The organism is Sphingomonas sp. UYAg733, from assembly GCF_054057355.1.
Genome location: NZ_JBSRZE010000005.1, coordinates 169,191 through 273,263, shown reverse-complemented (window position 1 = coordinate 273,263; position 104,073 = coordinate 169,191). Strand labels below are relative to the sequence as shown.

95 protein-coding genes and 2 tRNA genes (1 of these 97 cut by a window edge) are annotated in these 104,073 nt (G+C 63.2%); 55 read left to right on the top strand and 42 right to left on the bottom strand.

All coding sequences use genetic code 11. The features are described from left to right. Positions 1–301: transposase (locus ACVWZA_RS11850; RefSeq protein WP_457311414.1), on the bottom strand; the 301-nt coding region annotated here is incomplete at its 3' end. Between the two features lie 187 nt (positions 302–488). On the opposite strand from ACVWZA_RS11850, the gene ACVWZA_RS11845 reads away from it, so the two are divergent. From ACVWZA_RS11845 to ACVWZA_RS11830, 4 genes are all read left to right on the top strand, one after another. Then, the gene (locus ACVWZA_RS11845; RefSeq protein ID WP_457311400.1) at positions 489–1,946 is read left to right on the top strand and encodes a carotenoid oxygenase family protein; all 1,458 of its coding nucleotides are present in this window, start codon (positions 489–491) and stop codon (positions 1,944–1,946) included. Positions 1,947–2,373: 427 nt separating this feature from the next. Continuing rightward, positions 2,374–3,576 (top strand): DNA cytosine methyltransferase, encoded by a 1,203-nt coding sequence (locus tag ACVWZA_RS11840; RefSeq protein WP_457311399.1) that lies wholly within the window; start codon positions 2,374–2,376, stop codon positions 3,574–3,576. Beyond that, positions 3,573–4,502: a XamI family restriction endonuclease gene (locus ACVWZA_RS11835; RefSeq protein WP_457311397.1), complete on the top strand. Its 930-nt coding sequence runs from the start codon at positions 3,573–3,575 to the stop codon at positions 4,500–4,502. The genes ACVWZA_RS11840 and ACVWZA_RS11835 overlap by 4 nt, the downstream gene beginning before the upstream one ends. Positions 4,503–4,611: 109 nt before the next feature. After that, positions 4,612–5,274 carry a hypothetical protein gene (locus ACVWZA_RS11830; protein WP_457311396.1) on the top strand — a complete coding sequence of 221 codons (663 nt, stop codon included), beginning with the start codon at positions 4,612–4,614 and terminating at the stop codon, positions 5,272–5,274. Positions 5,275–5,347: 73 nt separating this feature from the next. Here ACVWZA_RS11830 and ACVWZA_RS11825 read toward each other — a convergent pair whose 3' ends face one another. Further along, entirely contained in the window at positions 5,348–6,001 is a 654-nt protein-coding gene (locus ACVWZA_RS11825) for a TetR/AcrR family transcriptional regulator (RefSeq protein ID WP_457311395.1), read from the bottom strand. A gap of 98 nt (positions 6,002–6,099) precedes the next feature. Between ACVWZA_RS11825 and ACVWZA_RS11820 the strand changes: the two genes are divergently transcribed. The 3 genes from ACVWZA_RS11820 (at position 6,100) to ACVWZA_RS11810 (ending at position 7,940) form a co-directional block, all read left to right on the top strand. Further along, positions 6,100–6,624: a GFA family protein gene (locus tag ACVWZA_RS11820; RefSeq protein WP_457311394.1), complete on the top strand. Its 525-nt coding sequence runs from the start codon at positions 6,100–6,102 to the stop codon at positions 6,622–6,624. A gap of 406 nt (positions 6,625–7,030) precedes the next feature. Next, positions 7,031–7,519: a helix-turn-helix domain-containing protein gene (locus ACVWZA_RS11815; protein WP_457311393.1), complete on the top strand. Its 489-nt coding sequence runs from the start codon at positions 7,031–7,033 to the stop codon at positions 7,517–7,519. 1 nt (position 7,520) lies between these two features. Then, positions 7,521–7,940, top strand: a complete 420-nt coding sequence (locus ACVWZA_RS11810) for a hypothetical protein (RefSeq protein ID WP_457311392.1) — start codon at positions 7,521–7,523, stop codon at positions 7,938–7,940. Between the two features lie 40 nt (positions 7,941–7,980). Here the strand turns inward: ACVWZA_RS11810 and ACVWZA_RS11805 are convergent, their stop codons facing one another. The 4 genes from ACVWZA_RS11805 to ACVWZA_RS11790 all read right to left on the bottom strand — a co-directional run bounded on the left by ACVWZA_RS11805 (position 7,981) and on the right by ACVWZA_RS11790 (position 12,173). Then, a complete protein-coding gene (locus ACVWZA_RS11805) occupies positions 7,981–8,790 on the bottom strand; it encodes a class I SAM-dependent methyltransferase (RefSeq protein WP_457311391.1) in 810 nt (269 codons plus the stop codon). An 81-nt stretch (positions 8,791–8,871) separates the two neighbouring features. Continuing rightward, positions 8,872–10,026, bottom strand: coding sequence for an HD-GYP domain-containing protein (locus tag ACVWZA_RS11800; protein ID WP_457311390.1), 1,155 nt, complete (start codon positions 10,024–10,026; stop codon positions 8,872–8,874). 129 nt (positions 10,027–10,155) lie between these two features. Next, positions 10,156–10,947: a DUF1295 domain-containing protein gene (locus tag ACVWZA_RS11795; RefSeq protein ID WP_457311389.1), complete on the bottom strand. Its 792-nt coding sequence runs from the start codon at positions 10,945–10,947 to the stop codon at positions 10,156–10,158. Beyond that, positions 10,944–12,173, bottom strand: coding sequence for an acetyl-CoA acetyltransferase (locus tag ACVWZA_RS11790; RefSeq protein ID WP_457311388.1), 1,230 nt, complete (start codon positions 12,171–12,173; stop codon positions 10,944–10,946). The genes ACVWZA_RS11795 and ACVWZA_RS11790 overlap by 4 nt, the downstream gene beginning before the upstream one ends. Before the next feature lie 124 nt (positions 12,174–12,297). Here ACVWZA_RS11790 and ACVWZA_RS11785 point away from each other — a divergent pair, with 124 nt between their 5' ends. Together ACVWZA_RS11785 and ACVWZA_RS11780 are read left to right on the top strand one after the other, a co-directional pair. Continuing rightward, positions 12,298–13,530, top strand: coding sequence for a nucleotidyltransferase family protein (locus ACVWZA_RS11785; protein ID WP_457311387.1), 1,233 nt, complete (start codon positions 12,298–12,300; stop codon positions 13,528–13,530). Continuing rightward, complete coding sequence (locus ACVWZA_RS11780; protein ID WP_457311386.1) at positions 13,527–13,826, top strand: DUF6916 family protein; 300 nt, start codon at positions 13,527–13,529, stop codon at positions 13,824–13,826. The genes ACVWZA_RS11785 and ACVWZA_RS11780 overlap by 4 nt, the downstream gene beginning before the upstream one ends. On the opposite strand, the gene ACVWZA_RS11775 is transcribed toward ACVWZA_RS11780, so the two are convergent. From ACVWZA_RS11775 to ACVWZA_RS11760, 4 genes are read right to left on the bottom strand one after another with little or no spacing between them, the layout of a single operon-like run. Then, positions 13,805–14,326 (bottom strand): GNAT family N-acetyltransferase, encoded by a 522-nt coding sequence (locus ACVWZA_RS11775; protein ID WP_457311385.1) that lies wholly within the window; start codon positions 14,324–14,326, stop codon positions 13,805–13,807. The two genes, ACVWZA_RS11780 and ACVWZA_RS11775, sit on opposite strands and share 22 nt — an antisense overlap. A 4-nt stretch (positions 14,327–14,330) precedes the next feature. Continuing rightward, positions 14,331–14,894 (bottom strand): phage tail protein, encoded by a 564-nt coding sequence (locus ACVWZA_RS11770; protein ID WP_457311384.1) that lies wholly within the window; start codon positions 14,892–14,894, stop codon positions 14,331–14,333. 21 nt (positions 14,895–14,915) lie between these two features. Continuing rightward, positions 14,916–15,446, bottom strand: coding sequence for a phage tail protein (locus tag ACVWZA_RS11765; protein WP_457311383.1), 531 nt, complete (start codon positions 15,444–15,446; stop codon positions 14,916–14,918). 38 nt (positions 15,447–15,484) lie between these two features. Next, positions 15,485–16,027, bottom strand: a complete 543-nt coding sequence (locus ACVWZA_RS11760) for a phage tail protein (protein ID WP_457311382.1) — start codon at positions 16,025–16,027, stop codon at positions 15,485–15,487. Positions 16,028–16,438: 411 nt separating this feature from the next. Here ACVWZA_RS11760 and ACVWZA_RS11755 point away from each other — a divergent pair, with 411 nt between their 5' ends. Then, positions 16,439–16,609 (top strand): hypothetical protein, encoded by a 171-nt coding sequence (locus ACVWZA_RS11755; protein WP_457311381.1) that lies wholly within the window; start codon positions 16,439–16,441, stop codon positions 16,607–16,609. Positions 16,610–16,638: 29 nt separating this feature from the next. Continuing rightward, positions 16,639–18,546, top strand: a complete 1,908-nt coding sequence (locus ACVWZA_RS11750; protein WP_457311380.1) for an asparagine synthetase B family protein — start codon at positions 16,639–16,641, stop codon at positions 18,544–18,546. A 23-nt stretch (positions 18,547–18,569) separates the two neighbouring features. Here ACVWZA_RS11750 and ACVWZA_RS11745 read toward each other — a convergent pair whose 3' ends face one another. Continuing rightward, positions 18,570–20,300 carry an ATP-binding cassette domain-containing protein gene (locus ACVWZA_RS11745; RefSeq protein ID WP_457311379.1) on the bottom strand — a complete coding sequence of 577 codons (1,731 nt, stop codon included), beginning with the start codon at positions 20,298–20,300 and terminating at the stop codon, positions 18,570–18,572. A gap of 374 nt (positions 20,301–20,674) precedes the next feature. Here ACVWZA_RS11745 and ACVWZA_RS11740 point away from each other — a divergent pair, with 374 nt between their 5' ends. From ACVWZA_RS11740 to ACVWZA_RS11730, 3 genes are read left to right on the top strand one after another with little or no spacing between them, the layout of a single operon-like run. Next, positions 20,675–21,880, top strand: coding sequence for an efflux RND transporter periplasmic adaptor subunit (locus ACVWZA_RS11740; RefSeq protein WP_457311378.1), 1,206 nt, complete (start codon positions 20,675–20,677; stop codon positions 21,878–21,880). Positions 21,881–21,883: 3 nt separating this feature from the next. Continuing rightward, on the top strand, positions 21,884–25,066 hold the full coding sequence (locus ACVWZA_RS11735) for an efflux RND transporter permease subunit (RefSeq protein ID WP_457311377.1): 3,183 nt from the start codon (positions 21,884–21,886) through the stop codon (positions 25,064–25,066). Beyond that, positions 25,063–26,523: an efflux transporter outer membrane subunit gene (locus ACVWZA_RS11730; protein ID WP_457311376.1), complete on the top strand. Its 1,461-nt coding sequence runs from the start codon at positions 25,063–25,065 to the stop codon at positions 26,521–26,523. The genes ACVWZA_RS11735 and ACVWZA_RS11730 overlap by 4 nt, the downstream gene beginning before the upstream one ends. Before the next feature lie 27 nt (positions 26,524–26,550). Here ACVWZA_RS11730 and ACVWZA_RS11725 read toward each other — a convergent pair whose 3' ends face one another. Next, positions 26,551–27,897, bottom strand: a complete 1,347-nt coding sequence (locus ACVWZA_RS11725) for an Nramp family divalent metal transporter (RefSeq protein ID WP_457311375.1) — start codon at positions 27,895–27,897, stop codon at positions 26,551–26,553. Between the two features lie 66 nt (positions 27,898–27,963). Then, on the bottom strand, positions 27,964–28,833 hold the full coding sequence (locus ACVWZA_RS11720) for an S-methyl-5'-thioadenosine phosphorylase (protein WP_457311374.1): 870 nt from the start codon (positions 28,831–28,833) through the stop codon (positions 27,964–27,966). A 107-nt stretch (positions 28,834–28,940) separates the two neighbouring features. On the opposite strand from ACVWZA_RS11720, the gene ACVWZA_RS11715 reads away from it, so the two are divergent. Then, the gene (locus ACVWZA_RS11715; protein ID WP_457311373.1) at positions 28,941–29,321 is read left to right on the top strand and encodes a DUF2147 domain-containing protein; all 381 of its coding nucleotides are present in this window, start codon (positions 28,941–28,943) and stop codon (positions 29,319–29,321) included. A gap of 28 nt (positions 29,322–29,349) precedes the next feature. Here ACVWZA_RS11715 and ACVWZA_RS11710 read toward each other — a convergent pair whose 3' ends face one another. Further along, positions 29,350–29,901: a GNAT family N-acetyltransferase gene (locus ACVWZA_RS11710; RefSeq protein WP_457311372.1), complete on the bottom strand. Its 552-nt coding sequence runs from the start codon at positions 29,899–29,901 to the stop codon at positions 29,350–29,352. A gap of 61 nt (positions 29,902–29,962) precedes the next feature. After that, a complete protein-coding gene (locus ACVWZA_RS11705; RefSeq protein WP_457311371.1) occupies positions 29,963–30,586 on the bottom strand; it encodes a DNA-3-methyladenine glycosylase family protein in 624 nt (207 codons plus the stop codon). A 72-nt stretch (positions 30,587–30,658) separates the two neighbouring features. On the opposite strand from ACVWZA_RS11705, the gene ACVWZA_RS11700 reads away from it, so the two are divergent. Then, a complete protein-coding gene (locus ACVWZA_RS11700) occupies positions 30,659–30,976 on the top strand; it encodes a 2Fe-2S iron-sulfur cluster-binding protein (RefSeq protein WP_457311370.1) in 318 nt (105 codons plus the stop codon). Between the two features lie 38 nt (positions 30,977–31,014). On the opposite strand, the gene ACVWZA_RS11695 is transcribed toward ACVWZA_RS11700, so the two are convergent. From ACVWZA_RS11695 to ACVWZA_RS11685, 3 genes are read right to left on the bottom strand one after another with little or no spacing between them, the layout of a single operon-like run. Beyond that, complete coding sequence (locus tag ACVWZA_RS11695; protein WP_457311369.1) at positions 31,015–31,806, bottom strand: hypothetical protein; 792 nt, start codon at positions 31,804–31,806, stop codon at positions 31,015–31,017. 27 nt (positions 31,807–31,833) lie between these two features. Continuing rightward, positions 31,834–32,580, bottom strand: coding sequence for a 23S rRNA (guanosine(2251)-2'-O)-methyltransferase RlmB (gene rlmB, locus ACVWZA_RS11690; RefSeq protein ID WP_457311368.1), 747 nt, complete (start codon positions 32,578–32,580; stop codon positions 31,834–31,836). A 2-nt stretch (positions 32,581–32,582) separates the two neighbouring features. Then, the gene (locus ACVWZA_RS11685) at positions 32,583–34,214 is read right to left on the bottom strand and encodes a M20/M25/M40 family metallo-hydrolase (protein ID WP_457311367.1); all 1,632 of its coding nucleotides are present in this window, start codon (positions 34,212–34,214) and stop codon (positions 32,583–32,585) included. Positions 34,215–34,365: 151 nt separating this feature from the next. Here ACVWZA_RS11685 and ACVWZA_RS11680 point away from each other — a divergent pair. The 6 genes from ACVWZA_RS11680 (at position 34,366) to ACVWZA_RS11655 (ending at position 43,727) form a co-directional block, all read left to right on the top strand. Then, positions 34,366–34,451: transfer RNA gene (locus ACVWZA_RS11680), tRNA-Tyr, on the top strand. A gap of 195 nt (positions 34,452–34,646) precedes the next feature. Beyond that, positions 34,647–35,897, top strand: a complete 1,251-nt coding sequence (locus ACVWZA_RS11675; RefSeq protein ID WP_457311366.1) for a tyrosine-type recombinase/integrase — start codon at positions 34,647–34,649, stop codon at positions 35,895–35,897. Beyond that, the gene (locus ACVWZA_RS11670; RefSeq protein WP_457311365.1) at positions 35,894–36,604 is read left to right on the top strand and encodes a hypothetical protein; all 711 of its coding nucleotides are present in this window, start codon (positions 35,894–35,896) and stop codon (positions 36,602–36,604) included. Before ACVWZA_RS11675 ends, ACVWZA_RS11670 begins: the two co-directional genes overlap by 4 nt. 125 nt (positions 36,605–36,729) lie before the next feature. Further along, the gene (locus tag ACVWZA_RS11665; protein WP_457311364.1) at positions 36,730–36,915 is read left to right on the top strand and encodes a helix-turn-helix domain-containing protein; all 186 of its coding nucleotides are present in this window, start codon (positions 36,730–36,732) and stop codon (positions 36,913–36,915) included. Positions 36,916–37,434: 519 nt separating this feature from the next. Next, entirely contained in the window at positions 37,435–39,525 is a 2,091-nt protein-coding gene (locus ACVWZA_RS11660) for an AAA family ATPase (protein WP_457311363.1), read from the top strand. A gap of 203 nt (positions 39,526–39,728) precedes the next feature. Then, positions 39,729–43,727, top strand: a complete 3,999-nt coding sequence (locus tag ACVWZA_RS11655; RefSeq protein ID WP_457311362.1) for a hypothetical protein — start codon at positions 39,729–39,731, stop codon at positions 43,725–43,727. A 71-nt stretch (positions 43,728–43,798) separates the two neighbouring features. On the opposite strand, the gene ACVWZA_RS11650 is transcribed toward ACVWZA_RS11655, so the two are convergent. Next, on the bottom strand, positions 43,799–44,023 hold the full coding sequence (locus tag ACVWZA_RS11650) for a helix-turn-helix domain-containing protein (RefSeq protein WP_457311361.1): 225 nt from the start codon (positions 44,021–44,023) through the stop codon (positions 43,799–43,801). Positions 44,024–44,153: 130 nt separating this feature from the next. On the opposite strand from ACVWZA_RS11650, the gene ACVWZA_RS11645 reads away from it, so the two are divergent. After that, positions 44,154–44,729 carry a hypothetical protein gene (locus ACVWZA_RS11645; RefSeq protein ID WP_457311360.1) on the top strand — a complete coding sequence of 192 codons (576 nt, stop codon included), beginning with the start codon at positions 44,154–44,156 and terminating at the stop codon, positions 44,727–44,729. 24 nt (positions 44,730–44,753) lie between these two features. On the opposite strand, the gene ACVWZA_RS11640 is transcribed toward ACVWZA_RS11645, so the two are convergent. Beyond that, on the bottom strand, positions 44,754–45,350 hold the full coding sequence (locus ACVWZA_RS11640) for a hypothetical protein (protein WP_457311359.1): 597 nt from the start codon (positions 45,348–45,350) through the stop codon (positions 44,754–44,756). 264 nt (positions 45,351–45,614) lie between these two features. Between ACVWZA_RS11640 and ACVWZA_RS11635 the strand changes: the two genes are divergently transcribed. After that, positions 45,615–46,442: a glycoside hydrolase family 16 protein gene (locus tag ACVWZA_RS11635; RefSeq protein WP_457311358.1), complete on the top strand. Its 828-nt coding sequence runs from the start codon at positions 45,615–45,617 to the stop codon at positions 46,440–46,442. Here ACVWZA_RS11635 and ACVWZA_RS11630 read toward each other — a convergent pair whose 3' ends face one another. From ACVWZA_RS11630 to ACVWZA_RS11620, 3 genes are all read right to left on the bottom strand, one after another. Continuing rightward, positions 46,443–47,120 carry a DUF6445 family protein gene (locus ACVWZA_RS11630; protein ID WP_457311357.1) on the bottom strand — a complete coding sequence of 226 codons (678 nt, stop codon included), beginning with the start codon at positions 47,118–47,120 and terminating at the stop codon, positions 46,443–46,445. A gap of 56 nt (positions 47,121–47,176) precedes the next feature. Then, a complete protein-coding gene (locus ACVWZA_RS11625) occupies positions 47,177–48,433 on the bottom strand; it encodes an MFS transporter (protein WP_457311356.1) in 1,257 nt (418 codons plus the stop codon). Positions 48,434–48,516: 83 nt separating this feature from the next. Then, positions 48,517–50,775, bottom strand: a complete 2,259-nt coding sequence (locus tag ACVWZA_RS11620) for a beta-glucosidase (protein ID WP_457311355.1) — start codon at positions 50,773–50,775, stop codon at positions 48,517–48,519. Between the two features lie 194 nt (positions 50,776–50,969). Here ACVWZA_RS11620 and ACVWZA_RS11615 point away from each other — a divergent pair, with 194 nt between their 5' ends. From ACVWZA_RS11615 to ACVWZA_RS11585, 7 genes are all read left to right on the top strand, one after another. Further along, positions 50,970–53,993 carry a TonB-dependent receptor gene (locus tag ACVWZA_RS11615; protein WP_457311354.1) on the top strand — a complete coding sequence of 1,008 codons (3,024 nt, stop codon included), beginning with the start codon at positions 50,970–50,972 and terminating at the stop codon, positions 53,991–53,993. Positions 53,994–54,104: 111 nt separating this feature from the next. Then, positions 54,105–55,670: a tryptophan halogenase family protein gene (locus tag ACVWZA_RS11610; RefSeq protein ID WP_457311353.1), complete on the top strand. Its 1,566-nt coding sequence runs from the start codon at positions 54,105–54,107 to the stop codon at positions 55,668–55,670. Position 55,671: 1 nt separating this feature from the next. After that, positions 55,672–56,388, top strand: coding sequence for a SapC family protein (locus ACVWZA_RS11605; protein WP_457311352.1), 717 nt, complete (start codon positions 55,672–55,674; stop codon positions 56,386–56,388). Further along, a complete protein-coding gene (locus ACVWZA_RS11600; protein WP_457311351.1) occupies positions 56,381–57,412 on the top strand; it encodes a cupin-like domain-containing protein in 1,032 nt (343 codons plus the stop codon). The genes ACVWZA_RS11605 and ACVWZA_RS11600 overlap by 8 nt, the downstream gene beginning before the upstream one ends. After that, positions 57,409–58,914 (top strand): tryptophan halogenase family protein, encoded by a 1,506-nt coding sequence (locus tag ACVWZA_RS11595; protein ID WP_457311350.1) that lies wholly within the window; start codon positions 57,409–57,411, stop codon positions 58,912–58,914. The genes ACVWZA_RS11600 and ACVWZA_RS11595 overlap by 4 nt, the downstream gene beginning before the upstream one ends. A gap of 8 nt (positions 58,915–58,922) precedes the next feature. After that, on the top strand, positions 58,923–59,981 hold the full coding sequence (locus ACVWZA_RS11590) for a LacI family DNA-binding transcriptional regulator (protein ID WP_457311349.1): 1,059 nt from the start codon (positions 58,923–58,925) through the stop codon (positions 59,979–59,981). Position 59,982: 1 nt separating this feature from the next. Beyond that, complete coding sequence (locus ACVWZA_RS11585) at positions 59,983–61,746, top strand: adenylyl cyclase (protein WP_457311348.1); 1,764 nt, start codon at positions 59,983–59,985, stop codon at positions 61,744–61,746. A 72-nt stretch (positions 61,747–61,818) separates the two neighbouring features. On the opposite strand, the gene ACVWZA_RS11580 is transcribed toward ACVWZA_RS11585, so the two are convergent. Continuing rightward, positions 61,819–63,063, bottom strand: coding sequence for a serine hydrolase domain-containing protein (locus ACVWZA_RS11580; protein ID WP_457311347.1), 1,245 nt, complete (start codon positions 63,061–63,063; stop codon positions 61,819–61,821). Positions 63,064–63,244: 181 nt separating this feature from the next. Further along, positions 63,245–63,832 carry a cysteine hydrolase family protein gene (locus tag ACVWZA_RS11575; RefSeq protein WP_457311346.1) on the bottom strand — a complete coding sequence of 196 codons (588 nt, stop codon included), beginning with the start codon at positions 63,830–63,832 and terminating at the stop codon, positions 63,245–63,247. A gap of 80 nt (positions 63,833–63,912) precedes the next feature. Between ACVWZA_RS11575 and ACVWZA_RS11570 the strand changes: the two genes are divergently transcribed. Genes ACVWZA_RS11570 through pncB form a run of 4 tightly spaced genes read left to right on the top strand, consistent with a single transcriptional unit; the run spans position 63,913 to position 67,906 of the window. Further along, positions 63,913–64,662: an NUDIX hydrolase gene (locus tag ACVWZA_RS11570; protein WP_457311345.1), complete on the top strand. Its 750-nt coding sequence runs from the start codon at positions 63,913–63,915 to the stop codon at positions 64,660–64,662. Continuing rightward, positions 64,662–65,684 (top strand): SPFH domain-containing protein, encoded by a 1,023-nt coding sequence (locus ACVWZA_RS11565; protein WP_457311344.1) that lies wholly within the window; start codon positions 64,662–64,664, stop codon positions 65,682–65,684. The genes ACVWZA_RS11570 and ACVWZA_RS11565 overlap by 1 nt, the downstream gene beginning before the upstream one ends. 8 nt (positions 65,685–65,692) lie before the next feature. Beyond that, positions 65,693–66,586, top strand: coding sequence for a hypothetical protein (locus ACVWZA_RS11560; RefSeq protein ID WP_457311343.1), 894 nt, complete (start codon positions 65,693–65,695; stop codon positions 66,584–66,586). Positions 66,587–66,601: 15 nt separating this feature from the next. Further along, on the top strand, positions 66,602–67,906 hold the full coding sequence (gene pncB / locus ACVWZA_RS11555) for a nicotinate phosphoribosyltransferase (RefSeq protein WP_457311342.1): 1,305 nt from the start codon (positions 66,602–66,604) through the stop codon (positions 67,904–67,906). A gap of 275 nt (positions 67,907–68,181) precedes the next feature. Here pncB and ACVWZA_RS11550 read toward each other — a convergent pair whose 3' ends face one another. Together ACVWZA_RS11550 and ACVWZA_RS11545 are read right to left on the bottom strand one after the other, a co-directional pair. Next, entirely contained in the window at positions 68,182–68,889 is a 708-nt protein-coding gene (locus ACVWZA_RS11550) for a hypothetical protein (RefSeq protein ID WP_457311341.1), read from the bottom strand. Positions 68,890–69,033: 144 nt separating this feature from the next. Continuing rightward, entirely contained in the window at positions 69,034–69,429 is a 396-nt protein-coding gene (locus ACVWZA_RS11545; RefSeq protein ID WP_457311340.1) for a hypothetical protein, read from the bottom strand. 60 nt (positions 69,430–69,489) lie between these two features. Between ACVWZA_RS11545 and ACVWZA_RS11540 the strand changes: the two genes are divergently transcribed. Next, a complete protein-coding gene (locus ACVWZA_RS11540; RefSeq protein WP_457311339.1) occupies positions 69,490–70,083 on the top strand; it encodes a TetR/AcrR family transcriptional regulator in 594 nt (197 codons plus the stop codon). 6 nt (positions 70,084–70,089) lie between these two features. On the opposite strand, the gene ACVWZA_RS11535 is transcribed toward ACVWZA_RS11540, so the two are convergent. The 5 genes from ACVWZA_RS11535 to ACVWZA_RS11515 all read right to left on the bottom strand — a co-directional run bounded on the left by ACVWZA_RS11535 (position 70,090) and on the right by ACVWZA_RS11515 (position 73,310). After that, a complete protein-coding gene (locus ACVWZA_RS11535) occupies positions 70,090–70,470 on the bottom strand; it encodes a nuclear transport factor 2 family protein (RefSeq protein WP_457311338.1) in 381 nt (126 codons plus the stop codon). A gap of 74 nt (positions 70,471–70,544) precedes the next feature. Beyond that, positions 70,545–71,087, bottom strand: a complete 543-nt coding sequence (locus ACVWZA_RS11530) for a helix-turn-helix domain-containing protein (protein ID WP_457311337.1) — start codon at positions 71,085–71,087, stop codon at positions 70,545–70,547. A gap of 137 nt (positions 71,088–71,224) precedes the next feature. Next, the gene (bdcA, locus tag ACVWZA_RS11525) at positions 71,225–71,938 is read right to left on the bottom strand and encodes an SDR family oxidoreductase (protein WP_457311336.1); all 714 of its coding nucleotides are present in this window, start codon (positions 71,936–71,938) and stop codon (positions 71,225–71,227) included. Beyond that, a complete protein-coding gene (locus tag ACVWZA_RS11520; RefSeq protein ID WP_457311335.1) occupies positions 71,935–72,399 on the bottom strand; it encodes a cupin domain-containing protein in 465 nt (154 codons plus the stop codon). The genes bdcA and ACVWZA_RS11520 overlap by 4 nt, the downstream gene beginning before the upstream one ends. Continuing rightward, on the bottom strand, positions 72,396–73,310 hold the full coding sequence (locus ACVWZA_RS11515; protein WP_457311334.1) for an alpha/beta fold hydrolase: 915 nt from the start codon (positions 73,308–73,310) through the stop codon (positions 72,396–72,398). Before ACVWZA_RS11515 ends, ACVWZA_RS11520 begins: the two co-directional genes overlap by 4 nt. Before the next feature lie 116 nt (positions 73,311–73,426). Here ACVWZA_RS11515 and ACVWZA_RS11510 point away from each other — a divergent pair, with 116 nt between their 5' ends. After that, positions 73,427–74,323 carry a LysR family transcriptional regulator gene (locus ACVWZA_RS11510; RefSeq protein ID WP_457311333.1) on the top strand — a complete coding sequence of 299 codons (897 nt, stop codon included), beginning with the start codon at positions 73,427–73,429 and terminating at the stop codon, positions 74,321–74,323. Positions 74,324–74,327: 4 nt separating this feature from the next. Here ACVWZA_RS11510 and ACVWZA_RS11505 read toward each other — a convergent pair whose 3' ends face one another. Continuing rightward, positions 74,328–74,639, bottom strand: coding sequence for a cupin domain-containing protein (locus tag ACVWZA_RS11505; RefSeq protein WP_457311413.1), 312 nt, complete (start codon positions 74,637–74,639; stop codon positions 74,328–74,330). A gap of 115 nt (positions 74,640–74,754) precedes the next feature. Here ACVWZA_RS11505 and ACVWZA_RS11500 point away from each other — a divergent pair, with 115 nt between their 5' ends. The 4 genes from ACVWZA_RS11500 (at position 74,755) to ACVWZA_RS11485 (ending at position 77,678) form a co-directional block, all read left to right on the top strand. Further along, on the top strand, positions 74,755–75,201 hold the full coding sequence (locus ACVWZA_RS11500) for an Lrp/AsnC family transcriptional regulator (protein WP_457311332.1): 447 nt from the start codon (positions 74,755–74,757) through the stop codon (positions 75,199–75,201). 173 nt (positions 75,202–75,374) lie between these two features. After that, positions 75,375–76,037, top strand: coding sequence for a glutathione S-transferase family protein (locus ACVWZA_RS11495; protein ID WP_457311331.1), 663 nt, complete (start codon positions 75,375–75,377; stop codon positions 76,035–76,037). Positions 76,038–76,058: 21 nt separating this feature from the next. Beyond that, positions 76,059–76,484, top strand: coding sequence for a GNAT family N-acetyltransferase (locus ACVWZA_RS11490; RefSeq protein ID WP_457311330.1), 426 nt, complete (start codon positions 76,059–76,061; stop codon positions 76,482–76,484). A 51-nt stretch (positions 76,485–76,535) separates the two neighbouring features. Further along, positions 76,536–77,678, top strand: coding sequence for an aminotransferase (locus ACVWZA_RS11485; RefSeq protein WP_457311329.1), 1,143 nt, complete (start codon positions 76,536–76,538; stop codon positions 77,676–77,678). A gap of 15 nt (positions 77,679–77,693) precedes the next feature. Here ACVWZA_RS11485 and ACVWZA_RS11480 read toward each other — a convergent pair. Next, positions 77,694–77,767, bottom strand: a tRNA-Gly gene (locus ACVWZA_RS11480). Between the two features lie 143 nt (positions 77,768–77,910). On the opposite strand from ACVWZA_RS11480, the gene ACVWZA_RS11475 reads away from it, so the two are divergent. The 5 genes from ACVWZA_RS11475 to ACVWZA_RS11455 all read left to right on the top strand — a co-directional run bounded on the left by ACVWZA_RS11475 (position 77,911) and on the right by ACVWZA_RS11455 (position 86,843). Beyond that, entirely contained in the window at positions 77,911–78,423 is a 513-nt protein-coding gene (locus ACVWZA_RS11475) for an RNA polymerase sigma factor (RefSeq protein WP_457311328.1), read from the top strand. Between the two features lie 33 nt (positions 78,424–78,456). Beyond that, complete coding sequence (locus ACVWZA_RS11470; protein WP_457311327.1) at positions 78,457–79,407, top strand: FecR family protein; 951 nt, start codon at positions 78,457–78,459, stop codon at positions 79,405–79,407. Then, a complete protein-coding gene (locus ACVWZA_RS11465) occupies positions 79,394–81,886 on the top strand; it encodes a TonB-dependent receptor (RefSeq protein ID WP_457311326.1) in 2,493 nt (830 codons plus the stop codon). The genes ACVWZA_RS11470 and ACVWZA_RS11465 overlap by 14 nt, the downstream gene beginning before the upstream one ends. Before the next feature lie 102 nt (positions 81,887–81,988). Beyond that, the gene (locus ACVWZA_RS11460) at positions 81,989–85,324 is read left to right on the top strand and encodes an autotransporter outer membrane beta-barrel domain-containing protein (RefSeq protein WP_457311325.1); all 3,336 of its coding nucleotides are present in this window, start codon (positions 81,989–81,991) and stop codon (positions 85,322–85,324) included. Positions 85,325–85,544: 220 nt separating this feature from the next. Beyond that, entirely contained in the window at positions 85,545–86,843 is a 1,299-nt protein-coding gene (locus ACVWZA_RS11455; protein ID WP_457311412.1) for a methyltransferase family protein, read from the top strand. Here ACVWZA_RS11455 and ACVWZA_RS11450 read toward each other — a convergent pair. From ACVWZA_RS11450 to ACVWZA_RS11435, 4 genes are all read right to left on the bottom strand, one after another. Continuing rightward, on the bottom strand, positions 86,840–88,099 hold the full coding sequence (locus tag ACVWZA_RS11450) for an RNA polymerase sigma factor (RefSeq protein ID WP_457311324.1): 1,260 nt from the start codon (positions 88,097–88,099) through the stop codon (positions 86,840–86,842). The two genes, ACVWZA_RS11455 and ACVWZA_RS11450, sit on opposite strands and share 4 nt — an antisense overlap. Before the next feature lie 42 nt (positions 88,100–88,141). Continuing rightward, positions 88,142–88,570: a YciI family protein gene (locus tag ACVWZA_RS11445; protein ID WP_457311323.1), complete on the bottom strand. Its 429-nt coding sequence runs from the start codon at positions 88,568–88,570 to the stop codon at positions 88,142–88,144. A gap of 151 nt (positions 88,571–88,721) precedes the next feature. Next, on the bottom strand, positions 88,722–90,095 hold the full coding sequence (locus ACVWZA_RS11440) for a glutamate--cysteine ligase (RefSeq protein ID WP_457311322.1): 1,374 nt from the start codon (positions 90,093–90,095) through the stop codon (positions 88,722–88,724). A 48-nt stretch (positions 90,096–90,143) separates the two neighbouring features. Then, positions 90,144–90,884: a 16S rRNA (uracil(1498)-N(3))-methyltransferase gene (locus ACVWZA_RS11435; RefSeq protein WP_457311321.1), complete on the bottom strand. Its 741-nt coding sequence runs from the start codon at positions 90,882–90,884 to the stop codon at positions 90,144–90,146. Positions 90,885–91,014: 130 nt separating this feature from the next. Between ACVWZA_RS11435 and ACVWZA_RS11430 the strand changes: the two genes are divergently transcribed. The 7 genes from ACVWZA_RS11430 (at position 91,015) to ACVWZA_RS11400 (ending at position 97,945) form a co-directional block, all read left to right on the top strand. Next, the gene (locus ACVWZA_RS11430) at positions 91,015–91,647 is read left to right on the top strand and encodes a LysE family translocator (protein WP_457311320.1); all 633 of its coding nucleotides are present in this window, start codon (positions 91,015–91,017) and stop codon (positions 91,645–91,647) included. Between the two features lie 16 nt (positions 91,648–91,663). Further along, a complete protein-coding gene (locus ACVWZA_RS11425; protein WP_457311411.1) occupies positions 91,664–91,972 on the top strand; it encodes a DoxX family membrane protein in 309 nt (102 codons plus the stop codon). A gap of 9 nt (positions 91,973–91,981) precedes the next feature. Further along, complete coding sequence (gene ubiA / locus ACVWZA_RS11420; RefSeq protein ID WP_457311319.1) at positions 91,982–92,893, top strand: 4-hydroxybenzoate octaprenyltransferase; 912 nt, start codon at positions 91,982–91,984, stop codon at positions 92,891–92,893. A 168-nt stretch (positions 92,894–93,061) separates the two neighbouring features. Continuing rightward, on the top strand, positions 93,062–94,408 hold the full coding sequence (locus ACVWZA_RS11415; protein ID WP_457311318.1) for a TldD/PmbA family protein: 1,347 nt from the start codon (positions 93,062–93,064) through the stop codon (positions 94,406–94,408). Further along, positions 94,401–95,177: a 3'(2'),5'-bisphosphate nucleotidase CysQ gene (locus ACVWZA_RS11410; protein ID WP_457311317.1), complete on the top strand. Its 777-nt coding sequence runs from the start codon at positions 94,401–94,403 to the stop codon at positions 95,175–95,177. The genes ACVWZA_RS11415 and ACVWZA_RS11410 overlap by 8 nt, the downstream gene beginning before the upstream one ends. A 568-nt stretch (positions 95,178–95,745) precedes the next feature. Continuing rightward, entirely contained in the window at positions 95,746–96,876 is a 1,131-nt protein-coding gene (locus tag ACVWZA_RS11405; protein ID WP_457311316.1) for a serine hydrolase domain-containing protein, read from the top strand. Between the two features lie 187 nt (positions 96,877–97,063). Continuing rightward, positions 97,064–97,945 carry a creatininase family protein gene (locus tag ACVWZA_RS11400; RefSeq protein WP_457311315.1) on the top strand — a complete coding sequence of 294 codons (882 nt, stop codon included), beginning with the start codon at positions 97,064–97,066 and terminating at the stop codon, positions 97,943–97,945. Between the two features lie 22 nt (positions 97,946–97,967). On the opposite strand, the gene ACVWZA_RS11395 is transcribed toward ACVWZA_RS11400, so the two are convergent. From ACVWZA_RS11395 to ACVWZA_RS11380, 4 genes are all read right to left on the bottom strand, one after another. Then, the gene (locus tag ACVWZA_RS11395; RefSeq protein ID WP_457311410.1) at positions 97,968–99,059 is read right to left on the bottom strand and encodes a DUF4272 domain-containing protein; all 1,092 of its coding nucleotides are present in this window, start codon (positions 99,057–99,059) and stop codon (positions 97,968–97,970) included. A gap of 184 nt (positions 99,060–99,243) precedes the next feature. Beyond that, on the bottom strand, positions 99,244–99,951 hold the full coding sequence (locus ACVWZA_RS11390) for a hypothetical protein (RefSeq protein ID WP_457311314.1): 708 nt from the start codon (positions 99,949–99,951) through the stop codon (positions 99,244–99,246). A 16-nt stretch (positions 99,952–99,967) separates the two neighbouring features. After that, the gene (locus tag ACVWZA_RS11385; protein ID WP_457311313.1) at positions 99,968–101,191 is read right to left on the bottom strand and encodes a toxic anion resistance protein; all 1,224 of its coding nucleotides are present in this window, start codon (positions 101,189–101,191) and stop codon (positions 99,968–99,970) included. Positions 101,192–101,340: 149 nt separating this feature from the next. Beyond that, positions 101,341–101,724, bottom strand: coding sequence for a hypothetical protein (locus ACVWZA_RS11380; RefSeq protein WP_457311312.1), 384 nt, complete (start codon positions 101,722–101,724; stop codon positions 101,341–101,343). Positions 101,725–101,985: 261 nt separating this feature from the next. Here ACVWZA_RS11380 and typA point away from each other — a divergent pair, with 261 nt between their 5' ends. Together typA and ACVWZA_RS11370 are read left to right on the top strand one after the other, a co-directional pair. Next, positions 101,986–103,821 carry a translational GTPase TypA gene (gene typA / locus ACVWZA_RS11375; protein WP_457311311.1) on the top strand — a complete coding sequence of 612 codons (1,836 nt, stop codon included), beginning with the start codon at positions 101,986–101,988 and terminating at the stop codon, positions 103,819–103,821. Between the two features lie 57 nt (positions 103,822–103,878). Continuing rightward, positions 103,879–104,073: the 5' portion of a DUF805 domain-containing protein gene (locus ACVWZA_RS11370; protein WP_457311310.1), read on the top strand. The gene runs 240 nt beyond the window's last position; only the first 195 of its 435 coding nucleotides appear in the window; the start codon lies at positions 103,879–103,881; the stop codon falls past the right edge of the window.

Genomic DNA, 104,073 nt, shown 5'->3' with positions numbered 1-104,073 from the left:
TCGGCAACAGTCCCGCCTTGCCGAGCGCCCCGGACAAAAAATCGTTCACCAACGTCAGCTCGCCGATCTTGGCGTGCAACGTCTTCACGTCGATCGCCGGCTCCGCAGGTTCACTATGGCCACCCGATCCGAAAACCCCGGCGGCCCCTTCAAGCAACTGCGATCGCCAGGTCGTGATCTGGTTCGGGTGAACGTCAAACTGCTGCGCCAACTCGGCCAACGTCCTCTCGCCTTTCACCGCAGCCAACGCCACCTTCGCCTTGAATGCCGCACTGTGATTCCGGCGCGTTCGCTTCGTCATCTGATCTCCTGTTCGGCAGCCACACTGGCCACCTTCAGGCAGAAACTCCACTTAAACGCTCTGTCCAAAATCCCCGAGCCACCTCTAACCTCGCCCCGAAACCGCCGCCACCATCACGAACCCAATCACTGGACGCCACCCCAATTACCATCCTACCATCCGCGCAGCACGAAAAAGGCAAAAGCCCATGCAGATCACCCGCCTCGACCCCGTCATCGCGACGCTGCAACCGAACAACCACCCGTACCTAAACGGCGCCTGGACCCCGCAGCATGAGGAGGTCACCGCCACCGACCTGCAAGTGATCGAGGGCGAAATCCCCACCGACCTCGACGGCATCTATCTGCGCAACACCGAAAACCAGCTGCATCAGCCGCTCGGCCGCTACCACCCGTTCGACGGCGACGGCATGATCCATCAGATCGATTTCCGCGCCGGCACGGTCAGCTACCGCAACCGCTGGGTCCGCACCCGCTGCTTCGCCGCGGAGCAGGAGGCGGCCGGCTCGCTCTGGGGCGGCCTCGCCGATCGCGCCGGCACGTCGCAACGCCCCGGCTTCGGCGCGCACGGCGCGCTCAAGGACAGCTCAAGCACCGACATCACCGTCCATGCCGGAAAGGCGATCTCGACCTTCTACCAATGCGGCGAAGGTTACATGCTCGACCCCGAAACGCTCGAACCGCTCGGCCTCGCCCCCTGGGTCCCGCTCGACGGCATCTCCGCCCACCCCAAGGTCGACGATCGCACCGGCGAACTGATGTTCTTCAACTATTCGAAACACGCGCCCTACATGCATTACGGCGTGGTCGATCGCGCGGGCAAACTGACCGACTACATCCCCGTGCCGCTGCCCGGCCCGCGCCTGCCGCACGACATGATTTTCAGCGAACACTGGTCGATCGTCAACGACCTGCCCGTCTTCTGGGACGCGGAGCTGCTGAAGCGCGACATCCACGCCGCCCGCCTGCACGACGGCGTCCCCGCCCGCTTCGCCCTGATCCCGCGCCACGGCACCCCGGAGCAAATCCGCTGGTTCGAGGCCGCCCCGACCTACATCCTCCATTTCCTCAATGCCTATGAAGAGGGCGAAGAGGTGGTGATGGACGGGTATTTCCAGGAAAACCCGACCCCCGCGCCGCTCGAGAATGCCGACGGATATGGCCACCTCATGGCCTATGTCGACGAACACAGCTTCAGATCGAAACTGCACCGCTGGCGTTTCAACCTGGCCGACGGCAACACCAGGGAGGAACGCCTCGACGACCGCGTGCTCGAATTCGGTATGATCAACCAGCGCGTCGCCGGCCACCGCCATCGTTATATCTACAGCAGCACCTCGAAACCCGGCTGGTTCCTGTTCAACGGCTTCGTCAAACACGACCTCGACACCGGCGAGTCATGGGAAGTGATGCTGGACGAAGGCCGCTACGCCAGCGAAGCCCCCTTCGCGCCACGGACTGGCGCGGTGGATGAGGATGACGGCTATCTGGTCAGCTTCGTCACCGACGAATTGCGCGGCACGTCGGAATGTATCCTGATCGACTGCAAGCGGTTTGCCGATGGGCCGGTGTGCCGGATTGCGCTGCCGCACAAGATTTCTAGCGGGACGCATGCGCATTGGGCGGAGCGGGCAGTTTTGGGGTAAGTTTGGCCGCTGCCCTCCGAAGGCAGAGGCCAGAGGTTGGTATCTCGTCGGATGCGCCATTTATACTGATGTATTCAATGACTTGTAGATGTCCGAAAAGGATGCTGTTCGTTGCCTACATTGGGCGGCAAATGGGTGGCAAACGTTCTTGGCTGGCTCCGATGCCTGGCGCTTAGCCAAACCAGAACGGAACAGTGGTGCGACAGCTCACTTGGCATTCATGCATTACAAGCTCGATATGTTCCGCTTGTGTTCCGTTGGAACATATGTAGAATGCTGCCATCGGTATTTATTTCGTTGATCGGGCGCATAGTTGGAACGGCGAACCTTGTGACGACCAGCGGTTGACCGTACCCGGCGGTGTCTCTTAGTTAGCGCGAACGTGTTGGGCGAACTGTCGATAATGTCAGGGCTAGAGGACCATTAAATGCCTAATATGGTATCTCTTTTTAGCGGGTTGGGCGGACTTGATGCTGGCTTGGAAGCGGCCGGCTGGCAGTGCGTTCACGCAAGCGACTTGGATCCGCGAGCGGTAGAAAGCTTGCAAGCCAACCGAGGTTTTCGTTTAAGCGGCGGAGTTCGCTTTCTGGATGAGGCAACCATTTCTCACGCTGACATTCGGGATTTGAGCGGGCAAGATATTTTATCCGCAGCGGGCAAGAAAAGGGGCGATATCCAGTTGTTGGCAGGCGGACCGCCGTGCCAATCTTGGAGCAGTGCGGGTCATCAACTCGGATTCGATGATCCTCGTGGCCGGCTTATCGCCGAGTATATGCGGCTTGCCGCGGAATTGGATTGCCGCAACCTTCTCTTTGAAAACGTCCGCGGCCTGGTCACGGCTCGTGGCGCAGATGGAATTCCTGGCTCTGCCTTGGCGTGGCTTCGGGATCAGTTATTTCGCCTCGGTTGGCAGACGAAAGTGGAACTCCTAAATGCTGCCGATTACGGGGTGGCGCAACGTCGCGTTCGTGTGGTGATAATCGGTTATCGCGCTGGCGATGTTCCGAAAAGCCCGGCACCGACTCACAGTAAGGACGGCGGTGACGACACAAGTCGCTGGATTTCGATCTGCGAGAATTTAGCTAAGATCGAAGCTTGCCGCCCCGATGAGGTCATAGCACCGTCCGGCAAGTTAGCTGCCGAACTTGCGGAAATCAGGCCGGGGTCGGGAGTGAAAAGCCCCGGTAAACGAGAATCGACACGACCGGGGGGACATTGGGGGTATAAGCAAGGCGCGTTCGTAGCCGACCCATTGCTACCTGCTCGTACGGTAACGGCAAATGCACAGCAAGACTGGATTAAAGACCCGAAGCTAGGGCTTCGGCGACTTACACCGCGCGAATGTGCTTCGTTGCAAAGCTTTCCATTGGGGTGGAAGGTCATTGGCAAGCGGGCGGATCAATATCGCCTTGTCGGCAACGCTGTACCGCCGCTGCTTGCTCGAGCTATCGGTTCGGCACTCTTGACTGATTGTGATAGCGAGGCAAATCGTGAACTCGTGGCCGGGGAGCTTGCGCCGCTACCTGATCAGCTTCGTTCTGCTATCGCTTACACAATGCGCGAAGAGAATCGCAATGGAGCGTCGCGAAAGGCAGCTCCGGATCGCCGCCTGAAACGTTTAGTTGCGTGACTTCTACTTCGGATACGACCGCCGCTTATCATTTGGCGGCATCAAACCGGGCAATAGAAATATATATCGCCGGCTTGGCCCCAGAGCCGCTCGCGTTGGAGTGGCGACAAGTCACAAGAAGCGTGCGTCGTGAGATAATTAGAACATTGCTTGAAACTAATTATCTTCGCGATGTTTACGGCGTATTGACTACTAGCGGAAGGCATATTCTTGTCTTAAGACATCTTTTTGCTCCGCCGATTAGTCAGGATCAGCTTAAGCTGGTTGCGCCGCTCTATCCAAAGCAAGCCGAAAAGAAGAAAAGTAAATTATCGAAGGCTGCCGCACAACAATTTGCGGATGCCTTTTATGCCCGGCGAGATCATTATCTGACTCCTTGGCTAGACACAAATCACAATCCTACGCGGAGTCAGGTGAAGCGGATAATCGACACGCTTACTCCAATGATTAGCTCACAGATATTCAATACCGTCCGACGAAATAGGATGTCGGATGAGCAGGAGTTGGCCTTAGAAAACCTTCTCATTTCTAAAGGGTGGTCCAAGTTGCCGTCGGTAACACTGGAAAGCCCTTCGGACTTGCGGAGTCTTCATTACATGCGAAAAACGAAGTGTCGATCAAGCAAAACTGCTACAAAGGAAGTTGATATTGCTTGTGGCATAACTCCTAAGCTGATTTTGGCCATGGAGTGTAAGGTTTCTAATGATGGCACTAATTCTGTTAAAAGAGTGAATGACGTTATGGATAAGGTCAAGTCATGGAATGACACTTGGGCGACATTTATTCAAACGGCGGCGCTTCTGCAGGGCGTGGTATTGTACAAGGATGTTGCCCGCATGTTGAATGGCGGCGTTAAAGTTTTTTGGTCGCATGACCTTTCTGAACTCTCCGATTGGCTAGATAAAGAGGTCGGCGAACAGGCCTGATTATTGGGAATTGCGGTGCCACGTGCAATCCCTCCCCAAACTATCGAGATGGTCGAACCCCACCCCCAACCATGCTACAACACACCCGAAACGATCGGAGTATTTTTCGATGCGCGCTCTCGCCGTCGCCGTCGCCATTCTCCTGTCCGCCCCCATTCAGACCGCCGCGCAACGCGCCCCGGCCTCGCGCCTCACCGTCGCGCAACTCAATGACTCGCTCGAACTGGGTCAGGAGATCGAAAGCCGCGCCGATGGCGACCTGAACGGGGACGGCCTGATCGACACAGCCTATATCGCGGGCAGCCCGGATGCGCGCACCGTGACGGTGCTGATCGCGCAGCGCCCCGGCGCGAAGACGCCCTTTCGGCCGGTCGGCAACCTCAAGCTCGAACCGTCGCCGCTCGGCCCCGCCACCGTGTCGATCGCCAAAGGCGTGCTCAAGGTCGAGGATCTGACCGGCGGCACCACCGCGATTTCCGCCATCTATCGCTTTCGTATCGATCCGGGGCAGGGGAAAGGGCAGGGGCGCATGCGGCTGATCGGGCTCGACGCGACGCTCTTCAGCCGCACCTACGCCCATGACGGTTATGAGATGAGCTGGAATCTGCTGACCAGTCACATCGTCACGCGCGACCTGCGCCTCAACAAGGGCGGCGGCGATGCGGCCTATGACAAGGTCTTCGAACATCGCTCCAGGCGGCCGAGCAAGCCGCTCTATATGGAGGATAGCCCCGACCCCGAAATGGTCATGGTCGACCTGCGCAAGCGCTGACCCGGTCCCAAATTATCGGGACGCATACGCATTGGGCGGAGCGGGGCCGGGGAAATGGAACGGCTATCCGCTTTCAGGAACGGGACCGGTCCGGTGCGTAGGCCGCGAGGAAGACTCGAATAGCAGCGGCAATATGAGCGTCCCTTTTGGCGGAGGTCATGCTTGCTCCGTCATCGCCATAGAACATCGCTCGGTTGACCGGCTCACCCATGATCAACCAGTTGAACTGTGTTGCCGCGACCAATGGATCATCGACCGTCAGCAATCCGCGCTGAGCCCAGCGTTCTAATACCGTCGCCAGGCCGCTGATCGCCCGACCCGGCCCACCTTCGTATAGTGCCTTGCCCAGCTCCGGAAATCGCATTGCCTCCCCGATCACGAGCCGGCGAAGCTGCAGCAACTGCGGTGTCAGCGCGATCGTCAACAATCGATCGGCATGCCCGCGAAGCTCGCCCGTCATCTCCGCTGCGTCTGCGGGGTCCTCCATTCCCGTCTGGACCCGGTCGGAAGCATGGCCGGTCAGGCTCTGCACGATCCCGACGAACAACGCCTCCTTGCTCGCGAATTGCTTGTAGACGGTCTGCTTAGAAACCGACGCGAGCGATGCGACCTCGTCCATGCTCGTGCCGAGAAAGCCCTGGCGCAGGAACAATGTCGTCGCCGCATCCAGGATCGTGCGCCGTTTGGATTCCGTTCGGCCCAGGTTTTCGACCGTCGTTTCACTCATCGCTCAATCCTCGTGCGGCCGCATCACCTTGACAGCCAATTATATCGATCAGTACTATACGGTCTAGTTCTAAACGGCCGCATAGATCGGAGATTATCATGAGCAGTCGTGGCGAGGGACAAAAAGCGGCCTGCCGATGCGGGCACGTGGCGTTCGATATCGCCGGCCCACCGATCCTGCACACCAAATGCTATTGCGACAGCTGCCGCACCGCGGGGCAAACCTTCGCGGAAGCTGCCGGCGGAAACTCGGTTGTCGACGATGACGGTGGCACCGACCTCGTTCTTTACCGCAAGGATCGCATCGGATTTATCGGTGGCGGCGACCAGTTGCGCGAGCACCGGCTCAAGCCTGAATCGCCGACCCGGCGAATGGTCGCCGCGTGCTGCGGGACGCCGATGTTTCTGGAATTCACCAAAGGGCATTGGCTGAGCGTCTACGCCGATCGCCTGTTGGCGCCCGTCGCGGCGCTGGATATGCGCGTCATGACCGCCGACCGACCGGAAGGGCCGGCACTTCCCGACGACGTCCCCAAACATGCCAAATACCCCGCCCGCTTCATTCTGAAACTGCTCGGCGCATGGGCGAAGATGGGTTTCCGCAAGCCCAAGGTCGCATGGTGACCCCACCCGGGAAGAGTGCGACGAAGAACACCAATGTCGCCGGCTGCGCCTCATGCTGGTCGATGCGAACAATTATCAGGGCCACCGTCATTCCCGCGAAAGCGGGAATCCCGCTTCTTCTTCTGGCTGCAATTGTGGGGACACCAATTGTGGGGACACCAATTGTGGGGACACAATACTAATCTCGTGGGAGGTGATTTCACTGACGTACGAATATATCAATAAGATATTGATATATAATAATATTTCGCGCGGTGGCTTGCTTGCGCGCCGCGCCGCCCGCGCCCGTTGAGTACCGTGCTCGCGCGCACAAAAGATATACAACAACCGGTGTCCCATATCTCCCCTCGCTCTTCACCCAGCGCCTCGATTCAAACGCCGTTCAACCGCCGCTATCTCGCCCGGCATGGAAACACGCCCCTCGACCTTCAAACCCGCTTATGTCCGCCAGGCGCGAGAGCTTTATGCCGAGGGCCTGACCGATCGCGAGCTTGCCGCGGCATTCGGTGTCTCGCGCAGCACTATTTTCCGCTGGCGCGCCGCTTACCCTGAGTTCGCCGAAGCGACGAAGCTCGGCAAGGAGGTCGCCGACGATCGCGTCGAACGCGCGCTGTACGAGCGCGCGATCGGTTATGAGGAGGAGGCGGTGCGCGTTTATATGCCGACTGGCGCGCAGGAGCCGGTGATCGTCCGCTACAAGCGCGAGGTGGCCGCCGATGTCACCGCCGCGCTGCAATGGATGCGCGCCCGCCGCCCCGGCATCTGGGCTCGCCCCTCCCCGCCGCCTGAGGAAAAGGAAGATTGGGCCGAGGAGATGCGCAAGGCGGCGGAGCGGGTCGAGAGAATAACCTCGCCCGAATACCGTACGGCACTGCATCATCATGCCCGGAAATAGGATGGCGGCCGCCGCCGCCCTGAAGTCTTTCCGGTCATGCGATGTTGCCGCGAGTATCCCGATTCCCCTTGCCGGCGATCTGGCGATAGGACGGGCGCGGATCATCGTGCCTGTCCCCGCCGGCGGTCGCGGAGCCCTGGCGATGACCGAGCGCATGATGATCGGCTTGCTGGGGGTGCTCGCTGCTTTGTCTCCGGCCGGGGCGGCGATGCCGCACCCGTCCGCCGCCCCCGACAAGCCCGTCACGCTCCATCAGGCTCAGGTCGAGGCACGGATCATCGCACCGCCGCAACGCGTGGTAGAGGTGCCGCCACCGCCCGCCCGGCCCGATTCAACCCGACGATCGCCCATGACAATGTCTGGCTGGACTGCGCCTCCACGCGCCGTCCCGCTCTTTCTCATGACTGACAAAAATGGCTGACGGCTCGCGCCGCCGTCGCGGCGCAACCCACTCGTCTCGCCTATTTCGGCTTCACGAACTTCAATGTCATCCGGTCGCTCTCGCCGATCGCCGCATAACGCGCGCGCTCGACATCGCCCTCCTCAAAGGTCGGTGGAAGGGTCCATACGCCCTTGGGGTAATCATGCGTGTCCTTCGGGTTGGCGTTCACCGCGCTCTCCGCGACCAGCTTGAACCCCGCCTTGGTCGCATAGGCGACGACCGAGGATTGCTTCATATAACCGCTCTTGCCTTCCTCGACCCCGACCTGGCCCTCGGGCAGGCGATGCTCCTCCACGCCAAGCGTGCCGCCGGGCTTGAGCATGGCGAACATCTGGTCGAACGCGGCCTGCGTCTTGTCGCTCTCACCGAAACGCCAGTTATGCACGTTGCGGAACGTCAGCACCGCATCCGCCGTCCCTGCGGGTACCGCGGTCGCACCCGCGCCGTCGGGGAAGATCGCGAATTTCGTCGTACGATATGCTTTGGGCGCCGCGGCCTGTTTGGCCTTGATCGCGGCCAGGCCTTTTTCGCTCGCGGCGGCGGCATAGAGACGGCCTTTGCCCGCGAGATAGGGCGCCAGGATCTCGGTGTACCACCCGCCGCCGGGCCAGATCTCGACCACCGTGTCGGTCGGCTTGACCCCGAAAAACGCCAGGGTCTCCGCCGGGTGGCGATATTGGTCGCGCGCCACATTCGCCGCCGATCGCGTCGGTGCCTTGGTCGCGACGATCAGCGTGGCGCCGGGCGCGGCATCCTGCGTCGGGGCGCTGGCGGCACCCATCATCATCGCGGCGAAAATGGGGAGGGCGAAAACGGGCAGGGTACGCATCGATAGTCCTTCCGAAGGGGGCGATGCGGTCATAGCCGGTTGGAACGGCGCTGCACAACCGGCGCAGGCCATGCCGCCGGCCTAGATCTCCCTCGCCGCCGGCCCGCCCAAAGCCGCCGCGCGAATCGCCGGCCAGTCCTCCAGTCCCCAGGCCGCGGCGCTCTCCACCGCCATGACCCGGTCGTGCCGCGTGTCGACATCGCGCCATGCGATGCGCCGTGCGGTCGACGCGCAATAGAATGCGCGGACCACCGGGTTCATCGGGTCGACCTCCGGCCGGTCGCCCGCCACCACGCCGAGCCGCTGGCTGTCGAGCCGGACCAGCGACCCGACCGGGAACGCGCCCAATGTCGGCACGAACACCGACAGCAATTGCCGGTCGAAATGACCCGTCGATCCCGTCATCCACTCGATCGCCTCGCCCGCCGACCAGGCGCGCTTGTACGATCGCAGCGACGTCACCGCGTCATACACGTCGCAGATCGCCGCCATCCGGGCGTAAAGGCTGAGATTGTCGATCGTCTTGCCATACGGATAACCCCGTCCGTCGATCCGCTCGTGATGGTTCAGGCACACATCGATCACCAGCGGCGATATGCCCTCGGTCCGCGAAAGGATCTCGACCCCGCGCTCGGTGTGCGATTTGACCAGCCGGAATTCGTCGCTGGTCAGCGCGCCCGCCTTGTCGAGCACCAGATTGGGAATGCGCGCCTTGCCGATATCGTGGAGCAGCCCGGCCAGCCCGACCTCATGCACCACCGCCTCGTCGAGGTTGAGCTGCCGTGCGAACGCGATCATCAACCCGCACACCGCGACCGAATGGATATAGGTATATTCGTGCCGCCGCTTCAGCCGCGTGACGATCGGCACCGCCACCGGGTCGCGCGCAATCGATGCGGTGATCGCGGAGATGATCGGGGTCAGCGCGCGCAGGTCGATCGCGCGGCCCTCCGTCGCCGCCGCCATCGCCGCCTCGATCGCCACCGCGCCTTCGGCCACCACCGCCATCGCGCGCGATCGCTCCGCTCGCCAATCGCCCGGTTTCGCTTTCAGGTGCAGGGCTGGCCGGCTGGCGGATGGAGAGGCTGTCGGTTTGCCCGGCGACCGCGCAACCGCGACGGCGGGGCTGCGCCAATCCTCCGCGATCAGCCCGGCAACGCGCGGCAATGGTACCGCACCGGCCGTGTTGTCCGCTTTCGGTATCGCCCCGTCACTATCGTCGCGATGGTCCCGCATCGTCCCCATATATGCGCGGATATCAGCCGGAAGGTTAAGGAGCCGTAGGATCGATTGAAAAAAAGCAGTGAATAAAACATTTTAGCGTCAAAAGCGCTGCGGTCGGCCACTGCGCTGCGCAATAATGGCTCAGGCGCGCGGCCACCATGGCACGAAGCCCGACGTCCGCCGCATATACCCCTCATAACCCGGCTTCTTGCGCTTCAACCGCCCCTCGATCGTCGGCGCGCCGGACCAGCGCATCAGCGTCCAGGTCAGCAGCACCGGTCCCGGCAGTGCCCAGGCCCCAGCGCCCGTCTCTGCGGCGATCAGATACAGGCCCCACCAGGTACAGGCATCGCCGAAATAATTGGGATGCCTGGTGTACCGCCACAGCCCGCGGTCCATTACCTGCCCGGCATTGACCGGGTCGCGGCGAAAGCGGGTCAGCTGCCAGTCGCCGATGCTCTCGAACAGGATGCCGAACAGCGTAACCGCTGCCCCGACCATGCCCAGCGTACCAAGCGGCGGCGTGGCGTCGATCTGGCCGAGCTGCACCGGCAGGCACACGATGAACAGCAACGGCGCTTGTATGGCGAATACCAGCAGCAGCGATGCTTTGGCAAAACCCCATCCCCTGGCCGCCTCGACCTTGGCGAACATCGTCTGATAGCGCCGGTCGGGCCCTTGGACACGCCAGCGCCACAGCAGATACAAGCCGAGCCGCACGCCCCACAAAGCGCACAGGCCGAGCAGCAGGGCTTTGCGCGTCGGATCGCCGCCGGTCTGCGCGAAAGTCGTCGCGGCCATGAACACCATGCCCAATGCCCACACGCTGTCGATCGGTGTCACGTCGCGCGTCTTCAGGCAGATCAGCCACAGCATGACGAACAGCGCGACCAGCAACGCCGCGTTGGTGGCGAGCAAGGTGAGGGCAATCATGCTGCCGCGCGCTCGACGATAAAGCTGACCGTGGTGGTGGTCGATCCGCCGATGTTGAGCGTCTGCATCCGTTCCGCACCCTCGACCTGATAGTCGCCGGCTTGGTTTGTCACTTGCTTGTATCCATCGAGCAGCATGCGCACGCCGGTCGCGCCGACCGGATGACCGAGCCCGATCAGCCCGCCCGAGGGGTTGATCGGCAAGCGCCCGCCGCGATCGATCGACCCATCCTCGATCGCCTGCCACGACTGGCCCGGCTCGGTCAGGCCGAGATGGTCGATCGCCATATATTCGGTCGCGGTGAAACAGTCGTGCGTCTCGACCGCGTCGAGCTGCGTTACGCCCGTGATGCCAGCGCGGGCGCGGGCATCCTCGATCGCTCGGCGTACCTGCGGATAGACGAAAGGCTGACCCTTGCTCGCCGCGAACTTCTGCGCCGCGCCGATCGGTGCGGTGCGGTGACCCCAGCCGGTGATCCGCGCGAGGCTGCTCAGCGGCACGCCGCGTTTGCGGGCATAGTCCGCGGCACGCTCGGCCGAGGCGAGGAACACCACCGCCGTCCCATCGGTCACCTGGCCGCAATCCATTTTCCGAGTGCGGCCCTCGACCACCGGATTGGCCGCGTCATCGGCGGTGAAGCTTTCCGGCGTGAAGCGATGACCCCGGGTCTGGGCATTGGGGTTGCGTTTGGCGTTGCCGAAATTGACCTCGGCGATGCGCATCAGATGCTCGTATTTCAGGCCGTAACGCTGGTCATATTCCTCCGCCAGATCGGAAAAGGCGCTTGGCCAGACGAACGCGGCATCCTGATATTCATGGCCCGCCCAGGCGGCGGCGGCGAGATGCCCGGCGGCCGTCTTGCCCGGCACGTTGCGCATCTGCTCGATCCCCATGACGCAGGCCAGGCCGTAGCGCCCGGCGTCGATCTCGGCGGTAGCGGCGAGCAACGCTACGCTGCCCGATGCGCAAGCCGCTTCGTGCCGTGCGGCCGGCATGCCGTCGAACGCCGGATCGGCCAGGCCGAAGAATCCGCCGAGCTGCCCTTGCCCGGTGAGCAGTTCGGCGGTGAAGTTGCCGACATGCCCGGTGTCGATCTCGCTCGCGTCGAGCGCGGTGGCGGCCAGGCCCTGATTGACCCCTTCGACAAACGCCTGGCCGATATCCATGCCCTGCCGGCTCCAAACGGCGGAAAAGTCGCTCTGCCAGCCGCCAAGGATATAGACCATGTTGCGCTCTCCCACGCTATTTGGCCGAACTTGTCGCAACTATGCGGTTGGTTGGCAACGCGGCTGGCGCCTCCGGTCGCGGCAAGCATTTGTGTCGTGCCGCTCCTCGCGATAGGGCTGCGTGATGCGGGGCAAGCCAGTCATCCAGAGTCCGGTCGCAAACCTCTCGCCCGAGATGCGACTGGTCGCGGCATGCTGTTGCTGGCCGGCGACGCGGACGCGCGACGCTGCGGTGCGGGCGGCGGCAGTTGACGTGGATTGGCCGCTCTTCCTGAAGCTGGTCGTTCGGCATCGGGTTATGGGCCTGGCTTATGCCGGCTTGTCCTCGGCCGGCGTGACCCTGCCCGAGAAAGTCGCGCGCTGGCTGATGACTCGCGTTGCGCAGATGGCCGAGCAGAACAGGATACTTGCGGCGGAATCGGCGCATCTGCAATCGCTGCTCGATGCAGCGGGCATTCCGTCGCTGCTGGTCAAGGGCGCGCCGCTTGCCGAGCTCGCTTATGGGTCGCTCGCGATCAAGCACGCCAAGGATATCGACCTGCTGGTGCGTCCGGCCGACCTGGCCGCCGCGCTCGCGCTGATCCGTGCCGATGGCTATCAGCTCTGGCTGCCGGCCAGGGAATTGACCGAGCGCCAGCTCGGCGATGTCGTGCGCCACAGCCGCGACATCGCGTTGATCCATCCCGATCGCCACGTGCAGCTTGAGCTCCACTGGGGCCTGACCGACAATCCGCGCATGCTTGCCGGGCTCGGCGCGACGGCCGAAGCGCAATCCGTGGTGCTCGGGAAGGGCGGACCCGGCGTGCGTACGCTTGGGCGCGATGACCTGTTCGCCTATCTCTGCGTCCATGGCGCGGCGCATGGCTGGATCAGGTTGAAATGGCTCGCCGACGTCGCCGCGCTCGCCGCCCTACCGGGCGCCGAAATCGAGCGATTGTACCGCGCGGCGGTCGAACGCGGCGTAGGGCATTGCGCGGCACAGGCATTGCTCCTGTCACAGGCACTGCTCGGCCTGACATTGCCGCCGGCGCTTGCGGATGAACTGGCCGCCAGCCGCCGCGTGCGCAAGCTCGTCGCGGTCGCGCTCGACATCATGACCGGACCGGGCGCGGAGGCGGAGATCGCCGACCGCCGTTTCGGTCAGGCGCGACTGATCCGGGCCCGGTTCCTGCTCTCACGCGACTGGCGCGATCTCGGCGTCAATCTCGTCACGCATATGACCGCCTTGGAGGACGTGCTCGCCATACCGCTGCCATCACGGTTGCATCTCCTCTACCCTGTGCTGCGTGTGCCGCTATGGATCGGGCGGCGGACCGGAGTCATTGGCCGCAGCAAAAAGGAGGAGAGGGCCGCATGATCGGATTGCTGACCAGCGAGATGTTCGAACCGCATATCGGAAGCGCGTTCTCGGTACGGGTGGGCGATCATGCGGATGTGCTGACCCTGGTCGAGGTCGGTGAACTGCTGAATCGCGAGCCTGATACCAGCCGGCCCCCCTTCACCCTGTCCTTTACCGGCGCAAGCACCGAAACCCTGTTCGACCAGCAGATGCTCGCACTCGATCACCCGGTGATGGGCGTGAACGAGATCATGCTGACGCCGTGCGGGCGCGATGCCGATCGCCGCTTTTGCTATGAGGCGGTGTTCAACTGAGCTTCGCGCGGCGACGGGGCCAACCCTTCAGGAAACCATTCCATCAGCCAATAGGGGCCGCGCTGCTCGACCTCCTGGAATCCCTTGCGATCGTATAAGCGACGCGCGGGATTGAAGCCCTCGACATGAATCGACACGCCGCGACCGAGCGCCGCCGCGTCGTCCATGACCTGGTCGAGCAAGGCGCCGCCAATTCCTTTGCCCGAAAGCTCGGGCAACAGCGAGATATCGACGATACGATGATCGCGGTTTCCGCGAAACAGATAGAGCCGCCCGACGGCTGCACCATCGATCTCGATCACGCTGAACTCGGCGTCGTGATAATGCGTCCGGTAATGACTGCGCTGCATCGAGAATTGCTGCGCGAGAAAAGCCAGTTGCATCTGTTCGGGCAACCCCATGGCCTCGACCTCGGGCGTGCGGATCGCGACATAGAGACGGCGGAGGAATGGTTCGTCCTCCGCCGTCTCCAGGCGTGATGTGAAGTTCGGCGTTGTCAAATGCTCAGTTCCGCGATGGGTAAGTCCCACTTGTGCAGATACACACGATCAATGGCAAATAAGGCTGCCTGTTTTCGTGCGGGCTGGTGCCGCCAGTGACGCCGATGGTCGTCGGGCTCATCATCACCGGCGATGTCAGCGGCGGCTTGGTATAGGCGGCGCCAGGTGTGCCCGCGGGTGAGACGAGGCGACTGAGACTGGTGATCCCGGTCGGGACGTTTTCCAGTCCGGGCGGCGCAACGCCCGGGCTGCCGACCACGGTCTTGAGATGGACGATGTGATTATGCGCCGGCATTTCAGACTGCAGCACTGTGATTCCCTCGGTGCCGAACGCTTCCCCGGCGACATAGCTGGAAAGTCCCGGGCCCGTGCCTGCGCTGATCGGACCACGTCCCTGATAGTTGGGCACGGCGAAGGTGGTCGAACCATTGCCGCCATATGTCGTGCCAATGATCGAAAACAGTGCCGAATATTGCTGAACCGACAGGATGCCGCCGTTGCATAGCAACCAGCCGGAGGGAGCGAAGGTAAATGCGAAAGTGCGAATCTCGCCGAGAAAGCCGTCCATGATATTTTCCCCTGTTAGCCGTCAATTGCGGCTGGGATAGATGCCAGAGAGCGCAATGATGTACGTCGCCGCCAATGTGGGCATCTGGTTGTTATGTGGCTGATTCCCGCCGGCCGGTTGCACGACATCGACGGGGAGTGTCACATCGTTCGGCGTAAGCCCGGTCGGATTGAGATAGAGCAGGTCTCCATCGGACGGCTGGGCAAGCGACGCTGCACTTGGGTGAGACGTGTTTCCGACCGCCGCCTGCGCGACCAGGCTGTGCGAGTGGGCGGGCAATTGCGTCGAGATGAGCGTCACCTTCTCCGTTCCGGAGATTTCGCCGATGAAATGCGGCGACAGGCCATTGCCCTGGCCCTGACCGATCGGGAAGCGCCCACGCAGGTCGGGCAAGCCGAAACTGGTCTGACCGTCGCCGCCATAGGTGGTCCCGATCAGCGAGTAGAGCACGTCGTAGTTCGAGATCGGCAACAGCGATCCGTCACAGAAATGCCAGTTTGCGGGTGCAAAATACCCGCCGAACAGGCGAATTTCGCCAAGATAAGGATTCATGTCTCAGATCCTCCAGGAGGGGCCGTGGTCCGACCGGGTCAGTTGCGCGAGGGGAAAATGCCCTGTGTCGCGATGCAATAATTGACGGTCAGATAGGGCTGCATATTGTTATGCGGCGCGCTGCCACCGGTGCTCGATATGCTCGTGCCGGCAAGCGCGACGGAATTCGCCGTGGTGTTGACGTAGATCAATTCGTCGCTGCCGCCTGCCGGCGTGGTCTGCGCGTTGCTCAGATAATTACCCGCAGCAGCCGCGACAGCGCCGTTCGCTGCCGTCGCGATCATCATATGGTTATGCGCCGGGATCTGGCTGGTGACGAGCGTGACGTTCTCGACGCCGCCCAACGCGCCTTCGGGATAAAAGGATCCCCCCGCGAGCTGGCCCATGCCGAGGATAACGCGTCCGCGCAGGTCGGGCAAATTGAAGGTGGTCGTGCCGTTGCCGCCATAAATGGTGCCGAGCAAGGCGAATAGCGCCTGGTTCTGCGCGATGCCGAGCGTAGCGCCGTTGCACAGCGCCCAGGTCTTGGGTGGCCAGTCCCATGGGAACATACGGATTTCGCCCAAGAAATAATCCGACATAGGCCCTCCCCTGCAGACGCGATTCTTCCACGCCGACCGAAGGCCGGATCACATGAAAGCGCGCACCATGATCAGTAAACAAACGAAGTCGTCGACAGCCACGACAATAGAGCGATACAAATTCGCTACGAGCCGCAGACAACGCTGACTGACGACATATAGGCGCATCCGACGGCAGCCAGTCAAGTCGATCTGCTCTGTCGCATCGCAGCATTGGCCGTGTTTTTGATCCGAATTGGTTTTTGTTATTGATTCTGCCGGGGTCGATGAAGAATTTATCTTTTGCATCAAGATCTTGGCCGTGCAGGGACGGGATGACAAATTCGGCCAGCGATGTTTTTCTTGCAGTTTTCGAATTGCGTCGCTGACCGCGTGCGATATAGCCTGCGGCAAGGTATTCGGGGGGATGATATGGACGTGAACATTCAAGCGACTTTTGAGACGGCTGAGTCCGGCGAGAGCGATATGCGCAAGCCGTGGCAAACACCTGCGGTGATCGAGCCTGCCCGGGTCAAGTCGAATACTGGATATACCCCCGGCCTCGCCGGCGACAGCTACACCTTTTCCAACGTCACAAGCTGACCGAGAGCCCGATATAAGGCTCCGACTGGATGGGAGAATATGTCGGCGTAATCCGATTCGATGGCGCCGCAATCGATGCCGCGACATGCGAGCGGCTGGGGCGGGGCTTACCGGGTCAGGTTAGGGCGACGTTGTGGCGCGGCGGAAATGCCGCGATCGCCGATCGCCCGGCGTTGCGGGTGGCGCTTCCCGAGCCTGCGCAGCTGGTCGAATTGGGCTCCGGCGCGGTGCTGGTCGCGGATGTCCGGCTCGACGATCGCGGCGACACCGTTCGAGCGCTCGGTATCGATCCCGCCGCTGCATGTGGAGATATGGCGATCCTCGCCGTAGCTTGCGAGAAATGGGGCACCGAGGCGGCGGCGCGGCTCTACGGAGATTTCGCCTTCGCGCTTTGGGATGATCGAAAGGGCCGGCTGACTCTTGCGCGCGACGCCCTTGGTATTCGCACGCTCTATTATTTCACCGATGGCCAATCGGTCGTGTTTGCCACGACACTGCGTAAGATGCTGTCCTTGCCGCAGGTGCCGCGCGAGCTCGATGATATCGCGATCGGCAATTACATGACGCATACGCGGGGCGACGTCGAACGGACGCTCTATCGTCATATCCATCGCGTGCCCCCCGGCGGGATGGTGATCATCGAGCGCGGCAAGGTCCGCGTCGATTGCTACTGGACTCCGCAATCCATCGCGTCAGTGCGCTTCGTTCGCGACGAGGATTATGTCGACGCCGCGCGCGCTCTGCTCGATCGCGCGGTGGCGAGCCGGCTGCCGGTGAATGGCGATGTCGCGACGATGCTATCCGGCGGACTAGACTCGACCGGCGTCGCGGGGACGGCGGCCGGATTGCTCGGCGAGCGACGCATCGCCGCCTATACCCGAGTACCCGGCGCGGTCCACCCATATGACGCGCTGGACGAAGCGGCGCTCGCCCGTCAGCTGGTCGATCGTTACGGCAACGTCGATTGGGCGGTGATCGACGACAATTATGAGATGGCGAGAGACCGCGAGCCGGAGCTCGAAGCGCCGATCCTTGGTCAGCCGCGCAATGGCGGCTTCAACCCCAGCTGGTATCGGCCCTTGTTTGACGCGGTCGAACGATCTGGCGCGCGCGTGCTGCTGAATGGCGGGATGGGCAATATGACCCTCTCCTGGATCGGCGTGCCTCCCTATGCCCGGCATGCGCGACGCGGCCGGTTGATCGCGGCGGCGCGTGTCGCGCTGGACACGGCACGCGTCCAGCATCGGTCGCTCCACGACGTCGCCCGCCGGGATATGATCCCGGCGCTCGAACCACGGGGCTTGCGGTTGTGGCGCTGGAAACGCCATGACGGCGGCGCTCCCGCCGCGCTCCGTCACAGTGTCGTAGCGCCAGCTTTCCTGGAGTCGCTCGATTTCCAGGGTCACGCGCGAGGGCTCGATCAGGAACTGCCCTTCGAGCAGATCGGCGATGTCCGGGCCTGGCGGATGAAATTTATCCACACCCAGGACGCGCGCGACATCATGGCCGGCTCACGACACTTTTTCTCCTTTGATCAGCGCGATCCGATGACCGACCGGCGGCTCGCCGAATTCACGCTGGGCGTGCCGGAGGATCAATTCTTCCACAAGGGGGAAGGCCGCTGGCTGGCGCGCCGCGTGCTTGCCGATCGTGTGCCGCGCGCCATCGTGACCGAACAGCGTAAAGGGCGGCAATGCCCCGAATGGTATCATATCGCGAGCAAGCGGCGCGATGCGATGGCGGCGTCGATCGAGCGGATTGAACGATCGCCGCTCGCCAGCCGCGTACTCGATGTCGCGCGATTGAAGAGGCTGCTCGACACTTTCCCCAAGGACGCTGAGACGGCGATGCGCAGCAGTGCCGAGCACGGCCCGATGCTTCAGCGCGGTATCCTGATGGGCAGTTTCCTGCGCTGGCACGAGGGCGGCAACGACTAACGGGTTTTGTTTGTTATCAACCCCTAGGCAGTGACTTGCCCCAGTTCCACTCGCACCACCCGATCGCACAGCGCCATGCTCTCCGCGCGGTGGGAGATCATCACGATCGTCGGACGCGGATCGAGCGCCGCGAGCCGCGCGAGCAACCCCGCCTCGCCATCGGCATCGATCGCGTTGGCGGCCTCGTCGAGCACCAGCAATCGCGGGGTGCGCAACAGCGCGCGGGCGAGTGCGATGCGTTGGCGTTCGCCGCCCGACAGCATCGCGCCGCGCTCGCCGATCACCGTTTCCAGCCCCAGTTCGAGCCGCGCGATCAGATCCTGCGCCCCGGCCAATTCCAACGCGCGCGCGATCGCCATATCGTCGATCGCCGGATCGCCCCAATTGAGGTTACGACGCACCGTGTCGTGGAACAGGAAACCATCTTGCGGCACATAAGCAAGCGTCTCGCGCCAGCCCGCGCGCCGTGCATCGTCGAGGACCACGCCACCGACCAGCATCGTGCCCGATTGCGGTACGAGCAATCCGATCAGCATGTCGATCAGCGTCGTCTTACCCGCACCCGAAGGACCGCTGACCCCGACAAAGCTTCCCGGTGCGATGGTCAGGCTCGCCTCGCGTACGCCGCCGCCGCCCGGGTGGAGAAACGCAGCAGACCGCAGTTCGATCGACCCAGCCGGCGGTGCGAGCGGCGCCGGAATGGGGGCATTGCCACGGCCCAGATCCACTTCCAGCTGGCGGATCGCCTCGAAGCTCGGCAGGCCGAAGAAGAAGTTCTGCGCTGCGGCCTGGATCTGTTGTGCCGGTCCGCTCATCCGCGCGAAGATCAGCACCAGCGCGATCAATACCGCTGGCGACACATTGGCGGCGACCCCGGTCAGCACCACCGTTGCGCCGGCGATCGACGATCCGATCGCGAAGCCCGCGCGCGCGCGCGCCTGGCGCCGCTGGAACATGAGTTGCCGGTCGCGCAACTGGGTCTGGATCGTCTCGAACTCGGTAACGAACCGGCCCTGGCCATTCTGCGCCGCTGCTGCCTTCAATCCACCGAGCAGCCCCGTCGCACTGCCCATCAAGGCCTGGCTATGCTTCACGACCTCGCTGCCCAGGTCGCGCGAGCGGCCGTGCGATGTCAGCAGGAACGCCCCGCCGATCAGCAGCAGCAGGATGACGGCCGCGGCGAAGCCGGGGGCGAGCCAGACGGCGAGGGCGCCTTGTACGATCAGCAGCACGATCGCGACGGTCCCCTGTATCATGAACTGCGCGCTGCCACCGAGCCGCTGCATTTCCGTCCCGAGCAGGTTGGTGATGCGCGAATGACGCAGCGCGACGATCCGGCCCCAGGGCGCGGCAGCAAGCGTACCCAGTACCTGATTGCGCTGCTGCTCGACAAAGCCCGTCTGCAATTTGCCGAGAGTCAGGTCGCGCGCATAAAGAAGGCTGGCGCGGATCAGCGCGACAGTGACGAACGCCGCGAGCAGCAATGCCAATTGTGCCATAGGGGTCGTCGCGCCCGCTGCGGTCAGCGCCTCGCCGACCCTGATCCGCCAGGGATCGCCGTTGCGCGGAGAGACGACGACGCTGAGGATCGGGATCAGCAATAATACGCTGATCCCTTCGAGCAGCGCGCCGGCCCCGACCAGGCCGGCAGCGAGCCAGCCGCGCCACCGTGCATAACCGGTAAAGGCCTTGGCGAATGCCGCCGCCGATCGCCACGGGCTGGCCATCAGGCGTGCCTGATCTGCGCGGTCCACCGGCTCACGCCGATCACGACCATCGCGACGGGGCGGTCGTGCAGCCCATCATCGCCTGCTGGAAAATCGTTCATTGGGCCCCGTTCCCCATTATATGGCGGCGGGTATAGTGGCATCGCCAGCCCGCGCCAATCGCGCGGTCCGACAGCATGCCTCGAGCTACGCATTTGTGCGGTGCAGCAAAAAATTTTGCATGATTTCCATCACTTGTTGAATTCCATACCGTGCGGTACTTGCAAACCATTGGCGGCAATCGCATTTTTACTGCGATTGTACCCCGCCGAGCGCCAATGCCGGAGGGTCGCTCTTATGGGTCGTCGCTCAAGCGGGTCTCAGGGACCTGCAACGTCACGGTGTTTGGGGAACAAGCGGCAATGATTGATAGCCAGGGCTGGTTGCGTGGCATGGGAAGCGGCTTTGTACTGCTGCTGGTCTCCGCTTGCTCGGCGGAGAAGCCACCCGCAGGGCCACCGCCGGCGAACGTGACCGTCGCCGTGCCATTGCAGCGCGACGTCGTCGATTGGGACGAATATGTCGGCCGGTTCGAAGCCGTGCAGGATGTCGAGCTGCGCCCCCGCGTTTCGGGCACGATCGATCGTGTGCTGTTCACTGATGGGCAGAATGTCGGTCGGGGCCAAGCGCTGTTCGCGATCGATCCGCGCCCCTATCGCGCCGCGCTCGGCCAAGCCCAGGCGGCTGCGGCCAAGGCTGCCGCGTCGCTTGCCAATGCCCGCTCGGAGCAAGCGCGCGCGCAGAAACTGCTTGAGGTCCAGGCGATCTCGAAGGAGGAGTTCGAGACCAAGCAAGCGGCCGTCCGTACCGCCGCCGCTGATCTCTCCGCAGCGCAGGCCTCGGTCAGCAGCGCGTTGCTCAATCTCGGTTTCGCCACCGTGCGTTCGCCGATCTCCGGTCGCGTCTCCGACCGCCGGGTGTCGGGCGGCAATTTCGCGACCGAGGGACAAACCGTGCTGACCCGTGTGGTATCGACCAACCCGATCTGGTTCTCGTTCGAGGGGGCGGAAAGCTTCTACCTCAAATACCTGCGTCAGGACCGCACCGGGGAGCGTGGTTCGTCGCGCAACACGGCCAATCCGGTCGAGATCCAGCTTGCCGACGAAAGCGGTTATCGCTGGCGCGGCAAGATGGATTTTCTCGACAACGCGATCGACCAGAATTCCGGTACGATCCGCGCCCATGCGGTGATCGCCAATCCCGATGGTTTCCTGACCCCGGGCATGTTCGGTCGTGCCCGCCTGCTCGGCTCCGGCACCTACAAGGCGATGTTGATCCCCGACGAGGCGATCACCACTGATCAGACGCGCAAGCTGGTCTATGTCGTCGGTAAGGACGGCAAGGCCACGCCGCGCCCGGTCGAGACCGGGCCGCAGGTCGAAGGCCTGCGTGTGATCAAGAAGGGGCTGACCGGCACCGACCGAGTGGTCATCGAAGGGATCACCACCTTGCAGCCCGGCGCTGCGGTCAAGGCGCACCTGATCAAGATGCAGCCACGCGCGGCCAGCACTTCGCCGACCTCGCAACCGGACACGGCGCCGCCGCCGTCCGAAGCGACGGCGCGCTGACCGGTGAAATTCCCTCATTTCTTCATCGAGCGGCCAATCTTCGCCGCGGTCATGTCGATCCTGATCGTGGTGTTCGGGGTCGTCGCCTATCCCGGCCTGCCGGTCGCGCAATATCCGGAAATCGCGCCGCCTACGGTGGTGGTCAGCGCCAGTTATCCCGGCGCAACCGCCGAAACACTGGCGGAAACGGTCGCCGCGCCGCTCGAGGAATCGATCAACGGTGTGGAGGACATGCTTTACATGTCGTCCTCCTCGACCGGCGATGGGGCGATTGCGATCACTGTCACGTTCAAGCAGGGCGTCGATGTCGATCAGGCTCAGGTGCTGGTGCAAAACCGCGTCTCGACCGCCGAGCCGCGCCTGCCCGAGGAAGTGCGCCAGATCGGCGTGACGGTGCGCAAGAATTCGCCCGACATTCTGATGGTCATCGCGTTGACCTCGCCCGATGGATCGCTGTCGCAGCAATATATCTCGAACTACGCCACCACCCAGCTGATCGACCGGCTATCGCGGATTCAGGGTATCGGCGGCGTTCGGGCGTTCGGCGGGCGCGATTACAATATGCGCGTGTGGATCGACCCCGATCGCGCTTCGTCGCGCAATCTGACGGTCGATGAGATCATCGCCTCGATCCGTGCGCAGAACGCGCAGGTCGCGGTCGGGTCGGTCGGTCAACCACCGTTCAACCAGGGCGGCACGGCGTTTCAGCTCGGCATCCAGACCGAAGGCCGGCTGACCACCACCGACCAGTTTGGCGAGATCATCGTCAAGCGCGACGATCAGGGGCGGCTGACACGGTTGCGCGATGTCGCACGGATCGAGCTCGGTGCGCAGGATTATGGCATCAACGCGCAGCTCAGCGGCAAGCCGGCCACCGCGCTTGGCATCACTCAGCTTCCTGGATCGAACGCGCTGACCACGGCGGACGCGGTCAAGAAGGAAGTCGCCGAGGCATCCAAATCTTTCCCGGCGGGCATGGCCTATTCGATCCCGTACAACCCGACCGAATATATCGATGCCTCGATCGAGGCGGTGTATCACACGCTGTTCGAGGCGATCATCCTGGTCGCCCTGGTCGTGTTGCTGTTCCTGCAAAGCTGGCGTGCGACGATCATTCCGTTGATCGCGGTACCGGTCGCGCTGGTCGGGTCGCTGGCGATGCTCGCCGTGTTCGGCTTTTCGCTCAACAATCTTTCGCTGTTCGGCATGGTCCTGGCGGTCGGTATCGTCGTCGATGACGCGATCGTCGTCGTGGAGAATATCGAACGATTGATGGAGGAAAAGGGGCTCTCCCCGCGCGAAGCCGCGCATGAGACGATGGACGAAGTGTCCGGCGCGCTGATCGCGATCTCGCTGGTGCTGTGTGGCGTGTTTATCCCGACCAGCTTCATTCCCGGCATTTCGGGGCAATTCTATCAGCAGTTCGCGCTCACCATCGTTTCTGCGGCGGTGATCTCGGCGTTCGTGTCGTTGACCCTTTCGCCGGCGCTTGCCGCGTTGATCCTGAAGCCCAAGCACGAGAGCGAGCCCCGTCAGGGTTGGCTCGGCTATCCGGCGCGTTTCTCACGCGGCTTCAATCGTGGCTTCAACAAGCTGGGAGAGAGATTCGGCAAGTTCACCGCCCGTGCCATACGCTCGCTGGTGCTGGTCGGCATCGTCTATGTCTGCCTGATCGGGCTGGCTGGGTGGCGCTTCACCGCGACGCCGACCGGCTTCATTCCGGCGCAGGATCAGGGTTATCTGATCGCGGTGATTCAGCTGCCGCCGGGATCCTCGCTGCAGCGCACGACCGAAATCATGAACAAGGCCGGGGCAATCGCCCGAGCCAATACGGCGACTCAGGCGACTGTTGAATTTGCCGGCCTGGACGGCGCGACTTTCTCGACCGCGCCCAATGCCGGCGCGATGTTCATTCCGTTGAAGCCGCACGCCGACCGCAAGAACGCGAACCTAATCGCCGGCGAATTGCGCAAGGCGTTCGGCCCGCTGACCGGTGGCAACATCCTGGTCATCCCGCCGCCGCCGGTACGCGGGATCGGTACGGGCGGCGGCTGGAAGATGCTGATCGAGGATCGCAACAACCAGGGTTACAAGGCGCTCGAGGGTGCGGCATTCGCAATGATGATGAAGGCCAACCAGGCCCAGGGCATCACCAGTGCCTTCACCACCTTCAACACGCGCACACCCAGACTTTATGCCGATATCGACCGCGAGCGCGCCGAACAGCTTGGCGTGCCGGTGGACAGCGTGTTCCGCACGCTCGGCACCTATCTCGGCTCGACCTATATCAACGACTTCAACTTTATCGGCCGCACCTTCCGCGTGACGGCGCAGGCCGATGCGCCGTATCGCGACCAGATATCCGATGTGGGGCATCTCAAGACGCGCTCGGCGGCGGGCAATATGGTGCCGCTCGATGCGGTGCTGACGTTGAAGAACGACAGCGGTCCGTACCGCGTGGTGCGCTACAACCTTTATCCCTCGGCGGAATTGCAGGGCGATACCGTGCCCGGTTTCTCGTCCGGCCAGTCGCTGACCACGATGGCGACGCTGGCGTCGCAGACTTTGCCCAAGGGTATGTCGTTCGAATGGACGGAACTCGCCTATGAACAGCAACAGGCGGGCAATACCGGCGCCATGGTGTTCGGGCTGGCCGTGCTGTTCGTGTTCCTGCTGCTCGCGGCGAATTATGAAAGCCTGGTGCTGCCGCTCGCGGTGATCCTGATCGTGCCGATGTGCCTGCTCGCGGCGATCGTCGGTGTAAATATCTTTGGCGGCGACAATAATATCCTGACGCAGATCGGGCTGGTCGTGCTGATCGGTCTGGCCGCGAAGAATGCGATCCTGATCGTCGAATTCGCGCGCCAGAACGAGGAAGCGGGAATGGAGATGCACAAGGCGGCTGAACATGCCGCCGAACAGCGTCTCCGCCCGATCGTGATGACCTCGATCGCCTTCATTCTCGGCGTGCTGCCGCTGGTGATCGGCACCGGGCCGGGCGCCGAGATGCGGCAGGCGCTGGGCGTCGCGGTGTTCTTCGGCATGATCGGGGTGACCAGTTTCGGCCTGCTCTTCACGCCGAGCTTCTATGTCATCAGCCGCAAGTTCGGCGACTGGACGAGCGCCAAGCTGCGCCGCAAGCCGAAGCCGGAAGCCGAACCGGCGCCGGAAGGAGCCGCAGCATGAAGAAGCTCGCGCTGATCCCCGCACTCGCGCTTTCGGCCTGTGCGGTGGGGCCAAATTACGATCGTCCGGCGACATCGGCCAGGGCGACGGGCAGCTTCAGCGAAGCCGCACGCTCCGGCGCGGTCGCGGCCACCGCGCTGCCCGACGATTGGTGGAAGCTCTATGACGACCCGATCCTCGATCGGCTGATCACCGACGCGCTCGCGCATAACACCGACATCCGCGTCGCCGCCGCCAATCTGGCGCGTGCGCGGGCTGCCTTGTCCGAACAGCGCGGCGCTCGGTTGCCAAGCACGGACGTTAGCGCGTCGGCAACGCGCAGCCGCATCGTCAATGGCGGCGGTGCCGGTGGCGCGGGAGCGGGTACCGGCGCTGGTGCGACCGGAGCCGGCCCGTTCGAGACCGATTTCTACTCGGTCGGTTTCGATGCGTCCTATGAGATCGATCTGTTTGGTGGCGTGACCCGCGCGATCCAGGCGGCGCGTGGCGACACCGACGCTGCTGCGGCACAGCTCGACGCGTCGCGTGTCTCGATCGCGGCGGAAACCGCACGTGCCTATGCCACCGCCTGCAGCAATGCGGCGCAGCGGGCGGTGGCGCAGGAGACGGTCGGGCTCCAGCAGCAGACGCTCGATCTGACCAACCGGCTGTTCGACGCCGGACGCGGCACGCGGCGGGATGTCGAGCGCGCCGATGTGCTGCTTGCCCAGACCCAGGCACAGATCCCCGGCTTCGAAGCCGAACGCCGCGCCTCGCTCTATGCACTGGCGACGCTGACCGGCCGCCCGCCGGCGGAGATCGATGGCGACGCCGATCGCTGCGTCACGCCACCGCGCGTGCGGGCAATCCTGCCGGTCGGGGATGGCGCGACATTGCTCGCCCGCCGTCCCGATGTCCGCGCGGCGGAACGCACGCTCGCCGCCGACACCGCACGCGTCGGCGTCGCGACCGCCGATCTCTATCCCTCGATCCGGTTGCTCGGCAGCATCGGCTTCGGCGCGACCAAGCCGGGTGACGTGTTCAAGAGCTCGGGTTTCTCCTATTCGCTCGGCCCGCTCATCTCGTGGAATTTCCCCAACCAGAGCCAGGCGCGCGCGCGCCTGCGCCAGGCCGAGGCGGCTTCCGATGGCTCGCTTGCGCGGTTCGACGGCACGGTGTTGACCGCTTTGAAGGAAGTCGAACAGGCATTGGCGCGTTATGCCGGTGCGCTCGACACCAACGCAGCATTGGTTCGCGCCGAACGCGCGAGCGGAGAGGCGGCCAAGCTGTCCAAGCTGCGCTTCGATTATGGCGCCGACAGCTTCCTGCTGCTGATCGACGCCGAACGCGATCGGGCCAGTGCGCGCTCTGCCCGCGCGCAATCGGATGCAGCGGTGGCGGATGCGCAGATCAGCCTGTTCAAGGCGCTTGGCGGCGGATGGGAAGATGCGCCGACGGTCACCAGGCGGGAACCGTAGTTCGTTTCCCCCCGCGCCGGCTCTGTTTTAGAAGAAGAACCCGACCAGCAGGGTAGTGTTCAACCCGATCACCACCGCCGCGATCGCCCAGGCGGTGAGCTTCAGCCAGAGCGGGTTGGCGAACACGCCCATGGTCGAGCGGCTGCTGGTAAACGTAACCAGCGGTACAATCGCGAAGGGGAGTTGCAGGCTCAGCACGACCTGGCTGAGTACCAGCAACCGGGTGGCGCCGGCATTGCCGGCGATCGCGACGACGATCACCGCGGGTATGATCGCAAGCAGGCGGGTCACCATGCGCCGGACCCAGATCTTGAGCTTCAGGTTGAGGAAGCCCTCCATCACGATCTGCCCGGCCAGGGTGCCGGTGACGGTGGAGTTCTGCCCCGAGGCGAGCAGCGCAACGGCGAAGACCACGCTCGCAGCGCCCGCGCCCAGGGTCGGCGAAAGCAGCTTGTACGCCTGGTCGATATCAGCGACTTCGGTCTGGCCGGTGGTGTGGAACGCCGCCGCCGCGAGGATCAGGATCGAGGCGTTGATGAACAGCGCGAGGCCAAGCGCGATGGTGCTGTCGAGCGTTGCATGGCGTACCGCGTCGCGTTTGCCCGCATCGTCCTGGCCGAACTGACGTGTCTGCACGATCGAGCTGTGCAGATAGAGATTGTGCGGCATCACCGTCGCGCCGAGAATGCCGATCGCGATGTACAGCATCGCGGGGTTGGTGATGACCTCCGTCGTCGGGATCAGCCCTTTGGCGATCGCCGCGATGCTCGGCTGGGCGATCGCCAGTTCATAGGCGAAGCAGCCCGCGATCACGATCAGCAGCGTGATGATGAACGCCTCGAGCTTGCGGAAGCCGAAGCGTTGCAGGGAGAGGATCACCAACACGTCGAACGCGGTCAGGCACACGCCGGCGACGAGCGGCAGGTCGAACAACAATTGTAGCGCAATCGCGGTGCCGAGCACCTCGGCCAGATCGCAGGCGATGATCGCCAGTTCGCACAACAGCCACAGTGCGAAATTGACCGTGCGGCCATAATGCGCGCGGCACGCCTGAGCGAGATCGAGCCCGGCAACGATGCCGAGCTTCGCCGACAAGGATTGCAGCACCATCGCCATCAGGTTCGACAGCAGGATGACCGAGAGCAAGGTGTAGCCAAAGGCCGAGCCACCGGCGAGATCGGTCGCCCAATTGCCGGGATCCATATAACCGACCGCGACAAGATACCCCGGTCCGGCAAAGGCCCCGAGCTTGCGCCAGAACCGCCCGGCGCCGATCGGCACCGCGATCGTGCGATAGCTTTCCGACAGCGATGGCGTGCGGGATTCGTTGGGCATCGCGTCGGCGGTACCGGCAATTGAGGGCGGAGGCGACATGGGTTTTCACTCTCCGATGCCGTGGCGGGCGTCAACTGGTCACTTGATCCTCGCCGGAACGAGGAGTTAGCGTAAGATACGTGCCATCACCGCATCCAGCTTCATCAACAGTGCCGGATCGCGCGCGTCGGGGGCGGTGATCAGCGCGGCATCGAGCACCGTATCGAGCGGGGAGGGGGTGCGCTCCGCCGGGAGCGCGGCGGCAAATGCGGCCACAGCCTGCCGCGCGATGGCCCCATTTGCGCCCATCTGTGTGATTATTGCGCTGACTTCAACATGATGAGCCTCTTCTCTCCAGCAGTCGTAATCCGTGACCATCCCGACCAGTGCGTAGGGCAGCTCCGCCTCGCGTGCGAGCTTGGCTTCGGGCATCGCGGTCATGCCGATCACGTCCGCGCCCCATTGCCGGTAGAGCAGGCTTTCCGCGCGGCTGGAGAATTGCGGCCCCTCCATGGCGAGGTAGGTTCCGCCCTTGGCGACCGCCCCGCCCGCGGCACTCACCGCTTCAGCGGCGAAAGCCGACAGGCGTGGACAGACCGGCTCGGCCATCGAGACATGCGCGACCATTCCGCTGCCGAAGAAGCTCGATGGCCTGGCGACGGTGCGATCGATGAACTGATCGACCACCACGAAACTGCCCGGCGGCAATTCTTCGCGCAGCGACCCGATCGACGAGAGGCTGAGAATGTCGGTGCAGCCGGCACGTTTCAGCGCATCGATATTGGCACGCGCGTTCAATTCGGACGGCGAAATCCGGTGTCCCCTTCCGTGACGGGGCAGGAACACCAGCTTGACTCCACCGATCGATCCGAACAGCAATTCGTCCGATGGGTCGCCCCATGGACTCTCGACACGCCGCCATTCGGCATTCTCAAGCGCGTCGATCGCATAAAGGCCCGACCCGCCGATGATCCCGATCGTCCAGCTGTCACCCATCCGTCACCCTCCGCCGATACCGAAATCGCGGCGTACGACCAGCCGTTTCCTGGAGCTATGATATTATGCGTTTAGCCGCATTCCTTCACGTATTTTTCGCAGCATTGATGCTGTTTCCGACGATGGCGCAGGCCGCCGAGCCGGTGCTCGGCCGCTGGGTGACGCAGAACCAGAAGGCGGTGGTCGAGATCGCGCGGTGTGGCGCTGCCGTGTGCGGCCATATCGTCAAGCTGCTGCCGAAGTCAGATGTCGGCAAGACGATGGACGAGCGCAATTCCAATCCGAAGCTGCGCACGCGCCCATTGGTCGGTCTGCCGATCTTTCTCAGCATGAAGGATGATGGCGACGAATGGCGCGGGCGGCTTTATGATCCGCAATATGGCAATACCTATTCGTCGGTGGTCAGCCGCAACCCTGATGGCACGTTGCGCGTGAAGGGATGCTACTTCATCATCTGCAAGACGCAGACCTGGAAGCCGGCGGGGTAAGGTGCCCGCTCTGAAGATGATCGCCGGTTCAGCCTGTGGGGGCCGGCGACGGAGCACGGTCCTGTCCGGGTAGCGATTTGCGGAGGACCGTGAGCGACAGCGGCGGATCGAGCGGAATGGGAAAGTCACGGCGTTCGCCGGTCAGAACATAGCCACGTCGCTCATAATAGGCGATCAATTCCGGTCGTAGCGAGACCACGGAGAGTTCCATCACTTCCGACCCGAAGTGTCGCATGGCTTCGCCCTCGGCTGCCGCGATGATACGCTTACCGAGACCGCTGCTCTGGCGCTGCGGATTGACCGTCAGCAGGCCGAGATACGCCATGGTTGGCGACGTTCGGGTCAACTGCACACAGCCGACAATCGTGGTTCCGTCCAAGACCACCAGAAGCAGTTCGTCCGGATCGCCAATGATCGACGCTAGATTGGCGATGCTCGTACGCGGGCTATCCAGCAAGTCGGCTTCGTGGGTCCAGCCCGCCCTGGCGCGTTCGCCGCGGTAAGCCGACTCTATGAGCGTGTGAAGTTCCGGCAGATCGGCGCTGAGGGTGGGGCGCAGCTGAATGTCGTCGGTCGTCATCGGGCGCGTCTATAGGGCGGGCTTGCGTTCGTAAACCGCGCTGCTGCGCCAGGGATATGCTTCAGACCACCTGCATATCGCTGTTGTAGTGATGCCAGGCGAAGATCGCCGCGGCGCCCCGGTGCGGACGCCATGCCTCGGCCAGCTCGCGGGTCAGTTTCTCGCTTGGGCGCTCGCCATGGCCGAGCAACCGACCGACCTCGATCTGTACTGCCAGGTCGCCTGCCGGCCAGATGTCCGTGCGCCCTTCCGCGAACAGCAGATAGACCTCCGCCGACCAGCGCCCGATGCCCTTGATGTGTATCAATGCGGCGATCGCCTCCTCGTCATCGGCGGGCAGGTTGGCGAGGTCGAGCCGCCCGCTCGTCACTTCATCGGCCAGGCTGCGCGCATAGCTGGCCTTTTGCCGGGACATTCCCGCCGCGCGCAGCTGTTCGTCACTGCCGCGTATGATATTGCCGGGGTCTTCGAGGCTGCCGACCAAGCCCTCGAGCTTGTTCCATACACTTTGCGCTGACTGGGTGCTGACCTGCTGGCCGATAATCGTGCGCAGCAGCGTGGCATAGCCGCGAGCGCGAATGCGCGGTTCGGGATAGCCGACGCGCGCCAGCGCCGCGGCGAACGCCGGCTCGCGTGCGGCAAGCGTATCGAGTGCGCCGCGAAGCTGTTCTGCGGTCAGGCCCATATCATCTTGCCTTGATCGAGGATGCGCGGCGCGGCATGGCTGGCGCCAAGTTCTGCACCGGAGGGATGTTTCATGCCAAAGCTTATCGTCGTCACGCGCGAAGGGGACGAACGCGAGATCGATGGCGAGGCCGGTCTTTCGGTCATGGAAGTCATTCGCGACGCCGGCATCGACGAGATCCTTGCTCTGTGTGGAGGCTGCTGCTCCTGCGCCACCTGCCATGTCCATGTCGATCCGGAATTTGCTGCCAAACTTCCGCCGATGAGCGAGGACGAGAACGATCTGCTCGATTCGTCGAGCGATCGCAACGAGACCTCGCGCCTGTCGTGCCAGATCGACTTTACCGACGCGCTTGACGGGTTGCGCGTGACGGTAGCGGCCGAGGATTGACGATTTTGCCCTCGCCGCGAAGGGGCGAGGGCAAGAAGCTATTTCCCGAACCGCAGCACCGCCATCGGCGCGGTCTTCGACAGCGGCGTCGCTTTCCATGTCACCGTCTTGCGCCCGCCCGCGCTCGCCGCGCCGTCCTCATTGTTCTGGCTGACGATCTCGGCATCGGTGTCGAGCGTGAACACGCCGTCGAGCTTGCTTGATGCCTGGTCGGCGCCCGGCATGCCTTTGCTCGTGCTTTCATTGGCGAAGGCCGGGGCCTTGATTCGTACCGTGTTGTTGGCGCGCACCTCGACCACGATGAACGGGAAGACTGCCTCGGCATCGACATTGTACGGATAGACGAAGCTGTGCGTCAGCCTGCCCGAGATCTGGTAATCCACCTCGAACTTGCCGTCGCCCATATAGGTTACCTTGCGATAGCCCGCTTCCTTGGACAGCGCCTCGGCGATCGCCTTGTTCTTGACCTCGGCCGCGGCCTTTTTCTTCGCCGCATCGGCCTTTTTATCGGGACTCTCGTCCTTCTTCTCACTGTCCTGCAGCACAATCTTCGACAGCGCCGGCTGTAGCTCTTCACTCTTGCCGCTCTCATCGGTGCTTGGTTCAGTCGTGTTGCCGGACGGCGTATCGCTGGAGAAGGCGTCGCCCATGCCCTTGCCGAATTCATCGCCGAGATCGAGTGCCATCACCTCGCCGACATAGGAGAAGGTGAAGCTGCGATCGGCGTTGATCGTCATCTTCGATACGAACTTGCCCGGTGCGAGCACGCAACCGGCGAGCGCCAGCGGCAGGAGCAGGCCGATCACGACACGCAGCAGACGTCCGATCATAAGAATTCCCCGGTTCAGTTCAAAAACTCAAACCCGCGTCGTCACTGCATAAAGCGCGATAGCCGCCGCGTTGGATACGTTCAGGCTCTCAACCTTAGGCGAGATCGGCAGGCGCGCAAGCTCGTCGCAATGCGCTGCGGTGTTGTGCCGCATACCTTCACCCTCGGCGCCGAGGACCAGCGCGACGCGCGTTTCACCCATCGCCTCGGCCAGGGTCTGCGTCGCTTCGCCGGTCAGGCCGACACGCCAGAATCCGGCCTCGGCGATCTCCTCCAGCGCACGGGCGAGATTGACCACGCGTACCCAGGGCACGACCTCCAGCGCACCCGAAGCGGAACGCGCGATCGTACCGGATTCGGGTGGCGAATGGCGGTCGGGCGTGACGATGCCGAGCGCATCGAACGCCGCCGCCGAGCGCAGGATCGCACCGACATTGTGCGGATCGGTGACCTGGTCGAGCACGATCAGCGGGCGCCGGTCGCCGGCTCCCTGATCGAGCAGGTCGCCGAGCCAGACATCCTCGAGCGGATCGACTTCGGCGACCAGACCCTGGTGCGGCGCATCGCCCGGCACCAGCCGCGCGAGATCGGCGACATCGGCGAACGTGATCGGGATGATCGGCGGAATGTCGAGCGACGCCAACGCCTCACGCGTCGCCCACATTTTCCGCACGACGCGCTCAGGATTGGCGAGCGCGGCCGTAACCGCGTGCCGTCCCCAGAAACGGGGCCGGCCCGCTGCGGCCTGAGAGGGACGATGTCCTTTGCGTGCCATCATCAATCCTCATCATCGCTATAGGCGAACGGGTCGGTGACCACCGGCTGGGTCGGCAGCGGCGGTCGCGGCAGCGCCTTGTCCGCGTTTGCCGCATTGGCAAGGAACGAGGCAAGAATGATCGACCCCTGGCGCAGGTCGTCCGCCTTCAAATGGTCGAACGTGTCGACGCTCGAATGGTGCGTGCGGCTGCTATAATCGAGCGGATCCTGGATGAACTGAAAGCCCGGCGCGCCGACCGCCTGCATGAAGACATGGTCGGTGCCGCCGGTCTTGCGGATCACGACGTTGGTCGCGCCCATCGCGGAGAAGGGCGCAAGCCACTCCTTGAAGGTCGAGACCACCGCCGGGTTGTTCTCGGCGTAGATGCCGCGGATCTTGCCCGATCCATTGTCGAGATTGAAATAGGCGGCGAGGTCGCCATAACCAGGCTGCGGCTTGATCGGCCAGCGGTTCGACCAGCCATAGAAACGCTTCATGCCGGTCTGTACCGGGTCGCTCGGGCTGCCGCGTGTCGCGAGATGCTGTTCGATATAAGCGAGGCTGCCGAGCAATCCCTGTTCTTCGCCGACCCAAAGCGCGAAGCGGATCGTGCGTTTCGGCCGCACGCCGCTTGCCGACAGGATGCGCGCGGCCTCCATGATCATCGCCGTGCCCGCGCCATTGTCGCCCGCGCCGTCGCCCGCGACCCATGAATCGAGATGTGCGCCGGCCATGACGTAACCGGCCTTGGGGTCGGTGCCGGGAATTTCGGCGATGACGTTGTACGCCCTGGTGTCGCTATCGTCGAAGCGCACTTCGGTGTTGATCTCCAGCGTCGGCGCGGGGCCGATCTTGGCGAGCCGTGCGAGGCGGCGATAATCCTCCGCCGCGATCTCGACGCCGGGCAGCGGCATCGTGTCGCCGATGCCGAACAGATAACCTTCGCCGTGCACCAGCTTGCCGTCGCGGTACGACATGGTCGCATAGGCGAGCGCGCCCTCGGACTTGAGGAAGGCGCCGAGCTTCTGCGTATAGTCGAGCCGCTTCAAGCGGCGGTCGGCCGCCTCGGGATCGTATTTGGGCTGCTCATATTGATCGAGCTTGGCCAGTTCCTCAGCATTGTAGCGCTTGAACGGTGCAGCGTCGGGTTCGTTGCCGCTATTGGGCAGGGTGACCAGCACGATCTTGCCCTTCAACTGACCGCGCCATTTGTCGAAGTCGCGCTCGCGCTTCATCGGCGCGACGAATACGGGGGCGGAGATGGTGCCGTTGGTGCCTGGCGTCCAGGCGATCGGGATCGCGGTCAGCTGAATCGGGCGCGGCGTGACCATGCGCACGTTCGACCGGTCGATCGTCCAGCCACGACCGAACTCGAATCCTTCCTTGTGGACGTTCTTCAGGCCCCATTCGCTGAATTGCTTTTGCGTCCAGTCCTCCGCCACGCGCATCGCCGGCGAATTGGTCAGGCGCGGGCCGATCACGTCGGACAGATGCGCCGCAGTCAGCATCACCTGGCTGCGCGTTATGCCCTCGTCGATGATCTTGTTGACTTGTGCCTTGTCGGCCTGACCACCGGCATTTTTTGCGGTCTGGGCGGAAATCGGCGCGGCGATGGCGATCGCCGCGACGGCGGCGAGGAGATATGAACGCATGGAAACCCCTTGAAGCGATTGAGCAACAATGTTGCGCCACGCTATTCGGTGCCCCGTCCGCGCGCAAGCTTTGACAGCGGGTGTAACGGAGGCGTTGACACGCACGCGATCCGCCGCCATTGGACCGCCTCGCTTTTTAGGCGGCCCGGATGGACAGGTGGCCGAGTGGTTAAAGGCAGCAGACTGTAAATCTGCCCGTGCAAGCGTACGCTGGTTCGAATCCAGCCCTGTCCACCACACCCTCTATCGTGAGGGCTCGTTAAAACCCGTAAAGGCTCGGAATCTGTAGGCGTAGATTAACCATCTATGCTCGCCATTGCCCGTTGCCGCCCGCCCCTAGCCGCGATAAAGTGTGGTAGAAGAATGTGGGGGGGAGCTTTACCCCCACATTTACTCGCTCCGGCAGGCGCTGCCAAAATGTGGGGGTAAAATATGGCCCAGCTCAATCCAGCAGGCAGGAAAGCCGCACGGGAATTGGCTGCGAAGTTGGAGACGCCCGGCATCACCAGCTATGGCGGTGGCCTCATATTGAAAGTGGACAAGCGCGGCGGAGCCTATTGGGTCTGTCGCCTACAGCTAGACGGCAAGCGCCGGGATATTGGTCTCGGCAGCGCAAAGCTTATGAGCGAGGCCAAGGCGCGCGAGGAAGCAAAAAGCGTCCGCATCGCGATCAAGATCGAAAAGCGCGATATTCTCACGGAGCGCAAAGACGAAAAGGCCGCGAAGGTCACGTTTCGGGAAGCGGCGAAGCTCTACCATTCAGAAAATGAGAGTGGATGGAAAAGCGAGGTTTATGCGCGCCAGTGGCTCGCCAGTCTTGAGAATTACGCTTTCCCGAAATTAGGAAATCGGCCGACCGGCGGAATTACGGCGGCGGACGTGATCGAGGTGCTAACGCCGATCTGGCAAAGGATCCCCGAAACCGCGCGACAAGTGCGAAACCGAATGTGCGCCGTGCTCGATTATGCCCATGCTAAGGGCTGGCGTTCAACAGAGGCACCATCGGGCAATGGTAGTCTGAAGGCAGGGCGTGGCCTGCCCCGGCAGGTGAAGAAGCCGGAGAACCGCAAGGCCATGCCCTACGTCGCGGTGCCCGCGTTTTTCACCGCTCTGCGCCGACGACCCTCATATGGGCGCTTGGCGCTGGAGTTGCTGATTTTGACCGGTGTCCGCTCGCAGGAAGCGCGTTTGGCGATGTGGGACGAATTCGATCTAGAGGCCAAACTTTGGATGATCCCGGCGGATCATATGAAGCGAAACAAGGCGCATATCGTTCCACTGTCCGACGCGACGTTGGCGGTGCTATCGAAAGCAGCCGCGTTGAAAATGGCGGGAAGTGAGTTTGTGTTTCCCGGCGCCAGCGGAGGCGCCATGTCCGATATGACGCTGTTGAAAGTGCTTCGCGACATGAGCGAGCCTTATCACGTCCACGGCTTCCGTAGCTCCCTTACCGATTGGGCAGCGAACGAGAATTTTCCGGACGCCGTGGTCGAGGCCGCGCTAGCCCACAAAACACCGGACGCCGTGCAAGCCGCATATCGCCGAACTACCTATCTTGGAACGCAGGGCCAGCCGGGCGCGCGGGTCAATCTGATGGAGGCGTGGGGGCAATATTGCGCCAGCGGTGCAGCAAATAATGCTAAGATCATTCCTATCGCGAGCGCAAAAAGCGGCAAACGATGAAAGGATCAAATTGCCTCTCCGATTTTATCGCTCGATTTCCACCTCGGCTTCCGCCTAACGAGCCGTTCGTCACCCTTTCACACGCCATCTCGTGGATCGTTTATCGGCATTCGATGCCGGCGCGAAATTTGTCTGCGATCGTAGGCATCGGAGAAGCCAAACATATTTCAAATCCGATCTGGAACGCTCAACTGGACGACTTTTTATTACTTGCGGTGAAGCGCCTCACCGATGCTGGCACAGTTGGCTCGGTCGAAATTCGCGGTCGGTATTTTCGAAATGTGCTCGATGACGAAAATCAGATTCTTACACAACTAATTCCGCCTGTGCGGCTCGCTGACTATCGCTGGTTCGATACGTTGGACGACTCGTTACATCGTGGACTAGGGTTAGCGTGGGGTCCCAATCGGCGAGAGCCCGATTACAATTACCCGGCGCACGATAACGCGCACTATCGCTTCGTCACCGTCAATCGCGCCAATCTGATGCGAGAGTTTCCTAATGATGTGGCTAAGTCGCAGATCAAGCTAGATCGCTTCACCGTTGCTGAAATAGATGGCTGGATCAGGGCCACGTCTCTCACGGGGATGAAAGTGGCGCGAACCGACTTCATGAAAAACTCGCGCGCGAAGGGCCTCTCGGGTCTCTTTGAAAATCGCTGGAACCATATCAAAAAAAACAAGCCCGGGCGCCCCAAAATTCGATGATGGCTATAATGGCAAAACAATGCCGTAGCGCCATTTAGGTTCGCCATTTCTCGTTAGTTACTTGGATGGTCGCCAGAGAAGGCCCGTGCGTTTCCGCCCGGTGCCATGAGGCGGAGATACGAGACATGGAACCCATTCTTTGCAGCCAAGCCGAGGCTTGGGCGATGCTGGCGATCGGAAAAACGAAGGGCGCTGAGCTTATCGCGAATAAACGGCTCGAAATCGTCCGCATCGGCACCCGTGTGCTCGTACGGATCGACAGCGTTCGCCGTCTTGCAGGCATCAACGTCGATCAGCAGCGGGAGGCTTGATCGTGGGCGCATTATGCAATGGCCCATCGCCTGATCTCATTTTTACCGCTCGGGCCGTCGAGGGGCCGTTACATGCCCCCCGCGTCGTGTTTCTTGATCCAGTAAGCGAGGCACCAGAAAACACACTTGAGCGGGTGACTTGGGCAATCGAGCACTATGGGGAAGCAGTTTTCGCAGTGCATCGCCACGGGATTGCAGAAGGTTATCGGCGCCTTGGCAAGCTTTGTTTGCCTGTAGACTTGCCGGAATTCGGCGCACCGGACGTAGTTCGCCTATCCGAGAAATCCTTGCACTCGGTATTTGCCGCTACGTTCCCTCCCTTATGGGAGACAGGCCAAGTGCGAAGCTACGCGCTTTCATCCTTCACACCGACCGTTCGTTGCGGAATGCTTGCCCAACAATGGCTGACGGAGATCGGTCCGTCGTCAAGCAACCGCTTGCTCTGGGCCGGCGGCGCATCCTGACGCACTCCAAAAACTTCGCCGTCGCCCCGAGCGTCAGCGGAGAGGAAAATCCTCAATGTCTGTTTCCTTCGAATCCACTGCGGAGGCCCGGAGCCCCGCGCCTTCAACCCTTGCCGCCATGAAAGAGACTGAGCGCTGGCTGATATGGCAAAGCATAACTCGGCCCGGAAAGTCGAAACCTGACAAAGTGCCCTTTTACATCGACGGAAAACCGCGCGGTGTGACGGACGCACCTGACGATCTCGCGCGTCTCACCTCGTATAGCGCTGCGCGCGAGGCCGTCGTTGCGAGGGGAAACGGTTGGGGCTTGGGTTTTGCTTTGGGCAGGGATGCTTCTGACCGCTTTTGGCAGGGCGTCGATCTCGACCACATCGACGAAAACGGGCTCTTGGATTTGCCGGACACGTTGCCTGGCTACGTCGAAACGAGCCCCAGCGGAAAAGGTGTTCACGCCATCTGCTATGGTCGCCAATTTCGTTCGTTTGGATCGAACGGCGGGGGCGTCGAAGCATATTCCGGTGGCCGCTTTTTCACCTTCACCGGAAACGCGATCCGCGACCAAGCTATAACCTGCGCGGCCGAATACGTCGAGCATGTGCTCGCACCGCGTCATAAAGTCTCGGCTTTAAAGGCATCGCCCGCCATCAAGGTAGCCGCCGTGACGGAGGTTTCAGCGCAAACCGTGAATGATCTCCGATCGGCACTGAATCACATGCCCTCGGACGACTATGCTTTGTGGATCGAGCTGGGCCACGCCCTGAAGCCGCTTGGTGACACCGGGCGCGGCTTGTGGCTGGATTGGTCCGCTGGATCGCCTAAGTTCGATCGACAAGAGGCGGCGCGAAAGTGGGACGGTTTTGATCCGCAGCGCACCGGCTATCGGGCGGTTTTCGCGAGAGCGCAGGAGCGTCAATGGATAAACCCGGCGAGCAATGCGGCGATATTCGGAAAATTTGCTGACGACGAGTCCCACGTCGATCTGCCGAGCATCGCCGCCGTTCCGTTCACGGCGCCAGAATTTTTCGATATCCCGCCGCGTTCGTGGGTGTTGGGACACTGGCTTTTGCGCCGCGTCGTAACAACGCTGATCGCGCCGGGCGGCACCGGAAAATCGGCTCTTATGGTTGGAGCATCGATATCGCTGGCGACGGGGCGGGAATTGCTCGGCAAAACCGTCTGGGCTGGCCCTAAACGTGTTTGGCTGTGGAATCTCGAAGATGATCGGGATGAGCTAACCCGCCAGCTTGTCGCTTGTTCGCTGCATCACAGGATCAGCGAATGCGATTATGAAGGTCGCCTATTCGTAAACGACGCGAGGACCCCCCTTTGCATCGCGACCAAAGGCCGGGACGGGCTAACCGTCCATACTCCCGTCGCTGACGCAGTCGCGGCGGAAATCCGCGCAAAGGGGATCGACGTGCTAATTATCGATCCTTTCGTTTCGAGCCATCGCGCAGAGGAAAACGACAACGGTCAGGTGGACGTGATCGCCAAGCTTTGGGGCAGTATCGCCTTGGAAACCGATTGTAGCATCGTTTTGGTGCATCATAGCCGGAAGCTCGGGGGGCAGCAGGCGGATGCCGAATCTGCGCGCGGCGCAAGTGCGCTCGGCAACGCCGCCCGGTCGGTGCTGGTGGTCAATCGAATGGAAAAAGCCGAGGCTATTCGGTTCGGCATCGCAGAGGATGATCGACGCAGCTATATCCGAGTGAGCAACGATAAAGCCAACCGCGCGCCAGTCGGAAAAGAGGATTGGTATCGGTTGGTTTCTGTGAAGCTGGCGAACGGTGGCCCGGAAGGTGGCGATAGCGTGGTGGTGGTGGAGAATTGGAGCCCGCCCGACGCGAGCGCCGCCGTTAGCGCTTTTGATGAGGCGTCACGGACGCGCGTGCAGAGCAGTATCGCGGCGGGTGATTGGCGTGAGCATGTGAGCGCGAAGAATTGGGTCGGGCGCGCTATTGCAGAAATCGTGGGCGCAGAAATCGAAAAACCGGCCGACAAGCATCGGGTCAAAGCCTTACTTTCGGATATGCTATCGAAAGGTCAGCTTAAAATAGAAAGGCGACCCGACGCCAGTCGGCATCTGCGCGATTTCATCGTCGTAGGTGAGCCAATCGATAGTGACCGCGACACTCCCGCGTGGTGACGCAAACTGTCGCGCCGCAACGCCGCGAAAAGCCGTGCGACACTGCGCCACCCGCGCCACCACCTATATGGTGGCGAGGTGGTGGTGACGCGCGTTTGGCTTTCGTGCGGTAGTGGCAAGTGCTCTCACCATTACGGATTTCGATGACTCCGTAGCAGAGCGGAAAACAGCTATCGATCCGCAGCCGATCGACGCAGCGTGAAATGCAGCGAGCGGCATGCTACCTCCGCAAAATGGTTGCCCCATCAAATTCTTCAAAAGCTACAGCCCCGAAAGCAAAATCCTCTGGCACCCTTATTGCGAAAAAGACGGGCGGCGGCACAGCCATCGGTGGCGGTGTCAACTTTCAGGCTGCGGTCACGGCAATTGTCGCAGTCCACATTTTGACAGGCACTCCGCTCAATTGGTTGAGCGGAATTTTTGATGACCTACCGATTGCGGTGTGGGCCGAAAGCGAAGGGCCTGGCGACGACGTGCGGATCGAATTCGCAGAAGGCAAGGTTGCCGAGGTTCAGGCCAAAAAGGGGCTCGTGCGGTCTAAAGCGCTCTGGGATTCGCTTGAGGCGATGGCATTAGCTGTTCGCGACGGTGCGACGGATTTCGGTGTTCTTGCAGTCGCGACAGACAGCAGTTCTACGGTGCGGGAAGACCTTGCGAAAGATGTCGAGCGGATGGGAATGGGTCGGATCGATCACCTGACTGACGTAGGGAGTGACCTCCACGCACGGCTGATCAAGATGGGCATTCCGATCGTCACATGCCAATTTTTGCGCATTCGGGTCATTCACGCCCTTGCCCCCGATGCCCTGCACATTAACGTGGCGGTGGAGGCACTTCGTTCAATATGCCGCGATAAGAACCAAGCCGGCTTTGCTTGGGACATTCTTTACCGCGACGCTATTTCTCTAATGGAACATCGTGGCCGACGTACGCTCGAAAGCCTTATCCGGCTTCTTGCAAGCTCGGGCATTGAGATCGGACCGGGGGAGTCCCCCGCAGCGGTTCTGCACAAACTGACCGACTGGACCAAGAGCGCCAACGCGTCTTTCCGGATTACTGGAACGCGCAGCAAAATCCCGCTCTCGGCACTATTGCCAATGCGTGCGATCTCCGTCCCTTTCGAAGTACCTGAAGCCGAAGATGCATCGAGCGCGCTTGAGAGATATCATAAAGGGCCGCAGCGCGAGCGAGATCAGGACGAATATGACGCGTCGTGGACCGGTCGGTTCGTGAAACGGTCAGTTGTGGTGGCAGGGCCGGGGCTCGGCAAATCCACCCTCATGACAAAATTGGCATCCCTTTACGCTTTCGACGGCTACCCCATATTGTCGGTTACATTGAAATCGGTTGCAGCAGCTATGCGCAACGGTAGCTCTTTCACTGACGCGTTATACAAACAAGCGCTCGATGGCTCAGGCATCATGCCAGCGCAATTCACCAAGGCGGCGCTATCCAATCTGGTCGTGATCGCCGATGGCTTGGATGATTGCGGCGCGGAACATGACGATGTCGCAAAAGCGATAAGTGATTTTGCAGATGGGCACGCGTTGGTCCGGATCATCGTGACGACCCGACCAATTGGTTACAGCACCGCGGAACTGAGCCAATGGACTCACTACCAGTTGCTGGCGCCTACCAAGGATCAGGGGGCCATCAATCTCGGCAGACTCATCAGCGCTGCCTCAACGGGAAATATTGTCGAAAGCGACAGCTACGAGAAGGCCCGCAAGGAACTAGCTCGGACTCCCGCCGCAGAAGCAATTTCGGTCAACCCGCAATTACTCGGGATGGCGGCGTCATTGATCGTCAAATCTGGCCAACTGCCCACAACGCGGCCTCTGCTCTATGGCCAACTCATCGAGCTTTTTGAGGCCCTACCTAACCAAGCGATTACGGGCGAGCCGGTATCCGCCGAAATCGCCGTGGCAGTGCTCAATTCAATCGGCTGGGTGCTCCTTGAGGATCCGCTAAAAACGGCAAAAGACGTGGCTCAGGTATGTTCGCGATTGCTTGCCACCGAGCTTGGCGTGCAACCGCTTTTCGCTGCGCCAATCTACGAGGCCGCTATGCGGCATTGGGAAAGTGTCGGGTTAATCGAAAGAGTCTACCATGACCGACTTTCCCTGCTGACCTTCGTCCACAAGACTTTCGCCGAATTTGTTGCTGCGCGATATTTGGTCAGTTTGCCTGAAGATGCTCGTTTGAAGCAGCTCGACCGCTTGGTCGATCTGCCGGATTGGGGCGAAGTGGTCTCCTTCGCCGGCGGTATCGGGCTTGGGGATATTATTGCTAAGCTATTCGTAGACCGGCGCGCGAAAGGCGATCGCGGGCAACTCGAAAGAGCACTCTCGCTCGTTGGTGATCGCGATGCCAACGTGTCGGAGGTATTTGCGCGCGACCTAGTTCGCTTGGCGTTCCTATCTGCCTCGCAAGATGAGGACGATGCGCTGAGCCTAGGCGGAGCCCTTTGCGATCTCGCGCTAAAACGGGCCGACATCGTGTATGATGAAGCGGCCAAGCACATTGGCACCGCTCAGCCCACACTTAAGCTTGTCGCTTGGGCGGCGGCTATATCGGCTAAGCCGCAGCAATTCGACGCCGACCGTCTGGAGGCAATCCTTACGGAGCTTCGCCCGAATATCAGTACCGGTATTTCTTCATCACTTCTCGGAGGGCTCAGACTTGGTGGGCGGGGCGACCGAGCGTTGATCGAACATATCGCGATTGCCGCGCTCCGCGCACAGCCTGACGATAAGATCAAAGCGTTCGCAGAGAACGAGCTACCAGAGCCAGCTTTCCGAACTTGGGGCTTTCAGAAAAGGGTTTCCGTCGTACTCACCGCGCGCGGCGTCGAGGAAGGTTATTCGCCAAGCTGGATGCGGGATAGCACTCTTTCGCTCAAAGCACTGATGACGTTTCCCGAAGAATGGCACGAGGCGTCGCGTTGCGCGATTCGCGTATTAGCTGAGGCAGTAGCGGGCGACGACAGCAACTCCGCACCGAGAATGCCGGATACCCACTTGCTTCAATTTGGCGCGCTGATCGTCGCCACCCAGTTCGAAAAAGTAACCGGCGAAGATGTATATGCTTGGGTAGGGCCGCAAAATATGAACGCCGTGCGGGCTACGCTAAATGCATTAGTAGCGGTCACGACAATCGACCGTGGCGCGCTCGCTTTGGAAGCTCGGGAATTGGTCCGCCGAATTGCGGAAAATCCCAATCTAGACGTTTTCCGTATTAGTTTTCCTGAGGTAGATGTGCCTGAACCAGAATGGAGCAAGGTTGCGACACTCCATGTTGATCGCGATCAGCTGGTTGCGTCGATGCTGCACAAATCAGACTGGCTGGTTTATGTCGCGACAAACCTCCTCGAATGGCTACCCAGCGACAAAATCGAAGCCGTGGCGTTACTGGCTACGGCAACCGGTTCTTCGCGGAATGCGGTGGTGGCGCTCATCGGAGAGCAATTTCCCGACGCTGCCGACCTCTTTTTTGATCGGCTTGAAGCCGATATGTCAGGCGATCTAGGCCCTATCTTCCGAGCTTTATCCCAAAGGCAGGCGCCGGCGTCGGATCGGCTAATCAAAAACATTCTGGCTGGGATGACAGCGCCGTCCGTTAGAACGGCGCAAGCTGCCGTCAATCTCTACGACGATCTGCGGACGCGGGGAGAAAAAATCGATGTCATGCAGGTCGAACGTGCCTACGCGCACTGGGAAACCCGTGAGCCTATAGCTAACGAGAGCGGCGCCATACCCGACAGCCCCCGCAGCACGCTTGCTCGAATGCTTGTGTCACTCGGCGCGGTTGATGTCAGGCGCGCGCTAACGCTGCTTGGCGATCGTCGGAGCGATATAAATGAGATCGGCCGAAAATGGCTTCTCGATCACGCCGAGAGCGACGAAAATGCAGCCCACTCGCTAATTGAAGCGATATTGGATGGTAAAATTTCTCCGGGGCTCTCTGCCGCAGTGCTAGCGACGGCAATGCCGATCGATGATGCCGCGCTGGCTAAACTTAAACTGCGGCTGGGCGACGAAAAGCCAGCACTACGTAGGGCGATGATGTCGCTTTTGACTGTAGAACGAATGCTGGGAAGCGAAATAAAAGCGCACGCTGAGCACATGACAAACGACACCGAGCCCGAAATCCGCAAGGCTGCCCGCGCAATCCTAGCATCGCTGGGAACAGAAATCGGCTAGGGTGGCTCGCTGAACTCAGAGCAGCGCCGTCCCGCCAATAAATGGTGTATATTGGGTGAGCAATTACGGCTTCACAGCCCCGCCGGTATTCCAACGGTTAGTGCTGCCACATCACATTTTACGGCGCGGGATATTTTTACGAGGGCAGCGAACGTGAGATTATGCTCACCGCGCTCGATCCGCCCTACGTAGCTCCGGTCCAGCCCTGCCTCGTGCGCCAAACCTTCCTGGGACATTCCCAATTCACGCCGTCGGGCACGGATGCGCTTGCCTAGAATGTCGAGATACGGGTCCACCGCACCAAGTCGCGCGGAAGAGGATTATCAATCCACGGCGTACTAATCCCGATGTTAACGATTTGATGCTATTTTTTCCCGCTGGGGAAGCCCTGGAATTTATGGATTCGGCACGAGCGGGAGAGCGTAGATGTTTGAAATTGCGGGGGGCATCCTCATCGCCGTCGCCGTTTTGGTGGCGCTACCGTTTATCTTGAGGGGCGCAATTTGGGCGGTGGCCGTTGGGATCGGCCTCGCTGCCGTCGCCGCCGCTTATTTTTTCCTATCGTCCGTGATCGGATCGGGATGGACAATAGCGACATTGTTCAGCGCGCTTTGTGTTTGGATAGGTTGGAATGAACTTCCCGAGGGCGAAAAGAATTTTCGGGGATTTATCACGGCGGTGCTTATGATCCCCGGAGCTATTTTAGCGCTAGGTATCGTGGCCGTTGGACTTGGATTTTTCATCTTGGTGACGTGCGCAATAATCGCGCTTCCTATGTTAGTTTTTGGACCAATCGGCCTAATGGTTGGGGCTATCGTATTCGTGGGGCTTCTTTTCGGATTTCAACGCCGGTGCGATCGGCGGCGATCCGAAGGAAAATCGGCAGTACCTTCAGACATTGCCGCTCGTGTAACGTTTGGCGCGCATTGGCCGGGGCCAAAATTTGGAATCTATCCCGTGAGGGCCTTCGGTCGGGCTCGTCGGAAAATCCCAAGAAGCTAGCCCCCCGGTGGTCGAGAAAAATGCCTACGGGGCCCCTGCGGCGCTTCCGATCAACGCGGCGATCTTATCGGCGCAAGCCACGTCCAAAGCCTCAAGCCGCGCCGCGTGACGAACATATGTTTTCGCCCACATACCTTTCGGCCGCACCAGACCGAGGCCGAGCCCCTGCGCGCCGCTCAATTTTCGCTGCGTCCGAAACAACTTCTCAAAGGGGCGATCGAAACGGGCTAGTCTTTCAACGCGGTAGGCCAGCGTCCAAGCCTTCCGACTGGCAAAGCGTAAGCCGCCCGGTGGTAGGTGCAGTGTGCGGGCTCGATCGCCCGTCACGGGGCAGCGAAACCACCATCGGCGCCCGCCAAAATGCTGCGGCACCGCGACGAGGGCGATCCTCTGAATTACCGTTTTACTCGACACGGTAAGGTGTGCGCTATCGACGCTTCGCAAATCCAGCCGGAAGTGCGCCGATCGGGCGTGCATCCCGTCAGTGTGCCAATGGATTTCACCGCTACCGGCTTGACCGTCACCCATTGGGCCCAGCCGCATTATCCAAGCGAGGTCGAGAGTCAGGCAATCCTCAACTAACCTCTTGCCATCGCGCCGGCCGAAATGAGTGCTGTCCATGAAAATTCTCGCGCCCAGATTGGCCCAAATCATCTGCGAATCTGACCGCTGGCGAGCTTGGGCACAATAAAGTGTGGGGGTGAATGTGGGGGAATTGCAAGCGAGATCAACAAAGTCGAGTTATTTCAATTTCATATGAATAGGGTTCGATACAAGCCCTGCCACCAACTTTTCGATGTACTGGCATTGCCAAAGCCCGCCGGAACCCCGCACATTCGCACCTCGCCGGGGTCGTCCGCCAGATCGATTCGAAGGGTCATCGCCATGGCACCGTTACTCATCGCCGCACAGGTGGTCGCGCTCGCCGCAACCAACCACACGGTCGATGCGCCGATGGCTGCGCCTGCCGCTCCGCCGAATTGGAGCGACGAGTTCGACAAGCGCAAGATCGACCGCAGCAGCTGGCGGTTCGACACGTCGCGCAACGCCGCCGGTTGGTACAATAACGAACTGCAATACTATGCCGCCGCGCGCCGCGAAAATGCGCGAATCGAGAATGGGGTGCTGATCATCGAGGCGCGACGCGAGGCGCTGTCAAAGGCACGCTTCGTCGATTGGGGTGGGCAGGGTTATACGTCCGCCAGGCTCGTCACGCGCAAGGCACTGGGCTATGGTTTCTACGAGATCCGCGCGAAGCTGCCTTGCGCACGCGGCACTTGGCCGGCGATCTGGCTGTTGCCGATGTCCGGCGGGACATGGCCCGATATCGGCGAGATCGATGTGATGGAACAGGTCGGCTGGCATCCGAATATTGTCCATGCCACGCTCCACAGCGGAGCCTTCAACCATCGCAAGGGCACTCAGCGTGGGGCCCAGGTGCGGCTGCCCGATAATTGTACGGTGTTTCATCGCTATCAGCTCGACTGGCGCGCCAATGCCATCACCATCGGAGTCGACGACAGTGCCTATATGCGCGTCGCCAACGATCAACCCGGCGGTGCGGCTGCCTGGCCGTTCACGCGCCCGTACAATCTGATCCTCAATCTCGCGATCGGCGGCGATTGGGGTGGAGCGAAGGGTGTCGACGACCCGGCTTTGCCGCAACGCCTGGCGGTCGATTATGTACGCTACTGGGCACCCGCGAAACGCTAGCTAAGCGACCGACAGGAAAGCAGTAACCGTCAATCGCCCGGTTGCCGGGTCGGGCGAGAGCGGTGCATCGGGCGCGATCGCGCCGCTGTGCAGGACATAGCTGCGATACAGAAAGGCGCGGTTATAACGCGCCTCGCCAAGCATCGTCCGTTCGAACAATGTCGTGTCGCCGTCGATATATCCGTCGGCGCGATTGCCGCCGTCGCGCAGCTCTGCATTGAGCCGATCGAAATAGGCCGGCGAGCGCGCCTCGTCGACGGTTTCAAAGCCGGTCGAGCGATGCCGGAAAAAGGCGGTGCCATCGCCGCCTTCGGGCGAGAGATAATGAATCAGCGCGATGCGGTCTTCCCCGAACGCGTCCACGTGCGGCAGGCGCTGCCGCACGGTCAGCGCCGCCGGGGCGCGGGTGACGATCGAGTAGCTGGCGTCGATCACCTCGGTCGCGCCGTGACGGCCAAACACCTCGCCCAGTATCAAGTCGATCACCGGCTGCTGATCGCCGAAATACTCAGGCGGCAAGATCGCGCGGATGCCCGGATAATGATGCGCGGCGGCGCCGAACCGTGCCGCGATCGCGGCGTTGCGCAGCGCATCCGGATCGGGTGCGAAATCGTCGATGCACGCCAGCGGCTGCCGGTCGAGCCCGATATGGTCGATGGTGATACGGGGTCGGCTCATCGAGCCTAACAAGGCCGCATGATGCCGCCTCGTCAAGAGACAATCGGGCTGGCCGGTCAGCGCCGTCCGCGCACCGCCAGGATGGCGAGACCGCCGCACAGCGTCAGGCCGGCCAGCGTGAGCATCACCGCGTCGAAATCACGCGGCGTCGCCAGCAGCCAGGTCAGCAATGGGCCGAGCAACGCCGGCAGGGTGTTAGTCAGGTTGAACAGGCCGAGATCGCGGCCGCGATGCTGCGGGTCCGGCAGTAACTGCATCGCGAAGGCGGCATGCAGCGCGAGGAAGATCGACGACCCAGTCGCATAAACGCCAAAGCCGATCGCGCCCGCCGTCCAGTCCTGCGCCAGCGCCATGCCGAGCAAGCCGAGCGCGGCGAGCGCGGCCGCAGCGAGCAGGAAGGGTTTGCGCCGCCCGGTACGGTCCGACAGGCGCCCGAACAGCACCGCGATCGGCAGCGGCACGATATAGGCGATTGTCAGCAGATGGCCGACGCGGGGCACCAGATCGAGTGGCGGTTGTCCGGGCCAAAGGCTTTCGAAATAATAGAGCAGATAGAGCGACAGCGCGCTGCCGGCGATCTGCACGAGAAGCCGCGCACCCCATGCGATCGCGATGTCGCGGCGCAGCATGGCTACTTCCGCCCGACCGTCGCCGTGCGCCGCGATCGGGCGCGACCGGGTTAGCAGCAGCGGCGAGATGCACAGTGCAACCGCCAGCGACAGGATCGCGAAGCGTGAAGCCTCGGGCAGGCCGCTCATACTCACCAGGATTGCCGAAACCGCGGAGGCGACGGGATTGGCGAGCGACAACAGCCCGCCGGCGACGCCCTTTTGCGAGTCGGGGATTTCATCGGCCATGATGGCGAGCAGCGGTGCCAGCATCGCATTCACCGCAAGCTGGAAAAAGACGATCGCCAGCACGATCGCCAGCGGCGACACCGCGCCGGCCAGCGCGGCATAGGACAGGGCGGTCGCGATGATGCCACCGGCCAGCCAGCGTCGGCGACCGCCGCCGCGCGCGACCGATCGATCGCTGAGCCACCCGAACAGGATGTTGGAAGCGCTCGCCGCGCCCGCGCCTGCGATCACGGTCGCGGTGAACAGCCCGATCCGCCCGTCACCGGCGATGGCCTCGATCTTGACCGGCAGCAACAGCGTGAGCAGCGGCAGGAAGCCGATCACGCCGCCGGCATTGGCGAGCGCATAGATTAGCAGGAAGCCGATCGACCGGCGCGCCGGCGCGGCATCGCTGCGGTCCGGCGCGCCGTCGGCGTGCGGCCCGGCCGCTGATGGAAATGGGGGGAGGGTTGGCATGGCCTTGTGACCGGTCTTGCCCGGTCCACCCCCGCCCCGCAACCACGGCGGCGCCAGCGGCCGCCGCCGGCGCTCCTTTCGGTTCAGGGCTTCATGGTTGCCGCGTCGATCGTCGCGGTCGCCAGCATCGTCCGGTCGGTCGCGTCGCGGCCGAGCGCGACGCGATAACGGCCACCGGCGATTCGCCAGCCGGGCAGGCTCGTATCATAATCTGCCAGGATGCGCGGCTCCGCCTGCAGCGTGATACGGCGCGATTCGCCCGGCTTCAGCGTCACGCGGGTGAAGGCGGCAAGGCGCATCGGCGTATCCGGACCGCCGCTTGCATTGGCGCGTGCGACATAGATTTGCGGCACGTCGGCGCCGCCGCGCCGGCCGGTATTGACCACTTCGAACGAGATGGAGAGCGTCTTGCCCCCGGTCACGGTGAGGTTGCGATAGGCAAAACTGGTATAGCTGAGCCCATGGCCAAAGGCGAAGAGGGGCCGCTGCGCCTTTTTCTCGTACCAGCGATATCCGACATCCGCGCCCTCGATATAGGAGATCGGGAAACTCTTCAGTTCATAACTGCCGGCATTGCTGGGGTTCGCCGCGGCTTGCGCCTCGAGCGAGGTCAGTGTGTCGAGCCCGACCGGGGCGGGCCGCGGCGCCTGGGACGGAGAGACCGGGAAAGTGATCGGCAGTCGGCCCGACGGATTGACCTTGCCGGTCAGGATGTTCGCGATCGCTTCGCCGCCGCGCTGACCGGGGTACCAAGCCTGGATCACCGCCGGTACGCGTTCGAGCCACGGCATGACCACCGGACCGCCGGTTTCGAGCACGGCGACTGTATTCGGCTGGGCGGAGGCGACCGCCGCGATCAGCGCATCCTGGCCATCGGGCAGCGACAGGTTGGGCACGTCCTGCGCCTCCGTCGTCCACTGCGTTGCGAAGACGATCGCGATATCCGCGTTGTGCGCCGCCGCCGCTGCCGCCGCGACGTCTCGGCCATCGATATAGCTGACCTTGGCCTGCGGCATCGCGGCACGGATCGCCCTGAGCGGCGATGACGCGTGATAGGTCACGCGCGCGAACGACGCGGCCGCGCCGGATGTGAGCGGGATTTCGATCGGTGCGCCGCCGACCGAGCGCACCTGGCTTGACCCGCCACCGGACAGCACGCCGACATCTGCGTGCCCGCCGATCAGCACGACGCGCTTCGCGGTGCGCGTCAGCGGCAGGACACCGCGCTGGTTCTTGAGCAGGACGATGCCCGCCTCTGCCGCGCGCTGCGCAACTTGGGCGTTGCGGGCATAGGGGATGGCCAGCGCTTTAGCCGGCATCGGTGCGTCATAGGCGCCGGTCTCGATCAGCCCGGTCAGATAGCGCACGACCATGTCGTTGAGCCGCGCCATCGGCACCTGGCCCCCCTCGACCGCGGCCTTGAGCGGCGCGCCGAAATAGATCGCACTGTCGAGCTCCTGGCCCGATTGCTGGTCGAGCCCGGCATTGGCCGCCTTGGCGGTCGAATGGACACCGCCCCAATCGCTCATCACCCAGCCGCGATAGCTCCAGTCGCGTTTCAGCACGTCATTGAGCAAATGCTTATTCTCGCACGCCCAGTCGCCAACGACCTTGTTGTACGAGCACATGACCGAACCGGGGCGCCCCTTTTCGATCGCTATCTGGAATGCCAGCAGGTCGCTTTCGCGCAAGCTTTTCTCGTCGATTCGCGCATCGGCGACCATACGGCCAGTCTCCTGCGCATTGATCGCGAAATGCTTGATCGTGGAGACGATGCGGTTCGACTGGACGCCGGCGATGTGCGCCCCGGCCAGCTCGCCCGCAAGCAGCGGATCCTCGCCGAGATATTCGAAGTTGCGGCCGTTCCACGGATCGCGCGTCAGGTTGACTCCGCCCGCGAGCAGCACGTTGAAGCGCTTGGCACGCGCCTCGCTGCCGATCATCACCCCTCCGGCCCGCGCGATCGCGGGGTCAAAGCTCGCCGCCGTGGCGAGGCTGGAGGGCAGCGCCGTCGCCGTGTCGCCCTTGCGTTGTTCGACTTGGTTGGCGACGCCAAGCGATGCATCGCTTTCACGCACCAGCGGCACGCCGAGGCGCGGAATCCCGTCGATATGACCGGCCGAGGGAATCAGTTCATTTTTCGTTTTGCCCGCAGCACGCGGCGGAAACAGGCCGTGGACCAGTATGATTTTTTCATCGAGTGTCATTCGTGCAACGATCACCGATGCGCGTGCTCGTGCATCGGGATGGGTGGCAGGAGCTTCGCGCGCCGGCGCCGCGCCGACACCCACGCCTGCCAATACCGACGCGCCAAGCAATGCTGCGTAGAATCCCTTCGACATCCTCAAACCTTTCCCGGCGAGACCTTTTGTCCCTGCTCCAGTACCGAAGAGCATATTTTGATAACGTTCACAACCATCCCCGTCATTGTTTGACCGCGATCGGGACAGGCTTGACAATACGGGACAAATACGGAAAGTGAACGTTCTCAACATGGGTGCGGACGAAACCGCGCTGTGAAGACAGGGGGATGATGATGCGGGGCTTCAACAAGCGGCTGACGGCGCGACTTGCGCTAGGTGTTTCAACTTTGGCGATCGTTGCGATTCCGGGAATCGCTGCTGCGCAGGATACTGCGTCGACCATGGGTACGCCCGGTTCGTCCCAAATCGATCAGCCCGCCGCCGAGGATACTGGCGATGACATCGTCGTCACCGGTATCCGTGCCAGCTTGCGCGCATCCGCCGACATCAAGCGCGACTCGCAGGGCGTGGTCGATGCGATCTCGGCCGAGGACATCGGCAAGTTCCCCGACACAAACCTGGCCGAATCGCTTCAGCGCATCACCGGCGTGTCGATCGATCGTTCGAACGGCGAAGGTTCGCTGGTCACTGTCCGCGGCTTCGGTCCCGAATATAATCTGGTGACGCTCAACGGTCGCCAGATGCCAACCGCGCTGATCGGCGATGGCGGCAGCGCGCCGTCTTCCCGTTCGTTCGACTTCGCCAATCTCGCCTCCGAAGGCGTTGCCGCAGTCGAAGTCTATAAGAGCGGCCGCGCAACGGTAGATTCGGGTGGCATCGGCTCGACCATCAACATCCGCACGCCTCGCCCTCTAGACCGGCCTGGTACGCGCGGCAGCCTCGGCGTCAAGGGCGTGATCGACACGTCTCAGAACGGTAAGAACGAAGTTACGCCCGAGGTTTCGGGAATCTTCAGCACGACCTTCGCTGACGATAGGATCGGCATCGCGGTCATCGGTTCCTTCCAAAAGCGCAAGGCGAGCAAGAACCAGGCGAACGTCGGCTGGCGCGACGGCTATCTCGGTAACGAGAATAATTGGGGGTCGCTCTCGCCAGGCAATCCGAACGTGATCAACCGGCCCGACCCGACCGACGTCTATCAAGTTCCGCAAAATGCGTCGTACGAGCTCAACGACATCGATCGCGAGCGCATCAATGGCCAGGCCGTCTTGCAGTTCCGCCCGTCCGACGCGCTGACCGCAACGCTTGACTATACCTATTCACGCAACACCGTTGAAATCCGCAACAGTAATGTCGGCATCTGGTTCAACCATGGTGATACGTCGAGTTCCTGGACCGATGGCCCGGTTGCCGGCCCAGTCTTTTATTCGGAAAGTTTCGCGGCACCGGATGTCGGTTGCGTGGCGCCTTCGTCGGTGTGCAGCGTCGGCAAGGATCTTTCCTACAGCGGGTCGCTCACCGCCAACCGCGCCGAGAACAAGTCGATTGGTGCGAACTTGGTCTGGAAGGCACCGGGTGGCATGACGGTAACCCTCGATGGGCATCACTCGACCGCGGAAGTGAAGCCGACCAATAAATACGGCTCGAGCATGTCGGTCGGTACTGCTATCTTCGGGGTGCAAAACCAGTCGATCAATTTCGACCATGATCTGCCGGTCATTGCCTACACGATGTTCCCCGGCATCGATCCGCTCAATGCAGCGCTGGTCACGCCAACCGGCAGCGCGTTTCGTAACGCCTATTTCAGGGACGAGATCAATCAGGCCCGGTTGAGCGGTCATTACGACCATGACGGCGGCCTGCTCGACAGTCTCGATTTCGGCGTTGCCTATACGGAGAACAAGGTGCGCTCGGCCTTCGGCACGATCCAGAACGATACCTGGGGTGGCATCGGTCCGGCATCGTCGGTTCCCGACGACATGTTCACGCTCGCGACCTTGCCGAACCTGTTCCCCGGTCTTGCGCAGCCGGGCATGGCGCAAAGCTTCTACACCTTCAATTTCGAGAACATGGCCGACCTGCTGGAATCGAAATTCCAGGCGTGCAGCAATCCGCGATCGGGTGCCGCTATTACGCCGGGTACGTGCCTGGCCAAGTTCGATACCGACCGGCGCATTACCGAAAAAACCCTGGCGCCCTATCTGCAGGTGGCGACCAAGTTCGATGCCTTTGACAGTCCGGCTCACATCGTCGCTGGACTGCGTTACGAATCGACCGACGTCGCGTCGAAGGCGCTGGTACCGGTGCCGTCGAGCACGCAATGGGTGTCGGATAACGAGTTCAACATCGTTCAATCGGGCCAAAGCGCCTTCACCCAATTCAAGGGTAGCTATCGGAACTGGCTTCCGTCGGTCGATTTCGACATCTCGCCGTTCGAAGGCGTCAAATTGCGGGCTTCGTATAGCCACACGATCACTCGCTCGGGCTATAATTTCCTGCAGGGCGGGAGAACCCTGGACGGGTTGTTCCGCGTTGGCGGAGGTACCGGCGCGCAAGGCAATCCGGGCCTGATCCCGTTCAAGTCGAAGAATATCGATCTGTCGGCGGAGTGGTATTATGGCAGTGGCAGCTACGTATCGGTGGGCTATTTCCATAAGGGCGTCGAAAACTTCATCTCAAGTACGCGGATCGACACCAACGCTTTTGGCCTGACCACGCCAGTGGGCGGCCCGCGTTACCAGGCGGCGGTGAATGCGCTTGGGGTGAACGCAACCGCAACGCAGATCCGCCAGTATATTTTCGCCAATTATCCAAACTCGTCGAATCAGGCGCAGGGTTTGATATACTCCCTGCCCGAGGATCCGGCGCTCAACTTCCAGATCACCACGCCGGTGAACAGCGATCAGACGGCCAAGCTTCATGGGTGGGAATTCGCTGTTCAGCACAGCTTCTGGGATACCGGCTTTGGCGCGATCCTGAATTATACGATCGTCAACGGCAGCGCGACCTACGATAACACCAAGCCTGCCAGCGTTCCTCAGTTCGCGCTGGTCGGCCTCAGCAACAGTGCGAATGCGGTGGCGTTCTTCGACAAATATGGTTTCCAGGCACGCGTCGCATATAATTGGCGCGACGAGTTCCTGAACTCCACGGGGCCGAACCCGACCTATACCGAAGCCTATGGTCAGGTGGATGCGAGTGCGAGCTATGAATTCACGAAGGGGTTCAGCGTCTTCGCCGAAGGCATCAACCTGACCGGTTCGAGCCGGCGCGAGCATCAGCGGTCGGACCGCAACGTGACCGTCGTTTCGCCAGGCTATGCCCGTTACTCTTTCGGCGTTCGGGCGTCGTTCTAATCCGAACCATTCGGGGGATTGCAGTGCACGGAAAGGCCATCCTCGAACGAGGGTGGCTTTTCCAGTTGCGGCGCGCCAAGTTGCTGGTCGTGGATGAAGGCGCGTCGCCAGGTGGATAAGGCAATTTCCAGAATCGTGATCGTCGGCGGTGGAACCGCTGGCTGGCTCGCGGCTTGCCTCATCGCCGCGTCTGCCGATCCAGCCGCCGGCACGCCGCTTGAGGTTACGTTGATAGAATCGCCCGATATTCCCACGATCGGTGTCGGCGAAGGCACATGGCCGACGATGCGACGGACGCTGGAGCGGATCGGGATTCCGGAGGCGGAGTTCCTACTCGCCTGCGACGCCTCCTTCAAACAGGGGTCGCGTTTCGACGGCTGGCGCACCGGCGAAGCGGACGATCGCTATTTCCATCCGTTCGTCGCCCCGATCGACGGTGAGCCGCGCGGCGTGGTCAACGCCTGGCGCAAGGGCGAAGCCGATCGGCGGTTTGCCGAAACGGTAAGCCCGCAGCCACGCGCATGTGCGCTCGACCTCGCTCCGCGCCAGCGCGCGATGCCGGATTATGCCGGTGCGCTCAATTATGCATATCACCTCGATGCCGGAAAGCTTGCCGCTTTGCTGGCGCGGCATGCGACCGAGCGGTTTGGCGTCCGTCACGTGCGCGACCATGTCGTCTCGGTCGAGCGGGCCCGGACCGGCGATATCGCTGCGGTGAACACGCGTGATGCCGGGTCGATCGACGGCGACCTGTTCGTCGATTGCACCGGTCATGCCGCATTGTTGATCGGCGAACAATTTGGCGTGCCGTTCATCGACCGGAGCTTCGAGCTGTTCAACGATCGCGCTCTCGCGGTGCAGGTGCCGGTCGCCCCGAATAGCCCGATCGCGTCTCAGACCATCGCGACCGCGCATGCCGCCGGCTGGATCTGGGATATCGGGTTACCCACGCGACGCGGTGTCGGATGCGTCTATTCGTCGCGGCACGCGAGCGACGATGACGCGGCGGCGACGCTCAAGGCCTATCTGCGGAGCACCGTACCGAACATCGATACCGATCAGCTTGCCTTCCGCCGCCTGACTTTCCGCTCGGGTCATCGCGAGCGTTTCTGGGAACGCAACTGCCTGGCGATCGGGCTGTCGGCGGGATTCCTCGAACCGCTCGAAGCTTCGGCCATCGTGCTGATCGAGTTGTCGCTCGACGCGCTGCTCGATGGCTTCCCGGCAACCCGCGAGGTCATGGATATCCATGCCGATCGCTTCAACGTCCTGTTTCGCTATCGCTGGGATCGGATCGTCGAATTCCTCAAGCTCCATTATGTGCTGAGCCAGCGCAATGAGCCCTATTGGCGCGATCATCGCGGCGCTGCCTCGATCCCGTCGCGCCTTGCCGACTTGCTCCGCCTGTGGCGTCATCAGCCGCCGTCGCGCGCCGATTTTCCCGCGATCGACGAAATTTTTCCGGCGGCAAGCTATCAGTATGTCCTGTATGGCATGGGCTTCGCGCCGCCTGGCCAGGGCGCGGTCCGCACTGGCAGCGATGATGGCGTAAGCGCGCAATTGCGACAGGTCGAGCAACGCGCCCGCACGCTCGCCGCCAGCCTGCCCACCAACCGAACCTATCTGGACGCCTTGCGCGGCGCAGGCCATCAGTCTGTAATGGAAAAGAGCCTCTAACATGTCCGACCATGCGATTCTCACCGCCGAGGCGCATCGCGACCTGCGCGTGCGCACCGATCGGGCCGCCGAACTCGGCGATGCGCTGATGTGTTGCATCACCGTCCCCAGCGAATTCCGCCGGGTACAAAATGATTATCCGATCCTATTTCGTCTCAACCAGGAACGCGACAGCTTCACCGCATTGGCGATGTTCGGGTTTGAACAGGATGAGAATCTGTTTCTCGAAAATGGCCGCTGGGACGCGCGCTATCGGCCGCTGGCGATCGACATTCAGCCTTTCCTGATCGGCACGTCTGCGCAGGGTGCGGAGACGAAGCAGGTCCATATCGACATGGCCAGCCCGCGCCTGAGCGGTGACGAGGGCATGCGGCTGTTCGACGAGGACGGGCGTCCGACACCCTATCTCGAAACCGTCGCTGAACAACTGGGCACGCTCGACACCGGCTACCAGGAATCGGGCGATTTCTTTGCCGCGCTGCGCCGCAACAATTTGCTCGAACCACTGACGCTGGAGATCACGCTCGACGACGGATCGACCAACCGGCTGGTCGGGTTCCATGTGATCGATGAAGACCGGTTGCGCGCTCTCGATGATCTGGCGCTCGGCGAGCTCCACGCCGAAGGACATCTGATGCCGATCTTCATGGCGCTGGCGTCGCTTGGCAATCTGACTGAGCTGATCGCGCGCAAGAACCGACGGGTCGGACATGGCTGAAGCCGATCCCGGCATGTTCAACGCGCTCACCCAGGTTCCGGAGGTACGGGTGTCGGGCGCGGCGGACCTCGACGCGCAGCTTCGTGCGGCGGATCGGCCGTTCGTCATACGCGGCCTGGTATCGGATTGGCCGCTGGTCGCCGCCGGTCGCAAATCGGCGCGTGACGCGCGCGATTATCTGTTGCGCCGTCGTCAGGACCGGTCGTTCACCGTGTCGGTCGGCGAGCCCGGCAGTGGCGGGCGGCTGTTCTACGATGCCGCCATGGCGATGAACTTCCGCACCGCGCGCGCCAAGCTGCCGGAGATTTTCGCGCAGATCGATGCGACCGAGGGCAAACCGGAGGCTCCTGCTTTCTATCTCGCCTCGATCGACATGCATGAATTCTTCACTGGTTTGCACGAGGAGAACCATGTCGAACTTGGCGATCGTTCGTGCCTCGCCAGCATCTGGATGGGTACGCCGACGCGGATCGCGGCGCATAATGATTTCCCCAATAACCTGGCTTGTGTGGCGGTCGGGCGGCGGCGCTTCACGCTGTTTCCGCGTGAGCAATTCCGCAACCTTTATCTCGGCCCGGTCGACAACACGCCGGCGGGTCGCGCGGTCAGCATGGTCGATTTCCACGAGCCCGATTTCAACGCGCATCCGCGCTTTCGCGAAGCGCTCGATCACGCCCAAGTCGCCGACCTGGACGCCGGCGACGCGGTCTATATCCCGGCGATGTGGTGGCATCATGTCGAGGGGCTCGCGCCGTTCAATGTCCTGGTCAATTACTGGTGGCGCGAAACGCCGCGCTGGCTCGGTCAGCCGCAGGACGCACTCAACCATGCGATGATGGCGATCCGCGACCTGCCCGATGAAGAGAAGCGCCACTGGCGCGACCTGTTCGATCATTATGTGTTTCGGAACGACGAGGGCACCGTTGCCCATATTCCGGAGGATGCGCGCGGCGTGCTCGCCCCTCTCACCTCCGAAAGCGCGGGCCGTCTCCGCGCTTTCCTGCTGCGGACCCTCAGTCAATGACCGATGAAGGCAAACCCAAACGTCGCGTGATCATCGCCGGCGGTGGCACGGCGGGCTGGATGACCGCTGCGGCGATTGCCCGCACAATGGGCCGATCGGTCGATCTGACGCTGGTCGAGTCCGATGCGATCGGTACGATCGGCGTCGGCGAATCGACCATTCCGCCGCTCGTCACCTATAACCGGCTGCTTGGCATCAACGAAGCCGATTTCATGCGCGCGACGCAGGCGACCTTCAAGCTGGGCATCGCGTTCGACGGCTGGAAGGAAAAGGGCCACAGCTATTTCCATTCCTTCGGCCTCACCGGCAAGGATCACTGGTCGGCCGGCTTCCAGCATTTCTGGCTTTATGGCCGCGAGAAGGGGCACGAGCAGTCGTACGACGATTATTGCCTCGAACTGATCGCTGCGCGGGACAGCAAGTTCGCCCATCTTCCCGACAACGGCATGAACTATGCCTATCAGCTCGATTCCACGCTCTATGCCAAATTCCTTCGCCAGATGGCTGAAGCGGACGGCACGAAACGGATCGAGGGCAAGATTGCCCAGGTCGAACTACATGGCGAAAGCGGCGATATCGATGCGCTGGTGCTCGACTCGGGCATGCGGATTGAGGGCGATTTGTTTATCGACTGCACTGGCTTTCGTGCGTTGCTGATCGAACAGGCCCTGCACGCCGGCTTCGATGACTGGACCCACTACCTGCCATGCGATTCCGCAATCGCGGTGCAGACCGAAAATGTCCGCCCCGCCGTGCCCTTCACCCGCGCGATGGCGCACGATTCCGGCTGGCAGTGGCGCATCCCGCTGCAGCATCGCACCGGCAACGGCATCGTTTATTGCAGCCGTTATCTGTCGCGCGACGACGCGCATGACCGTTTGATGGGCAATCTCGAAGGCGCGGTGCTGACCCAGCCCAATTTCATTCGCTTCGTGAGCGGTGCGCGGCGCCGTCAATGGTATCGCAACTGCGTTGCGATCGGCCTGTCCGGCGGTTTCATGGAGCCACTGGAATCGACCAGCATTCACCTCATCCAGCGCGCCGTGCTGCGGCTGATCCGGATGATGCCGCTCGGCACGATCAGCGAGCGCGACGTCGCGGAATTCAACGACCAGCAGGATCAGGACATGCTGCAGATCCGCGATTTCCTGGTCCTGCATTACAAGGCGACCGAACGGCGCGACAGTCCGTTCTGGCGGCAATGCGCGGCAATGGATATCCCGGATACGCTCGCGCAGAAGATCGAGCTGTTCCGCGAAACCGGGCGCGTCTTCCGCAAGAACGAGGAATTGTTCGCGGAGAATAGCTGGGTTCAGGTCATGATGGGGCAGGGCATCATCCCGCAGGCTTATCACCCGATCGCCGAAAAGCTGCGCGACGAGGAACTCGAACGGCTGCTCTCGATGATCCGTGACGATGTTACCCGGACTGTTGCCGGGCTGCCCGAGCATGGTGCCTATGTCGCCCGCTATTGCGGTGCAGCCAACGCCGCTGCGGTCTGACCATCCGGATGGCGCGGCGCAGGCAATCTGTCACCATCAAGCATGTCGCGGCCGATGCCGGCGTGTCTTTGCAAACGGTCAGCCGGGTGATCAATAAGGAGCCCAATGTCCGCCCGGAGATGATGCAGCGGGTGCAGCACTCGATCGCGAAGCTCGGCTATGTGCCCTCGATCGCGGCGCAGCGCATGGGCGGCTCGCGCTCCTACCTGATACTGGCGCTCAACGATCGTGATCGCACCATTGCCGATTGGCGCGAACGCCAGGGTGCTGACTGGGTCGGTCAGATGCTGCTCGGTGGCATGTTGACCTGTGCCGAAAATGGATATCGCCTGATCCTCGAACTGGTCGATACGCATAGCGACCATATTGAGCGCGAGCTGCTCGCGGCAATCGCCGCGCTGCAGCCCGATGGCGTGATACTGACGCCGCCGCATTCCGAAAATCCGCTGATCACCAATCTGCTCCATGAACATCGGATCAGCTTCGCGCGTATTGGTTCACTGAAGGAGGGGCCGGGCTTTGCCCTGACCATGGACGATCAGCGTGCCGCACGCCTCGCGACCGAACATCTTGCCGAGCTCGGCCATCGCCGCATCGGCTTCATCGCCGGCCCGGAGGAATATGAACTCAGCGGCTGGCGCGTCGATGGCTGGCACGAGGCGATGGAATCCGCCGGACTGGACACCGATGGCCTGCTCGCACGCGGCGACTTCGGTTATGAGAGCGGTACGGCTGCGGCGCAGGCACTGCTTGACGGCAAGACGCCGCCGACCGCGATCATCGCGAGCAGCGACCGGATGGCGCTGGCCACTTTGGAGGTTGCGCGGCTGCGCGACCTCGACGTGCCGGGCGACGTGTCGCTGATCAGCTTCGACGACACACCGATCGTCCGCTTCACCCACCCGCCGCTAGCCGCGATCGTTCAGCCGATCGCCGAAGTCAGCGCACTCGCGGTCGAACTGATCATCGCTGACCAGACCGGACGCGAGACTCCCGACGGACCGATCGTCGTACCGGCGAGCCTCGTGTTGCGCAGCTCGACCGCGCCGCCGAAATCTGGAGGTTGAAATGAACCCATTGAGTGATCGGCGCACGGTTCTGGCCGGGCTGGCGGGCGTCGGCGCGACGATCGCGTTGGGCGGCCATGCGTTCGCCGCACCGACGGTGGATCCCGACCTCGGGCCGAACGTCCTGATCTTCGATCCGTCGATGCCGCGCGCGGCGATCCAGCAGCGCCTGGACGCGGTATTCAGGGAACAGGAGCGCGCGCATTTCACCGATGCGCGCTACGCCATGCTGTTCAAACCCGGCCGGTATGAAGTCGATGTCAATGTCGGTTTCTTTACGCAGGTCGCGGGCCTCGGGAGCCTGCCCGACGACGTGGTTATCGACGGGCATGTCCACGCCGAGGCCGATTGGGCCAAGGGCATGGCGCTGGTCAATTTCTGGCGCGGGATCGAGAATCTGTCGATCCGCCCGCCCGATGGCGCGGATCGCTGGGCGGTATCGCAGGCCGCGCCTTATCGCCGGGTTCATCTCCACGGCGATCTCGCGCTTGACGATGGCGGTTGGTCGAGCGGCGGTTTCATCGCCGATTGCCGGATCGACGGCGTGATCCGGTCTGGGTCGCAGCAACAATGGTTCACCCGAAACAGTGCGATGCACGCCTGGCACGGCTCGAACTGGAACATGATGTTCATGGGCGTCGACGGCGCGCCGGCGATGAGCTTTCCCGAACCGCCGATCACCACGCTCGCCAGCGTGCCGAGGTTGCGCGAAAAGCCTTTCCTTCACATCGATGGCGCCGGAGTCTGGCAGGTGTTCGTGCCGCCGGTACGCACCGACTCGGGCGGCATAAGCTGGGCCTCCGGGTTACCGGCAGGCAGGTCGATTCCCCTGTCGCGCTTCTTCATCGCGCGGCCGGGCATGACCGCGCGGGAGATCAATCGAGCGCTCGCCAGGGGGCGCAATCTGTTGCTCACGCCCGGCATTTACAGGCTGACCGAACCGCTCCGCGTCGATCGCGCGAACACGATCGTGCTGGGTCTCGGCCTTGCGACCGTGCTGGCGGATGCCGGGGCGATGGCGCTGAAGGTGGCGGATGTGCCCGGTGTGGTGATCGCCGGGCTGCTGATCGATGCCGGTCCAGCCAACTCTCCGGTGCTGATGGAGGTTGGCCCACGCGGCGCGGCGGGCGATCATCGCGACAATCCCATCTCGCTGTCCGACCTGTTCTTCCGCGTCGGTGGCGCGACGGTCGGCAATGCGACGACCTGTCTCGAGATCAACAGCGACCATGTTCTTGGCGATCATCTGTGGATCTGGCGTGCCGACCATGGCGATCGGGAAAGCGGCCGGGTCCATGTCGGCTGGGACGAAAGCACTGGCGATCAGGGGCTGGTGGTCAATGGCGACGATGTCGCCTTGTACGCGCTGTTTGTCGAACATTTTCAGAAATACCAGACGCTGTGGAATGGCGAGCGCGGCCGAACCTATTTCTACCAGAACGAGCTGCCCTACGATCCCCCAGGCCAGGCCGCATATATGGCGGGCAAGACGCGTGGCTGGGCGGCGTACAAGGTCGCCGACCGGGTCGAGGATCATCAGGCGATCGGCCTTGGCGTCTACGCCAATTTCACCGCCGACCCGGGCATCGTACTGGAAAGCGCGATCGAAGCACCCCGCAAACCCGGCGTGCGGTTCGTGAGCGTTACGACTATTTCGCTCGGTGGCGGCAAGGGGACGATCGCGCATCTCGTCAACGAGGCGGGCGCCGCCGCCCGCCCCGGGGCGATCCGGCAGACGCTCGTCCGCTATCCGGCGGGCAGTTAGGCTGCTGAGGCGGTAATTCCCTTTGCCGAAACCGTTATGGGGTGGGGGCTTGGCCTCACCCGCCGCACATGATCACCTGGCCGCGCCTTCCGGAAAATAGGTGTCGCGGATCGCCGCCTGCGAAATCGGCTGCAGCAACGGCACGCCCGGCGCGGAAGCGCGCTGCACCATGCCGACGAATACGATCTGGTGTTCCGGATCGACCCAGAACCAGGTGCTGGCATAGCCGTCCCACAAATAACTGCCCTTGCCGAGCGCGACCTTGGCGGCGGCGGGGTCAGTCACGACGACACCGTTATAGCCATATTCATAGCCCGGCCGGATCCGCTGCATGCCGACGCTGAACCCGCCACCGGCGATCGCCGGGGACAAATGGCTCGACATCATCATGCGTGCCGATGCTTCGCCGATGATCCGCTTGCCGCCGAGCGTGCCAAGACCGAGCAGCATCCGGCCGAACCGCGCATAATCGTCCGCTGTGCTGTAAAGCCCGCCGCCGCCCGAGGCGAAACCGGGTTCCTTGTCCGGGGCTTCGACAAACGGGCCTTGCTCGACCTGCGGCTTGCCATCCTGCCAGCGATAGAGCGCCGCCAGTCTCGGCAGCTTGGCGGTCGGCACCGAAAAGCCGGTATCGGACATCTTCAGCGGATCGAAGATATGTCGCTTCATGAACTCGGCCAGCGTCATACCCGACAGGCGTTCGATGATCGCACCCTCCAAATCCATCGAGACGCTGTAATGCCACTGCGTGCCGGGCTGATAGCCGAGCGGCAGATGCGCGATGCGGGCAATGAAATCGCTGCTGCTCGTCGCGCGCCAAAGCTCCGCCGCGCGATATTGGTCGGACACCCAGCCGCCCTCGAAATCATATTGGAAACCCGCCGTATGGGTCAGCAGCTGCGCCATGGTCGGCGGTGCGACCTGCGCCTCGAGGATCGGCTTTCCCGCCGCGTCCAACCCCTTGAACACCCGCACATCGGCGAATTCGGGCAGGAATTTCGCGACCGGGTCTTCCGGTTTCCATTTGCCCTGCTCGTACAGGATCATCATCGCGACCGCGGTCACCGGCTTGGTCATCGAAAAGGCGCGTACGATTGTGTCGGGCATCATCGGTGCGCCACTGGCAAGATCCCGCTTGCCGATGCCGGACCGGCCGACCTGCTTTCCATCCTTCCACACCTCGGTTGCCACCCCGGCGAGTTCACCGCCATCGACCAGCTTCTGCATTTCCCGGTCGACGAGCTTGATACTCTGCGCGCTTGCGGGAAGCGTCGCTGTCGCGGCGACGATGCCCGCGACGATCGGCAGAATCCTCATATGCTTCCCCTCCAGCGATTGCGTCATTCGATCCTGATGCGGATCGTAATGGCTGGATCGCCGATCGCCAATATCCATCACTACGTCACCCCCAGCTCAGATTGGGTCTCAGGTGATAGGCACGCGTGCCAAGCCTCGCGGAGAGATGCCAGCCTGTGACCGTATGACGGCGGGGGGCACGTTAAGCGACGGCCGCATCCGCACCGTCCCATTCGTCGGCGGCAACCGCGTCGATCTGGCGCCCGATACCCCGCGTCAGACCGCGCGGGATCGTCACCTTGAAACCGCGCTCGATCAGCCCCTCGACCGCCCAGCGAACGCAAAAATCAGCGGCGACGCCGATCACCAGGACATGTTCCACGCCGTCCCGCTTCAACCTCGCGAAGAATTCCTCGCGCGGTACCGGAGGCACGTCGCCGTCCAGTCGCTCGATCATGACATCCGCTTCGGCCCACATGTCGAACACGCCCTTTTCGAGGCGGTAGCAGGAGATCGCCGGATCGACCGCTGCCGGGTCGAGCAGCAATGCCCATCCCGGTGTGCCGCGCATGCAGTGCGGCGGAAACTGTTTCGCCTCTTCCGAGTGAGCATAAATGTCGGGCTCATGCGTGTCGGCGGTGAACAGCACGCCGGCGGTCTCGTCGGGCAGCAACGCGCGCAGCCACGAGGTCATCGGTGCGAGTAACGCTTCGGCGCCCGCCACCGGCAATGCGCCATCGGCGTTGATGAAGTCGCGCTGCATATCCACAACCACCACGAAGCTCTTCATCACGGACTTCCTTCCGATACGGCTTGACATATATCCGAATCGCACATAAGTAAAGCGCATAACGCATATAAGGTGCGACCATGAGCAAGACGGCGAACGAGTTGAGCTTCCTCGACCATTATGATCCGACCGCATACGAGAAGCCCTCGGTTGCGGTCGATCTGGTCTTGGTGAGCATTGTCGACGGCACACCTGCGGTGCTGCTGGTCCGCCGGGCTACGCATCCGTTCCAGGATTGCTGGGCCTTGCCCGGCGGGTTCGTCGGGATCGGCGAAGGACTGGATGAAGCCGCGCATCGTTTACTCGCCGACAAGGCGCATATGGGCGACGTCTATGTCGAACAGCTTTATACCTTCGGTGCGGTCGACCGTGATCCGCGCATGCGCATCGTCAGCGTCGCCTATTTCGCGCTGCTCCCTGCCGCCAGCTTCGCCGCCGCGCTGAAGGCTGCGCCCGACCTGACTCTGGCCAAGCTCGTCGTGCCCTGGGCGGGAGAGGCGGGCGGGGCGGTCGCGGTGCTGTCGACCGACGGCGAGACGCTGCCGCTGGCGTTCGACCATGATGCGATGCTCGGCGTCGCGATGCTTCGGCTGCGCGGCAAGCTCGACTATTCGGCGCTCGGTTTCGCGCTTCTGCCCGAACTCTTCACCTTGCGCGCGCTGCAGGACGTGCATGAGGCGATCCTCGGCGTGCGGCTCAACAAACCCGGCTTTCGCCGCCGCATGCTCGATCGCGGCTGGCTCGCGCCGAGCGGCGAGCGCGAGACTGGGGCGTCGTTCCGCCCCGCCGAACTCTATCGTTACCGCAACCCGTCCGAAGGAGCTGAATGATGGCCTATATCAAGAATTTCGGGTTCGCCGCCCAACTGCGCAGCGACGCCAGCAATCATGTCATCCGTTACCGCAACGGCCGCGTGCGGCAGAGCGGGCGCGGGCTGGTCTTCTGGTTCCGGCCGCAGACCGCGAGCATCGCCGAACTGCCGATGGATGACCGTGAGATGGCGTTGTTCGTGAAGGGCCGCAGCCAGGATTTCCAGGCGGTCGCGGTGCAGGGCACGCTGACCTGGCATGTCGACGATCCGCAACTGCTCGCTTCCCGTGTCGATTTCAGCATCGGTCTGCTCACCGGCGCCTATCAGTCCGAACCGATCCAGCGCATCGAGACGCGGCTCGCCGGCCTGGTCAACCAGGCGGCGCTGCAATATCTGGCGCAGGCCCCAGTTCGCGCGCTGCTCGACGCCGGCCCGGAATCGCTGCGTGTCGCACTCGAAACGGCGCTGGCGCGCGATTCCGCACTGGGCGAGATCGGCATCTCCGTCGCCGCGATCCGGCTGACCAACCTCGCACCGTCGAGCGAGCTGGAGCGTGCGCTGCAGACTCCGACTTTCGAGGCGCTGCAGCAAAAGGCCGATGAGGCGGTATTCGAACGCCGTGCGCTCGCGGTCGACAAGGAACGCGCGATCGCGGAGAATGAACTGGCCAACAAGACCGAACTGGCGCGGCGCGAAAAGACGCTGATCGCGGAGGAATCGGAGAATGCTCGCAACCGCGCGACCGGCGTGGCAGATGCGCAGCAAGTCGAGGCGGCGGCCGAGGCCGAACGTATCCGCACTGTCGAGGGCGCGAAGGCTGGGGCGGAGCAGGAGCGCATCGCGATTTACCGCGACCTGCCGCCTTCCGTGCTGCTGGGCCTCGCCGCGCGCGAACTGGCCGGCAACATCGGCACGATCGAACATGTCAATGTGACGCCCGATCTGCTGGCGAGCATCCTCGGCGAGTTCCGTCGTGAGGCGCCGGCGCTCCCGGCACCGGCACCGGCCCCCGCCCCCGCCCCCGCCGCTCCGGCGAACTGAGCGCGGCGATGTCCACCAACACGCCGCGCGCGGTCTTCGTCACGCGTGAGACCGACTATGAACTCCTGCTCGCGCGCCATGCGACGCGCGGGCAGGCACGCTTCTTCCTCGAATCGCGCGGGCAGAAGATCGAGACGGTCGAACGGCGCCACGAGGAACTCCATGTCGCGCTGCGTGCCGCGCGCGCGCTGGTACCCGACGAATGGCGCCAGGCGCTGGTCGGTCGCGCCGATCTCGACCGTTTTCTGTTCGGCCCCGAGGATGTGGTGATCCCGGTCGGGCAGGACGGACTGGTCGCCAATGTCGCCAAATATCTATCGGGCCAGCCGGTGCTCGGCATCAATCCGTCGCCCGACCTTTATGACGGCGTGCTGGTGCGCGTGCCGCTCGACCGGCTCGCGCGGCTGCTGCCGGCGAGTATCGCGCGCGACGCGCCGGTCGAGCATCGCACCATGGTCGAAGCGGTGCTCGATTCCGGCGAAAAGCTGCTCGCGCTCAACGAGGTGTTCGTCGGCCATCGCAGCCATCAATCGGCACGCTACAGCATCGCTACCGGCGATACTCGCGAAGATCATTCGTCCAGCGGCCTGATCGTCGCGTCGGGCACCGGTGCGACGGGTTGGGCGCGTTCGATCATGGAGGCGACGCATGAACAGGTCGCGCTGACGCCCGAGGAACGCGCGGTGTGTTATTTCGTGCGCGAGCCCTTTCCGAGCAAGGCGACCGGTACCGCGATGCGCTTCGGCAAGCTCAGCGGCGATCTGCTCGGCGTGGTCTCGCGCATGAACGAGGGCGGGGTGATCTTCGCCGACGGCATCGAACAGGATTTCCTTGCCTTTGACTGGGGGCGTCGGGTGACGCTCGGCCCGGCGGCGCACGCCTTGCATCTGGTCACCGGTTGAGCTGGAAGGATTTCCATGCCCGTCACCGACATCGCAACTCGCACCTATGACCATGGCTGGCGGCTCGACCCGATCGTCCGCTCGCTGCTCGATACCGATTTCTACAAGCTGTTGATGCTGCAGATGATCCGGCACTTGCACCCGGATGTGCAGGCGACCTTCGCCCTGATCAACCGCAGCAGGACGGTCCGGCTTGCCGATGTGATCGACGAACGCGAACTGCGCGACCAGCTCGACCATGCCCGTACGCTGCGCTTCGGCAAAAAGGAGCTGATCTGGCTCGCCGGCAACAGTTTCTACGGGCGGGAACGGATGTTCGCGCCCGATTTCATCGCCTGGCTCGCCGATTTCCGGCTGCCCGATTATGAATTGCGCACCGTCGACGGGCAGTTCGAGCTGACCTTTGACGGCCCCTGGACTCACACCAGCATGTGGGAAATCCCTGCGCTGGCGATCATCAACGAATTGCGCTCGCGCTCGGTGTTGAAGGGCAAGGGCCGCTTCGCGCTCGATATCCTCTATGCGCGTGGCAAGGCGCGGCTGTGGAGCAAGGTCGAGCGGCTGCGGCAATTGCCCGACCTGATCATTTCCGACTTCGGCACGCGGCGGCGACACGGTTTTCTGTGGCAGCGCTGGTGCGTCGAGGCATTGAAGGAGGGGCTGGGCGAGCGCTTCATCGGCACCTCGAACGTGCTGCTGGCGATGGACAATGACCTGGAGGCGATCGGCACCAATGCGCACGAACTGCCGATGGTGCAGGCAGCACTGGCCGATGACGATGCGGGCGTCGCCGCCGCGCCTTATCGCGTGCTGGAGGACTGGCGGGCGCATTATGACGGCAATCTGCTCATCGCGCTGCCCGACGCGTTCGGCACCACCGCGTTCCTGCGCAACGCACCCGACTGGCTCGCTGACTGGACCGGTTTCCGCCCCGACAGCACGCCGCCGATCGAGGGCGGGGAACAGATCATTGCCTGGTGGCAAGCGCATGGTCGCGATCCGCGCAGCAAGTTGCTGATCTTCTCTGACGGCATGGACACCGATTCGATCGAGGCGACCTATCGCCACTTCCATGGCCGGGTGCGGATGAGCTTCGGCTGGGGCACCAACCTGACCAATGATTTCCGCGATTGCGATCCTGACGGGGCGCATGGCCTGGAGCCGATCTCGCTGGTCGCCAAGGTGATCCGCGCCAATGGCCGCCCGGCGGTGAAACTGTCCGACAACCCGGCCAAGGCGACCGGTGACCCGGCCGAAATCGCGCGATATCTCAGTATCTTCGGTGAGGATGGTCGCGCGCGGTCGGAGGTGAGCATCTGATATCCGAGCCTCGCAAGAGATATGGGACAATAGGGTGTCCCATATCTCCGGCGAGCGGGTCGAAAGATGTGACACAATAGGGTGTGACATATCTCACCCGCGCCCGTCGCGCGGCGCGATTCAAACCCGTCGCAATCGCGCCCATTCAACTTTCATCGATCGCCGATCCGCTCTTTCAAATGATGAAGACCAACCAGCGCATTTTGGGTAGGACGCGCGCGCCTATTTGACGATGCCGACCTTTATATCGAACCGGATCCTGACCCATGCGCCGATCACGGGTTTGCCGTTGATGCGCGGCGGCCGGACGAGGAATTGCCAGGCAGCCTGACGTAACCCACGCGCCAGACCCGAGCCGGGTGGTGATTCGCCGAGCGAGCGGCAATTTTCGACCCGGTTGCCGCGATCGTCTGACACGCGATCATCGCCGATCCGGTTTCGAGATTGGCGGGCATGTAGGTGGCGAGTTCGGCACGGCTTGGTTCGCGCACCCATTCGGCGCCGTAAAGCGTCTTGCCGCCCGGCCCATCGCCCGGTCCATAGACTGAGGCGCTGTCCTTGCCCGACCCTTGATCGTCGCCAGAACCATTGTCGTCGCGATGCGACGGCAGTTTGGAGACGTCGGTGGCGGCGAACTCTTCGCTGTTCAACTGCAGGAATTTGGACGGCAGGGTCGGCGGTACCGGCGGCTTGATCTCTGGCGTCCGTACACGCGGTGCGGTACCGCTATTGTCCTGCCGCTTCTTCTTGGCAACCGTCTTCGCGCGCGGCTTGGGCACCGACGCGAGCTTCGCTTCGGGCGCCATCTGGAACGTGGCGACCGGATAGGTCTTTTCCTGTGGCTTGCGGAATTCGGGTGCGGCGATGAACCATAGCGCCAGACCGACCAGCGTTTCGACCGCCAGCGCCAGCGCAAGCGATATGGCGCGGCGCCCAAAGGCGCGACGCCGGTCCGACGCGGATTGATAAGGCGCCGAACGCATCGCCGGATCGCCTAGACCCGGCGACGGGCCACCGCAACTGGGTCACCACCCAAAGCGACCCAAAAGCGACGATGTGCTGGCCACTCGCGCCCAATTATCACAGGTCGTTCCTGAAACGGGGATGAGCAAGCTAGCGAAGCGGGTTTAGGCATAACGCGACGCTGCCATGCAGATCACGGTGACGACGAGTAAAACGGCCGAAAGTCGTTCGGCCGCCGCGTTCCCGCCTTGCGCGGGGAGCGTCCCAGCCTCGCGTTGCCGCTTTGCTTTGATCGCCGAAAGGATCTGAACCAGCACCGCGATGATCGCGCAGCCGATGCCCGCCGCCAATATCTTTTCCGCCGTGCCGAAATTGCCCTCATGGACCGCGTGCCACAGATAGCCCCCGGTCAGGAACGCGATCAGTGCCGCGCCAAATCGCGGCCGGGTCAGCGCCGCCGCGCCATTGCCGCCGGCGCGTGCGAGGACGAAGGTCGTTCCGGCCCAGAATGTCGCGGCCAGCACGTGAAGCGAAAGCACGATGATGAGCAGGTTTTGCATGGCATGTCTCCGAACGAATCACTATACTAATTGTATAGTCAATGCAGAGCTAGGTGCCAAGTGACCGAACGACGTCCCTATACCAGTGCCGCGCGCGATGCGGTCGCGGCCGCGACGCGTACCCGGTTGCTCGCCGCTGCCGGGGCCGTGCTGCGCGAGGGTGAGACGTTATCGCTGGAAGGTGTGGCCAAGCGTGCCGGGGTAACGCGGCTGACCGTCTATAATCAGTTTGGGTCGCGCCGAGGGTTGCTTGAAGCGCTGTTCGACGAACGCGCCGCGGCGGGCGGGCTCGATGGCCTTGCCGGCGCGATGGCGATGGCCGACCCCCGGGCCGCGCTGCGTGAGGCGGTGGCGATCTTTACCCATTTTTGGGGCGGCGACGGCGCCGTCGCCCGACTTCACGATGCGGCGGCGGCGGATCCCGAATTCGGCACTGCGCTCGCCGAACGTCATGAGCGGCGGCACAAGCTGATCGGCATATTGCTCGAACGGATGGCGATCACGGGAGAGCCGGGTAGCGAACTGACCGATGTCCTGACGGCACTGACCAGCCAGGCTTTCCACGCTCAGCTCGCCAAGGGTCGCGACGCGATGGCGATCAGGCGGATCGTGACGCAACTGGTCGATGCGGCGATCGATGCGCGGCCGGCCTGAACGCGCTCAACCTGTCGCCATTGGCGCGGCGAGCTGACGGGGATCGTAGAAGAACCGTTCCTCCGCGATCCGGTCGCCCGACCAACGCTGCCAGGCGATTTCCTCCATCGCGCGGGTAATCCCGTCCAGGCCGTCGAATTCGAACCGCCACGCGATCGCCACGCGGTCGCCATCGATTGACGGCGCGCTCAGTCGCTTGCCCCTGACCGCGTTGTTGCGCGCGAGCGTCTTATGTTCCGCGGCGATAAGCGCGTTGCGACCGACGCGCGGCGGTGCGCCGTTCTCGCTGGTCGCGGCGTCCTCCGCGTAAAAGGTTTCGAGTGCGGCGACATAGTCGCCAGCCTCGACCATTGTCATGAATTGTTCGACCCGCCGGACGTCAGGCATGATGGTTCCCGTCAATAACAGACTGCCGGTCTGTTATTGACGGGAACAGGTATCCTGTCAAGTCGAACGGGGCGTCAGCGCTCGCGCTCGACCCCGGACAGCATGCGTTGAAAAGCGCTGGTGAAGTCGCGCGCGCTTGCCGCGGCATCGGCCGACGTGCCGCATGCCAGTGCCGCTTCCATGATCGCACCCAGCGCCAGCCGGGTCACCGCGTCCGCCTCTTCGGACTCGGCCGGCGCGTTCATCAGCTTACCGATGCCGGCGCGAGTGGCGGCGGCGAAATAACGGTCGTCGATCTCCCGCCAGCGCTGCCAGCCGAGCACCGCCGGTCCGTCGACCAGCAGGATACGCTTGCGATCCGGTTCGATCGCCGCCTGCAGATAGGCGCCGACGCTGAGCGCGATGCTGTTCGACGTCACCGGGCCGCCTGACGCCTTGGTCGCGATCTGCATCGCCAGTTCGCCTTGCACGGTGTCGATCAGCCGTTCCAGCAGGTCGCGCTTGGAGGCGAAATGATGGTAAAACGCGCCCTTGGCCACGCCGGCGCGCTGAACGAGCAGATCGACGCTGACCGCCTCATAACCGTGTTCCGAAAATAGCGCGCGCGCGGCTGCCATGATCGCCTGGATCGTCGATGCGCTTCTTTGTGCCTGAAGAACCATACGCTAACCGATCAACCCGCGCCGAAGGCCAAAGCCTCGTTTCGGTCGCCAGCTTGGAAGCAAGCACGCGGGGAGCGCAATAGCTGATTGCCCTATGCGCCGAACCCGCCATCGATCGTGTGCATCGCGCCGGTTATGATGCCGGCCTCCGGACCGGCGAGATAAGCCACCATGCCGGCGATTTCCGCGCTGGTCGCGTGACGCTTGATCGCCATCAGGTCGTGCATCGTGCCGCTCATCGGCCCGTCGGCGGGGTTCATGTCGGTATCGGTCGGGCCGGGCTGGACGATGTTGACGGTGATCCCGCGATCACCGAAATCGCGTGCCAACCCGCGTGCCATGCCCTGCAGCGCGGCCTTGGTCAGCGCATAGGCGGCGGCCCCGGCAAAAGGCATGCGATCACCATTGGTCGATCCGATCACGATGATCCTTCCACCCTCGGGCATCGCCCGCGCCGCCTCTACCGCGGCATGATAGGGGGCACGCACGTTGATATCGATCATCCGGTCGACCGTGTCGGGGTCGATCTCGGCCGCATTACCGGCAACGAACGTCCCGGCGTTGACCACCAGGATATCGAGCGCGCCGCGACCCTTGACCAGATCGATCACCGCGTCGCGATCGGCGGCATCGGACTGGATCGCGGTCGCGCCGGTTTCTTTCGCCAGCGCCTGGGCCGCATCGTTGGATCCGGCATAGCTGAATGCGACGGTGCCGCCGTCGCCGGTGAAGCGCCGCACGATCGCCGCGCCGATGCCCCGACTGCCGCCGATGACGAGGATGGTCTTGCCGGTGAAGTCGGTCATGGTCGATCCTTTGTTGTGTAATGGGTGTCGGACGGGCCGACCCCGGTGATGAAGACTGTCGCGCCTTCCGGCCCGGTCCAGGCGAAATGCGGATCGGCGGCGGGCTCGGTATAGTAGCTGCCCGGCGGCAGGGCGCGCGAGGCAGTGTCATCGGCGACGCCGCCATAGCCGAAATGCCACAGACCCGAGACGACCACCGCCGATCGATCGTCACGGTGAGTGTGCGCCGCGATCCGCATATTGGGCGGGACGCGGATCGCGATCGTATAAGGGCCGGCCTTGGTCGGGTCGCCCGCCAGCAGCCGGGTTTCGATCCCGGCGACGCCCGATGTGCCGGCCCCGGCACCGACGATCGGCAGGCTAGCCGCCTCGGCCGGGGTCAAGCGGCGCTGGCTTTCCTGGGCGGGTGCGGCGCCGGCGATCAGTGCCAGCGCCGCAACAAGGTAGCGCGGGGCGCTCATTTTCCGGCATCCAGGAACTTGCGCACTTCGGCGACCGTTGCTGCGGGCTGTTCCTCCATAAGCCAATGGCCGGCATCGGCGATCACCGCCTGCTGCACATCGGTCGCGGCGAAACGCATCACCGTCGCCATCATCGGTCCGAACGATTTCTCGCCGCCGATCGCCAGCACTGGCATGGTCAGCTTGCCCGCTGCGAGGAACTGCTTGTTGTCGATCGCATCCTGGTCGAACGCGGCAAATTGCGCGAAGCCGGCATGCATCGCGCCGGGCATCGCATAGAGCGCGGCATAATGGACGCGCGATGCCTCGCTGAACTTCGCCGGCGTGGCGGAGAATTCATTCCAGAACCGGTCGAGATAAATCCGCTCACGCCCCGCGACCAATCGTTCCATGTCCGGACCACCGAAACGGAAATGCCACAGCAGCGGGTTTTTGAGGATATCCTCCCACGGCCCGACCCCGGGCAGTGGCGCATCCATCAGCACGAAGCGGCCAATCCGGGCGCGATATTGCGCGGCAAAGGCATAACCGACCATGTTGCCGATATCGTGCGTGATCAGATCGGTCTTCGTCACCTTGAGCGCGTCGAGCACGCCGGCGACGTCCGCACCCTGGTTTTTCTTGTCGTATCCGCCAGCCGGCTTGGTCGACAGGCCCATGCCGCGCAGATCGGGCACGATCACGGTATGATCGCGCGCCAGGTCGGCCGCAAGCGGTGCCCACATGTCACCGGTCTCGCCATAGCCATGCAGTAGCGTGACTGCCGGCCCCTTACCGCCGACCCGGACATGGATCGTCGTGCCGTTGGTCGCGATTTCCTGTGTCTTGAAGCTCGCTGGAAAGGCTTCCCCTTGCGCCAGGGCGGGCAGGGGTAGCGCAACCAGTGCGGCGGCGATCAGCGTGCGGAACATGAATAGTCTCCCTGTATCGAGCACGGCCGTGCCAGGCTCTGGACCGCAAGATGGACCTCACGCATCGTACGCACTAGACGGCAAGTTCCGAAATCGGCTTACGGGATTGCCGAACGATGATGAAGCTCGACGGGGTGGCGGCGTTCGTCGCGGTGGCGGAGGCCGGATCGATCAGCGAGGCGGCGCGACGCATGGGCCTGGCCAAGTCGGTGGTCAGCGAACGCCTCGCCGAACTCGAGCGCGGCGCCGGCGCGCGGCTGATCCAACGCACGACACGAAAGCTTTCGTTGACCGAGGACGGCCAGGCCTTTCTCGAACGCGCGCGGCGCATCGTGCGCGAGATGGAAGAGGCGGCGGAGGAATTGACGCAGCGGCGCGGTACGCTGTCGGGCCCACTGCGTCTCGCCGGGCCGATCAGCTTCGGCAGCCTGCATCTCGGGCCGGCGCTTTATCCTTTCCTCGCCGCACATCCGCTGATCGACCTCAGCCTCGATCTCGACGACCGATTCATCGACGTCGCGGCGGATGGTTATGACGCGGTGATCCGCCACGGCCCGATCCGCGACACGAATTTGATCGCCAAAAGTCTCGGGTCGAGCCGCCGGCTGCTCGTCGCATCGCCAGCCTATCTCGCGGCGCACGGCACGCCAGCGTCGCTTGACGATCTCGCGATGGCGCGGGCGATCCTCTATACCAATCGAGAGACCGACTGGCGTTTTCGCGAAGGATCGGGCGAGACGGTGGTACGGCCACGCGCGGCGCTTCGCGTCAACAATGGCGTGGTAATGCGCGACGCCGCTTTGGCCGGACTTGGCATCACGCTGCTGCCGACCTTCTTCATCCATCGACACCTTGCCGACGGATCGCTGGTCCGGATCGATGTCGGTGTCGAGGCGGAGGGTGCCGAACTCAACATCGCCTATCCGCAGAACCGCAGTTCCTCGGCCAAGATCATCGCGCTGACCGAATGGCTGCGAAGGGCGTTTGGCGACCCGCCTTATTGGGAGGTGTGAACCGCTACACGCTGTCCGCGCGCTCGATCACCAGGATGCGCGCCGCTCCGACGGGATGGGCGACGTGCTCGTCGCCGGGCTCGGCGCAGAAGATGTCGCCGGCGTTCAACCGCGCGACCGTTTCGCCTGCATCGTCACGCATATGCATATCGACCACGCCATCGAGCACGACGAATATCTCGGCGCCGTCATTGACGTGCCAGCGATAGGGCTGGTCGGTCCAGTGCAGCCTGACCGTCACGTCGTCGACCCGCCCGATCGTCAGGGCATCCCAGGCGCGGGTACCGGTGAAATCCAGGCTGCGAACGGTGTGCATCACGACTCTCTCGATCAATAGATTGGCTTGGCCCATGATAGGGCGGGGACGATCCGGCCGCGATGCGCAAGACGCCGCGCAGGCCGGCATATCGTCGAGAATGAAGGGCTGAAACGTGCGAAACGACGGTGAACCGGATGCGACCGACCGCAGGATCCTCGCCGCGCTGAAGAACAACGCGCGCGCATCGGCGACGGCGCTGGGGCAGATGGTCAATCTGTCGCGCACCTCGGTACAGGCACGGATCGCGCGGCTCGAACGGCGCGGCGATATCATCGGCTACGTGGCGGTCATAAGGCGGCAAGACGATGGCGCCACGGTCGAAGCGATCCTGTCGCTGACTCTCGGCGAGCGCCCTTGTGCGCCGGTCATCGCGCGTTTCGCGCGTTGGCCGGAGATCGTCTCGCTCTATTCGACTGCCGGACCGATCGATGCGGTTGCGGTCGTGCGAACGGGCAGCGTGGCGGAGCTGTCGCGGTTGATCGATCGGCTGTCGGCGGTTGCCGGCGTGCAGTCGGTGCAGTCGGCGATCATCCTGGCGGAACACGGCAGCCGCGCCTGATCGACGTCGATCGGAGGCCGGTGCAGGAAAAAAGCGCGAGCGACGCCTAATCCGCCGCCAAACGCCATGCATTCGTCGTTAAAGCATCTGATCGAGCGAGCAAACTTGGCTCGGAAACGCTCGGGTCTCGTCGTCAGACCACCCGTTGACGCTGACCCTCGGAGGAACCGTGCATGTCGCTGACCCTGCTTTACCAGACCCACTCGCCATACGCTCGCAAGGCGCTCGTTTTCGCGCACGAGGCGGGTGTGGCCGACCGAATCACTGTGGTCGATCACGAGACCAGCCCGACACTGCGCAACGATCAGGTGTTCGCGGAGAATCCGCTGGGCAAGGTACCCGTGCTCCTGCGTAGCGGTGCGCGGCCGATCTTCGATTCCGACGTCATTTGCGAATATCTCGACACGCTCAATCCGGGCCGCAAGCTGATCCCCGAACAGGGCGAGGCGCGCTGGCACGCGTTGAGTGTGCAAGCGGTGGCGCAGGGGTTGGCCGATGCGGGGATCGCGGTACGCTGGGAAACGGTGCGCCGTCCCGAAGCGCTGCGTTATCCGCCGCTGCGCGATGGTTATGTCGAGAAACTCGTGGCGAGTTATGACTGGCTAGAACGCGAACTGGACGTGACGGCAGATATCCATGTCGGCCATATCGCGGTGGCGACGGCGCTCGACTGGCTGGCGTTCCGCGACCTGCCCTCGTTCCGCGAAGGCCGCCCTTTGCTGTCGGCTTGGTTCGACGAATTCCTACACCGCCCATCGATGTGCGCGACGCCACTTTCCGGCGATACTCATGACATCGCGGCGCCTGAATCCGGCGCCAGGCCCACCGTGATCTGAAATCGGACGAGGACCGCCAAGTTGATCGAGCAAGCCACCACCGACGAACAGATCTCCGCGACCTTCGATGTCATGCGGCAATTGCGTCCCGATGTTGTTGCCGACACCTATCTCGCCCGGATTCGCGGGTTGATGGCTTCCGACGGCTTCCGGCTGGCGGCGCTCGTCGAGGATGGCGTGGTGCGCGCCGTCGCCGGTTATCGCGTGATGGACATGCTCTATTGCGGGCGGCTGCTCAGCATTGACGACCTGGTCGCCGACGAACGCGTCCGGTCGAAGGGTTATGGCGCGCGCCTGCTCGACTGGCTGAAGGCGGAAGGGCGGGTGGCCGGTTGCAATGAGTTGCAGCTCGTGTCGCGCGTGATTCGCGAACAGGCGCATCGCTTCTATTTTCGCGAAGGGCTGGGCATCGACTGTTTCCATTTTCGTGCGGCGCTGCAGGACTGAAGCCTTGCCGCGCTTGACTCGCCGGACCGAACGCCGCGAAGCCCGCTCTCCATGAACCCGCTCTACACTTCGCTCGGCACGACGATCTTCGAAACCATGTCGGCGCGGGCGCGCGCGACGGGGGCGATCAATCTGGGGCAGGGCTTTCCCGATGGGCGTGGGCCGGAGGATGTGTTGGCCGAGGCGGCGCGCGCGTTGATCGAAGAGTCGAACCAATATCCGCCGATGCTCGGCGTGCCTGTACTGCGCGATGCGGTCGCGGCGCATTATGCGGTGCATCAGGGGCTTGATCTGACGCCAGCGGAGGTGATCATCACCTCGGGCGCGACCGAAGCGCTGGCGGCGGCGATCTTCGCACTGGTCGCGCCGGGCGACGAAGTGGTGATGTTCCAGCCACTCTATGATGCCTATTGGCCGCTGGTCATGCGTGCCGGGGGCGTGCCCAGGCTGGTGCGACTGGAACCGCCCGATTGGCGCATCACCGCCGACGCGCTGGCGGCAGTGGCGAGCGCGCGCACGAAACTGGTCATCCTCAATTCGCCGCTCAACCCGGCCGCAACGATCGCCTTGGACGGGGAACTGACCCTGCTCGCCGACTTCTGCGTCGCGCATGATGCGATCGCGATCTGCGACGAGGTGTGGGAACATGTCGTGTTCGATCGTTCGGTTCATCGCTCGCTGATGACCTTTTCCGGCATGCGTGAACGGACGGTCAAGATCGGTTCGGCGGGCAAGATATTCTCGCTTACCGGGTGGAAGGTCGGCTGGATGTGCGCCGCACCGCGCATCGCAGCGGTACTCGCCAAGGCGCATCAGTTCCTGACTTTCACCACGCCGCCCAACCTTCAGTCCGCCGCCGCATATGGGCTGGGCAAGGATGCGGCGTATTTCGTGGAAATGCGCGCCGCATTCCAGCGCTCGCGCGACCGGCTCGCGACCGGCTTGATCGGGCTCGGTTATGCCGTGCTGCCGAGTTCGGCGACTTATTTCCTGTCGATCGACCTCGATCGTTCGGGCGTCGATATGGGCGATCGGGCGTTTTGTGAATGGTTGATCGAACAGGCCGGCGTCGCGGCGATTCCAGTCTCGGCATTTTATGTCGAGGCGCCGGTGACCAATGTCGTGCGGCTCTGTTTCGCCAAGGCCGATGCGACGCTGGACGACGCGTTGGAACGGATGAAGTTACGGCCGTAACACGCTGGCAAAGGGTGGAGCGGGTAGCGGGAATCGAACCCGCGTATTCAGCTTGGAAGGCTGCTGCACTACCATTGTGCTATACCCGCATGGCACGGCGGATCGCGCGATCCGCTTGCGTCACTGTGCCGTGCGGATAGCGTGGGGTGGATGGCGGCGCAAGTCGGCTCCGCGCGTTCGCCGAACACACTGACGCTTGGCAATCGGAGAATTGGGTGCTTTGAGACACGCGATGGCGCAACCTCAACCAAGCGGACTGGCCCAGGTCTTCATGGAGAATCGCGAGCGGCTGCTCCGGTTCCTGGCGGCGCGTGGGGCGGGTGATGCTGCCGAGGATCTGCTGCAGGAGCTTTGGGAGCGGGTTTCATCGACTCCGGCCCAGCCGGTCGCGGCGCCGCTCGGTTATCTCTACCGCGCCGCCGAAAACCTGATGCGTGACCGCTATCGCGCCAATACCAGCCGTGCGCGGCGCGAGCAGGATTATGTCGAGGCGACCGACATGGCCGTCGCCGAACCGGGCATCGAGCGCGCGCTGCTTGCACGCGAACGACTGCGCGCGGTTGAGGCGGCGCTGTCGTCGCTCGGCCCGCGCACCGAGCACGTGTTCCGGATGTACCGGCTCGATGGCACCGGCCAGGCGCTGATCGCACGCGAGCTGGGGGTCAGCCTCAGTACCGTGGAAAAGGATCTGCAACGGGCGTACCGCGCGCTCGGCGCACTTCGGGAGAGCGACGATGCGGAATGACGCGATCGCCTCCGTCCTGTCAGGGACATGCGCATGACTCCGCCTTTTGACGATTCGATCCGCGACCAGGCGCAGCTCTGGGCGATGCGGCTGCACGACACAGCGTTCGATGATTGGGACGGTTTCACCGCCTGGCTGGAAGCCGATGCCATCCATAGTGCCGCCTATGATGCCGCGGTCGCGCACGATGTGGGGGTCGCCGAATTGCTCGAGACGGCGCCGCGTCCGATCATCCCGGCGCCGCAGCCCGTCATACCGCGCGTCACACGCCGCGTCTGGCTTGGTGGTGCGATGGCGGCGGCGGTTGTCGGCATGGTCGGCTATGCAACGTTGCGCGACACAGCGTCGCCCTATGTCATCGAGACCGCGCCCGGTGTCCATCGCACGCTCGCGCTCGCCGATGGCAGCAGCATTACGCTCAATGGCGGGACGCGGATCGTGCTCGATCACTCTGCGCCGCGTCGCGCGACACTCGATCGCGGCGAGGCGCTGTTCACCATTCGCCATAACGAGCGTGATCCGTTCGAGGTCAATGTCGGCGGCACCCGGCTGGTCGATGCCGGGACGGTGTTCAACCTGATCCGCGATGACGGCGCGACACGGGTGTCAGTCAGCGAAGGCGCGGTCGTATTTGCGCCCGATACGGATGCGGTCCGGGTCGACCCCGGGCAAGCGCTCAGCGCGGTCGATGGCGCCCGACCGATCCGGTCACAGGCCGAGATTTCGGGCGTCGGCGCGTGGCAAGGCGGGCAGCTTGTCTATAGCAATGCAACGCTGGCGACCGTCGTGACGGATCTGTCGCGCAATCTCGGCCGGCCGGTCGATACGACCGCCGATGCCGCGACCATGCGTTTTACCGGTATCATCAACATTGACCAGAAGGCGGCCGATCCGATCGCGCCGATCGCGCCCTTGCTCGGCGTTCAGGCCGAGCGCAACGGACGCGGCTGGTCTTTGACTCGGGCGGATCGTGCGCACCGCTAAATATCTTCTTCCCGCCCTCTGCCAGATCGCCGCGACCTCGGCCGAGGCGAAGGGCGGTCCCGAAACTTTGTCCAGCGTCAGCGTGCCCGCCACGCGACTCGATGCGGCGATCGTCATTCTCGGCCGGCAGACCGGCGTCAGCATCGGGCTGCGCGACCGACGCATCGCCACCATCAGGGTGCGCGCGGTTTCGGGCAGGATCCACGCGGCAAAGGCGCTGGATCGGATGCTGCGTGGCACCGGCGCGACCGCCGTGCAGGTCTCGCCGGGGGTATTCGTGATCGAGGTGTCTGCTCCATCCAGGCCGAAGCCGAGAACACCGTTACGGCCGACGCCGCCGATGCCCGAACCGCAGCCGGTCATGGACGACATCATTGTCACGGCCGCCAAATATGACCGGAGACTGCGCGACCTGCCGGGCATGGCGGCGGTTATCCAGGGCCGCGATTTGTCGCTGGCGGAAGGCGGGCAGGGGTCGGACGCGATCGAGGCGCGGGTGGCGAGCGTCGCGTCGACCCATCTCGGCGCCGGCCGTAACAAGCTGTTCATTCGTGGCGTGGCGGATTCGAGCTTCACCGGGCCGACCCAGTCGACGGTCGGCCAATATTGGGGCGACACGCGGATCAACTATAGCGCGCCCGACCCAAGCCTGAGGCTCTACGACGTTCGTTCGGTCGAGGTATTGGAGGGGCCTCAGGGTACGCTGTACGGCGCGGGGTCGCTTGGCGGAATCATTCGTATCGTGCCCGAGGCACCCGATATGGGCGTCGCCGCGGCGCGCGGATGGAGTGGGCTAGCCTTCACCGAACATGGCAAGCCCGGCGGGGATGCCGGCGCATTGGTCAATTTGCCGATCTCCGACGATACGCTTGCACTGCGCGCGCTGGCCTATGGCGGAATCGACGGCGGTTATATCGACGATCGCGGGCGTGGCCTGACCGACGTCAACCGGGTCGAAACGATCGGCGGGCGCGCCGCGTTGCGCGCGGCGCCGGGGGATGGCTGGACGATCGACCTGTCGGGCACTTTCCAGCGTATTGCCGGTGACGACGCGCAATATGCCGACCGCCACGACCTGAGCCGGTCGAGCGCGCTCGCCCAGCCCTATCGCAACGATTATCTCCTCGGTGAACTGGTGATCGGCAAGGATTGGGGGGCAACCAGGCTGGTGTCGTCGACCGGTATCGTCGATCAATATGTCGCCGAACGGTTCGACGCGACGCCGCCGGGCGGCCTGGCCAAGGCCTATGATCAGGTCAGCCGGATCAGGATGATCAGTTCCGAAACGCGCCTGTCGCACAGCGGCGATAATGGCGATGGATGGGTGATCGGTGCGAGCCTGCTGAGCACTACGACGCGTCAGGACCGGACCTTCGATCTGGAATTCGTTCCGGTGGGCGGCGTGACGGCGCCCGCCGGGCTGGTTACCGCGTCGGTGGCGGGCTCCGGCACGCTGATCGCCGTGCCGTTCTTCAGGTCGGGCGTGGTCGGGGTGCGCAATCGCGTCGATGAAGCGACGCTGTACGGCGAGGCGACGATCGTGCCGCTGCCCTGGCTGTCGCTGACCGGTGGCGGGCGGCTGACCCATTCGCGACTGTCCGGCCAAGCCTTGGATCGGCCCGAGGAATTGGCGTTCCGCCTCGACCAGGAAGCGCAGGGCAGGCGCACCGAGACGCGCTTCCTGCCCTCGCTTGCGATATCGCTGCGACCGGTCGAGCGGATCACCGCTTTTGTCCGCTATCAGCAGGGTTATCGTCCCGGCGGCTTGTCTGTCGGCACCGACATCATCCAATATTATAAGGGTGATGCGGTCGAGACCGGGGAGGTCGGCCTGCGTTATGGCGGTGGTGATCGCTTCGATGTCGCGGTGACGGTCGCGCATACGCGCTGGCGCGATATTCAGGCCGATCTGATCGACGCGTCGGGTTTTCCCGTCACCGCCAATATCGGCGATGGGCGGATCACCTCGGCGGGGATCAGCGTGCGCTGGCGGCCGTTGCCGCGCCTTGACCTGCAGGGTTCGGTCTATTTCAACAGTTCCGAGGTCACGACGCCGTCGACGATCCTCGTCGCGGCCTATGCCGCCGATCGTGTCGGGCCACCAATGCCCTATGCTGCCGATCGTGCCGGGCCGTCGTTGCCAAATGTCGCCGATGCCAGCGGGCTGGTCCGGGCGCGGTATTCGGCACCGGTCGGGCGTGCCTATTACCTCACGCTCGATGCGAACGCGCGTTATGTCGGCCAGTCGCGGCTTGGCATCGGCCCCATATTGGGCCGCCCGCAAGGCAATACGCTCGACACCGGTGCCGAACTCAGGATCGGCGACGAACGGCACGGCCTGACCCTGTCGCTGACCAATCTGCTCGACAAGGAAGGCAATCGCTTTGCGCTCGGCAGCCCCTTTCTGATGGGCGGCGCAAACCAGATCACGCCGCTTCGTCCGCGCAGCATCCGCATCGGCTTCGACGCGAGTTTTTGAGCCTTATGCTGCGGGTTTTTCCGACCGGCTCCGTCTGGATGTCGGGGAGGGACCGGCAGGCGCCGTCATTTCCCCGAGCACATCAGCGGCCCCGAGGAAATTATGCGTCATTTGCTTGCCACCACCTGCCTCACGCCAATTCTGTTCGCCGCCGTGCCAGTCGTGGCGCAAACCACCATCACCACCAAGGTAACGACGCCGGTGTCGACATCGACCGCGGCAAGCGGCCAGCCTTCGGATATCACCATCACCTCGACGGGTTCGGTCGAACCGACCGGCGGCAACGCGGTGACGCTCGATAGCACGAACAACGTCAAGAATGAGGGCAAGATCCTCATCAGCAACGCCAGCAACGCGAATGGCATCTTCATCGCAGCGGACGGGTCCGGCACGATCACCAATAGCGGCTCGATCGTCATCGACGAAACCTACGCCCCGACCGACGCGGATAGCGACGGCGACATCGATGGCCCCTTTGCACAGGGGTCGAACCGCTTCGGCATCCGCACCGCCGATGGCGCGGCGTTCACCGGCAGCATCGTCAACAGCGGCACGATCACCGTCGAGGGCAATGATTCGGGCGGCATCCGGCTGGGCGGCCAGGTGACCGGATCGGTCACCAGCAGCGGCACGATCACCGTAACCGGCGACCGCGCGGTGGGCGTGCGCACCGACGCGGTGTCGGGCAATGTGCGGCTCACCGGCACGATCGCGGTGCAGGGTGCGGGCGCGGTCGGCGTCGCGGCGGATGGCGATATCGGCGGACAATTTTCCGTCCAGGGCAACATCACCGCGACCGGTTATCGCAATCCCGCCGTCGATTCGACCAAGCTGGATTCGGACGATTTGCTGCAGGGCGGTCCGGCGGTCAGGGTTTCCGGCAATGTCGGCGGCGGCATATTGTTCGATGCACCACCGCCGGACAAGGTCAGCACCGATCCCGACGAGGACAAGGATGGCGTGCCCGATGCCGATGAAGGTACCGCGAAGATCGTCTCCAACGGCGCTGCTCCTGCGGTCGAGATCGGCTCGGCGACTCGCGACCTGACGATCGGCGCGGTCGCGGGCAACGCCGGCAGCCATTCGGTGGTGGTGAATGGGTCGATCGCCGGCAACGGCATCTATGCTCAGGTCAACGCGACGGGTATGTCGATCGGCGGGCAGGGGCATGCGGTCAACCTCGGCAACGGCATTTCGGTCTCCGGTTCGATCGCCGCTTCCGGAAAGGCCAATGCCACCGCGCTGAAGCTGGGTGCGGGTACGACGATGCTCGAAACGGTCAACAGCGGCACGATCACGGCGACAGGCGGCGCCGATTCGACTCATCAGACCCGCGCGATCTCGATCGAGGCGGGCGCATCCCTTCCCACCATTCGCAATAGCGGCGGAATCGCCGCCAGCGCATCCGGCCTCGGCACAGCCACCGCGATCTACGACGGATCGGGCACGCTGAAGCTGATCGAGAATAGCGGCGGGATCGGTGCTTCGGGTTCGACCGATCCGACGCGCAACATCGCAATCGACGTGCGATCGGTGACAAGCGGAACGACCGTCAAGCAGGTCGCGGTAGAGAGCGGAAAGACCGCGCCGCAGATCAACGGCGCGGTCCTGTTCGGCAGCGGCAACGACCTGTTCGACATTGCCGATGGCTCATACACCGGCAACGCCGATTTCGGCGCGGGTGATGACCGGCTCGCGCTCAGCGGTGACGCGATTCAGACCGGTGCAGTCCGCTTCGGCAGCGGCGCCGACACCATGACGCTGGTTGGCACCGCAAAGACCAATGGCGACATGTTTTTCGGCACCGGCGCGAACAGCGTGTCGTTTGGCGACAGCACGTCTCATACCGGTCTGCTTCAATTCGAGAACGGGGCCGACACGGTGACCCTGTCGGGCACATCGAAAATTACCGGCGATATCGATTTCGGCGGTGGCGCCGACGCGCTGACGCTTGGCACGGGCACCGCCATGCGCGGTTATCTCTTCAACAGCGGCGGGGCGGCGGCAAGAATCTCGGGCTTGCTCGACCTGCGCAACACCGGCTCGGTCGGTTTGTCCTCGCTCGAGGTCGGCGCGGCCGGCACGATCAGCGTCAACATCAACGCCGGAAGCGGCACGTCGACGGTCTATGACGTTACCGGCAATGCGAGCTTCGCGGCGGGGTCGAAGGTGCTGGTTCGTCTCGACAGCGTCAACCGCGCGGCGGGCGTCTACACCATCGTCAGGGCGGGCAGCATCACCGGGGGTAACAACCTGACGATGAACGACATGTATTTGCCTTTCCTGTTCAGCGGCAACCTGGCCGCCGATCCGGCCAACACCGCGATCAAGCTGACCATCGCGCGCAAGAGCGCCAGCCAGCTCGGCATCACCTCGGGATCGGCGGCGGCGTATGACGCGGTTTTCGCAGTGATCGACAGGGATGCCAAGATCTCCGCGACGATCCTTGGCATCGGCGACGGCGAGACCTTCCGCCAGCGTTACTCCAGCTTCCTGCCCGACTATGCCGGCGGTGTGTTCGAATCCGTCACGCAAGGGTCGCGCGCCACCGCTCGCTTCCTGCGCGATCCCAATCCGAACATCGCCGATATGGGCGGCTGGGGCGTATGGTTTCAGCAGGTTGGCTGGGGAACATCCAAGAATCTCGGCGACAGTTCGGCCTATGACGTCAGTGGCTACGGCCTGAACGCCGGCGTCGAGGTCAAGCTCGGCGCGGTCGGGCGTGTCGGCGTCTCGCTGGCGTACCTGACCGGTAACGATGGCGACGGATCGAACGACAATGAAATCCAGGCAAACCAATATGAGGCGGCGGTGCATTGGCGCGCGCGCTGGGGTGCCCTGGCGGTGGGTGCTCGCGGGTCTGCGGCGACGATCAAGTTCGACGGGTCCCGCCGCTTCGACGGTGGCGTCAACAATCAGTCGTTCAGCCGAGTTGCCGAAAGCAAATGGAACGGAAAGCTCTATTCGGCGGCTGGCTTTGCCGCGTACGACCTTCGCGTCGGCAAGCGGTTGCACCTCCGACCGATCGGCGCGATCGACTATTACCGGTTGAGCGAAGGGTCCCATACCGAAACCGGTGGGGGCGATGCCTTCAACCTGATCGTCGGCAAGCGCACCAGTGACGAACTGGCCGCCACCGGCTCGCTGGCACTGGGTTATGACTTTGGCAGCCTCGATCCCGAAGGCACCTGGATGCGGCTCGACCTGGAGGGTGGACGGCGCCAGATCGTCGGCGGATCGCTCGGCGTCACTATCGCGCGCTTTTCGACCGGTGACAGCTTTACGCTCACGCCAGAAGACCGCGAAAGCGGCTTTATCGGGCGGATCGGCGTGGCCGGCGGCCGCGGGCCGTTCGCGCTTAACGCCGAAGCGAGCGCGGAAGAGCAGCAGGGCCATGCGGCGGTCGCCTTCCGCCTGGGCGTCAGACTTGGCATGTGACGAAGCCGGACGGTGATGGCCAAACCCGGATCGGCATTGGTAGGGTCGATCCGAACGCCGTGACGCTTCGCCACGGCAGTGATCGGCGCGAGGCCAAGGCCGTGTTACGGTCCGTGTCGGGTCATATCGCCGCGCTTGCATTTAACCGATATGTCGATCGAGGCCCTTGGTGCGCTATCCTTCACGGCTTGCTTACCATTCGGGCGTATCGATGGCGGCCATGTTCCACGATACCGCCCTCGCGCGCGCCACCAAGGCCGATCCTCGGCCCAAATCCGCCGTCAGCACCGGCTGCGGCCTGGCCGGTCTGGCCGGGCTGCTCATCTGGGTTGCGGTCGCGCGTCGTTATCAGATGGATGGACCATATTCAGCCCTGGCCAATGTCGCGTCTTGCGGCGTGCCGATGGTTCTATGGGCGGTACTGGTCGATAAGGTCCACCTCAACCCGACCACCGGGATTGACTGGTCGGCGCTGAAACCGTGGCGCGAGACGTTCGACATCAGCCTGACCAAGCTTGCCGGCCTATGGGTCACCTGGGCCGGTATTGCGCTGATCTACGCCGTCGGGCGGTTCTACTGGCAGGGCAATTTCCAATTCTCGATGTGGTGCTTCCAGATCGCGGCACCCGTGCTGTTCGCACTGTCGGTCCCTTATATCCTGTGGATGGACCGCCGCGCGATCGAGCCGAAGGATGGATCCTGGGCGCTTGGCGCCTGGTTGATGGGTCTGAAGGAACCGATCGACAAGGAATCGATCTACAACCATCTGCGCAGCTGGGCGGTGAAGGGATTCTTCCTCGCTTTCATGCTCGCGATCGTGCCTGGCGGGTTTGGTGAATTCATTCGCGGCGATACGTCGCAGGTGCTGCGCGATCCGGTCGCGCTCGCCAACTGGCTGATCACTTTCATGTTTGTGATCGACGTCGCCTTCGCAACCGTCGGGTACATCCTCACTTTCCGCCCGCTCGATTCGCACATCCGCACCGCCAACCCGTTTGCCGCCGGATGGATGGGCGCACTGATCTGCTATCCGCCCTTTATCCTTATGGGTGATAACGGGCCGTTCGATTACCATCCCGGCACGTCGGAATGGTCGGTCTGGTTCGCCGGTCACCCGATCATCCTGACCCTGATCGGCACGGTCCTGGTCGCGCTGACGGCGATCTATGCCTGGGCGACAATGGCGTTCGGTTTCCGCTTCTCGAATCTGACGCATCGCGGCATCCTGACTCACGGTCCTTATGCCTTTTCACGCCACCCGGCCTATCTGTCGAAGAACCTGTTCTGGTGGATTTCGACCATTCCGATCCTCACCACCGGCAGCATGACCGATGCGGCGCGCGCGACCATCCTGATGGGCGTGGTCGCTGGTATCTATTACTGGCGCGCCCGGACCGAGGAACGTCATCTCGGCCTCGACCCGGCCTATCAGGAATATTCCGCCTGGATGGAACGCAATGGTGTGGTGCCGCGCTTTTTCGCCTGGGCGATGGGCAAGCCGGCGGCAAAGCAGGGCTAAGCGATCGAGGCCGCGCGCGCTTCCAGCAATGCCGTCTCGCGATCGCTGCGCGCAAGCGATGCGGCCCTGAGCAGTGCGTCGCGAGCTTCGCCTGTGCGCCCCAGCTTGGCTAGGAAATCGCCTCGGACGCTGAACCACAGGTAATAATTTTCGAGCGCCCCTTCGGCGACGAGCTCATCGACCAGCGCCAGTCCGACCGCCGGTCCAAACGCCATCGATCTGGCCACCGCGCGATTGAGATCGACCACGGGTGAGGGTAGCGAGCGGCTCAATTCATCATAAAGTGATGCGATCCGTTTCCAGTCGGTCGCATCCGGCGTCAACGCGCGGGCGTGACAGGCGGCGATCAATGCCTGCAGCGTATAGGGCCCGGCCGGATCGGCGAGTCTTTCCGCGATCGATAGCGCCTTCAGTCCGTGCTGGATCAGCACCCGGTCCCAGCGCGCCCGATCCTGATCGAGCAGCAATACCGGCGCACCGTCCGGCCCGGTCCGTGTCGGCAAGCGAGACGCCTGCAACTTCATCAAGGCCAGCAGCCCGTGCACCTCCGCCTCTTCCGGCGTGAGCCCGGCAAGGATCCGGCCGAGCCGCATCGCTTCCTCGCACAGCGAAGGGCGCGTCCAGGCGTTTTCCGCCGCGGGTGAATAGCCTTCGCTGAAGATCAGGTAGATGACTTCGAGCACCGACGAGAGCCGGGCATCGCGCGCCGCGCCGCGCGGCACTTCATAAGCCTCATCCGCGTTGGTCAGAGTTTTCTTGGCGCGCACGATGCGCTGCGCGACGGTCGCCTCGGAGGTCAGAAATGCGCTGGCGATCTCCTCGGTCGACAGGCCGCCGATCAGCCGCAAGGTGAGGGCGACGCGTGCCTCGGTCGTCAGCAAGGGATGGCAGGCGGTGAAGATCAGCGCGAGCAACTCGTCGCCGATCTCGTCGTCGATCGCGGCCATGATGTCGTCTTCGACGGAACAGTCCGGGACATCGAGATCGCCCGCCAGTTCGCGGTGTTTCTCATCCATCATGCGCGACCGCCGGAAACCGTCGATCGCCCGCCGCTTGCCGGTGGCCATCAGCCACGCGCCGGGGTTACGCGGCACGCCCGCATCCGGCCATTGCCGCAACGCTGCTTCGAGTGCCTCCTGCGCCAGTTCCTCGGCCTGAGTCAGGTCGCGTGTCATTCGCGCCAGACCGGCGATCAGTCTGGCGGACTCGATCCGCCACACCGTCTCGACCGCTCGCAAGGTATCCGCCGTTCCCATGCCGATAGTCTAGGCAGGGGAACGGCGGAGGCAAAGCGCATCTTATTCGCCGTAATTGCCGGTCTGATCGCGCATCGCTTTTTCGCGCGCTTGCAACTCCGGCGTGAGCGCTTCGCCGAAATCGGCCGCGTCGAACACCTGGCGGATTTCGATTTCGTGATGCGCGCCATCGGGATTGGGCACGCGACGCACCCATTCGATCGCTTCGTCCAGCGACTTGACCTGCAGCAGCCAAAAACCGGCGATCAGCTCCTTTGTCTCGGCAAATGGCCCGTTGAGGACGCTGGTCTTGTCATCGTCGAACCGAACGCGAGCGCCCTTCGAGGATGGATGCAAGCCTTCGCCGGCGAGCATCATGCCGGCCTTCACCAATTCCTCGTTATACGCGATCATCTCGGTCAGCAGCCGCTTGCTCGGCATGATGCCGGCTTCGCTGTCGGCGTTCGCTTTCATGATTACCATAACACGCATGATTCTAGCTCCGTTCAATCCGAGCGACCCCGGGATGTTGCACCCCGTTGAAGATACACTCTGATGACACGTCGAGCGAGCAAACCGAATATCGACACGGCCTAAGAAAATTTTGAGAATTAGCGAAAAAAGATAGTGAGGCGGTCCGGCCTTAGAACCGCATCTCATCATAAACCTTCGACACGTCGCCGCCCCAAACTCCATGATAGCGCTCGAGTAGCACCTCAGCCGGCACCTTGCCCGACCGCACGATCTCGCGCAGCGGGTCGAGGAAACCCGTCTCGTTGCTGCCCGATGCATCGATCCGCGCGCGCGCGTTCAGTCCGGCATTGGCGATGTCGAGCACTTCGCCGGCGATATCGCGCAGTTTGCCCCCGCCTGGGATCGGCGCATCCAGCGCCAGCTTCGGCACCGCGTCGCGCAGCGCCTGGCGCTCCTCAATCGTCCAGTTCTTGACCACGTCCCATGCCGCGTTGAGCGCGCCGTTGTCGTAGAGCAAGCCGACCCACAAAGCGGGCAGCGCGCAGATCTTGTTCCACGGCCCGCCATCGGCACCGCGCATCTCGAGAAAGGTCTTCAGGCGCACTTCGGGAAAGGCGGTCGACAGATGGTCGGTCCAATCGTCGATCGTCGGTTTTTCGTCCGGCAGCACCGCCAGATCGCCGCGCAGGAAGTCGCGAAAGCTCAGGCCAGCCGCGTCGATATATTTGCCGTCGCGATAGACAAAGTACATCGGCACATCGAGCGCATAGTCGGTGTAGCGTTCGTAGCCGAAGCCGTCTTCGAACACGAAGGGCAGCATGCCGGTGCGTGCCGGGTCGGTATCCGACCAGATATGACTGCGGTACGACAGCATGCCGTTCGGCTTGCCCTCAGTGAACGGCGAGTTGGCGAACAGCGCGGTCGCCAGCGGCTGCAACGCCAGACCGACGCGGAATTTCTTCGCCATATCGGCTTCAGTTTCGTAGTCGAGATTGACCTGGATGGTGCAGGTGCGGAGCATCATGTCGAGGCCCATCGACCCGACGCGCGGCATGTGCCGCAGCATGATCGCATAGCGCCCCTTGGGCATGATCGGCAGTTCGGCACGGGTCTTGTCTGGCCACATGCCGAGGCCGAGGAAACCGATGCCGAACTTGTCGCCGATCGCCTTGACCTGTTCCAGGTGGCGACCGGTTTCGGCACACGTCTCGTGGAGATTGTCGAGCGGCGCGCCCGATAGTTCGAACTGGCCGGCGGGTTCCAGGCTGACGCTGCCATCGGCGCCGGACAGCGCGATGACTTTCCCACCCTCAATCACCGGGCGCCAGCCATAGTCGGTCAGCGCGTCGAGCAGGTCCTTGATCCCGCCCGGTTCGTCATAGCTCGGTGCGTGATGGTCGGACAGGGAATAGACGAACTTTTCATGTTCGGTGCCGATGCGCCAATCCTCGATCGGCTTCTCGCCCTTGGCGAAGCTGGCGACGAGTTGATCGCGGCTCTCGATGACCGCTGCGTTGCTCTTTGAAACGGTCTTCGTGCTCATGGCGCGCATGTAGCGACGGCCGGGGCGCGGCGCTAGTGGGGTGGATGATTACCAGTCGCCTTTAGCCGCCATCCAAACAGATATGGCCGCCGCCGCCGCAGTATCCGCCCGCAAGATTCGCGGGCCCAATCCGATCCCGACCGCATCCGATAGCGCACGAATCGTCTCGCGTTCTTCGGAGTCAAATCCGCCCTCCGGCCCGACCAGGATCGCCGCCGCTCCGACCGCGCCGCGCATTGCCTCGAACGCCGGAACGCCGCCCGTCTCGTCGGCAAAGAACAGAGTTCGCCCCACTGGCCAGTCGCGCAACAAACCTGTCAGCTTGACCGGCTCGACCAGCTCGGGGATCGCGGTTCGTCCGCATTGCTCCGCCGCCTCGATCATATGCGCGCGCAGCCGGTCGAGGTTGAGCCGGTCGACCACCGTGCGCCGGGTCAGCACCGGGATGATCCGTGCAACGCCGAGTTCACACGCTTTTTCGATCGCCCAGTCGATCCGCCCCTTTTTCAACGGCGCCATGCACAGCCACAGATCGGGCACAGCCTCGCGCTCGCGCAAGCACTCAGTCACGTCGAGCATCAGGTCGCGCTTGCCCACCGAGCTCACCACGCCGAGCCATTCGCCGGTCGCATCGTCGAACAGTTTGACTGGGTCACCGACCTTCATGCGCATCACCGACACGAGATAATGCGCTTGCGGTCCGTCAACGCGGATCGATCCGGGCGAGAGTTCGATTTCGACAAACAGCCGCGGCGTCGATTGCGGCGGCCAGGAAGGGATGGCGGGCATGGGAGCGGGATAGCCCGGCGCGGCGGTCGCGTAAACGCAAAGCCGGGCTTTTCGCGCTCCAAGCGAAGCTCCGTCGCTTTCGGCTGGCAACCGAATTAGCAGCGCTGCAACGTCAAAAAAGGAGCCGTGCATGCCGACCACCGCCAGCCTGATCGCATTCTTCCTGGTCGCATTCGGTATGGCCCTGACCCCGGGGCCGAACATGATCTACCTGATCTCGCGCTCGATCGCGCAAGGTCCGAAGGCCGGGTTAATCTCGCTCGGCGGTGTCGCGGCTGCATTCGTCCTCTACATGCTGTGCGCCGCGCTCGGCATCACCGCGTTCATGATGGCAGTGCCGTTTGCTTATGATGCGCTGCGCTTCGGCGGCGCGGCCTATCTGCTCTACCTCGCCTGGCAGGCGGTCCGGCCGGGTGGGCGCTCGCCGTTCCAGCTGCGCGACCTGCCGGTGGACGGGCCGCGCCGGTTGCTCGCGATGGGCTTCTTCACAAACCTGCTCAACCCGAAGACTGCGGTGATTTACCTGTCGCTGCTGCCGCACTTCATCTCGCCCGAACACGGCAGTATCCTCGGCCAGTCGCTGGTGCTCGGATCGATCCAGATCGCGGTCAGCGTCAGTGTGAATTCGGTCGTCGCCCTGACCGCCGGCTCGATCGCCGGGATTCTCGCGACGCGCCCGCTATGGGCGACGTTGCAGCGCTGGCTGATGGCGACGGTGCTCGGCGGGCTGGCGATCCGCATGGCGACCGAGGCGCGCCGGTGAGGGCGCGGTCGCCAGACTGCCGCGCTACCTGTTCGGCGTCTGCCCGCTGATCTTCGGGCTGAGCCATTTCACCTATGCCGATTTCACCGCGGCGATGGTGCCAGGCTGGCTGCCCGGTCCGCTGGTCCGGGCTTATGCGACCGGGATTGGTCACGTCGCGGCGGGTGTCGGCATCCTGTCAGGCATTCGCTCGCGGCTCGCAGCAACTGTGCTTGCAGCGATGTGCGGCATGCGATCAGGCGGTCGCGGTAGAAAATGCCATCGATCCGGTCCAGACGCAGCGATAATTCCCAAGCGCGTTGCCCGGCATGAGCGCACGCCCTAGACACGCCGCATGCCTCCCGCCGAACTCACGCCTGACACCGAACATCGCGGCCTGGTCGGTGCGCTGCCCGCCGCCGCCCGCCCATTCGCGCTTCTTGCCCGCTTCGACCGCCCGATCGGCTGGTGGCTGCTGTTCTGGCCGGGCGCGTGGGCGGTTGCGCTGGCCGGTGGGGCGATCGAGCGCTGGGATTTGATCCTGTGGCTGTTGCTCGGCGCGATCGCGATGCGCGGGGCGGGGTGTGTCTATAATGATATCGTCGATCGCGATCTCGACAAGCTGGTCACCCGCACGCGCAGCCGGCCGCTGGCGAGTGGGGTGGTGTCGCTGACCGCAGCATGGATTTGGCTGGCACTGCTTTGCCTGATCGGCCTCGCCGTTCTGTTGCAGTTGCATCTTTACGCGGCGGTCGTTGCGGTGCTCAGCCTGGCGCCGGTCGCCGCCTATCCGTTCATGAAGCGCATCACCTGGTGGCCCCAGGCATGGCTTGGCATCGTCTTCTCCTGGGCGGCTTTGGTCGGGTGGAGCGATATCGCGGGCGCGCTGACCGTGCCGGGCTTGTTGCTCTATGCCGGGTCGATCGCCTGGGTGATCGGTTACGACACGATCTATGCGCTGCAGGATCGGGAGGATGACGCGTTGATCGGGGTGCGCTCGTCCGCGCTGCGCATGGGCAACAAGGTTCGGCCGGGGGTCGGTGCCTTTTATGTCGTGGCGCTGGCGTTCTGGGGCGGGGCGATCTGGCTGATCCGGCCGGACATTCTCGCGCTTGTCGCGCTGATTCCGGTGGCGCTGCATTTTCTCTGGCAGGTCGTGACGCTCGATCCGGCTGAGGGGGCGGGGGCATTGCGCCGGTTTCGGAGTAACCGCTTTGCCGGGTTTCTGATGTTCTGCGCGTGCCTTGTGGTGGGGACCGCACCTTAGTTTAGGCCGCAGCGAAAGACGTGAAGCGGCGGATAGCTTAGCTCGACGCCCCGGTCGGCGCTTCGCGCCGAGCGATGCGCTTTGCGATCACACTCTTCCCAACCCTTCCCATGGAAGGAGGGGCTTTAGAAGGTTGCGCGACCCTCCTGGCACACCTAAGTCCGCCCGATGCTGACCACCGACCAGGCGCGCGACCGCGCCGCTGATATCGTCGCCCGCGCCACCGCCGCCGGGGCCGACGCCGCCGACGCCGTTTACGCCGCCGACACCGCGCTCGACGTGTCCGTCCGGCTTGGTGCGCTTGAAGATGTCGGCCGCTCGGAAAGCGCCGAACTGGGCCTGCGCGTGTTCGTCGGCAAGCGCTCCGCCAGCGTCTCGACCTCCGATCTCTCGGTCGATGCGCTGAAGGCATTGGTCCACCGCGCCGTCGCGATGGCGCGCGAGGCGCCCGAGGACGAATGGGCTGGCCTCGCACCGCAGGATCGCCTGATGCGCGGCAACACGCCGCAACTCGATCTCGACGATGGCGGCGAGGTTTCCCCCGCCGAGCTCAAACAGGCGGCACTCGCGGCGGAAGACGCCGCCCGCGCGGTGCCCGGTGTGTCGAACAGCGAAGGCGGTGGCGCCAGTGCGTCGCGCTCGATCTGGGCGCTGGCCACCAGCCATGGCTTTGCCGCAGCCTATGTCGCGACCGGTTACGGCATCTCGGCCAGCGTGCTGGCGGGCGAGGGCGGGGCGATGGTGCGTGACTATGCCCATCACGGCGCGCGTCACCGCTCCGGCCTGGAGGATTCAGCCATTGTCGGCACCCGCGCCGGTCAGCGGGCCGTCGCGCGGGTCAATCCCGCGACGGTGAAGAGCGGTGCGATGCCGGTAGTGTTCGACCCGCGCGTCGGCTCCTCCATGATCGGCCATCTGATCGGCGCGGTCTCGGGTCAGGCGATCACGCGCAAGACCAGCTTCCTGCTCGATTCGCTCGGCACGCGCATCTTCGCCAAGGGCGTGACGATCGCCGACGATCCGCACCGTCCGCACGGCCTGCGTTCGCGTCCGTTCGACGGCGAGGGATTGCCGGTGTCGCCGACCGAGTTCGTGTCCGACGGTATGCTCGAAACCTGGCTGCTCGACAGTGGCTCGGCGCGTCAGCTCGGGCTCGAGCCGACCGGTCATGCCGCGCGTGGCGTTGGCGGCAATCCCGGTGTCGCGACCAGCAATCTGTTCATGGCGGCGGGCAGCACGCCGCCGGAAACGCTGATCGCGGACATCGCACACGGCATCTATATCACCGAACTGATCGGCATGGGTGTCAACGGCGTGACCGGCGATTACAGCCGCGGTGCGGCGGGTTTCCTGATCGAAGACGGCGAGATTACCGGACCCGTTGCCGAATTCACCATCGCGGGCAATCTGAAGGACATGTTCCTCAACCTGACTCCCGCGAACGATCTCGAATTCCGCTATGGCAGCAATGTGCCGACGCTGCGCATCGACGGCATGACGGTCGCCGGTGCCTGACAGCCTGGCCGACCGGATCGCGGTGATCGCATCGGAGGCGGGCGCGCATGCCCTTGCCAAATGGCGCACCGACTTCAAGCAATGGGAAAAGGCGCCCGGCAACCCGGTGTGCGAGGTCGATCTGGAGGTCAATGTCCTGATCCGCCAGCGCCTGTCCGCGCTGCTGCCCGATGCCGGATGGCTGTCGGAGGAGACGGTCGACAATGCCGATCGGCTCGCGCTCGACCGGCTCTGGGTGGTCGACCCGATCGACGGCACGCGCGACTTTGTGCGCGGGCGGCCCGGCTGGGCGGTGTCGATCGCGCTGGTCGAACATGGCCAGCCGATCATCGGCGTGCTCGATGCGCCCGCCCGCAGCGAAGTGTGGCGCGCGGAGGCGGGCAAAGGCGCGACGCTCAACGGCGTGGCGGTCCATGCCGGCGACCGCACCGATTTTTCCGGGGCACGCGTGCCGACCGATGTCCTGCCCAAGGTCGACAGCGATCTGGTCGCGGTCGACAAGCCCAATTCGATCGCGCTGCGCATCGCGATGGTCGCCGCCGACCAGGCCGACCTGGTCGCGACCCTGCGCTGGGGCAATGAATGGGACGTCGCGGCGGCGGTGCTGATCGCGGCCGAAGCGGGCGCGACGGTCAGCGATGCGCTGGGCCAGCCGCTCAAGTTCAACACGCCGAGCGCGCAGGCATTTGGTGTGCTGGCGACGACGCCGGGCATCCATGCGGCGGCGGTCGAGCGGTTGAGCGAGCGGGCCAAGGCGCTGTCGCAATAGTCAATTTGGGTGGCGTGATCGAACTGCTGGACTGAGACGCCGCGCCGGAATCCATTCGCCCCGATAGCCGGCGACCGTTGATAGCCATAAACGGAGCCATTCTCGTTGTTCTTCATCATGTGAAAGAGCGCGTCGGCGGTTGAAGAAAATGCCGTTAAAGTGATGGTGGCCGCATTTGCGGCGCGTTTGAATCAGCCAGGTGGCGCTCGCCGGTACCGCTCATTTTTTTGAGGGCGTCATCGTAACCCGCACGGGTTTGAGGCTTGGGGCCGAGTTTCCATGCTTGGTGCGATAGCGGGGGTTGAATGCATTTGTATCGAGCCGCACGACGGGGCGAGGGGAGATATGTCACACCCTATTGTGTCATATCTCCGGCGCGAGACGCATGAGGTAATATACTGATATTGCGAAACATTGTGAATTCTGGGTTTAAGTAACTGTCGCAGAAGAGGCCAGGCTCCCGCAAATTCAAACCAAGACCTTGCCCCATTCTCGTCGGCTTGACGTTGCGTACCCGGAACTTGCGTCTATCGGGAACGCCTAATTCACATCGGAAGGTTGCCCGGCCATGACCAGATTCGTCTCGATGCTGTGTGCTGCCGCCATCACGCTGTTGCTGCCAGCAGCGGTTCTGGCCAACCCGGCACCGACGCCGCCGGTCGCCAAGCGGGATGCCAACGCTTTGACGCGCGCCTTCATTCTCGAGAAAATGGCTGCCAAGGGGATTCCCGGGGCGCAGGTTGCGGTCGTGCGCGGTGGCCGGATCGTGATGTCGGAGGCATTTGGCGTCGCCAATGTCGAACATCAGGTCGCGGTAACGCCGGACACCTTATTTCCGATCAATTCGGCGACGAAATCGTTCACGGGCGTCGCCGCGATGCAGCTGGTCGAAGCCGGGAAACTGGAGCTCGACGCACCCATTTCGCGCTATATCGACGGTCTGCCGGCCGGATGGCAGGCCATCCGGGTCCGTCAACTTCTGGCGCATACCTCCGGCCTGCCGGATATCGTCGGTGGCAATGGGTTAATCGGCAGCGGCGGCGAGGCCGCAGCCTGGGCAGCGGTGAAGGCGCTGCCGCTGGAATCTGTTGCAGGCACTCGGTTTGCTTATAACCAGACCAACTATGCTTTGCTGGCGCAGATTATCGACAAGCAGAGCGGCATGCCGTTTGCCGACTATTTCGCGGCCAAGCAGTTCAAGCCGGCCGGCATGACGCATGTTCTGTTCGGCGATGGCTTCGACATCGTCCCCGGCGCCGCGACACCCTATAGCTTTTACGGATCAGGTCATGGCGGCGCGGTAACGAAGATATTGGGTCGTTGGCGGGACGACCTGCCGCCTTTCACGCGAACCGGCGCGGGCATGAATGCATCGGCACGAGAGATAGCGGGCTGGATCGTCGCCCTGCAGGGAGGCAAGCTTTTGGCCAAGCCGGACAGTCTGACGCGTCTTTGGACTGCCGACACCCTTAACAGCGGCGCACCCGGCGAATGGGCAATGGGCTGGTCGGTCGTACGCGCTATGCCACACCGGATAGTCGGCGGCATTGGTGGTGGTCGCGCCGCCTTTTTCATCTATCCCGATGATGATCTGGCGATCGTGGTGTTGACCAATCTCGTGGGCAGCGACCCTCAGCGGTTTATCGATGAGATTGCAGCATTTTACGTGCCGCCGATCGCCGGTTCGGCGCGACACTGAACCAGCGGGACGACCGTCAGCGAATTTCGTCTGCAAATGCGGTGTGGAGACGCTGGCACCGTCATACCGACAACCTATGTCCCCAGCGATCGAAGGACGTCCAATGAGTTTCAATGACGATTTAGGTCACATACGCCGATATGGGGTTTGTGGCATACTCGCCGCACTGGTGGCCACTGGCGCGCCCATGGCAGCTGCCGCGCGCGAGACCTCAGGGACTTCCCCGCTCGCCGGCACGATCGCGGCGGAGCCTTATACGGATCTTGAAGCGAAGGCGTCGCATGGCGCGATCGCCTTATGGGCGCTTGGTGCGATCGAGGAACATGGACCGCACCTACCGCTGATGACCGATGTCGTGGTGCCAACAGGGCAGCTGCGCATCGCCGCGGCGACGCTCGATCGTCGCGGCGTGTCGAGCATCATCGTGCCGCCCTATTATTGGGGTGTGAACAACGTGACCGGCGCGTTTGCCGGCTCGATCACGATCCGCCCGGAAGTGATGACCGAATTGATGCTGGATGTGTTCCGCAGCATGGCGAAGGCGGGGATCAATCGGATCTACTGCGTCACCGGGCATTTCGACGCGGCCCATGCGGGGACGATCGCGGCGGCGGTACGGCGCGCCAATGACGAGAAGATCATCGATGCACGCTTCGTGGTGCCGGCACCGCTCGGCAAGCGGCTTGGGCTGGTGTCGGGGCAATCGGGCGCGATCTTTGCGGAATGGCCCGCGCCGCCGGCCGGGGAGCCGGATCTTCATGCCGGCGAGATGGAAACATCCGAGATGCTCGAACTTGCGCCCGAGCTGGTGCGGCAGGACATCGCCAGGCGGTTGCCGCCGACTGGCCTGACGCCCGATCAGCTCGCCGCCTGGCGCAAGGGCGGGGACACGGCCCGGTCGATCACGCCGTCGGGCTATCTCGGACGGCCGGCCGACGCGACGGCGGCGAAGGGGCGCGCACGACTGGTGCTCGAAGGCGGCGCTTATGCCGACGCGATCGGCGCCGATTTGAAAGCCGGCAAGCGGCCGAACGGGAACCAGGTGGGAGAATCGTATCGCGGACGCTGACCGCTCATTAGAGCATCCTGAATCAGGTCGGCGTATCCGTATCGTCCCAGGAAACGTCGAAATCGTTCTGAAAGCTGGCCAGCCAATTGAGCGCAGCATGGCGTTCCGCCACGATGTCGCCGCTTATCGCTACGAGGGGCATGCCTTTCTGGTTGGCCTGCCGCGCGACCCAATGTTCAAGCCAAGCTCTGTCCAGCGCATCGAGGATTTGCCCGACTGGACGCAGCTGCGCCACTTCTGTCGCTTCGTCACGCGCGGCGCTCGCTACGGACAGCCAAAGCGCATCTACATCAATCATCCGTTCACTGTCCGCGATATGTGCCGCATCGAAGCCGAGTGCCCATAACAGCGTGTTGGCTGCCTCGAACCGCCATGTGATCGCGGTAGCGGTCGCCACGTCGGATGCGCCGGATTCGACAAAAGCGGCCTCCTGCGGTGTCAGCGAGGCAAAGCCGATCGGATTATGTTCGCGTTGCCCTCCCGGGATTGGTTCCACGCCGATGCGATGTGCCTGCGCGCGCACGGCCACATAGAATAGTGCGAGCGCGCGCTGCAGGACTTCGGCGGGAGGTCGCAGCACGACTTCGGCTTCGCCGATCGCGGGTGGCATGCTTGCCGGCGGCTGCGGGTCCATGAGCTTTAGCCGTTCGCGTGTCCGCTCGCGGCGCGCGATGGCGTCGGGCTGATACGGCAGGGCTGCCGATGGTGCTGTTTCGCCCTCAGCGGACATGATGACGGCCATGTCCGGCGCACGCACCGATCCGTCAGGAAGAAAGAGCACGGCATTGGCCATACGCGCCCACCCCTCGACGTGTGGGAGATCAGGGGTGATGGCTTCGAAACTAATGTGGTTGCGTACACGCTGGAGATGTCGCCACAGATGATAGCGCATTGTCGTCATCTGGCCGTCGCCGCGCCCCATTACATAGTCGATAAAGCCTTTGAGGTGGGGCGCAAGTTCGGGGTCGGAAAGATCGCGCCGACCACGCCCTTGATGGGGGAAGTCGAGCGGCGGCAGGTCACGGACTGTGGCATAGGCGTTGATGAGGAGAGATTCCGCGGGCGCGGCGGGAGCTATTTCGCTTTGGCCAAAAAGTCGCTTTAGGAAATTCATCGTCACCCTCCCGAGTCTTCAACGACGGCGCATGTGAGCGCAAACGGCACCGTTCTCCACCAAACGCCTTTTCGCGATGAAGGCGATCACGCGACCGTGGGACGGAACGATCCCTGCCCGAAGGTACGTGCTGGTGTTTAGCGGACCGTCCGCTTTTCCGGGTCGCTCATCACGCAGTCGGGATTCAGCTGCCCAACCCATCCTCGCGATATTTGATCTCCAGAAACCGTCCGCGTGTCGCAAGCAGATTGAGGTCACCCTCGGCCAGTTGCGCCGACATGCCGGCGATCTGTTCCTCGATCACCTTCAACCCATCGGCGAGCTGCTGGTCGGGCGTCTTGCCATTGCGTTCGATACCGCGCAGCGCCTGGGGCACTTTCGAATAGCCCTTGAGTAGTTCGGGCAATTGCTCGCCGATCAGCTTGCGCACTTCCGCCGCGGCTGGTTCCTGCTCGTTCAGGTCGACCATTTGCGGGGTAAGCGCTTCAAGCCGAACGCCGATGCCGTCGACCAGTGACTGTGCCGGCGCGGGGAGGGCGGGGCGTTGGGATTCGAGCCATTGCTCGGTCTTCATCGGCAGGAGTTTGAGCGGCGTTTGCCCGAACGTCTCCGGTTTCACGTCGGGCGTCGTCGGGAAGATCGCCAGCGCCAGCGTCGCCGCGATCAGCGCGGCCATCACCAGCATCGCACCGCCGATGCCCAGCGGTATGATCCAGCCGACCACCATCGCGGCGATCAGGATGGTCACATCGACAGCAGCGATCCGGCCGAGCCGGGTCAACACCTCGGTCCCCTGGCGCTTGCGCCGTCGCGCGGAGAGCGCGGCCGCGCGATCCCGCGTACGGTCGAGATATTCGGTGCTGCGTGCGATCTGGCGATCGACGTCGGTCATTTCACAATACCCATAATCATAGGGCCTCTAGTTTGAACGTCTCGCCGCCCGATTTGCCGCCCTGCGACTGACCCTCGGCACGGGCGATATAACCCTTCGACTTCTCGACTTCATTGCCCAGCGCGGTGACCGTGGTCTTCATCGAATCGAGCGCCTTGAGCTTGAACGTGTCGATCGCGTCCATCGTGTCATAGATGTTCTGGAACGCGCGCTGCAGCGTTTCCAGCGGGATAGTCGATGCCGCGGCCTGTTCGTGGATTTGCGCCGTCTGACTCTTGAGCAGCTTGCCGGTCGAATCGATGATCCCGGCGGTCGTCGTGTTGAGCGCGGTGATCTGTTCGAGTACGAGGCGCTGGTTGGTCAGCGCCTGCGCCACCGTCACCGCCGTGCGCAGCGCCGACACCGTGGTGGTCGAGGCGCGGTCGACGCCCTTGACCAGTTCGACATTGTTCTTCTTGACCAGGTCGAGCGCGAGATACCCTTGCACCGTCACCGCCATCTGAGTCAGCAGGTCCTGGGTACGCTGGCGGACATAGAAGAGCGCGGTCTCGCGGATCGCCTTGGCCTTGGCCGGATCGGTATGATCGAGCTCATTGGCCTTATCCTCGAGCTTCTCGTCCATCGTCTTGGACAGCATGATCATCTGTTCGAGCCGGCCCATCGCGGTCCACAGATTGGCGCGTTCGACATCGATCGCCGCATTGTCCATCAACAGCTCATCCTTGCCGCCAGTCAGCGACTTGAGGATCGAGGCGATGTGCGTCTGCGACGATTTATAACCGTCGAAATAATTGCGCATCTTGTTGCCGAACGGGATGATCCCGAAAATCTTGCGTGGCGCGGTGAGGTTGCCGCGCCGGCCCGGATCGAGATCCTCGACGGTACGGCGCAACTCGGCCAGATCCTTGCCGACGCCGGTTTCCTGATCCATCGCGCGGGTCGGCCGGTCGAGGAAGCGGTTCGACTGGCCGGCCGCGTCGCGGATTTCCTTCTGGCCCATCGCGCTGATCGCATCGACGCGCTTGCCGAACTCGGGCGAATTGACGTCCTGCGCGATCAGGTCGTCGATGAAGGTCTCGACCCGGGTCTGCAATTGCGTGCGCGTGGAATCGTCGACCGGCACCAGTCCGACCGCCTTTTCGGGCGCGACGACGGGCACGGGATCGGGTGGCGTCAGCACCAGATTGGGCGTCTTGGTCTCGGTCGCAGTGTCGGTTGCGCCATCTGTTGCGGGGGCCATGCTTGTCTCCAGCGTCATGTGTGAGCCCTAGATGCCGCCGAACGCTCTTCGGTTCAACTGTATTAACGATGTAATACGCTGGGCGGGTTTGGCAAGCTGGCCTGGCTGGCCGTCTTCGTCAGTGAAGAAACGAGTGCGGTAGTGCGATCTCAGGCGGCAATGCGCTCGCGCTGCCACACGGTGAAGCGTTCGTTGCGGGTCGATTTCATCGCCCGGCGCAGCGCGACCTTGTCGAAGCCGGGTTTCTTGCCGATCCGCGCGAGCAGTGCCTTGCCGTCCAGCGCGCCCGTGGGCAGCACGAACAGGATCCTGTCCTCGGCATCGACGAGCAGCCAGCAGATATCGGTCGCGAACGGGCCGGTGTCCCAGGTCTCGACCATCACCTTGGCGACCTTGCCCAGCGAACGATGGCGCGCGTCGTCGTAGAAGCGCCTCGGTCGCGCGCCGCAGCGCACGGCTTCGGCCTGGCCCTGGCCCATGCCGTCCTGCGCCATGCCGTGCTGAAGATGCTGTAACCAGTCGAATAGCTTCACCCGACAAATCCCCCGACGCCGATGATATCGCCAGCGAGACCGTGGCCAAATAAGGTTAGCGGGCGATAAACGTCTCGATTCCGGGCAGCTGGTTCTTATTGGAACTGATGTGATCGCGACTGTCTCTTGTGTGATGCGATCGACGCAATCGAGCCGTTTCGTTCGGCCCAGCGGCCGTTTCGCGTCCGCAGCCCCTTTCCGCGGCGCAGCATTTGCGCTATCGGCGCGCGCTACATCTCAAGCAAAGCACCGGATACACTTATGAGCCTCCGCAATGTGGCGATCATCGCGCACGTCGATCACGGCAAGACGACCCTGGTCGATCAGCTGTTCCGTCAGTCGGGCACGTTCCGCGACAACCAGCGCATCGAAGAACGAGCGATGGATTCGAACGATCTCGAAAAAGAGCGTGGCATCACGATTCTGGCGAAGTGCACCAGCGTCGAGTGGGACGATCATCACGGGCACAAGACGCGCATCAACATCGTCGACACGCCCGGCCACGCCGATTTCGGCGGCGAGGTTGAGCGCATCCTGTCGATGGTCGACGGCGTCATCCTGCTGGTCGATTCGGCCGAGGGCGCGATGCCGCAGACCAAGTTCGTCACCGGCAAGGCGCTGGCGCTCGGCTTGCGTCCGATCGTCGTGGTCAACAAGGTCGATCGCAGCGACGCGCGCATCCAGGAAGTGCTCGACGAAGTGTTCGACCTGTTCGTCAGCCTCGAAGCGACCGACGAGCAGCTCGACTTCCCCGTGCTCTACGCATCGGGCCGCAACGGTTATGCCAGCACCGACGAGAATGCGCGCGAAGGCACGCTGACCCCGATGTTCGAGACGATCGTCAAGCATGTGCCCGAGCCGAGCGCCGATCCGAACGGTCCGTTCAAGTTCCTCGTGACGTTGCTCGACCGCGACAATTTCCTCGGCCGCATCCTGACCGGCCTGATCTTCTCCGGTTCGGTCAAGACCAACATGGCGATCCACGCGCTGGATAATGACGGCAAGATCGTCGAGACCGGCCGTGCGTCGAAGATCATGGCGTTCCGCGGCCTCGAGCGTGTGCCGGTCGATGAAGCCAGCGCGGGCGACATCATCTCGATCGCCGGGCTGACCACAACGACCGTGTCCAACACGATCTGCGACCCGAGCGTGAGCGAGCCGCTGCATGCCCAGCCGATCGATCCGCCGACGCTATCGATGCGCTTTGCGGTCAATGATTCGCCGATGGCCGGCCGCGAAGGCACCAAGGTGACCAGCCGCATGATCCGCGACCGCCTGTTCCGCGAAGCCGAATCGAATGTCGCGATCAAGGTCACCGAAGCCGCCGACCGCGACAGTTACGAAGTCGCCGGCCGCGGCGAGCTTCAGCTCGGTGTGCTGATCGAAACGATGCGCCGCGAGGGCTTCGAACTCGGCATCAGCCGCCCGCGCGTGCTGTTCAGCGAAGACGAGACCGGCGCCAAGACCGAGCCCTACGAAACCGTCATCATCGACGTGGACGAGGAATATTCCGGCACGGTCGTGGAGAAGATGAACATCCGCAAGGCCGAGATGACCGACATGCGTCCGTCGGGTGGCAACAAGACCCGCATCACATTCAGCGCGCCGTCGCGCGGCATGATCGGTTATCATGGCGAATTCCTGTCCGACACACGCGGCACCGGGATCATGAACCGGCTGTTCGAGAAATATGGCCCGCACAAGGGCAAGATCGAAGGCCGCAAGAATGGCGTGCTGATCTCCAATGGCGCTGGCGAGGCCAATGCCTATGCGCTTGGGCCGCTGGAAGAGCGCGGCATCCTGATGGTCGCACCGCAGGAAGCGCTCTACGAGGGCATGATTGTCGGCGAGAACGCCAAGACGGACGACCTTGAGGTCAACCCGATGAAGGCGAAGCAGCTGACCAACTTCCGCGCATCGGGCGGCAAGGACGACGCGATCCGCCTGACCCCGCCCTGGCGCATGACGCTGGAGCAGGCGATCGCCTATATCGACGATGACGAGCTGGTCGAAGTGACCCCGCGCTCGATCCGCTTGCGCAAGCGCTATCTCGATCCGAACGAACGCAAGCGCGCGAGCCGCGCCAAGGCGGCGTAAGCGTTTGGCGCCAGGTTAAATCGCGGCTAATCTTCCCGTCTCAGCCGGGGGGTGAAGATGGATCTGCTGACGCGGCCTTGGCGCCATTATTTCGATTTCAAGGGACGGTCGCGTCGCCTGGAATGCCTGCTGTTCTGGGTAAGCTTCTACGCCATCCTATTCCTAGTCGCGTTGCTTGTCATTTTGATGAACGGCGTGACAGGCTTGGCCGGCCAAGGGATTATACAGCCGGGTTATACGGCGGCGCTCTTC

What these genes read in the sequence shown, in the direction of transcription:
- ACVWZA_RS11780 (WP_457311386.1), top strand. Translation starts at nt 13,527, where the DNA reads ATGATCGGATTGCTGACCAGCGAGATGTTCGAACCGCATATCGGAAGC.
- ACVWZA_RS11760 (WP_457311382.1), bottom strand. Translation starts at nt 16,027, where the DNA reads ATGTCGGATTATTTCTTGGGCGAAATCCGTATGTTCCCATGGGACTGG.
- ACVWZA_RS11470 (WP_457311327.1), top strand. Translation starts at nt 78,457, where the DNA reads ATGACTCCGCCTTTTGACGATTCGATCCGCGACCAGGCGCAGCTCTGG.
- ACVWZA_RS11705 (WP_457311371.1), bottom strand. Translation starts at nt 30,586, where the DNA reads ATGGGCCTGACCGCAGAACAGCTTCGCGGCGCACTCGATACGCTTGCC.
- ACVWZA_RS11725 (WP_457311375.1), bottom strand. Translation starts at nt 27,897, where the DNA reads ATGTCGCCTCCGCCCTCAATTGCCGGTACCGCCGACGCGATGCCCAAC.
- ACVWZA_RS11770 (WP_457311384.1), bottom strand. Translation starts at nt 14,894, where the DNA reads ATGGACGGCTTTCTCGGCGAGATTCGCACTTTCGCATTTACCTTCGCT.
- ACVWZA_RS11685 (WP_457311367.1), bottom strand. Translation starts at nt 34,214, where the DNA reads ATGCGTTCATATCTCCTCGCCGCCGTCGCGGCGATCGCCATCGCCGCG.
- ACVWZA_RS11460 (WP_457311325.1), top strand. Translation starts at nt 81,989, where the DNA reads ATGCGTCATTTGCTTGCCACCACCTGCCTCACGCCAATTCTGTTCGCC.
- ACVWZA_RS11505 (WP_457311413.1), bottom strand. Translation starts at nt 74,639, where the DNA reads ATGCACACCGTTCGCAGCCTGGATTTCACCGGTACCCGCGCCTGGGAT.
- ACVWZA_RS11660 (WP_457311363.1), top strand. Translation starts at nt 37,435, where the DNA reads ATGTCTGTTTCCTTCGAATCCACTGCGGAGGCCCGGAGCCCCGCGCCT.
- ACVWZA_RS11655 (WP_457311362.1), top strand. Translation starts at nt 39,729, where the DNA reads ATGCAGCGAGCGGCATGCTACCTCCGCAAAATGGTTGCCCCATCAAAT.
- ACVWZA_RS11670 (WP_457311365.1), top strand. Translation starts at nt 35,894, where the DNA reads ATGAAAGGATCAAATTGCCTCTCCGATTTTATCGCTCGATTTCCACCT.
- ACVWZA_RS11715 (WP_457311373.1), top strand. Translation starts at nt 28,941, where the DNA reads ATGCTGTTTCCGACGATGGCGCAGGCCGCCGAGCCGGTGCTCGGCCGC.
- ACVWZA_RS11405 (WP_457311316.1), top strand. Translation starts at nt 95,746, where the DNA reads ATGACCAGATTCGTCTCGATGCTGTGTGCTGCCGCCATCACGCTGTTG.
- ACVWZA_RS11450 (WP_457311324.1), bottom strand. Translation starts at nt 88,099, where the DNA reads ATGGGAACGGCGGATACCTTGCGAGCGGTCGAGACGGTGTGGCGGATC.
- ACVWZA_RS11700 (WP_457311370.1), top strand. Translation starts at nt 30,659, where the DNA reads ATGCCAAAGCTTATCGTCGTCACGCGCGAAGGGGACGAACGCGAGATC.
- ACVWZA_RS11820 (WP_457311394.1), top strand. Translation starts at nt 6,100, where the DNA reads ATGAGCAGTCGTGGCGAGGGACAAAAAGCGGCCTGCCGATGCGGGCAC.
- ACVWZA_RS11545 (WP_457311340.1), bottom strand. Translation starts at nt 69,429, where the DNA reads ATGCAAAACCTGCTCATCATCGTGCTTTCGCTTCACGTGCTGGCCGCG.
- ACVWZA_RS11790 (WP_457311388.1), bottom strand. Translation starts at nt 12,173, where the DNA reads ATGGTCTATATCCTTGGCGGCTGGCAGAGCGACTTTTCCGCCGTTTGG.
- bdcA (WP_457311336.1), bottom strand. Translation starts at nt 71,938, where the DNA reads ATGACCGACTTCACCGGCAAGACCATCCTCGTCATCGGCGGCAGTCGG.
- ACVWZA_RS11580 (WP_457311347.1), bottom strand. Translation starts at nt 63,063, where the DNA reads ATGAGGATTCTGCCGATCGTCGCGGGCATCGTCGCCGCGACAGCGACG.
- ACVWZA_RS11475 (WP_457311328.1), top strand. Translation starts at nt 77,911, where the DNA reads ATGGCGCAACCTCAACCAAGCGGACTGGCCCAGGTCTTCATGGAGAAT.
- ACVWZA_RS11395 (WP_457311410.1), bottom strand. Translation starts at nt 99,059, where the DNA reads ATGAATTTCCTAAAGCGACTTTTTGGCCAAAGCGAAATAGCTCCCGCC.
- ACVWZA_RS11840 (WP_457311399.1), top strand. Translation starts at nt 2,374, where the DNA reads ATGCCTAATATGGTATCTCTTTTTAGCGGGTTGGGCGGACTTGATGCT.
- ACVWZA_RS11530 (WP_457311337.1), bottom strand. Translation starts at nt 71,087, where the DNA reads ATGGCAGCCGCGCGCGCGCTATTTTCGGAACACGGTTATGAGGCGGTC.
- ACVWZA_RS11645 (WP_457311360.1), top strand. Translation starts at nt 44,154, where the DNA reads ATGTTTGAAATTGCGGGGGGCATCCTCATCGCCGTCGCCGTTTTGGTG.
- ACVWZA_RS11765 (WP_457311383.1), bottom strand. Translation starts at nt 15,446, where the DNA reads ATGAATCCTTATCTTGGCGAAATTCGCCTGTTCGGCGGGTATTTTGCA.
- ACVWZA_RS11810 (WP_457311392.1), top strand. Translation starts at nt 7,521, where the DNA reads ATGGCGGCCGCCGCCGCCCTGAAGTCTTTCCGGTCATGCGATGTTGCC.
- ACVWZA_RS11845 (WP_457311400.1), top strand. Translation starts at nt 489, where the DNA reads ATGCAGATCACCCGCCTCGACCCCGTCATCGCGACGCTGCAACCGAAC.
- ACVWZA_RS11640 (WP_457311359.1), bottom strand. Translation starts at nt 45,350, where the DNA reads ATGGACAGCACTCATTTCGGCCGGCGCGATGGCAAGAGGTTAGTTGAG.
- ACVWZA_RS11485 (WP_457311329.1), top strand. Translation starts at nt 76,536, where the DNA reads ATGAACCCGCTCTACACTTCGCTCGGCACGACGATCTTCGAAACCATG.
- ACVWZA_RS11385 (WP_457311313.1), bottom strand. Translation starts at nt 101,191, where the DNA reads ATGGCCCCCGCAACAGATGGCGCAACCGACACTGCGACCGAGACCAAG.
- ACVWZA_RS11620 (WP_457311355.1), bottom strand. Translation starts at nt 50,775, where the DNA reads ATGTCGAAGGGATTCTACGCAGCATTGCTTGGCGCGTCGGTATTGGCA.
- ACVWZA_RS11390 (WP_457311314.1), bottom strand. Translation starts at nt 99,951, where the DNA reads ATGACCGACGTCGATCGCCAGATCGCACGCAGCACCGAATATCTCGAC.
- ACVWZA_RS11570 (WP_457311345.1), top strand. Translation starts at nt 63,913, where the DNA reads ATGAGCAAGACGGCGAACGAGTTGAGCTTCCTCGACCATTATGATCCG.
- ACVWZA_RS11495 (WP_457311331.1), top strand. Translation starts at nt 75,375, where the DNA reads ATGTCGCTGACCCTGCTTTACCAGACCCACTCGCCATACGCTCGCAAG.
- ACVWZA_RS11560 (WP_457311343.1), top strand. Translation starts at nt 65,693, where the DNA reads ATGTCCACCAACACGCCGCGCGCGGTCTTCGTCACGCGTGAGACCGAC.
- ACVWZA_RS11625 (WP_457311356.1), bottom strand. Translation starts at nt 48,433, where the DNA reads ATGCCAACCCTCCCCCCATTTCCATCAGCGGCCGGGCCGCACGCCGAC.
- ACVWZA_RS11830 (WP_457311396.1), top strand. Translation starts at nt 4,612, where the DNA reads ATGCGCGCTCTCGCCGTCGCCGTCGCCATTCTCCTGTCCGCCCCCATT.
- ACVWZA_RS11755 (WP_457311381.1), top strand. Translation starts at nt 16,439, where the DNA reads ATGGACGTGAACATTCAAGCGACTTTTGAGACGGCTGAGTCCGGCGAG.
- pncB (WP_457311342.1), top strand. Translation starts at nt 66,602, where the DNA reads ATGCCCGTCACCGACATCGCAACTCGCACCTATGACCATGGCTGGCGG.
- ACVWZA_RS11815 (WP_457311393.1), top strand. Translation starts at nt 7,031, where the DNA reads ATGGAAACACGCCCCTCGACCTTCAAACCCGCTTATGTCCGCCAGGCG.
- ACVWZA_RS11585 (WP_457311348.1), top strand. Translation starts at nt 59,983, where the DNA reads ATGAACCCATTGAGTGATCGGCGCACGGTTCTGGCCGGGCTGGCGGGC.
- ACVWZA_RS11605 (WP_457311352.1), top strand. Translation starts at nt 55,672, where the DNA reads ATGTCCGACCATGCGATTCTCACCGCCGAGGCGCATCGCGACCTGCGC.
- ACVWZA_RS11535 (WP_457311338.1), bottom strand. Translation starts at nt 70,470, where the DNA reads ATGCCTGACGTCCGGCGGGTCGAACAATTCATGACAATGGTCGAGGCT.
- ACVWZA_RS11415 (WP_457311318.1), top strand. Translation starts at nt 93,062, where the DNA reads ATGCTGACCACCGACCAGGCGCGCGACCGCGCCGCTGATATCGTCGCC.
- ACVWZA_RS11435 (WP_457311321.1), bottom strand. Translation starts at nt 90,884, where the DNA reads ATGCCCGCCATCCCTTCCTGGCCGCCGCAATCGACGCCGCGGCTGTTT.
- ACVWZA_RS11600 (WP_457311351.1), top strand. Translation starts at nt 56,381, where the DNA reads ATGGCTGAAGCCGATCCCGGCATGTTCAACGCGCTCACCCAGGTTCCG.
- ACVWZA_RS11595 (WP_457311350.1), top strand. Translation starts at nt 57,409, where the DNA reads ATGACCGATGAAGGCAAACCCAAACGTCGCGTGATCATCGCCGGCGGT.
- ACVWZA_RS11440 (WP_457311322.1), bottom strand. Translation starts at nt 90,095, where the DNA reads ATGAGCACGAAGACCGTTTCAAAGAGCAACGCAGCGGTCATCGAGAGC.
- ACVWZA_RS11430 (WP_457311320.1), top strand. Translation starts at nt 91,015, where the DNA reads ATGCCGACCACCGCCAGCCTGATCGCATTCTTCCTGGTCGCATTCGGT.
- ACVWZA_RS11590 (WP_457311349.1), top strand. Translation starts at nt 58,923, where the DNA reads ATGGCGCGGCGCAGGCAATCTGTCACCATCAAGCATGTCGCGGCCGAT.
- ACVWZA_RS11710 (WP_457311372.1), bottom strand. Translation starts at nt 29,901, where the DNA reads ATGACGACCGACGACATTCAGCTGCGCCCCACCCTCAGCGCCGATCTG.
- ACVWZA_RS11510 (WP_457311333.1), top strand. Translation starts at nt 73,427, where the DNA reads ATGATGAAGCTCGACGGGGTGGCGGCGTTCGTCGCGGTGGCGGAGGCC.
- ACVWZA_RS11675 (WP_457311366.1), top strand. Translation starts at nt 34,647, where the DNA reads ATGGCCCAGCTCAATCCAGCAGGCAGGAAAGCCGCACGGGAATTGGCT.
- ACVWZA_RS11800 (WP_457311390.1), bottom strand. Translation starts at nt 10,026, where the DNA reads ATGCGGGACCATCGCGACGATAGTGACGGGGCGATACCGAAAGCGGAC.
- ubiA (WP_457311319.1), top strand. Translation starts at nt 91,982, where the DNA reads ATGCCTCCCGCCGAACTCACGCCTGACACCGAACATCGCGGCCTGGTC.
- ACVWZA_RS11740 (WP_457311378.1), top strand. Translation starts at nt 20,675, where the DNA reads ATGATTGATAGCCAGGGCTGGTTGCGTGGCATGGGAAGCGGCTTTGTA.
- typA (WP_457311311.1), top strand. Translation starts at nt 101,986, where the DNA reads ATGAGCCTCCGCAATGTGGCGATCATCGCGCACGTCGATCACGGCAAG.
- ACVWZA_RS11730 (WP_457311376.1), top strand. Translation starts at nt 25,063, where the DNA reads ATGAAGAAGCTCGCGCTGATCCCCGCACTCGCGCTTTCGGCCTGTGCG.
- ACVWZA_RS11635 (WP_457311358.1), top strand. Translation starts at nt 45,615, where the DNA reads ATGGCACCGTTACTCATCGCCGCACAGGTGGTCGCGCTCGCCGCAACC.
- ACVWZA_RS11550 (WP_457311341.1), bottom strand. Translation starts at nt 68,889, where the DNA reads ATGCGTTCGGCGCCTTATCAATCCGCGTCGGACCGGCGTCGCGCCTTT.
- ACVWZA_RS11455 (WP_457311412.1), top strand. Translation starts at nt 85,545, where the DNA reads ATGTTCCACGATACCGCCCTCGCGCGCGCCACCAAGGCCGATCCTCGG.
- ACVWZA_RS11575 (WP_457311346.1), bottom strand. Translation starts at nt 63,832, where the DNA reads ATGAAGAGCTTCGTGGTGGTTGTGGATATGCAGCGCGACTTCATCAAC.
- ACVWZA_RS11805 (WP_457311391.1), bottom strand. Translation starts at nt 8,790, where the DNA reads ATGCGTACCCTGCCCGTTTTCGCCCTCCCCATTTTCGCCGCGATGATG.
- ACVWZA_RS11785 (WP_457311387.1), top strand. Translation starts at nt 12,298, where the DNA reads ATGCGGGGCAAGCCAGTCATCCAGAGTCCGGTCGCAAACCTCTCGCCC.
- ACVWZA_RS11720 (WP_457311374.1), bottom strand. Translation starts at nt 28,833, where the DNA reads ATGGGTGACAGCTGGACGATCGGGATCATCGGCGGGTCGGGCCTTTAT.
- ACVWZA_RS11665 (WP_457311364.1), top strand. Translation starts at nt 36,730, where the DNA reads ATGGAACCCATTCTTTGCAGCCAAGCCGAGGCTTGGGCGATGCTGGCG.
- ACVWZA_RS11565 (WP_457311344.1), top strand. Translation starts at nt 64,662, where the DNA reads ATGGCCTATATCAAGAATTTCGGGTTCGCCGCCCAACTGCGCAGCGAC.
- ACVWZA_RS11520 (WP_457311335.1), bottom strand. Translation starts at nt 72,399, where the DNA reads ATGAGCGCCCCGCGCTACCTTGTTGCGGCGCTGGCACTGATCGCCGGC.
- ACVWZA_RS11695 (WP_457311369.1), bottom strand. Translation starts at nt 31,806, where the DNA reads ATGATCGGACGTCTGCTGCGTGTCGTGATCGGCCTGCTCCTGCCGCTG.
- ACVWZA_RS11445 (WP_457311323.1), bottom strand. Translation starts at nt 88,570, where the DNA reads ATGCGTGTTATGGTAATCATGAAAGCGAACGCCGACAGCGAAGCCGGC.
- ACVWZA_RS11400 (WP_457311315.1), top strand. Translation starts at nt 97,064, where the DNA reads ATGGCAGCTGCCGCGCGCGAGACCTCAGGGACTTCCCCGCTCGCCGGC.
- ACVWZA_RS11825 (WP_457311395.1), bottom strand. Translation starts at nt 6,001, where the DNA reads ATGAGTGAAACGACGGTCGAAAACCTGGGCCGAACGGAATCCAAACGG.
- ACVWZA_RS11515 (WP_457311334.1), bottom strand. Translation starts at nt 73,310, where the DNA reads ATGTTCCGCACGCTGATCGCCGCCGCACTGGTTGCGCTACCCCTGCCC.
- ACVWZA_RS11615 (WP_457311354.1), top strand. Translation starts at nt 50,970, where the DNA reads ATGCGGGGCTTCAACAAGCGGCTGACGGCGCGACTTGCGCTAGGTGTT.
- ACVWZA_RS11795 (WP_457311389.1), bottom strand. Translation starts at nt 10,947, where the DNA reads ATGATTGCCCTCACCTTGCTCGCCACCAACGCGGCGTTGCTGGTCGCG.
- ACVWZA_RS11750 (WP_457311380.1), top strand. Translation starts at nt 16,639, where the DNA reads ATGGGAGAATATGTCGGCGTAATCCGATTCGATGGCGCCGCAATCGAT.
- ACVWZA_RS11630 (WP_457311357.1), bottom strand. Translation starts at nt 47,120, where the DNA reads ATGAGCCGACCCCGTATCACCATCGACCATATCGGGCTCGACCGGCAG.
- rlmB (WP_457311368.1), bottom strand. Translation starts at nt 32,580, where the DNA reads ATGGCACGCAAAGGACATCGTCCCTCTCAGGCCGCAGCGGGCCGGCCC.